Origin of the sequence: Streptomyces sp. NPDC057424 (assembly GCF_042803315.1) — a bacterium.
In the GTDB taxonomy this organism is placed as follows: domain Bacteria; phylum Actinomycetota; class Actinomycetes; order Streptomycetales; family Streptomycetaceae; genus Streptomyces.
In genome coordinates this window covers 56,832-172,174 of record NZ_JBHVCP010000008.1, presented here as the reverse complement: position 1 = coordinate 172,174, position 115,343 = coordinate 56,832, and the positions used below count along the sequence as shown (strand labels likewise).

Here is a 115,343-nt window from a genome sequence, read left to right as displayed (position 1 = left end):
ACCACGTCGAGGACCGAACGGCCCACGCCCGTACCCAGGTTGTACGCCTGCATGCCCGGCGCGTCGGCCAGGTGGTCCAGTGCCACGCGGTGTGCCTCGACGATGTCCATGACATGCAGATAGTCCCGGATCCCGGTGCCGTCGCGGGTCGGGTAGTCGTCGCCGTGGACGGTGAGCTTCTCGCGACGGCCGACCGCCACCTGCGCGACGTACGGCAGCAGGTTCTCGGGCGGCTGCCGGGGTTCCTCGCCGAGGAGTCCGCTCGGGTGAGCCCCGGCCGGGACGGGGAAGCGCAGGCACAGCACGGCGTACGCGGGGTGACGGCGGCAGACGTCGGTGAGGATCTGCTCGCAGATCCACTTCGTGGCCGCGTACGGGGTGCCGGGCCGGGCGGGGGTGGCCTCGTCGAGCGGGCCCCGGCCCGCGTCGCCGTAGATCGAGCAGGAGGACGGGAAGACCAGCCGGTGCACCCCGTGCTCGTGCATGGTCCGCAGCAGGGCGGTGGTGCCACCGACGTTGGTGTCGTAGTACGCAACGGGCATCCGTGTCGACAGGCCCCCCGCCTTGTGCGCGGCAAAGTGCACGACGGCGTCCACGGAGTGTCGGTCGAAGACGGCCGAGAGGGCGTGCCGATCACGGATGTCCAGCTCGTAGACGGCGCCGACGAAGCGGCCGGCGATCCGTTCCACCCGGGCGAACACCTGGGGTGTGCTGTTGGAGTAGTCGTCGACCACGATCACCTCGTAGCCGTGGTCCAGCAGTTCCACGCAGGTATGGCTGCCGATGAAACCGGCCCCGCCGGTGACAAGGACGGTCGAGGGGGCCCAGGACGATCCGGCTCCTCGAGCGGTCGGCGACTGGTTCCTGCGGGCCATACCGGGTCTCCCGCGTCGAGTGCGGACAAGCACCGTATGTTTACGGTGTATATGTACGACTTTGCACCTGCCTGCCGGGTCGGGTCAAGGCCGGACCAGCAACTGGAAGTCGAACGTGTAGCGCGAGGCCCGGTAGATGTGGGTTCCGTACTCGACCGGACGCCCCGAGTCGTCGTACGCCGTGCGCTGCATGGTGAGCAGCGCCGCGCCCTCCCGCTCGTCCAGGCGGGACGCCTCCTGCGCGGTGGCCGCGCGTGCGCCGACGGTCTGGCGGGCGCTGTGCAGGGTGATGCCCGCCGAGCGCATCATGCGGTACAGCCCGGTCGACTCCAGGCGGGCGCTGTCGAGGTCCAGCAGGGACACCGGCAGGTAGTTGCGCAGCAGGGCCACCGGCTGGCCGTGCGTGCAGCGCAGCCGGTCCAGGACGGTGACCTCGCCGCCCTCTGCGACGCCGAGAGCGGCGGCCACGTCGCAGGAGGCCGGGACGACCTCGTTGCGCACGACGCGCGTGGTGGGCCCCTGCCCGGCCTCCTCCAGGTCGTCGTAGAGGCTGCTCAGCTCCAGCGGGCGCTTGACCTGGCTGTGCACCACCTGCGTGCCCACCCCGCGCCGCCGGACCAGCAACCCCTTGTCGACGAGGGATTGGATGGCCTGACGGACGGTGGGGCGGGACAGGCCGAGGCGCACCGACAGGTCGACCTCGTTGCCCAGGAGGTTCCCCGGGGCGAGGACCCCGTGCTCGATCGCCGCCTCCAGCTGCTGCGCGAGCTGGTGGTAGAGCGGCACGGGACTGCCCCGGTCCAGGGCGAAGTCCAGCGAACCGAGCGCGGGGGCGGCCGTGGTGCGGGTCCGGCCACCGGTCTTCGCCATGGATGAACCCCCCTCGGGTATCAGGAGTTGCTCGGGAAGCCGAGGTTGATACCGCCGTCGGACGGGTCCGGCCAGCGCGTGGTGATGACCTTGCCCTGCGTGTAGAAGGCGATGCCGTCGTTGCCGTAGATGTGCAGGTCGCCGAAGAGGGAGTCCTTCCAGCCGCCGAAGGAGTGGTAGCCGACGGGGACCGGGATCGGCACGTTGACGCCGACCATGCCGGCCTTGACCTCCATCTGGAAGCGGCGCGCCGCGCCGCCGTCCCGGGTGAAGATCGCGGTGCCGTTGCCCCAGCGGGAGGAGTTGATCAGCTGGATGGCCTCTTCGTACGTCTGCGCGCGTACGACCGCCAGCACCGGGCCGAAGATCTCGTCCTTGTACGCGTCCGCCGTCAGCGGCACCCGGTCCAGCAGGGAGACGCCGAGGAAGAAGCCGTCCTCGTGTCCGTCGACCGAGAAGCCCGTGCCGTCGACGACGACCTCGGCGCCCTGCTCGGCGGCAGACGCCACGTACGACGCCACCTTGTCGCGGTGCTCGCGGGTGATCAGCGGGCCCATCTCGGACGCCGGGTCGTCGCCCGGGCCGATCCGCAGGTTCTTCGCACGCTCGGCGATCTTGCCGACCAGCGCGTCACCGATGTCTCCGACGGCCACGACCACCGACACGGCCATGCAGCGTTCGCCCGCCGAGCCGTACGCCGCGTTGATCGCCTGGTCGGCGGCGAGTTCCAGGTCGGCGTCGGGCAGGACCAGCATGTGGTTCTTCGCGCCGCCGAGGGCCTGCACCCGCTTGCCGTGCTCGACGGCCTTCACCTGGATGTACTTGGCGATCGGCGTCGAGCCGACGAACGACACCGCCTCGACGTCCGGGTGCTCCAGGATGCGGTCCACGGCCGTCTTGTCGCCCTGCACGATGTTCAGGACGCCCTCCGGCAGACCCGCCTCGGTGGCCAGCTCGGCAAGGCGGAAGGAGGCCGACGGGTCCTTCTCCGACGGCTTCAGGACGAACGTGTTGCCGCAGGCGATGGCCAGCGGGAACATCCACATCGGCACCATCGCCGGGAAGTTGAACGGCGTGATGCCCGCGACCACGCCCAGCGGCTGGCGGATCGAGGCGACGTCGACCCGGGTGGAGACCTGGGTGGACAGTTCGCCCTTGAGCTGGACGGAGATCCCGCACGCGAGCTCCACGATCTCCATGCCGCGCGCGACCTCGCCGAGGGCGTCGGAGTGGACCTTGCCGTGCTCGGCGGTGATCAGCCCGGCGATCTCGTCGCGGTGGGCGTCCAGCAGCTCGCGGTACTTGAACAGGATCGCCGTGCGCTTGGCCAGGGAGGACTCACCCCAGCTGTCGAAGGCTGCCTTGGCGGAGGCGACCGCGGCGTCCACCTCGTCGACGGTCGCGAAGGCGACCTGCTTCTCCTGGGCGCCGGTGGCCGGGTTGTAGACGGGGCCGAAGCGGCCGGAGGTGCCCTCGACGGGCTTGCCGTCGATCCAGTGCGTGATGGTCTTCATCGTGTGCAGGGGCCTTTCGTGGAGCCTGATGTCAGCGGGGAGTTCAGAGGTGGCGGCGGCGCTCGGCCACCTGCCGGTCGTAACGCTCACGCGCCTCGACGGCCGCCTCGCGGGAGGCGGTCTCGGCCACCGGCACGTCCCACCAGGCCTCGGCCGGGGGAGCGGTCGGGGACGGGTCGGTCTCGACGTACACACACGTCGGCCGGTCGGACGCCCGTGCCGTGGCGAGTGCCTCGCGCAGTTCGCGCACGGTCTTGGCGCGCAGCACGTCCATGCCGAGGCTGGCGGCGTTGGCGGCCAGGTCGACGGGGAGCGGGGCGCCGGTGAAGGTGCCGTCTGCGGCCCGGAAGCGGTAGGCGGTGCCGAAGCGTTCGCCGCCGGTCTCCTCCGACAGACCCCCGATGGAGGCGTAGCCGTGGTTCTGGAGGAGGACGATGTTGAGCGGCAGGCCCTCCTGGACGGCGGTGACGATCTCCGTCGGCATCATCAGGTAGGTGCCGTCGCCCACCAGTGCCCACACCGGGGTGCCCGGGGCGGCCTGCTGGACGCCGATGCCGGCCGGGATCTCGTAGCCCATGCAGGAGTAGCCGTACTCGAGGTGGTACTGGCGCGGGCTGCGGGAGCGCCACAGCTTGTGCAGGTCGCCGGGGAGCGAACCGGCCGCGTTGATGACCACGTCGTCGTCGCCCACGGCCGCGTCCAGCGCGCCCAGCACCTGCGTCTGGGTCGGGACCGCGTTCTCGTCGGCGGCCCGGTAGGCGGCCTCGACGACCTCGTCCCAGCGCTCCTTGCCGGACCGGTACTCGGCCTCGTACGCCTCGCTCACCCGGTGGCCGGAGAGCGCCTCCAGCAGCCTCTCCAGGCCGGACCTCGCGTCGCACACCAGCGTCCGCGCGGCCAGCTTGTGCGCGTCGAAGCCGGTGATGTTGAGGTTGAGGAACCGTACGTCAGGGTTCTGGAAGAGGGTGCCCGAGGCGGTGGTGAAGTCGGTGTAGCGGGTGCCGACTCCGATCACCAGGTCGGCGGTGCGGGCGAGCGCGTCGCTGACCGCCGTGCCGGTGTGGCCGATGCCGCCGAGGTCGGCGTGGTGGTCGTGGCGCAGCGAGCCCTTGCCGGCCTGGGTGGAGGCGACCGGGATGCCGGTGACCTCCACGAACGTCTTCAGCGCGTCCTCGGCCTCGCTGTGGTGGACGCCGCCGCCCGCCACGATCAGCGGCCGCTCGGCCGACCGGATCGCCTCGACGGCGGCGCTCAGCTCGACCGGGTCCGGCGCGGGACGACGTACGTACCAGACGCGCTCGGCGAAGAACTCCTCGGGCCAGTCGTGCGCCTCGGCCTGCACGTCCTGTGGCAGGGCGAGGGTGACGGCGCCGGTCTCGGCCGGGTCGGCCAGCACCCGCATGGCCTGGAGCGCCGACGGGATCAGCGCCTCGGGGCGGGTGATCCGGTCGAAGTACCGCGACACCGGGCGCAGCGTGTCGTTGACCGACACGTCGGCCTCGACCGGGTGCTCCAGCTGCTGGAGCAGCGGGTCGGGGGCGTGCGAGGCGAAGTAGTCACCCGGCAGGAGCAGCACCGGCAGCCGGTTGATCGTCGCCAGGGCCGCGCCGGTGACCAGGTTGGTGGCGCCCGGGCCGATCGAGGTCGTCACCGCCTGCGCGGACAGGCGGTTCAGCTGCCGGGCGTAGCCGACGGCCGCGTGCACCATGGACTGCTCGTTGCGGCCCTGGTGGAACGGCATGACGTGCTCGCCCGCCTCCAGGAGCGCCTGACCGACCCCGGCTACGTTGCCATGGCCGAAGATGCCCCAGGTCCCGGCGATCAGCCGGCGACGCACGCCGTCCCGCTCGGTGTACTGGGCGGACAGGAACCGCACCAGGGCCTGTGCGGTCGTCAGTCGGCGGGTGGGCGCGCTCATGCGGAGGTCTCCGGGGCGGTGTAGAGGGGGAGGCGGGGATCGACGGGCTGGTCCGGCCAGGTGTCGCGGACCCAGGCGTGGTCGGGGTGGTCGCAGATGAGCCAGGCGCGTTCGGCCTCCGGGCCCGCCATGACGTTGAGGTAGTACATGTGGTGGCCGGGCGTGGCCATCGACGGCCCGTGCCAGCCGTCCGGGATGAGCACGACGTCGCCGTCGTGGACCTCTGCCAGGACATCGGTGCCCCGGCCCTGTCCGGACGGGGAGACCCGCTGGTAGCCGAGGCCGGGGACGCCGTCGTGGCCGGCGAACTCGAAGTAGTAGATCTCCTCCAGCACGGACTCCTCGCCCGGCCGGTGCTCGTCGTGCTTGTGCGGCGGGAACGACGACCAGTTGCCGCCGGGTGTGATCACCTCGACCGCGATGAGCTTGTCGCATTCGAAGACCCCGGCCGCACCGAAGTTGTTGACCTGGCGGGAGCAGTTCCCGGTGCCCCGCAGCTCCACGGGCACCTCGGAGGCCGGGCCGTAGCGGGCGGGCAGCCGGCGGGTGCAGCGCGCGCCGGTCAGCGCGAACCGGCCGCCGCCGGCGGACGTCACGGTCGCGCGGGCGTCGCGCGGGACGTAGGCGAAGTCGCTGACGCCGCTGAACACGTCCGCGCGGCCCTGGAGTTCGAAGGTGTCCTGGCCGAAGTCGTCCTCCGCGGCGACCGTGCAGCCGCCGCTCAGCGGGACGACGATCCACTCGCTGTCACCGGTGTCGAAGGAGTGCGCGCCGCCCGGCGGCAGCTCGAGGACCCGCAGGCCGGCGTGGCCCCAGCCGGCCTTCTCGGGAGTGACGTCGACGGTGCAGGGGCCGGCGAGGGCCTTGCCGGCGGGAAGGTGGTACATCATCGCGTCCTCCGGATCACAGCAGACCGACGGCCGTGTCCACGGCCTCTTCCACGCTGCCCCCGGCCGGGTAGAGCAGCGACCGCCCGACGACCAGGCCCTGGACGGTGGGCAGCCGCAGGGCCTTGCGCCAGCGTTCGTAGGCGCCTTCCTGGTCGTCGCCGACCTCGCCGCCGAGCAGGACGGCGGGCAGCGTGGAGGTCTCCAGGACCTCGGCCATGTCGTCCGGGTCGTCGGTGACGGGGAGCTTCAGCCAGGTGTAGGCAGAGGTGCCGCCCAGGCCCGAGGCGATCGCGACGGACCGGGTGACGGCCTCGGCGGACAGGTCGTTGCGGACCCTGCCGTCGACCCGCCGGGAGATGAACGGCTCGACGAACAGGGGCAGTCGCCGGTCCGCCATGGCGTCGATCGCCCGGGCGGTGGACTCCAGCGTGGTGAGCGAGCCCGGGTCGTCGTAGTCGATGCGGACCAGGAGCTTGCCCGCGTCGAAGCGGAGCCGGGCGATGTCCTCGGCGCGATGGCCGGTGAAGCGGTCGTCCATCTCGAAGGAGGCTCCGGCGAGTCCGCCGCGGTTCATCGAGCCCATGACGACCTTGTTCTCCAGCACGCCGAGCAGGAGCAGGTCCTCCAGGATGTCGGCGGTGGCGAGCACCCCGTCGACGCCGGGGCGCGACAGCGCGGTGCACAGCCGTTCCAGCAGGTCGGCACGGTTGGCCATGGCCAGGCGCCGGTCGCCGACCCCGAGGGCGCCGCGCGCCGGGTGGTCGGCGGCCACGATCATCAGCCGGCCGCTGTCGCCGATCAGCCTTCGCCGCACCCGGCGGGCCGCCGCCTCGGCGACGGCCTCGGGATCGCGGGCTCGGACCGCGGTGAGGTCGGGGATGCCGATGTTCAAGGAAGGCTCCGTTTCAGTGGCTCGTGCTCGGCGACGGCACCCCGGCGAGGAGGTCCTCGACCTCGGACTCGGTGGGCATCGCGGAGGAGCAGGCGAGGCGCGACGCGACGAGGGCGCCGGCGGCGTTGGCGTGGCGCATGGTCTTCTCCAGGTCCCAGCCGGCGAGCAGACCGTGGCAGAGCGAGCCGCCGAAGGCGTCGCCCGCGCCCAGGCCGTTGACCACCTCGACGGGTACCGGCGGCACCTCCGCCCGGGTGCCGTCGCGGTGCACGGCGAGCACGCCCTTGGGGCCCTGTTTGACGACCGCCAGCTCCACGCCCGCCTCCAGCAGCGCCTCCGCACAGGCCTGCGGCTCGCGCACCCCGGTGGCGATCTCGCACTCGTCCAGGTTGCCGACCGCGACCGTGGCGTGGCGCAGCGCCTCGCGGTAGTACGGGCGGGCGTCCTCCGGGTCGCGCCAGAACATCGGGCGCCAGTCCAGGTCGAAGACGGTGACGCCGGCCTTGTCGCGGGCCTTGAGGGCGGCGAGCGTGGCGGAGCGGCTGGGCTCCTCGCTCAGGCCGGTGCCGGTGAACCAGAAGATGCGGGCACCCCGGATGGCGAAGAAGTCCAGCTCGTCGGTGTGGATCTCCAAATCAGGTGCCTTGGGGCGGCGGTAGAAGTACAGCGGGAAGTCGTCCGGCGGGAAGATCTCGCAGAAGGTGATCGGCGTCGGGTACGCGGCGACCGGGGTGACCCAGCGGTCGTCGACGCCGAAGCCCTTCAGCTCCTCGTGCAGATACGTGCCGAAGGGGTCGTCGCCGGTGCGCGTGATCACCGCCGTACGGCGTCCCAGGCGGGCCGCGGCGACCGCCACATTGGCCGCGGAACCTCCCAGGAATTTCCCGAACGTCTCCACTCGCTCCAGGGGGACGCCGGTCTGCAGGGGGTAGAGGTCGACCCCGATGCGGCCCATCGTGATCACATCGAAATACTGGGCTGGCTCGGCCATGCGCGACCTCCTCGGGAAGCTGGGGATGCGGGTCCAGGGGTGCCCTGACACGGTGGTGGGCGTGGATCCACGGGACCTGCCGCCTCTCAGGTGTAGGTCTCGGAGGGTGGTGCTGTCAATAGTTTGTACTTACATTCGGACCTGCTTGTGAAATGATGTCTTAACAAAGTATTGACAGCGGGCGCGGCAGGGACTTGTATCCCGTGCCATCGCAACAGTCGGTTTGCGGCATCATGATCCGGACTCCGTAAGGCTCCGGGACCACGGATCCCTTCGTGATCCCTTCCTTTCCCCCGCAGTAGCACAGTGAGGTGCCAGGAAAGATGGACCGCTCTTCTCACCCCCGCTCTCGCAGGTTCGCGCCCGTCGTCGCCGTGGCCGCGGCAGCGGCCCTGACCCTCGCCGGCTGCTCCAGCAGCTCTGGAGGCAAAAAGTCCGAGGAAGGCGCCGCGGACGCCTCGGCCGGCAAGGCGACCACCCCGCGCATGACCGTCGCCCTGGTCACCCACCAGGCGCCCGGCGACACCTTCTGGGACACCGTCCGCAAGGGCGCCGAGGCCGCGGCCGCCAAGGACAACATCAAGCTCATCTACTCCGCCGACCCGAACGCGGGCAACCAGGCCAACCTGGTCCAGAACGCGATCGACCAGAAGGTCGACGGCATCGCCGTCACCCTGGCCAAGCCGGACGCGCTCAAGGGCGTCATAGGCAAGGCCGAGAAGGCCGGCATACCCGTCGTCGGCCTCAACTCCGGCCTGAGCGACTGGAAGGAGCTCAACCTGCTGGAGTTCTTCGGCCAGGACGAGTCCGTCGCGGGCGAGGCCTTCGGCAAGAAGCTGAACGAGGTCGGCGCCAAGAAGGTCCTCTGCGTCATGCAGGAGCAGGGCAACGTGGGCCTCACCCAGCGCTGCGACGGCGTGGCGAAGACCTTCGAGGGCAAGGTCGACCCGCAGAACGTCAACGGCACCGACATGCCGTCCGTGAAGTCGACGCTCACGGCCAAGCTGAAGCAGGACCCGTCCATCGACTACGTCGTCACCCTCGGCGCCCCCTTCGCGCTGACCGCGGTGCAGTCCGTCGGCGACGCCGGCAGCAAGGCGAAGGTCGCCACCTTCGACCTCAACAAGGACCTCATCAGTGCCATCAAGAACGACTCCATCCAGTTCGCCGTCGACCAGCAGCCTTACCTGCAGGGCTACCTGGCCGTCGACGGCCTGTGGCTCTACAAGAACAACGGCAACTACAGCGGCGGCGGCGAGCAGCCCGTGCTGACCGGCCCGGCCTTCGTCGACAAGTCCAACGTCGACGAGGTCGGGGAGTTCGCCGCGAAGGGCACCCGGTGATGAGCATGACCCAGCAGGCTGAGCCGGCGGTGGACACACCGCCGGCCTCCGGCCCCGGCAAGGAAAAGGACGGGCGGACCCAGCAGCGCTCCCTGGCGCTGAGACTGCTCGCCCGGCCCGAGGTGGGTGTCATCCTCGGCGCCCTGGCCGTCCTGGTCTTCTTCCTGATCATGGCGCCGACATTGCGCCAGGGCAGTTCGATGTCGACGGTCCTCTACCAGTCGTCGACCATCGGGATCATGGTCCTGCCCGTCGCGCTGCTGATGATCGGCGGCGAGTTCGACCTGTCCTCCGGCGTCGCGCCGGTCGCCTCGGCGCTGACGGCGAGCATGACCGCCTTCCAGCTGACCCTGAACGTCTGGGTCGGCGTGATCGCGGCCCTGGCGGTGTCCTTGGCCATCGGCTTCTTCAACGGCTGGCTGCTGGTGAAGACCGGGCTGCCGAGCTTCCTGGTCACCCTGGGCACGTTCATGGGCCTGCAGGGCGTGAACCTGGCGGTGACCAAGCTGGTCACCGGCAACGTCGCCACCGACAACATCAGCGACATGGACGGCTTCGACCAGGCCAAGGCCGTGTTCGCCTCGTCCTTCAACGTCGGCGGAGTCAACGTCAAGATCACCATCGTGTGGTGGCTGGCTTTCGCGGCGCTGGCCACGTGGGTCCTGCTGCGCACCAAGTACGGCAACTGGATCTTCGCGGTCGGCGGCAACAAGGACAGCGCCCGCGCCGTCGGCGTCCCGGTGAACTTCACCAAGATCTCGCTGTTCATGCTGGTCGGCTTCGGCGCCTGGTTCGTCGGCATGCACAACCTGTTCCAGTACAACACCGTGCAGTCCGGTGAGGGCGTGGGCAACGAGCTGATCTACATCGCCGCGGCGGTGGTCGGCGGCTGTCTGCTGACCGGCGGCTACGGCACGATCGTCGGCCCGGTCTTCGGCGCCTTCATGTTCGGCCTGGTCCAGCTGGGCATCGTCTACGCCACCTGGAACCCCGACTGGTTCAAGACCTTCCTCGGTGTGATGCTCGTAGGTGCCACCCTCGTCAATCTGTGGGTCCGCAAGCAAGCGACCCGGAGGTGATCGGAATGACAAGCAACTCCACCGGCACCCACGGGGCCGCTCTGAAGGACACCCGGCCCGCGGACGAGCGTCCCGTGGTCGAGCTGAAGGCCGCGGGCAAGTCCTACGGCAACATCCGCGCCCTGCACGGCGTCGACCTCAGTGTCCACGCGGGCAAGGTGACCTGCGTCCTCGGCGACAACGGCGCCGGCAAGTCCACCCTCATCAAGATCGTCTCGGGCCTGCACCAGCACACCGAGGGCGAGTTCCTCGTCGACGGCGAACCGGTGCGGTTCTCCACCCCGCGCGAGGCCCTCGACAAGGGCATCGCCACGGTCTACCAGGACCTCGCGGTCGTCCCGCTGATGCCGGTGTGGCGCAACTTCTTCCTCGGCTCCGAGATGACCAAGGGCCCCTGGCCCGTACGCCGTCTCGACATCGAGAGGATGAAGAAGACCGCGGACGAAGAGCTGCGCAACATGGGCATCGTCCTGGACGACATGGAACAGCCCATCGGCACACTCTCCGGCGGCCAGCGCCAGTGCGTCGCCATCGCCCGCGCCGTCTACTTCGGCGCCCGCGTCCTCATCCTGGACGAGCCGACCGCCGCCCTCGGCGTCAAGCAGTCCGGCGTGGTGCTGAAGTACATCGCCGCCGCCCGCGACAAGGGCCTGGGCGTCATCTTCATCACCCACAACCCGCACCACGCCTACATGGTCGGCGACCACTTCAGCGTGCTGCGCCTGGGCACCATGGAACTGTCCGCCGACCGCAGCGAGGTGAGTCTGGAAGAGCTGACCAACCACATGGCCGGCGGCACCGAACTGGCCGCCCTCAAGCACGAGTTGGCGCAGGTTCGCGGCGTCGACGTCGAGGAGCTCCCCGAGGATGGAGACCTCACCGCCCCCGTAGCCACGTCTTCGGAAGGAAAGTCCTGACATGGCCTTCGCGCTCGACCGCATCCGGGTCGGCTCCGCCCCCGACTCCTGGGGCGTCTGGTTCCCCGACGACCCCCAGCAGGTGCCCTGGGAACGTTTCCTCGACGAGGTCGCCGAGGCCGGCTACTCCTGGATAGAACTCGGTCCGTACGGTTACCTGCCGACGGACCCGGCCCGGCTCACCGACGAGGTGGCCAAGCGGAACCTGAAGGTCTCCGCGGGCACCATCTTCTGCGGACTGCACCGCGGCCCCTCCGAGTGGGACTCCACCTGGGAGCAGGTCAGCCGGGTCGCCGCCCTCACCCAGGCCATGGACGCGAAGCACCTCGTCGTCATCCCGTCCTTCTGGCGCGACGACAAGACCGCCGAGATCCTGGAGCCCCCGGAGCTCACCACCGAGCAGTGGCGCAACCTCACCACGGGCATGGAGCGCCTCGGCCGCGAGGTGAAGGACCGGTACGGCCTGGACATCGTCGTCCACCCGCACGCCGACACCCACATCGACACCGAGGAGCACGTCGAGCAGTTCCTCGACTCGACCGACTCCGACACGGTCAACCTCTGTCTGGACACCGGGCACTACGCCTACTGCGGCGGCGACAGCGTCAAGCTGATCGAGACGTACGGCGAGCGCATCGGCTATCTGCACCTCAAGCAGGTCGACCCGGACATCCTCGCCGACGTGGTCAAGAACGAGATCCCGTTCGGACCCGCCGTGCAGCGCGGTGTGATGTGCGAACCACCCTCCGGCGTACCGGAGTTGGGCCCGGTCCTCACGGCTGCCCAGAAGCTGGGCGTGGACCTGTTCGCCATCGTCGAGCAGGACATGTACCCCTGTGAGCCGGACAAGCCGCTGCCGATCGCGGTGCGCACCCGCAAGTTCCTGAGGTCCTGCGGCGCCTGACGACCCGAAAGGACGGCCATGACGGAGCGCACCCCTCTGGGAGTCGCGGTCATCGGTACCGGAAGGATGGGCGCCGACCATGTGCGCCGCATCCACGACGTCACCAGCGGGGCACGGGTGGCAGCCGTCGTGGACGTCGACGCGGAGCGCGCGAAGGCCGTCGCCGCCCGGATCGACGGCTGCACCGCCCACACCGATCCGGCGGCCGCGATGGCGGCTGCCGACGTCGACGCCGTCCTGATCGCCTCCCCGGGCCCGGCTCACGAGGCCACCCTGCTCGCCGCCTTCGAGCACGATCTGCCCGTCCTGTGCGAGAAGCCGCTCACCCCCGACGCGGCCTCCGCCCTGCGCGTCCTCGAAGCCGAACTGCGCCTCGGCCACCGCCGGGTCCAGGTCGGCTTCATGCGCCGCTACGACCCCGAGTACGCGAAACTGAAGGCCCTGCTGGCAACAGGACAGCTGGGCCGCCCGCTGATGCTGCACAACCGGCACCGCAACGTCGCCAGCCCGCCCTTCTTCACCAGCTCCATGCTCATCAGCGACTCCGTCGCCCACGAGGCCGACGCGACCCGCTGGCTGCTGGGGCATGAGATCACGGCGGTCACGGTGCTGCGCCCCACCCCGTCCGCCAGCGCCCCGGACGCCCTGCAGGACCCCCAGTTCGTCGTCTTCGAGACCGACGGCGGCGCCCTCAGCGACGTCGAGATCTTCGTCAACTGCGGCTTCGGCTACCAGGTCCAGGCCGAGGTCGTCTGCGAACGCGGCACCGCCCGCATCGGCGACGGCCACGCCCTGGTCACCAACATGGCCGGCCGCTGGGGCGGCACCATCGCCCAGGACTGGACCGAACGTTTCGAAACGGCCTACGACCACGAGATCCAGGCCTGGATCGACGCCACCCGCCGCGGCCGGACCACCGGCCCGAGCACCTGGGACGGCTACGCCGCGGCCGTGGTGTGCGAGGCGGGGGTCCGGGCCCTGGAGGACGGGGGCCGGGTGGAGATCGAACTGGTGGAGAAGCCGGCACAGTACAGGTGACGTCCCCTCCCGAGGCGCCCGGCGAGGAGGTGGCCCGGGCCCGGGACGCCTGGCGCGCAGCGCTGGTGGAGCGGGGCATCATGCCGTTCCTCCGGGAGTCACTCGCTGAGCCGGGCTCGGCGGCCGAGCTGCACCGTACGTCGCCGTCCACGCCGAACGGCCGTACGCCCGGCTTCACCGGTCCGGAATTCTCGAGCCCCGACTTCGGCGGCCCGGAACACCGGCAGGAACGACACCAGCGAGGCTGCCCCGCCCGGCTGTGTCACCCCCCGCGGGAGCTGCGCGGTCGCGGCTCGAACCCGGCCTCTCGGTAACAGGCGTCGATGAGTTCCATCGTCGTCACCGCGTCGTCGGCGTCCAGCGGCAGCGGCGTGCCCTCCCGTACCCGGGCCGCGAAGGCCTCCAACTGGTAGGTGTACGACGAGCGTGTGCCCAGGCGTTCCGTGCGCTCGCCCTCGGGGGTGCGGATCACGATGCGGTCGTCCATCTGGGGCAGGACGAAGTTCGGGGCCGTCGCCTCGCCCCGCGAGCCGACCAGCCGGATGCCCATGTCCAGGCCGTCGTACGCCATGTGGCAGCGGGCCGAGCCCGTCGCCCCGCCGGGGTACTCCAGGTCGGCGTCGAGCCAGGCGTCGACACCGGGGAAGCCCGCGCGTTCACCGGCCCGGGACGCCGTCAGGCGCGGGGCGCCGCCCGCCCAGGGGGCGAGCATCCGCAGTGCGTGCAGGCTGTAGCAGCCGAGGTCCATCAGGGCGCCGCCGGCCAGCGGCAGCGACCAGCGCGGGTCGGTGTCCGGCGGCGCGGCGATGGCGACCATCGCCTCGACGTGCCGCAGTTCGCCGAGTTCGCCCGAGGCCAGCAGCTCGTGGAGGCGCCGGGTGACGGGGTGGAAGAGGTAGTGGAACGCCTCCATGAACACCGCCCCCGACGTCCCGGCGGCCCGCCGCACGTCCGCCGCCTCCTCGGCGTTGCTCGCCGACGGCTTCTCCGACAGCACGTGCTTGCCGGCCGCGAGTGCGGCCAGGTTCCACGGGCCGTGCAGGCCGTTGGCGAGCGGGTTGTAGACGACGTCGACCTCGGGGTCGGCGATCAGCTCGGCATACGAGTCCGCGACCCGTTCCACGCCGTGCCCGGCGGCGAACGCCTCGGCGCGGGCACGGTCGCGGGCGGCCACCGCGACGAGGCGGTGGCCGGTCGCCCGGGCCGGGCCGATCAGGGAGCGCTCGGTGATCCGCGCGGCTCCCAGCACGCCTATGCGCAGGGGTTCCCGGCCCTTCTCGCTCATGCCTGCCGTACCTCCTCGATCGTCACGGGACGGTGCTCGTGCAGCGACAGTGTGCACGCGTCGGCGATCCAGCCCGCCTCCAGGGCGTCCTCGATCGTGCAGGGGGAGGGGCGGGTGCCGGCGACGACCTCGGTGAACGCGGTCAGTTCGGCGCGGTAGGCGTCGGTGAAGCGGTCCATGAAGAAGTCGTGCGGGGTGCCCGCGGGGAAGGTCACGCCCGGCTCGACCGAGCGCAGCGGCAGCTTGTCCTCCAGGCCGACGGCGATGGAGTCCGCAAAGCCGTGGATCTCCATGCGGACGTCGTAACCCCTGGCGTTGTGGCGGGAGTTGGAGACCACGGCGATGGTGCCGTCGTCCAGGGTGAGGATCGCTCCGGTGGTGTCGGCGTCACCGGCCTCCTTGATGAAGTCGGCGCCTCGGTTGCCGCCCACGGCGTACACCTCGGTCACCTCGCGGCCCGTCACCCAGCGGATGATGTCGAAGTCGTGCACGGAGCAGTCGCGGAAGATGCCGCCGGAGGCGGCGATGTACGCGGCCGGAGGCGGCGCCGGGTCGAGCGTGGTCGAGCGGACCGTGTGCAGCGTGCCGAGTTCACCGCTCTGCACGGCGGCGCGGGCGTTGACGAACCCGGCGTCGAACCGGCGGTTGTAGCCGATCTGGATCGGCACGTCCCGGCCGCGGACGGCCTTGAGCACCTCGACGCCCTCGGCCATGGTCCTGGCGACGGGCTTCTCGCAGAAGACGGGGACACCGGCCTCGACACCGGCCAGGATCAGTGCCGGGTGGGCGTCCGTCGCGGCCGCGACGACGATGCCGTCCACACCGGCGGCCAGCAGTGCCTCCGGCGAGTCCACGACGTCGGCCCCGAACCGCTCGGCGGCGGCCTTGGCGGCGTCCGCGAACGGGTCGGTGACGACGAGGGAGTCGACGGCGTCGAGTCCGGAGAGGGTCTCGGCGTGGAAGGCGCCGATGCGGCCGAGGCCGAGGATTCCGATACGCATGGGGGTGTTGCTCCTAGGGAGGGTGAGGGTTTCTTGCGGGGGGAGTGCTCAGTCGAGTCCGCCGAGGACGTTCTGGTCCCAGTCGATCACCGACCCGGTGACCACCCCGGACCGGTCCGACAGCAGGAAGACGACGAAGTCGGCGATCTCGTCCGGCTGGCCGAGCTTGCCCATGGGCAGTTTCGCGGCGGCTTCCGCACGCCAGTCGTCCCCGGCCCCGTGGAACGTCTTCTGGGTGGCGTCCTCGCCCTCGGTCGCCGTCCAGCCGATGTTGAGGCCGTTGATCCGGACCCGGTCCCAGCGGTGGGCATGCGCGGCGTTGCGGGTCAGCCCGATCAGCCCCGCCTTGGCGGCGACGTACGGCGCCAGGAACGGCTGCCCACCGTGCGCCGACGACGTGATGATGTTGACGATCGTGCCGGGCTCCTCACGCCCCACCATGTCCGCGACCGCCGCCTGCATCGCGAAGAAGGGGCCCTTGAGGTTGATCCCGATGTGCTGGTCGAACAGCTCGGGCGTGGTGTCGAGCAGCGTCCCCCGCGAGGTCAGCCCGGCCGCGTTCACCAGGCAGTCGACCCGGCCGTACGTCTCCACGACCCGCGCCACGGAGGCCTTCGCCTGCTCGGCGTCCGACAGGTCGGCCCGGACGTACAGGGCCTTGCCGCCCGCGGCGGTCAGCTCCCGCACCAGCGCCTCGCCGGGCTCGGGGCGCCGCCCGGTGACGGCCACGACCGCCCCCTCGCGGACCGCGGCCCGGGCGACGGCCGCGCCGACCCCCTGGCTGCCGCCGTTGACCAGGACGACCTTGTCGTCGAGAAGTCCCATCGAGTTCCTCAGCTCTCTCGCCGTTCGGCACCGGCCCGCAGCTCCGCCCGGAGCGCTTCCGGCGTCCACTCCTCGCGCAGCGCCCGCCGTATCAGATCCGCCGGTGAGGGCGGGGCCAGACCGTCGACCGGCGGGTCGCTGTCGAGGTTGGTGGGGAAGGGGTAGCCCTCGGCGCTCGCCGCGACCACCTGGTCCAGCCACGCCTGGTCGGCCCCCGCGGCCTTGCGCTTGAGGAGAACGGGGTACACCGCGTTGGACACCGCCTCCCGGTCCACCGCCTCCATGGCGCGCCCGAACGCGGACGACACCTGGAGCAGGTTGGCCATGCGCCGGATGTCCGCCGAGCGGTTGGTGCCGGCCGCGTGGAAGAGGGCCGGGTTGAAGAACACGGCGTCGCCCTTGGCGAGCGGCAGCTGCACCTGGTGCGCCTCGAAGTACGCCCGGAACTCCGGGAGCCGCCAGGCGAGATAGCCCGGCTCGTACTTCTGCGAGTGCGGCAGGTACATCGTCGGCCCGGACTCCACCGGCATGTCGCAGTGCGCGACCGCGCCCTGGAGCGTCAGCACGGGGGAGAGGCGGTGCACCTGCGCCGGATAGGCGGCGGCGGCCTCGTTCGACAGGAAACCGAGGTGGTAGTCGCGGTGCGCGGTCTGGGCGGCGCCGCCCGGGTTGACCACGTTCAGCTGGGAGGTGACCTGGTAGCCGGGGCCCAGCCAGGCGGTGGCCACCAGGGCCAGGATGTCGTTCGCGTAGTAGTCGGCGAAGGCCTCCGGGTCGTAGAGGGCCGCCTTCTCCAGCGCGTTCCACACCCGGTCGTTGGCGCCCGGCCTGGCGAAGTGGTCACCGGCCGCCGCGCCCGAGGCGCGCTGCTCGGCGATCAGCGCCTCGAACACCTCGGTGGCCCGGTCCACGACCTCCGGGTCGGGAAAGGCGCCGCGGAAGACGACGATGCCGGGGCCGTCGGCGAGCGCCCGCACCAGCTCGGCCTGCACCACCCGGTCGCCTTCGAGCAGGCCGCAGTCGTAGACGGGCACGTTCCGCTCCACGGCGGAGGCGTGCGGATAGTCGACGGGGTCGGTGGCCTGCTCGACCAGCGCGCGGAACGCGTCGAGATCGCAGTCCTGCTCGGACAGCCAGGCACGGTGGTGCAGGGAAGTGAAGGACATCGTCGTCCCTTCGGGGTCACGGAGCGACGCAGCCCTGTCATTCTTGTCAGTACAAACCCCTCGAACAACCAGCAGCGAGCCATCAAAAACCCCTCAAGGAGCCGGCGTATGGGCCACCCGTTCCCGATCCGGGAGATCGCGCGCCAGGCGGGCCTGAGCGAAGCGACCGTCGACCGGGTGCTGAACGGCAGGGGAGGCGTGCGCGAGAGCACCGCACGCGAGGTCCGCCAGGCCATCGCCGATCTCGACCGGCAGCGCACCCAGGTCCGGCTGGTCGGCCGGACGTTCATGGTCGACATCGTGATGCAGGCACCCGAGCGGTTCACCACGGCGATCCGCGCCGCCCTGGAGGCCGAGCTGCCGTCCCTGCGTCCGGCGGTGCTGCGCTCCCGCTTCCACTTCCGCGAGACCGGCCCGCCCGGGGAACTGGTACGGACCCTGGACCGGATCGCCCGGCGCGGCTCGCAGGGCGTGATCCTGAAGGCCCCGGACGTTCCCGAGGTCACCGCCGCGGTCGGCCGGCTCGAAGCCGCCGGCGTCCCGGTCGTGACGCTGGTGACCGACCTGCCCGCCAGCGCCCGTCTCGCCTACGTCGGCATAGACGACCGGGCAGCGGGCGCGACGGCCGCGTACCTGATGGGCCAGTGGCTGGGGGAACGCCCGGGCAACATCCTCACCAGCCTCAGCAGCGGCTTCTTCCGCAACGAGGAGGAGCGCGAGATGGGCTTCCGCAGCGCGATGCGCGTCCGCCACCCCGAACGGACGCTGGTCGAGATCGCCGAGGGGCAGGGCCTCGACGCCACCCAGTACGACCTCGTCCGGGCCGCGCTGGAACGCGACCCGGACATCCGCGCGGTGTACTCGATCGGCGGCGGCAACATCGCCACGCTGCGGGCCTTCGACGACCTGGACCGCGACTGCGCGGTGTTCGTCGCGCACGACCTCGACCACGACAACACCCGCCTGCTGCGCGAGCACCGCCTGTCCGCCGTGCTCCACCACGACCTGCGCCAGGACGTACGCGAGGCCTGCCACACCGTGATGCGCGCCCACGACGCGCTACCGCCGGCCGGACCGACCCTGCCCTCGGCGATCCAGGTGGTGACGCCGTACAACATGCCACCGCAGGCGGCCGTGTGATCCGCGCGGCGTGACCGGGCGTGGATCCGGGGGCGGAGCCGGAGATACCCCTACCGTCGGGCCCATGTGGACATCACGCCCGGACGGCGGGCCGGACCGGTTGCTGGCGCTCGCCGACGGCGTGTTCGCCATCGCCATCACCCTGCTCGTCCTGGATCTCTACGTGCCCCGCGACCTGGAGCCCGACCAGTACCGGGAGGCCCTGCGCCGGGTGCTCCCCGACCTCGGGGCCTACGCGCTCAGCGTCGCGGTGCTCGGCAGTTACTGGCGTGACCACCGCAGGATCTTCCGCGGAGTGCGGGAGGTCGACGGACAGGTGATCAGCCTGTCCGTCCTCGGCCTCGGCGTCGCCGCTCTGGTGCCCTTCCCGACCCGGCTGCTCGCCGAGTACGGCGACCAGTCCGTGTCGGTCGCCGTCTACGCGGGGGCGGTCGCCGCGCTCGGCGCCTGCCACCTGGCGGTGGCCGCCGTCCTGGCCCGACGTCCCTGGCTGCGCCACGGCCCGCCCACCGAGGTGACCAAGCCGCTCTACCTCCTCGACAGCGCCACGATCGTGGTGGTCTTCCTCGTCACCGTCCCGCTCGTCTTCGTGACCGGCCCCGTGATCATGTGGCTGTGGCTCGTTCTCGTCCCGGCGAAGGCCTACCTGGGTCGGCGGCTCCAGACCCTGAGCTGAGGGAGCCGCGTCACACCGGCCCGGCCACCTCCGCCCACGTGCCGCAGTGCGCCGACCGTGCCATGGCGTCCAGCGCGGCCGCGCTGTGCACGGCATCCGTGAGCGTCGCTCCGTGCGGTGTGCCCTCGGCGACCGACTTCAGGAAGCGGTACGCCTCGATGACCTTCAGGTCGTCGTACCCCATCGCGTTCGCGGCGCCCGGCTGGAACGCGGCGAACTCCCCGTGGCCCGGGCCGACGTGGACCGTGGTGACGGACTGGTCCTGGTACGTCGTGCCGCGGCTGATCCCCAGCTCGTTCATGCGGCGGAAGTCCCAGAGCACGGCCCCCTTCGTGCCGTGCACCTCGAAGCCGTAGTTGTTCTGCTCGCCGACCGAGACCCGGCAGGCCTCCAGGACACCGCGCGCCCCGGAGGCGAACCGCAGCAGACAGCTGACGTAGTCCTCGTTCTCGACCGGGCCGAGTTCACCCCCGGCGGCGCGGCTGTGACCCGCCGTGGCGCCGGTCGGCCGGGCCCGCTCCGGGAGGAAGATCGCCGTGTCCGCCGTCAGGGACGTGATGTCGCCGAGCAGATGACGGGCCAGGTCCACGCCGTGCGACGCCAGGTCGCCCAGCACCCCGCTGCCGCCCCGCTCCCGCTCGTACCGCCACGTCAGTGCGCCCTCGGGGTGGGCCGCGTAGTCGCTGAACAGCCGGACGCGGACATGCGTGACCGCGCCGATCTCCCCGGAGGCGATCAGCTCGCGGGCCGCTTCGACGGCGGGCGCGTTGCGGTAGTTGAAGCCCACGGTGCCCTGCACGCCCGCCTTGGCCGCCGCGTCCGCGACCGCGCCGGCGTCCTCCGCGGTCAGACCCACCGGCTTCTCGATCCAGATGTGCTTGCCCGCCCCGGCCATGGCGACACCGATCTCGCGGTGCAGGAAGTTCGGCGCGGTGATGCTGACCGCCTTCACCCGCGGGTCGGCGGCCACCTCGCGCCAGTCCCGGGTCGTCGAGGCGAACCCGAACTGCGCGGCGGCCTCCTCGGCCCGGCCCGGCACCTCCTCCGCGACCGTCACCAGCTCCGGAACCAGGGGCAGCTGCGGATAGTGGTGCCGCACGCGCGCGTACGCCTGGGTGTGCACCCGCCCCATCCAGCCGAATCCGATGACGGCGACGCCGAGCGTGTCCACCATGAGAGCCCCTCTTTGGACCGTTCCAGAACCTGTCCAGGCCACCCTGGGCGGGTTTCGGCGACGCTGTCAACCCTTTGACAAGCCGTGGCGCTCCATGGAACGGTCCATCCCATGAGACCGCCGACGATCCGGGACGTGGCCGAGCGGGCCGGTGTCTCCAAGTCGCTGGTCTCCCTCGTGCTGCGCGGCTCCGGCCAGGTACGGCCCGAGAAGCGGGACGCCGTGCTCCGGGCCGCCCAGGAACTCGGCTACCGGCCCAACGCCGCCGCCCGCAGTCTCAGCGAACAGCGCACGCGCACCGTCGGCGTCCTCCTCAACGATCTGCGCAACCCCTGGTTCGTCGACCTCCTCGACGGCCTGAACTCCCTGCTGCACGCCAACGGCCTGCGCATGCTGCTCGCCGACGCCCGCCTCAACCGCCGCACCGGCCAGGACCCGGCCGACCCGCTGCTGGACCTGGGCGTCGATGGCCTGGTCGTGGTCGGCACGCTGCCCGGCCCCGCGGCCCTCGGTGACGTGGCCGAGCGGATCCCGGTCGTGCTGGCCGGCTCCCGCGAACCGGCGCCGCCGGGCGTCGACGTCGTGGCGGGTGACGACGAGCGGGGCGCCTGGCTGGTCGCCGAGCACCTGATCGGCCTCGGGCACCGCCGTATCGCGCACATCGCGGGATACGGCGCGGTGGGTGAGCAGCGGCGCCGGAGCTTCACGGCGGCGATGCGCCGGAACGGCCTCGCGGATGAGGCGGTGGTCGAGCCGAGCGACATGACCGAGGAGGGCGGCTACCGCACGACCGTCCGGCTGCTCAGCCGCCCCGAGCGGCCCACGGCCGTCTTCGCCGTCAACGACATCGCCGCCATCGGCGTGCTCTCGGCGGCCGAGGAAGTGGGGCTGCGCGTCCCGCACGACCTGTCCGTCGTCGGCTACGACAACACGAGCATCGCGCGGCTGCGGCACGTGTGGCTCACCACGGTCGACAACACGAGCCACGAGGTCGGCCGCCGCGCGGCCCGCTGCCTCCTGGAGCGCTTCGAGGGCGCCGGCGGAGCGGGCCGGGTTCAGCTCGTCACGCCCACCCTGGAGGTCCGGGGCACGACGGCGCCTTGGCTCACAGGTTGATCGCGTAGGCCTTGCGCAAGGTCTCGTGCACGGTCCACGTCGTACGGTCGCCCTCGCGCAGGACGGCCATGTCACCGGGCCCCACCGTGAGCGTCGGCCCGCCCTCGACCTCGATCGTCGCCGACCCGCTGATCACGACGAACAGTTCGTCGGCCTCGGTGTCGGTGACCACGCCGGGCGTGATCTGCCAGATGCCCCGCACCTGACGGCCGTCCTCCGACTCCCAGGCCACCTTGCCGGTCACCTCGGGGGTCCCGGAGACGATCTGCTCGGGCGCGAGAGGCTCGGGTTCGAGCTCGGCGTCGGGGATGTGGAGTACGAAGCTGTGCGTCATGCGGCGACCCTAGCCCCGGCGAGCGGGGGAGTGGCCTCGACAGAGTGTGGGGTGTCTGCGGCTCCGGGCGGACACTCCGTCCCGGCCGGGGCGGCCCGGGGGCCTTCGTGCGGGCCGGCGCGCCCTCGATGGTGTCCACGACACCGTCGGCGAATTTCCTGTGCCGACGGAGGTTGGTGATCACTAGTGCCGTATCGAGCAACGTCGGCCCTGGTTGTCGCCCGGCGGTGCCGGCTCGATCGAGCCGATGCAGCAGATGGGCGGCGCCCATCCGGCTCCGGCGAGGACCTCTTCGGCGTCGATGTCTCGTTACGGATCCATGCCTGCCTGGGTCATGCCCCCAGGCCCTCCGTGACGGGCAGGCACTCGGAGAGCAGGTCGAGGACGTCGCGCCAGGCTCGCTGCGCGTGCTGTGGGTGGTAGCCGACACCGGGGACCACGGGGTGGTCGACCGGCGGGTGGTGGAAGGCGTGCAAGGCGCCGCCATAGATTGCGAGGCGCCAGTCGACGCCCGCGGCCTGCATCTCAGCGGTGAACGTGTTTCGTTGCGCGGGCGGCATGATCGGGTCTTCCGATCCGACCCCGGCCCACACCGGGCAGCGGATGCGCGCTGCCTCGCCCGGTCTGCCCGTGGTCGTTGCGTTGACTGTACCGATCGCGCGCAGGTTGACGCCGCCTCGCCCGAGTTCCAGCGCGATGGCGCCCCCGGTGCCGTAGCCGATGGCGGCGATCCGGCCGGGGTCGGTCCGGGGCTCGGTGCGCAACTCGTCGAGTGCCGCGTGGCCGATGCGCCGCATCCGGTCGGGATCAGCGAGCAGTGGCATGCAACGGGCCAGCATCTCCTCGGGGTCACCCAAATAGCGCCCGCCGTGAAGGTCGAAGGCCAGCGCTACATATCCCAGCTCGGCGAGAGCATCGGCCCGGCGGCGCTCGACGTCGCTGAGCCCCATGCCCTCTGGTCCGAGCAGCACTGCGGGCCGGCGGTCGACACCGTCCGGGAGCGCGAGGTGCCCGATCATCGTCAAACCGTCGGCCGGGTACTCGACCGTACGCGTCGTGATCGTCGTCATGAGACTGGACTGTAGTGATCGTCGAGCCCGGTTCGGCCGGTGTTCTGCCGCTGGCAGAACAGCCTAGGTGTCCCTCTGAAATACGGGACGGGCCCGGCGCTCAGGGCTTCAAGACCAGCCCGTTGCCCTTTGGCGCGTATCTCGGTCACACCCCTCGATCCCCGTGGGTTGAGGGAAACCGGAGGTCCTTCAGCGCGAACCCCACGGGGCCACCGGTGTGCGTCAGGCCAATGCATCCGTGGGTTTGGGTGAAACACGAGGATGCTGAGCGATCCGAAGGGTCCCGGCGGTGACGTCGGCCCGGATGTCCTCGGTCATCACGACCGCCTGCCGAACTGCCAGTTGTGCACCCAGGGTCGGCGTACCGGTCCGGGGTCGGGACGGCGCGTGCCGTGTCCGGGTCCGGCCGGGTCGGCCAGCTCCGGCCCCAGCGAGTACTTCCAGTCCAGCCGCCCGCGCACCGCGTCCGCGGCCCGCCGGTCCGACAGGCCCTCGGCGGACTGCATGACCGAGACGAGCGCCAGCCTGGCCGGTGACCACGCCGGCTTCCCCCTGTTCGGGTACAGCGCGGTGAAGTCCGCGTCCGAGAACAGCTCGCCCAACTCGTCACGGATCCGCATGGTCAGGCTGCCCTTCGGAAACGCAGCCCGCACCACGCGGGCCGTCTCCTCGGGGACCCCGTCGATCTTCCTGGCGTGCAACGACACCCTCCCCAACACCACGTCGGCCTTCACGACCACAACGGGTCGTGAAGGCCGACGTCACGTTCAGCCCCAGGATTCGCCAACGGTGTCGTGTCCACCGGCGGGGGTGCGGGCCGGAAGGAGCTCTCCGGTGCCCCTCGCGGGCCGTCTCAACCCCTATGCCCTGGTCGGGAGTTCCCGCCGATTCGCGTATTGTTTGCGGCATATGCCCGGGAGTGAGGATCGCCGGGTGTGCGAGTGTGCGGATGAAGGGGGACCGGGGACGTGGACGAGACGCGGCAGCGACCCGTCCGGCGAGGCGGACCGGCCGGAGGTGCCGCCACATCGCTGCTGGCCGTCGCGGCTTGCGCCGGGCACGCGACCAATGCGGAACTCCCCTGGTGGGCCGTCCTCGCCGTCGCCGTCTCGACGGCGGGCCTCGCCGGCTGGACCGGTGCCCAGATCGGCCGCCGACGAGGGCCCCGGGACGAACAGCCCGAGCCCGTCGGGCCGATGCCCGGCCCGTACGCGCTGCCCGCCGCCCGCCCGCAGGGCGGCGCAAGAGAGTCCCCTCTCCGTATGCGGTAGGGTTGACCTGCGCGATCACGCGGGACACCCGCGCGAGTCGCGTCGGGACGTGGCGCAGCTTGGTAGCGCACTTGACTGGGGGTCAAGGGGTCGCAGGTTCAAATCCTGTCGTCCCGACTTTGCGAAGTCGCAGTGCAGGGCCGGTTTCGGAGAAATCCGAAACCGGCCTTTGATCATTCTTGAGGATCGGTTGGGGACCTGCGTCCTCGAGCGGTAGTCCGGTTCTGGGCCGATTCCCCGCGGTGAGGGCCCGGGAAGACGTGTGCGCCGTGAAGACCGGCACCGCGGGGAACCGGCCCACAAGCAGGATCGGTCTGCCGGAGGCCACGCTTCCGGCAGACCGCCTCCCTGAACGACGGTTCGACCGGCGTGTCAGCGGCGGGGCTGTCGCGGTCGACATGACCGGCGAACAGCGCATGCCCCCGCGTGATCAGGAACTCAAAGGGTTCTGTTCGTCCACGAAGTGCCGGTCCCCTGGGTCGAGGACACCGACACCCGGGTGGACGTGGTGAGCACCGCCATGGACCACCTGCGGGGCCTGTGGCGCATGGCGCGCCTCAAGGCCTCCGGCGGCGCCCGCGTCGACATCCGACCGCGCCCCGCACCGTCCGCCGAGCACCCCGACGCCATCCTTACTGCGTGGCCGCGCGCACTGACGCCCTCATCGGGTTCGGCGGACTCTTCCCTGTCGAGCGGATCGCGCACCCTGCGGTGGGCGGTGGAAGCCACCGAGGCCGATCGTCCCCCTCTCCTGCCCGCAGGTCCGTCGCGTCGGTTCGCCAGAGGGGGCGGATTGGGTGATTTGGTGCGATATGTTCTTGATGTTGCCTTACGCGGTCTCTAGTGTTCGCCGCGGGGGGAAACACGTTGCGAGGCTCGAGTCCCGTGCCACCGTCCGGAAGCGAGGTGTGGAGCGCGTGCACGCGAGGGGACGTCCCAGAGGGACGAGATGGCTGCGGACGTTCGCCGTACTGCCGTTGCTGGCGTCGGTGCTCGCCGCTTGCGGCAGTGAGGAAGGCTCCGGCGCGCCCACTCTCAACTGGTACAACTTCCCCGACGACTCCGGTGCGCTCCAGAAGGCGGCCGACCGGTGCAGCCAGGCGTCGGGCGGCCGCTACAGGATCAGCTACAACAAGCTCCCGCGTGCCGCGGACGGCCAGCGCCAGCAACTCGTACGCAGACTCGCCGCCGAGGACAACTCGCTCGACATCCTGGGCCTGGACGTCACCTGGGCGGCGGAGTTCGCCGAGGCGCGCTGGATCCGGGAATGGACGGGGGAGGCGAAGCGGCAGGCCACCGAGGGCACCCTGCGCGTACCGCTGCAGACCTCGACCTGGAAGGGCAAGCTGTACGCCGTCCCCTACAACACCAACACCCAACTCCTGTGGTACCGCAAGGACCTGGTGCCCACCCCACCCAAAACCTGGGCCGAGATGCTGGACATGGCCGGCGACCTCGCCCGGCAGGGCAAACCGCACTTCGTCGAGATCCAGGGCGCCCAGTACGAGGGCCTGACCGTCTGGTTCAACACGCTGATCAACAGTGCGGGCGGCTCCATCCTCAACGCGAGCGCGACCGAGCCCTCCCTGGGTCCTCCTGCCGTGCGGGCCGCCGGGATCATGCGTGATCTGGCGAACTCCCCGGCCGCGGACCCCTCCCTGTCCAACCAGATGGAGGACCAGAACCGGCTCGCCATGGAGTCGGGGGTGGCGGCGTTCGAGCTCAACTACCCGTTCGTCTATCCGTCGATGAGGGCGAACAACCCCGAGCTCTTCAAGAACTTCCGCTGGGCGCCGTACCCCAGGGTCGACGCGAACCGCCCGGCACGGCCCACCATCGGCGGCATCGACCTGGCGGTGAGCGCCTACTCACGCCACCCCGACCTGGCGTTCGAGGCGGCGCTGTGCCTGCGCAACCGGGAGAACCAGCTCACCGCCGCGCTCGAGGGCGGTCTGCCGCCCACGCTGCGCGCCCTGTACGACGAGCCGGCGTTCATGAAGGAGTACCCCTTCTCCGCGGAAGTGCTGGCCGCCCTGGAGTCGGCGAGCGTGCGCCCGATCACTCCGGTCTACCAGAACGTGTCGATCGCGGTCTCCCACACGCTGTCCCCGCCGTCCGAGATCAATCCGGAGAGCTCGGTCGACACCATCCGGGAACAGATCGACCAGGCCCTGCGATCCGAGGGTGTGATCCCGTGAACCACCACCTCCCGCACCACTTCGTCGCCCGGCGCCACAGCGCGCCGGCCGCGTCCTCGGGCGGCCCGAGATGAGCACACGGGCGCAACCCGCCGGGCCCCCACCGCCTCCCGAGGCGCAGACGGAGCAGGAGGGGCCGGACCGGGCGGCACTCTCCGCGGGCGCCAAGCAGGAGCGCCGGCTCGGCTGGCTGCTCTGCGCGCCCGCCGTCGTCGTCATGATCGCCGTGACCGCCTACCCCATCGGGTACGCCGTCTATCTGTCCCTCCAGCGGTACGACCTGCGCTTTCCGGGACAGGCGGAGTTCGTGGGCCTGAGCAACTACGGGGCGGTGCTGTCCTCCCCGTTCTGGTGGGACGCCTTCTGGGTCACGCTGTTCATCACCGCGGTGTCCGTGGCGATCGAACTGGTCCTCGGGATGGGGCTCGCCCTGGTCATGCACCGCACGATCTTCTGGCGCGGCGCCGTCCGCACGTCGGTCCTCGTCCCGTACGGCATCGTCACCGTGGTCGCCGCCTTCTCCTGGCAGTACGCCTGGACCCCGGAGCTCGGATACCTCGCCGAGTTGCTGCCCAGCGGGGAGGCTCCGCTGACCGAGCAGTGGCCCGCCCTCTGGCTGATCATCCTGGCCGAGGTGTGGAAGACGACGCCGTTCATGGCCCTGCTGCTGCTCGCGGGCCTCGCGCTGGTCCCCGAGGAGACCCTGAAGGCGGCCATGGTGGACGGTGCCACCGCCTGGCAGCGCTTCACCAAGGTCATGCTGCCGCTGATGAAGCCGGCCATCCTGGTGGCCCTGCTCTTCCGCACACTGGACGCGTTCCGGATCTTCGACAACATCTACATCCTGACCGCGGGCGCCCACGGGACCGGCTCTCTGTCGATCCTCGGGTACGACAACCTGTTCACCGCGCTGAACCTGGGCATCGGGTCGGCGATCTCGGTCCTGATCTTCATCTGCGTCGGGATCATCGCCTTCACCTTCGTCAAACTGTTCGGTGCCGCCGCACCCGGCGCGGAGGTGAAGCGCTGATGGCCGCCGTGGGAAAGACACATGCCACCCGATGGGGCGTCCTGAACGTCGTGGTGGTGCTGTACGCCCTGTTCCCGGTGTGGTGGATCACCGCGCTGTCGTTCAAGGACCCCAGCACCCTCACGGACGGCGACTACATCCCCAGGGACTGGACCCTCGAGAACTACCGGGGCATCTTCGAGACCTCCGAGTTCACCCGTGCGCTGATCAACTCGATCGGTATCGCTCTGATCTCCACGGTGATCGCGGTGGCACTGGGCACCATGGCCGCCTACGCGGTGGCCCGGCTGCGGTTCCCCGGAAAGCGCGTACTCATCGGCATGTCACTGCTGATCGCCATGTTCCCGCCGATCTCCCTGGTGTCACCGCTGTTCAACATCGAGCGGATCATCGGGATCTTCGACACCTGGATCGGGCTGATCATCCCGTACATGACCTTCTCCCTGCCGCTCGCGATCTACACCCTGTCGGCGTTCTTCCGGGAGATCCCCTGGGATCTGGAGAAGGCCGCCAAGGTCGACGGGGCGACGCCCGCGCAGGCCTTTCGGCTGGTCATCGCGCCGCTTGCCGCGCCGGGCGTGTTCACCACGGCCATTCTCGTGTTCATCTTCTGCTGGAACGACTTCCTGTTCGCGATCTCGCTGACGTCCACCGAGTCCGCGCGCACCGTGCCCGCCGCGATCGCGTTCTTCACCGGGAGCTCCCAGTTCCAGCAGCCCACAGGGTCGATCGCCGCCGCCGCTGTGGTCATCACCATCCCGATCATCGTTTTCGTCCTGCTCTTCCAGCGGCGGATCGTCGCCGGACTGACCTCCGGGGCAGTCAAGGGCTGAACGGGAAAGGCAAGGAGGCACCATCCATGGCCGAGATCATCCTTGAGGGAGTCACCAAGCGTTTTCCCGACGGGTCCCTCGCCGTGAAGGACGTGGACCTCGAGATCGCCGACGGTGAGTTCGTGATCCTGGTCGGTCCGTCGGGATGTGGCAAGTCCACCACCCTGAACATGATCGCCGGACTCGAGGACATCACGGAGGGCACCCTCCGCATCGGAGACCGGGTCGTCAACGACCTGGCTCCCAAGGAACGCGACGTCGCCATGGTGTTCCAGAGCTACGCCCTGTATCCGCACATGAGCGTCCGGGAGAACATGGGCTTCCCGCTGCGCCTGGCCAAGGTGGACAAGGACACCATCGACGCCAAGGTGACGCACGCCGCCCACGTCCTCGACCTCGCCGAGCACCTGGACCGCAAGCCCGCCAACCTCTCCGGAGGGCAGCGCCAGCGGGTGGCCATGGGGCGGGCGATCGTCCGTGATCCCAAGGCGTTCCTGATGGACGAGCCGCTGTCCAACCTGGACGCCAAACTCCGGGTCCAGATGCGCACCCAGATCTCCCGGCTGCAGCGGCGCCTCGGCACGACCACCGTGTACGTCACCCACGACCAGACCGAGGCGATGACGCTGGGCGACCGCGTCGTGGTCATGAGGCAGGGCCTGGTCCAGCAGATCGGCACCCCCGCCGAGCTGTACGACCTGCCGCGCAACCTCTTCGTCGCGGGCTTCATCGGTTCGCCGGCGATGAACTTCCTGAACGCCACTCTGGAGCGCGGTGCCCTGCGCTCGCCCCTCGGCGACCTGACCCTCGACGACCGTACGAGGCAGGCGCTGGAACGCCAGAACGCGCCCCGTGAGGTCATCGTCGGGCTGCGGCCGGAGGCATTCGAGGACGTGGCCCTGTCCCAGGACCGGGACCGGAGGGGACCGGTCTGCACCGTCACCGTGGACGTACTGGAGTCGCTGGGGTCCGATGCGTATGTCTACTTCACCGCGGAGGGCGGGCCCGCCACGACCACCGAACTGGAGGAGCTCGCCAAGGACTCGGGCCTGCGCGACACCGGCACCGACACCCAGCAGATCGTGGCCCGCCTGGACGCCGCCACGCGTGCCCGCGAGGGCGAGCCGCTCGAACTCCGGGTCGACATGGCCAAGGCTCACGTGTTCGACCCGGCGAACGGAGCGAACCTCACGCATCCGGTGAGGGCGGTCTGACGTTGCACCACGCGGCCGGGCCGGGCCACCGCCGTGACGGAGGCCACCCGTGTACATCCGCATCGTGTGTGTTTGCCGTTGCGCCGGCTGGAAAGTGGCTCTGTAGTCGCCGGACGTGACAATCCGGTGGATAGTGACCGAAATCTCGGAAAGAGGAGGCTCGATGTCCTCGAAGCGACGTCGCAAGAAGAAGGCCCGCCGCAAGAACGGCGCGAACCACGGCAGCCGTCCGCAGTCCTGAGAGGTCCTGCGGGCGGGCCGGCGTATCGGGTGGGTGGCAGGTGCCACCCACCCGTCTGCGTTCGCGGAAGACCCGCCCGAGTGCGTCGGACGGGGCGGGCCCGACTCCGCAGCGGCGAGCCGTGCCAGGCGGGCGGACGGACAGCCGTCCGGGCGGATGAGGAAAGCCGTCCCCGTGGAAGAGACCGAGCAGGGGACGCGGATCGGGGCGGGTCCATCGAGCGTGCCCCCGCCCCCGGACGGACATCGGCGTGAACGGACGGATGGCGGCGCATGCGCCGGTGGGCCGCACACGGTCCGCAGGAGCCGGTGGCCCCCGGACATGGCGTGGTCGAGGACGTCACCCACCCCCATGGGCGACGTCCCCGACCGCTCCCCCGGTGCCGGACTGTGGCTCAGGTGCCCGCGCGGCGGATCCGTGCCGTCACCAGCACATCACCGCCGTCTCGCCGGAACCCCAGACGGAGTACAGGCGTACGCGGACGACGTAACGGCGGCCCTTGACGAGCCGGGCGCCGATCGTGGCGTTGTGCGGAGTTCCCCCGTCGTCCCGGCCGGCGAGGTAGCGGGGTTCCCCGTCCCGCTCCTCGAAGAGCACCACGACGGCGTCGCAGTCGCCGAAGGTGCCCAGCGTGTATGTGCGGGTCTCCGGCGGCTCGATCATGAAGTCCGCCTGTTCACCCGGGCCGATGCCGAGCGGCGCCGAGCGGAACGGCACCAGCGCCGGCGAACCCTGCGGATGCGCCGGCGGATACCAGCGCAGCACGGACTCCTTGTCGGCGGCGGACAGGGTGCCGGGCGGGTTCAGGCCCCCGCGGTACTGCTCCGGTTCCAGGATCAGCCCCGGCGGGAACGGGAACTCCATGATCGACTGCGGGTCCCAGACGGAGCCGTCGACCTCGTCCGGGCCGAGCTTGCGCAGGATGTTGTAGTGCGTCCGCTCCCGGCTCCAGTGGTGGGGCGGGCCCGCCAGTTCGGCGTAGACGGCCTCGTCGTCCCAGTGGATGCCCGCGAACGGGCTCTGGTGTTCGTGCAGCATGCCGAGCGCGTGCCCGATCTGGTGCAGGGCCGTCCCGCGCTCCCCGGGCGCGGTCAGGTCCCAGCCGAAGTTCATGGTGCGTTCCTGCCGGCCGGCCAGCAGCGCGTCCCGGCCCACCGCCGACCAGGAGCCGTCACCGGCCTGGAACCCGATGCGCAGTTCGGCCTCCGAGCGGTCGCCGACCTCGGCGAAGGTGATACCGATGCCGAGCTCCTGCCACTGCCGGAAACACGCGCGCACCACGTCCCGCTGCTCCTCGGCGCCGGCCCACGAGACCCGTCGCGTCATCCCCCTCCCCGGCACGGGGATGACGGACGCGTCGGTGTCGCCGCCGAAGAACCAGTAGTGCAGAACGGTGCCGTTGACCCACATCCGCCGCCCGCTCGCGAGCGCGCTCAGCCGCTCGGCCCCCAGCCCCGGTGCGAAGGCGGGCGCCGGCGCCTGTGCCAGCGAGCAGTAGCGTGCGGTCATGGGCCACAGCCTGCCCTGCCAACCGCCCCGGGCGCCTGAGTCGGGGGCTACTCAAGTCGCCCTGTATCAAAGGTGAGTAGCCGCGCTCATGTCTGTGTGATGACTTACGAGAGGGACGCGACGACGCTGGAGCTGCCCTGGCCGTTCGCCGGGCGGGAGGACGAACTGGAGCTGGTCCGCCGGTCCCTGACCGGCGCGCGGCGCGGCATCGTGGTGACGGGGCCGGCGGGCTGCGGGAAGACCCGCCTCGTCACCGAGGCGATCCGCGGCACCGACTGCGCCCGGGCGGCCGGTACGCCCGAGGGCCGGACCATCCCCTTCGCCGCGTTCGCCCATCTGCTGCCCGAGTCGGTCACGCTGCACCGCGCGGTCCGGTTGCTGTCCGGAGTCCGCACCCTGCTGGTGGACGACGCGCACCTTCTCGACGACGCCTCCGCCGCCCTGGTCCATCAGCTCGCCGTGCACGGGCGCACCCGGCTGCTGGTCGTCGCCACGGACGGCACCTCCGGGCCCGGCGCGATCTCCCGGCTGTGGACCGGTGAACTCCTGCCGCGCCTCGCGCTGGAGCCGCTGCCCGAGGAGGAGACCGGCCGGCTGCTCACGGCCGGCGCCGGGCCTCTCGACGCGCTCACCGTGAACCGGTTGTGCCGCCTGAGCCGGGGCGACCTGCGGCTGCTGCGCGACTTGCTGGGGGCGGTGCGCGGGCTGCTGGCCCCCGTCCCCGGCACCGGGGAACGGGCGTGGCGGGGCCCGGTCCCGCTGACCCCGGCCGTACGCGAACGCGCCGCCCCCGTCCTCGGCCGGACCAGCCCCCTCGAACGCGAGACCCTCGACCGTCTCGCCTTCACCGAGCCCCTGCCCTCGGACCCGGACGACCTGGACCTCGGCGCCCTCGAAATGCTGGAGTCCGACGGCCTGATCGAGGTCGACGACGGCGGTGCCGTCCGCCTCGCCCACCCCCTGTACGGGCCGGTGCTCCGGGCCGCGGCGGGCCGGCTGCGGTCCCGCCGGCTGGCCCGGGCACCGGAGGTGTGCACCGCCGCCCTCGACGCCGAGTCGGCGGCCCTGGCCCGACGGATCGACCAGGCCGACGTACGGGCGACGGCCACGCCGGTTGGGGAGTGGCTGGTCGCCGAGGGCGGCCCGCTGCCGGGCGGCTACGCCGCGGTGCGTGCCCGGTTCGCGCGGCTGCGCGGGGAGGTGAGGGAGGCTGCGGCCTGGGCGCGGGAAGGCTTGCGCAGCGACCCGGGGGACACCTCCTGCCGGGCGGAACTCGACTCCGCCTCCGCGACGGTGGACAGCCTGGGCGACCTCGACCCGGAGGCACTCACCGACCCTTACGACGCCGTCCGCCTCGGCGTCCCCGAGAAGGTCATCGACCGGCTCGGCGGCGTCTTCGCCCGGCACGCCGACGCGCTCACCCGTGCCGACGGCCCGGAGCTGGACGAGGTGGCCGGGGAACTGGAGCGGCGGGGCTTCCTGTTGTTCGCCGCCGAGGCGCACGCCCAGGCCGTACGGGCCCACCGTGATCCGCGCGCCGCCCGGCACTCCCGCACCCGGGCCGTCACCCTGGCCCGGCGCTGCCAGGGCGCCCGCACCCCCGCGCTGTCCGGGCTGGTCCTCGGCGAACTCACCGCCCGGCAGCGGCAGATCGTCGCCCTCGCCGCGGCCGGCCTGACCAACCGGCAGATCGCCGAGCGCCTCACCCTGTCGATCCGCACCGTCGGCAACCACCTCTACAGCGCCTACGCCCGGCTCGGCGCGAGCGACCGCGGCACCCTGCCGTGGGCGGCCCGAGCGCCGGAGGCCCAACCGGCCTGAGCCGGTACCAGGACCGGCGGCCTGACCCGAACAGGGGACGGGTCAGGCCGCCCCGAACGCCGAGAACGCCCACCCCGTGGCCTGGTGCAGCGCGTCGCCCGGCAGGGCCGCTCGGGCATCACGCAGTGCCTCCGCCAGGGACAGGCCGGCGTCGAGGCCCTTGTGCAGCGCCAGCATCAGCGGCACCACCGCGGCATCGTTGACGGGCGCGCTGCACGCCACCACTCCGGCCGTGCCGAGCGGCAGCAGCGCCGTGACCAGGCCGAGCAGTTCGTCCGCGCCGACCGAGGCGAGGCGTGCGGTGTCGCAGCAGGACAGGATGATCCGGTAGGGGCTGCGGTCCAGCCGCTCGAAGTCGTGCACGACGATCGGCCCGTCGGCCATCCGCAGGGAGGAGAACAGCGGGCTGTCCGCGCGGAACGTGCCGTGCGCGGCGATGTGCGCCAGCGCCGCCCCGTCCAGCTCCTCCAGCACCCGGGGCACCCGCGCCCCGTCGTCCTCCAGGACCGTCGCACAGCCGTACCGGCCGGCCAGCTCGGGCACCTCGGCGCCGCCGGTCGCCAGGCCCGGACCGCGCACCAGCACATGGCAGCCGTCCGGCGGCGGCGCGGTCTCCCGGGCGCGCAGCCAGCTGCCCGCCGACGGCGACACGCTGAGCACCCGTTCCCGCAGCGACGGCAGCAGCGACCACGGCACCCGGTGCAGCCGCCCCGGCGGCACGATCACCACCGGGCCGCCACCCAGCTGTTGCGCGGCCGGTCCGAGGACCAGTTCCTCCAGCCGCCGCCCCGCCGCCTCCACCACCGGAAGACGGGCCTCGGCCCCGGGGTGGGCCAGCCGCCGCAGCCCGGCCTGCACGTGCTCGGCCTCGGTCTCCGCCTCGGCGAGCAGCCCGGCCTCGAACCGGCGCACCCGCCCCCGCCCGCACAGCAGTACCTGCACCCGCCCGTCGAGGACGGCGAGCTCCACCAGCAGGACCTCCTCGCCCAGTCGCTCCAGCAGCCCGCCGACGTCGAACCGGTCCCCGCCGCCGGGCGCCTCACCCCGCATGTGCAGGGTCCGGGAGCGGATCTCCCGCTCCAGACGCCGCTGTTCGCGCTCCAGCGCCGGGACCGGCCGGCCCTCCATCCGAGCGGCCTCCGCACGCGAGGCGATCTCGCGGAAGGCGGTCATGCCGCTGAGCAGTTCCGGGTCGGCGGGCGGCCGGGTCGGCGGTGTGGACAGCACGGTGGCCCGCCAGCGCTCGCTCCACACCAGCAACCGCCGCGGCCCGCCGGAGACGAGACTGGCCCGCTGCGCCAACGCGGCCAGCTCCGCGCCCTGTTCGGTGGCGCGGGCCCGCAGCTCCGAGGCGCCCAGCGTCATCCGGTGGTCGTCCAGCACATCCAGGCCGCGCCGGCAGGCCTCCAGCACACCCCGCGTCGACCCGGCGGCCTGCGCCCGCAGCGCCTGCGCCGCCCACCCCGTCATCCGGGCCAGCGGCGGACCGCTGCGCCGGCTGCGCGCGGCCACGGCCAAGTGCCGCTCCGCGTCCGCCGTCCAGCCCAGGCCCAGCGCGATCCGGCCCGCGAGCAGCGACGCCTCCGGCGCGGCCGGGGCACCGAAGGACGCCAGCTTCCCGGCCACCGCGGCGGCGTCGGCGACCAGCCGCCCCGAGCCGCGCCCGGCCGCGTGCCGCGCCTCGATCAGCACCAGCCGGGCGTGCGTCTCCCACCAGGTGCGCCGCTGCCCGGCGAACAGCCGGACAGCGAGGGCCGCGCGGGCGATCGCCGTGTGCGGATCGCCCGCGAGCCGGGCGGCCCGCGCTGCGGTCAGCAGCAGCTCCGCCTTGCGGGTGGACTGCCCGCCGATCCCGTCCAGCTTCCCGGTCGCCGCGTCCGCCTCGGCCAGCGCCTCCGGTGCGAGACCGGCCGCCATCAGCACCTCGCAGCGCCGGATGTTCAGCATGAACGTCGGCGTGCCGAGCCGGGCGTACCGCTCCTCCGCATCGTCCAGCAGCCGCAGCGCCGCCGGCACGTCCCCCGACCGGAACGCGGCCAGGCCCCGGCTCTCCACCGCGTCGGCCTTGTCGTGCTCCTGGCCGGTGGTGTCCCACAGCGCCTCGGCCGCGGTGAAGTCCGCCTCGGCCCGCTCCACCGACCCCAGCGCCAGGTGCACGGTGGCCCGAAGGGTCAGTGCCCGCGCCGTCCAGATCACGTCGTCGGCCTGCCGCAGCACGGGCACCGCCCGGCGCACGTCCTCCAGTGCCTCGCGGTGGTGGCCGAGCACCCACCACACATACGCTCGCCGGTACAGCACCCGCGCCCTGGTGTGCCCCGCGCCCCGCGCCACGCCCCGCTCGAAGGCCGTCAGGCCCTCCCGGGTACGGCCCGCGTGCACCAGCGCCACGCCCAGCGTGGCCAGCACGTCCGCCTCCCGGTCGGCCGAGTCCCCGCGCGCCGCGCACCGCCGGGCCCGCCGCAGATGGTGCAGCGCGAGCCGCAGATCGCCGAAGTCCCGCTGCCAGATGCCGATCACCTGGTGGGCGACGGAGGCGTCCAGCGGGGAGGGGGCGGCGTCGAGCAGCGCCCGGGCCCTCGCGAGAGCCTCGCCCGGGTCGGCGAACACCATCGGCAGCAGTTCCGTAACCGAGTCGCTTCCCGCCGTCACTCCTCGGATGGTAGTGGTCCCGGAGCGCACCACACAGGTGCCGATGTATCAAGGAACGCTCCGGCGGCTCTTGTTGACGACCGCTCAGCGGCACCGGCCGACGCCGTCGCACCAACGGGAGGATCCGCCATGGCACCACCTCAGCGATTCCACGAGCAGTTCGACCAGATCCAGCGTTCGATGCCGGACGTCCCCCTGGCGATGGGCCCGGACGACTCGGCGGAATTCATGTACGAGAAGGGTGTGGTCCTCGTCCGCGACGGCGAGGAGGCCCGGATCGTCGAGGACACGGTACGGGCGCACTTCACGGCGGCACCCGACCTCGACCAGGAGCAGATCCGCCGCGCGGGCCCGCAGACCAACCGCAGCGGCATCACCCGGATCCGCGTCGGCGACCCCGGCGAGGGCGGCCGGGACGCCGACCGCGCCGTCGCCCACGCGCTGCGCTCCGTTGGGGAGTACGAGTCCCGGGCCGGGCACCGGATGGTCGCCCGTAACCATGTCGTGCACATCGCGGTCAACGCCTGCCCCGGCGACGAACCCGTCCCCGCACCGCTCAGCGAACCCCCCAACCCGGCCGCCGCCGACACGTCCCACGACCCCGGCACCGCCGTCGGCGTCCTCGTCGTCGACACCGGCCTCGTGCACGACTACCGGTCCTGCGGCCTGCTCGCCCACACCGGCGGCGACGCCCAGGTCCAGGAGTGCGACGACCAGGGCATCCTCCAGCAGTACGTCGGCCACGGCACCTTCATCGCCGGGCTCGTCGCCGCCGTCGCGCCCAACACCGACATCACCGTGCGCGGCACCCTCAACGACGCCGGCGCCATCCTGGAGTCCGAGTTCGGCGACAGGCTCTTCGAGGCCGTCGACGCCGGCGGCTGGCCCGACGTGCTCAGCCTCTCCGCCGGCACCTCCAACGGCCGCACCGACGGCCTGCTCGGGGTCGAGAACTTCATGCGGGAACTGCGCGAGCAGCGCACCCTGCTGGTCGCCGCCGCCGGCAACAACGCCGGCGCCGCGCCGTTCTGGCCCGCCGCCTACGCCGATCTGCCCGGCTGGGAGGACTCCGTGCTGTCGGTCGGCGCCCTGCGCAGCGACGGAGAGTCCGGTGCCTGCTTCACCAACCACGGTCCCTGGGTGAAGGTCTACGCGCCCGGCGAGCGCCTCACCAGCGTCCTCACCGGCTTCGACTCGCCCGTCCCGTACGTGTACCAGCACTCCACGTACGACGCCTGCCGCTACGGCTTCTCCTACGGCTGCACCTGCCAGCACCCCCGTCACAGCGGTGTGCTGAGCGACGAGGGCAACGCCGCGAAGCCGGACCAGGTGATGTTCGAGGGGTACGCGCAGTGGAGCGGCACCTCCTTCGCCACCCCCGTGACCGCCGGCCTGGTCGCCGCCCACATGACGGCGCACAAGGAGACCGACCCACGCGCGGCCCGGCAGCAACTCCTCGCCGCCAACACGGAGTTCGCGGAAGTGCGGGGTATGCACGTCCCGGCGCTGCGTCCGCCCACCTGGCGCCCGGTCCCGGTCGTGTGCCTCGGCCCCGGGCTGTGAGGGCGGAAGCCGCCCCCTCCACGGCGTACGATGACGTGCCGTACTCGAGGGGTGGGGCTGCCGTGGACCGTACTGATGCCGGCGCGCTCGTCCAGGCAGCCGCCGCCGGTGACGCGGCGGCCTGGAAGGCGCTCGTGGAAGGGCTGAGCCCGCTGGTCTGGTCCGTCGTCCGGGCCCACCGGCTCTCCGACGCCGACGCCCACGAGGTCTACCAGACGGCCTGGTTCCGCTTCGCCCAGCACCTCGGCCGGATCCGCGAACCCGGCAAGGCGGGCGCGTGGCTGGCGAGCACCGCGCGCCACGAGTGCCTGAAGGTCATCAGGAGTTCGCGGCGGCTGACCCTGACGGACGATCCGCACGTGCTGGACCGGGTCAGCGAGGAGGGCACGCCGGAACAGTCGCTGCTCGACTCCGAGGAAGCCGCCGCGCAGAGCGAACGCGTACGGCGGCTGTGGCAGGAGTTCGAGGAACTGGGCGAGCGGTGCAGGCAGTTGCTGCGGGTGCTGATGGCCACCCCGCCGCCCAGCTACCAGGACGTGTCCGCCGCGCTGGGAATCGCGGTGGGCAGCATCGGGCCGCTGCGCCAGCGCTGTCTGCGGCGCCTGCGGGCCCGGCTCGAGGCACGGGGGGCGATGTGAGCGACATGAACGGCGACACGCACGGCGACGACCTGTTCGGCCAGGACGACTTCGGCGACGAGGAGTTCGACGCCGGGATGCTGGAGGAGGAGCTGCGGCAGGCCGCCGCAGTCCTCGACCCGGTGCCCGCGGAGCTCCAGCAGATCGCCGTCGACGCCTACGCGCTGCACGACCTCGACGCGCGCGTGGCCGAGCTGACCTTCGACTCGCTGGTCGACGCCCTCCCGGTCAGGGGCGTCACCGACGCGCCCCGGATGCTGACCTTCCGGGCGGGTGACGTGACCGTCGACGTCGAGGTGACCGCGCAGGGGCTGATGGGCCAGGTGCTGCCTCCGCAGCCGGCCCGGATCGAGGTCCTCGGCGGGCCACGGTCCGGCTCCCCGCTCACGGCGGACGACCTGGGCCGCTTCACCGGCGACGTGCCCCTGTCGGGGCCGTTCGCCCTGCGGCTGCGGACCGGTGGGGACGTGGTGGTGACGGAGTGGCTGCGGGCCTAGCCGTCAGCCGTCAGCGTGTCACCAGGCGCAGGGCAGCGTCCGCGGGCCCCGGATCATCGTCCTGCGCCGCCAGGCGACCTGGGCGGCGGGGACGGCGAGCCGCAGGTCCGGCAGCCGGTCCAGCAGGGTGGTGAGCAGCAGTTCGGTCTGCAGGCGGGCGAGGACGGCGCCGGTGCAGTAGTGCGGGCCGTTGCCGAGCGCCAGGTGCGGGTTGGGGGCGCGTCCCGGGTCGATCCGATCGGGTTCGGGGAAGACGTCCGGGTCGCGGTTGGCGGCGAGGTATGAGACGTACACCGCGTCGCCGGCCCGGATGCGGTGGCCGTGCAGCTCGACGTCCTCCAGGGCGATCCGCGCCAGGCCGACCGAGCTGCGGTGCGGGATGTACCGCAGCATCTCGTCCAGCAGCGAGTCCCGTTCCCCGGGCCGCTCCCGCCACCACTGCCGCAACTCCGGCCGGGTGAGCAGCAGATAGAGCATCTGCCCGCAGTTGTGGGTGACGGCCTCGCCGCCGATCTGCAGCGGACCGGCGAGGCCGACGGCCTCCGGCGCGCCGAGGTCGCCCCGGGCCACGGCGCTGCCCAGCAGGGAGTACACGTCCTCTCCGGTGCTGTGCGCGCGGGAGCGGATCGTCTCCGTGATCCACCCGTACAGGCTGTTCTTGGCCCGGTCGGCGGCCTCGGCCCCACCGGACGTGGAGATGATCTGCCGGGTCCAGGTGTGCACCGCCTCCCGGTCGGCGGCGGGCACGCCCATCACCTCGCTGACCAGGGCGATGGGGAACGGTTCGAGTACCCGCCCGACCAGCTCGGCCGGAGGCCCGTCCCGCACCACCCCGTCCACCAGCTCGTCGAGCATCTCCTGCGCGCGAGGCCGCAGCCGCTTCATCGCGCTGACGGTGAAGGCCCCGGCGACGGCCTTGCGCAGCCGGTTGTGGTCGGGCTGGTCGGCGAAGGCGAGCGACCCCGGCCGCGGCTTGAAGTGCGGTGCCATCCGGGTCACTTGACGTTTCGTCACCTCAGTACGGCTGAACCTCGGGTCGTTGGTGATCAGCTTCACGTCGTCGTGACGGGTGGCCAGCCATGCCCACCCCTCGCCGAACGGCAGCCGGATCCGGGTCAGCGGTCCCTCGCGCATCAGCTCCGCGAGGACGGGGTCGAACTCCGTCCCGTCCAGGTCGAGTGCGGGCCAGTCCCGTACCGGGGGCGGGGCCTGACCGGTCAGCGTGGTGGTGTCCTCCGTCATGTACCCACCCTCCCCGCGCCCCCGCCCGCTTGTCGCGCGGGAGTGCTCCAGCCGGTGACGGTGACGGCTCAGTGGGACACGGCGTCGACGAGGCCGGCCAGCGCGCCCGCGAGCCGCTCCAGCCCCGGCCCGGCGGGACCGCCCGGCTCGGTCATGTAGGTGTCCCGGCGGATCTCCACCATGAGCGCGCTCACCTCGGGCCGCTTCCCGTGGAACTCCAGGGGGACGTAGGTCCCGCTGAACGGGGTGTCGAGCTCCGTCTCCCCGACCGCCTCCCCGAACGCCTCCCGGGCCGCGTCCAGCAGCGCGGGAGGCGTGTGGAAGGAGTCGGTCCCGAGGCAGACCGCGGGGCGGGGCCCCTCCCCGTGCAGCTCGTACGGCAGCCTCCGGCTCGGGTAGGAGTGCACATCGATGACCACGGCCCGCCCGGCGGCCTCCAGCCGGTCCGCCACGGCCTGCGCCATCGCCCGCGCGTACGGCTCGAAGTACCGCTCGACGAGCGGCCCGGCATCGACGTCGGCGGGGCGCAGCACCCCGCCGTGCGTGGTCCGCGTGTACACCGCCCCCATCCCGACGGCCAGCATCTCCTCCCGCTCGTCCGGGAACCGCTCCGGGTCGACGACCAGCCGCGACAGCCGGTTCACGAACCGCCACGGCGTGACGCCGGCCAGCCCGGCCGCGGTCTCGGCGAGCTCCGCCGTGTGCGCGTCCGTGATGTGGTCCAGCTCCCGCGCCAGCTCCTCGTCGCCGGGCACGATCCCCGCCCGCACGGCGTCCGGTATCTCCCGCGCGGAGTGTGGCACATGGAGGACCACCGGGGACCGCCCGGCCCCGGGCAGCAGCTCGAAGGGCGGCGGGGCAGCGGTCACGGGGCGGCTCCAGGGGCGTTGTCAGTGGTGTCCGGCAGGATCAAGGTGCCACATCACCGGACCATCGAGGCCGAGGACGTCATGCCGATCAGCAACGAGCAGGTGAGCACCCATCCGTTCCTCCGGGCGCTGTACGAGGACGACTACTACCCGGACCATGTGGTGGACCGCGGCCGCGCGATCCTGCTAGCCCTGTGCGAGCGCATCGAGCGGGAGCGTCCCGCCGGCCTCGCCGCGCTGTACGAGCTGACGCGGGCGGCCACCGAGGAGTTCAACGACCTGGAGGCCGCGTTCGAGGCGGCGGGCAGTGAGATCGAGACGGTGGCCCGGGAGGAGATAGCCGGGAACTTCGACTTCGTCGCGCGTGCGTACGGCTTCCCGGACGCCGATGTGGAGGAGCTGATCGCCACGCGGGAGTGGTGAGGCCGGGGGAGGGCTGCACACGGCTCCGCCCCGGCCGGGCGCTGTGCCGGTCGGGGCGGAGTCAGGGGGCCGATGGGGCCGTGGGCGTCAGCTCAGGGACGCCAGGGCCTCGTTCCACGTGGTGGACGGGCGCATGGCCGCCGCGGCCTTCGCCGGGTCGGGCTGGTAGTAGCCGCCGATCTCGACCGGCTTGCCCTGGGCACCGATCAGCTCGTCGACGATCTTCTGCTCGTTCGCGGCGAGCGTCTCGGCGAGCGGGGCGAAGACCTTCGCCAGGTCCGCGTCGTCGGTCTGCCCGGCCAGCTCCTGCGCCCAGTACAGGGACAGGTAGAAGTGGCTGCCGCGGTTGTCGATGCCGCCGACACGGCGGGTCGGGGACTTGTCCTCGTTGAGGAAGGTCGCCGTGGCGCGGTCGAGGGTGTCGGCCAGGACCTGGGCGCGGGCGTTGCCCGCCACCTTGGCGAGCTGCTCGAAGGACGGCACCAGGGCGAAGAACTCACCCAGGGAGTCCCAGCGCAGGTAGTTCTCGTTGACCAGCTGCTGCACGTGCTTCGGCGCCGAGCCGCCCGCACCCGTCTCGAACAGGCCGCCGCCCGCCATCAGCGGGACGACCGACAGCATCTTGGCGCTGGTGCCCAGCTCCAGGATCGGGAACAGGTCGGTCAGGTAGTCACGCAGGACGTTGCCGGTGACCGAGATCGTGTTCTCGCCGCGGCGGATGCGCTCCACCGACAGCTTCGTCGCCTCGACCGGGTTGAGGATCCGGATGTCCAGGCCCTCGGTGTCGTGCTCGGCGAGGTACGTGTTGACCTTGGCGATCAGGTTGGCGTCGTGCGCGCGGGTCTCGTCCAGCCAGAACACCGCCGGGTCGCCGGTGGCGCGGGCACGGGTGACGGCCAGCTTCACCCAGTCCCGGATCGGCGCGTCCTTGGTCTGGCAGGCGCGGAAGATGTCACCGGCCGAGACGGCCTGCTCGATCAGCGCGGTGCCGTTCCGGTCGACCAGGCGGACGGTGCCCGTGGTGGGGATCTCGAAGGTCTTGTCGTGGCTGCCGTACTCCTCGGCCTTCTGCGCCATCAGGCCGACGTTCGGCACCGAGCCCATGGTGGACGGGTCGTAGGCGCCGTTGGCCCGGCAGTCGTCGATCACGGCCTGGTAGACGCCCGCGTAGGAGGAGTCCGGGAGCACCGCGAGGGTGTCGTGCTCATTGCCGTCCGGGCCCCACATGTGGCCTGAGGTGCGGATCATGGCCGGCATGGAGGCGTCGACGATGACGTCCGAGGGGACGTGCAGGTTCGTGATCCCCTTGTCGGAGTCGACCATCGCCAGCTCCGGGCCCTCGGCGAGCTCGGCGTCGAAGGAGGCCTTGATCTCGGCGCCCTCGGGCAGGGAGTCCAGGCCCTTCCAGATACCGCCCAGACCGTCGTTCGGCGTGAGGCCGGCCGCGGCGAGCTTGTCGCCGTACTGCGCGAACGTCTTCGGGAAGAAGGCGCGCACCACGTGGCCGAAGACGATCGGGTCGGAGACCTTCATCATCGTCGCCTTCAGGTGCACCGAGAACAGCACGCCCTCGGCCTTGGCCTTGGTGACCTGCGCGGTCAGGAACTCGCGCAGCGCGGCGACCCGCATCACGGAGGCGTCGACGACCTCACCGGCGAGGACGGGGACGGACTCGCGCAGCACCGTGGTGGTGCCGTCGTCGCCGACGAGCTCGATGCGCAGCGCGCCGTCCTCGGCGATCACGACGGACTTCTCGGTGGAGCGGAAGTCGTTCTGCCCCATGGTCGCCACGTTGGTCTTGGACTCGGAGGTCCAGGCGCCCATGCGGTGCGGGTGGGACTTGGCGTAGTTCTTGACCGAGGCGGGGGCGCGCCGGTCGGAGTTGCCCTCACGCAGGACCGGGTTCACGGCCGAGCCCTTGACCTTGTCGTAGCGGGCGCGGATCTCGCGCTCCTCGTCGGTCTTCGGGTCGTCCGGGTAGTCGGGCAGCGCGTAGCCCTGGCCCTGCAGCTCGGCGACGGCGGCCTTGAGCTGCGGGATGGACGCCGAGATGTTCGGCAGCTTGATGATGTTGGCGGCGGGCGTCTTGGCCAGCTCGCCGAGCTCCGCGAGGGCGTCCGGGATGCGCTGGTCCTCGGTCAGGTACTCCGGGAACAGGGCGATGATGCGTCCGGCCAGCGAGATGTCGCGGGTCTCCACGGCGACACCCGCCTGCGACGCGTACGCCCGGACCACCGGCAGGAAGGAATACGTCGCCAGGGCGGGGGCCTCGTCAGTGTGCGTATAGATGATGGTCGAGTCAGTCACCGGGTGCTCCGCTCCACGTCTGCAACATTGCTCGACATCAAGATATCTCGTGACCGACCTCGTCTCGACAGGGGTCCGCGACCAGTTTCGTGCAACCGATCGCCCCGTTCCCGTGTCCAGGAGAGAGATCACTCACTCCCAGCCACGGCCGGACCTGACCACCCGGCCGTCCGAGCGGAAGCGGACCATGGGATATCGCACCGGAGTGACGGCCCCGCGGCCGCCCTGATCGGCACGGCGGCGACACCGGCGGCAACAGCGTCAGCCCCGCCACCTGGCCGACCTGTGGCTGAACGAAGGCCACGCCGACTTCTACGGGCTGCTGTACCGCTACGAGCGCGGCCGGCCCGACTCCCTGGGCATGACCACGCTGGCAGCCCGTATGAAGCACACGTACGCCCAGGGCGACCAGTGGCGTCGCGACTCCGGGCCGGTCGCGGCGCCCAACGCGGCCGACCTGTTCGACGGTCAGCGCTACCCGGGCGGCGTGCTCGTGCTGTACGCGCCGCGGCTGCAGGTCGGCGAGGCGGCCTTCACGGTCCTCGAGCGCGCGTTCCTGGAGCGGTACCGCGACTCGTCCGCCTCCACCCAGGACTACATCGCCGTCGCCTCGGAGGTCTCCGGTCAGGACCTCGACGGCTTCCTGCGGGACTGGCTGTACGGCACGAAGACCCCGCGGATGCCCGGCACCCGGACTGGACCGTGACGCCGGTGAAGGCGTCCCTCTCGGCGCCGCGCGACCGGAGGGACAGCCGTCACCACGAGGACTCCGCGACGCTGTAAGGAGCCGGCGCGCCTCAGTCGAGCCGGGCGGAACTCAGTCCCCCGGGCTCGATCTCGCCCGTCCGCTGCTGCGGGATGACGACCCCGCTCTGCTGGAGCGCCACCGTCCGGGCCGGGGCGGGGATGCGGATGCCCTCGGCGCGGTAGCGCCTGTGCAGGCGCTTGATGAACTCGTGCTTGATCCGGTACTGGTCGCTGAACTCGCCGACGCCCAGGATGACGGTGAAACCGATGCGGGAGTCGCCGAAGGTGTGGAACCGGATGATGGGCTCGTGGTCCGGCACGGCGCCCTCGACCTCGGTCATGGTCTCGGCGATGACCTCGTTGGTCACGCGCTCCACGTGCTCCAGGTCGCTGTCGTAGGCCACCCCGACCTGGACCAGGATGGTCAGCTGCTCCTCGGGGCGCATGAAGTTGGTCATGTTCGCCTGCGCGAGCTGACCGTTGGGAAGCACGACGAGGTTGTTGGACAGGTTGCGGATCGTCGTCTGCCGCCAGTTGATGTCCTCGACGTAGCCTTCCTCTCCGCTGCTGAGCCGGATGTAGTCACCGGGCTGGACGGTCTTGGACGCGAGGATGTGGATGCCCGCGAAGAGGTTGGCGAGGGTGTCCTGCAACGCCAGCGCGACCGCCAGACCGCCGACACCCAGGGCGGTGAGCAGCGGCGCTATGGAGATGCCCAGAGTCTGGAGCACCACCAGGAAGCCGATCGCCAGGACCAGGATCCGGGTGATGTTGACGAAGATCGTGGCCGAACCGGCGACTCCGGAACGGGACTGGGTGACCGTGCGCACCAGCCCGGTCACCACCCGGGCCGCCGACACCGTCGCGACGACGATGAGCAGCACGGTGAGCACCTGGTTGGTGGTGTGCTGTACCGCGCCGGTCAGCGGCAGCACCGCCGCCGCGCCCGCCACGCCGCCCACGACCGCGGCCCAGGGCACCACGGCTCGCAGCGCGTGCACGATGACGTCGTCGCCGCTCCAGCGGGTGCGGTCGGCGTGCCCGCCCAGCCAGCGCAGCAGGATGCGCAGTGCGAACGCCGCCAGCAGGCCCGAGGCGAGGGCGATGCCGGCGAACAGCAGATCGTCCACGGTGAGCGCCCGGTTCACCGGCCACCTCCGGGGCGGGGAACCGCGGGCAATGCCGTCACCGGCGGTCGGATGTGAAGTCTCGTCACGTCGTCACCTGCTTGTCTTCCGGGATGCTCGAAGGTGCCCGACCACCCTGACCTGCGGTCTGGCACGATCGCTCATCCTGCCGTATCCCGTACGGGGTTCCGTACCGCAGACGGGGGTGAGCGGAGGGTGAGCTACTGCACATGACGCACTGTCACGCCCGGTTCGGCGCAGGTTCGTTCTGGCGGACCGCCGTGGCGTCGCCACGCCCGGCACGCACGCGTTCCCTCTTTCACGCGGATCCGCCGGAAGCCCGGTGGTCCGCCCCGAGCTCCCGGACCGCGGCGGCCGGACCGTCGACCACGTCGCACGCCGCCCGGGTCAGATCACCTTCAGCCGCACCAGCGCCGCCAGCGTCAGCGCGCCCGGCACCAGCGGCAGCCAGACGGTGATGACCCGGAAGGCCAGGACCACGGCGGTGGCCACCGCGGCCGGGCCGCCCGCCGCCACCAGCGCCACGACCAGCGCCGCCTCCACCGAGCCGATCCCGCCCGGCGTGGGCACCAGCGCGACGGCGACCGTCGCCGCCAGATAGGCCACCGCCATGTGCGCGGGCGGGACGTCCAGCCCCAGCGCCCGCCCCACCAGCACCAGTACGGACGCCTGCAGCGCGGGGAAGGCGAAGGACCCGCCCCACAGCGCCAGGGCCCGCGCCGGACGGGTGTGCACCGTGCGCGCCTCGCCGAGCGCCGTCCGCAGGAAGGACACCAGGGCCGAGCGCAGACGTCGTACCAGGGCGAGCACGGTCGCGGCGATCATGAGCACCACCGCGGCGCCGGCCAGCAGCGGGCCGAACGCCGTCTCCGGGACCAGTGTGCCGAGGCTCAGCGCGTCGGGGAACGCGAAAAGCAGGGCGCCCAGCAGCGCTACCCGGCCGACGCTCTCGGCGAGCAGGTACAGGCCGAGGGCGGCCGAGGAGCGGGCGAGCGGCAGCCCGCACACCGTCATGAACCGCAGGTTGACCGCGCTCGCGCCCAGCCCGGTGGGCAGCAGGTGGTTGGCCGCGCCCGCCGCGAACTGCGTGGCCAGCAGCCGCCGTCGGGGCAGTCGCTCGACGACCGCGCCCTGCCGGGTGCAGGCGGCGGCGACCCAGGTCAGGCAGGTCGTCCCGGCCGCGGCCAGCAGCCAGGGCCACTCGGCGGTGCCCAGATGCGCGAAACCGGCGGCCAGCACCGACCGGTGCCGCACCGCGACCACGGTGACGAGCAGGAGCGGGAGCAGACACAGGATCCGCCGCAGGAGGCGGACCGGGACGCGACGGGGGAGCCGTCCCGGGCGGAGTTCGGGGAGTTGTACCGCTGTCACGTCTCCCGAGGCTGTCCACGTCGTGCCAACTGCGGGTTGCGGGAGCGGGGACTGGGGATTGCGCGCGGGAAGCGGCTGTGTGGGGAGCGTCATCGGGGCCTTTGCGCGGAGGGACGGGGAAGAGCGGGATCGGGCTGATTGTGCGGGATGTCGGGGCGATGTGCGAGCTCCTTGACCTCAAGATTGCTTGAGGTTCTACGGTCGCCTCCATGAGTATGGAGACCACAGCGTGGACACAGCTGCACAGCGTCATGAACGCCGAACAGGAGCGCCGCCCCTTCGCCCTGGCGACCCTGCGCCGCATCGGCGCGTTCGCCCGCCCGCACCGGCGCCGCATCGCCCTCTTCGTCCTGCTCGGCATGGGCACCGCCCTGCTGGCAGTGGCGACGCCCGTCCTGGCCGGGTCGGTCGTGGACACCATCGTGTCGGACGGGGACGAGGGCAGGGTCGTACGTCTGGCCCTGCTCATCGCGCTGATCGCGGTGGCGGAGGCGGCGCTGGGCATCCTCGGCCGGAGACTGTCGGCGACGCTCGGCGAGCATCTCATCCTCGATCTGCGGACCGCCGTCTTCGACCATGTGCAGCGCATGCCGGTCGCGTTCTTCACACGCACTCGTACGGGCGCCCTCGTCTCCCGGCTCAACAACGACGTCATCGGCGCCCAGCGAGCGTTCAGCAACACCCTCTCCGGAGTGGTCAGCAACCTCGTCATGCTGTTGCTCACCCTCGCGGTGATGCTCACGCTGTCCTGGCAGATCACCCTGCTGTCGCTGGTGCTGCTGCCGGTGTTCGTGATCCCGGCCCGGCGCATGGGCAGCCGGATGGCCCGGATGCAGCGGGAGGCGGCGACGCTGAACGCGGCGATGGGCACCCGCATGACCGAGCGGTTCTCCGCGCCCGGTGCCACGCTGGTCAAGCTTTTCGGGCGTCCCGAGGAGGAGTCGCGGGAGTTCGCCGAACGGGCCCGCCGGGTCGCTGACATCGGCATCCGGACGGCGACCGCCCAGGCGGCCTTCATCACCGCTCTCACCCTGGTCTCGGCCCTCGCCCTGGCCCTGGTGTACGGCCTCGGCGGCTGGTTCGCCCTGCGCGGCGCCCTGGAACCGGGCGCGGTGGTGTCGCTCGCGCTGCTCCTGACCCGGCTCTACGCGCCGCTGACGGCGCTCGCGGGGGCGCGCGTCGAGGTGATGAGCGCCCTGGTCAGCTTCGAGCGGGTCTTCGAGGTGCTCGACCTCCGGCCGCTCATCGATGAGAAGCCGGACGCGCGCCCGGTGCCCGACGGGCCCGTGGCGGTCGAGTTCGACCAGGTCCGCTTCGGATACCCCGCCGCCGACAAGGTCTCCCTGGCCTCCCTGGAGGAGGTCGCGTCCCTGGACAAGCGCGGTGGCGACGAGGTCCTGCACGGACTGTCCTTCCGTGCCGAACCCGGCCGGACCGTGGCCCTCGTCGGCTCCTCCGGCGCGGGCAAGTCGACCATCGCGCAGCTGATGCCGCGCCTGTACGACACCGACGAGGGGGCCGTGCGCATCGGCGGCGTCGACGTCCGCGACCTGACGGCGCGGTCGTTGCGGCAGACCCTGGGCATGGTCACCCAGGACGGCCACCTCTTCCACGACACCGTCCGCGCCAACCTCCTGCTCGCCCGCCCCGAGGCCGGCGAGGACGACCTGTGGGACGCCCTGCGCCGGGCCCGCCTCGACGACCTCGTACGGTCCCTGCCCGACGGCCTCGACACCGTGGTCGGCGAGCGCGGCTACCGCCTCTCCGGTGGCGAACGCCAGCGCATGACCATCGCCCGGCTGCTGCTGGCCCGCCAGCGCGTCGTCATCCTCGACGAGGCCACCGCCCACCTCGACAACACCTCCGAGGCCGCCGTCCAGGAAGCCCTCGCCGAAGCCCTCGAAGGCCGCACGGCCGTCGTGATCGCCCACCGGCTCTCCACCGTCCGTGCGGCGGACCAGATCCTGGTCGTGGAGGCCGGACGGATCGTGGAACGGGGCACGCACGAGGAACTCCTCGCGGCGGGGCAGCGGTACGCGGAGCTGTACCGCACCCAGTTCGGCGGGGCGGCCGACGGGGCCCGGGGCGCCGCGGTGGAGGAGGCCGCGTAGCGGCGTGAACGCCCGCCCGGACCTGTGCGTACTCCTGTCGAGTACTCCTGCCGACAGGCCGACGGCCCGCACCCGGAGAGGCGACGTGTCCCAGCAGCAACCGCCCGTTCGATCCACCCGCCGCGGCCCGTCCCGCGCCCACCGGCCGCGCGCCGTCGCGGCGGCCGGTGCCCTGGTCCTGCTTCCCCTCGTCACCGCATGCGGCGGCGATGACGGCGACCGGGGCACCGGCGGCGGCAAGGCGGCGCCGAGCGTGACCGCCGCTCCCGCCGCCGGAGTCGTCGCACCGGCCAAGGTGGAGGTGATCGCCGGGCTGACCGGCTGCAAGGCGAAGATCCGCATCGACGCCGACGAGCTGCGCCAGGGCCTGTGCCGCACCAAGAAGGCCGACTACGTCATCACCACCTTCCCCGAGGAGAGGTTCAAGGAGACCTGGCTGGAGGAGGCGCGCGTCTACGGAGGCAAGTACCTCGTCGGCCCGCGCTGGGTGGTCAGCGTGAAGCCGGCGCTGATGGAGTCCTTCCGCGCGAAGCTCGGCGGCACGATCCGGGAGCTGCGGGGCATCGGCCCCGAGCCGGGCAAGCAGTGACAGGAGAGGGGCAGTCCCGGACGACTTCTTGTCGCTGATACCGGCGGGCGTCATGATGGTGCGACTCGGCACATGAGCCGCCCCCCCTCGCGGCGGCACCGGAGATTGAGTTCGTCGTGGTCGCCACCTTTCGTCGCCATTCACTCGCGGGCGAGATGCTGGTACTCCAGCTCGCCATCGTCGTGGTGGTGCTGCTGGCTGTCGCCGCGGTCTCCCTCGCCCAGTCCCAGGCCACCTTCAACCGCGTCGAGGGACGCCGGGTGAGCGCGCTCGCCGAGCAACTGGCCGCCAACCCGCTGGTGCGCAGCCAGCTGGTGCGTCCCGCGCCGGGGGAGGCGCTCGCCCCGCTGGTGCTCGCCACGCAGGCGCAGTCGGGGGTGACGTCGGTGACGGTGGCCGACGGAGCGGGGCGGATCGTCAGCTCCACGAACCCCACGGCGATCGGCGAGCGGATGCGGCTCGGGCCTGGCACAGCCCGGGGGCGTGGCTGGTCCGGGCAGCTCACACTGGACGGTCACCGCGAGCTGGCCGCCCAGGTGCCCGTCCTCGGAGCCACCGAGGAGAACCTGGGCCGGATCCTCGGCACGGTGATGATCGGCGAGGCCGATCCGACGGTGTGGCAGCGGCTCAGCGGCGCCTCCTCCTACCTGCTCGCCTATCTCGGCATCGCCAGCGGACTCGGCGTGGCGGGCTCCTGGCTGCTGGCGCGGCGGGTCAAACGGCAGACCCTCGGGCTGGAGCCGGGCGAGATCGCCGGGCTCGCCGAACACCGGGAGGCGATGCTGTACGGGATCGCCGAGGGCGTGATCGCCCTGGACCCGCAGCACCGGCTCACCCTCGTCAACGACATGGGCCGCCGCCTGCTCGACCTGCCGAAGGACTGCGTCGGCCAGAGCCTGGAGGGCCTCGGTGTCGACGGGCAACTGCGCGACGTGCTGTCCGGCACCGCCGCCGGCGAGCGTGACGAGGTCGTCGTCCGCCACGGCCGGGTCCTGGTGATGAACCGGATGACCGTCACCAAGGACGGCCGGCCCCTCGGCTCGGTCACCACTCTGCGCGACCGCACCGAACTCGCCCGGCTGGAACGGGAGATCGGCTCCTTCCGCAGCTCCTCCGAACTGCTGCGCGCACAGGCGCACGAGTTCGCCAACCAGCTGCACACCATCTCCGGGCTGATCCAGATCGGCGAGCAGGACGAAGTCGTCAGCTACATCCGCGCGCTGAGCCGGCGCCGCCAGTCCCTGGACGTCACCCTCAGCCGCCGCGTCCGGGACACCGCGGTCGCCGCGCTGCTGATGGCGAAGGCGTCCCTCGCGGCGGAACGGAAGGTCAGCCTGCGGATCTCGGACGACACCGCGCTGGAGCGGCTGGCCCCGGAGGACGCCGCCGACGTGGCGACCGTGGTGGGCAACCTGGTGGACAACGCCGTCGACGCCGCCGCCGCCCGGGACGACGCCTGGGTGGAGGTCGCGCTGCGGCAGGACGCCTCCAGCGTGGAGATCGCGGTCCGCGACTCCGGGCCGGGCGTGGCTCCGGAACTGGCCCGCGAGGTCTTCTCCCACGGCTTCACCACCAAGGCCGCGCGGGAGGGCGAGAGCGGTATCGGACTGGCTCTGACCAAGCTGGTCTGCGAACGGCACGGGGGAGAGATCTCGGTGGCCAACACCCCCGAAGGGGCCGTGTTCACCGCACGCATGACCGTCAGCCACCTCGCCGGTACGGTGAGGGAAGGAGCGGCCCCATGACCGCGGCAAGCGACAAGGCGGGCACGATCGACGTCCTCGTGGTCGACGACGACTTCATGGTGGCCAGAGTCCACCGCGCGTTCGTCGAACGCGTCGAGCCGTTCCGCGTCGTCGGTGCGGCCCACTCGGGCGGACAGGCCATCGAGGCGGTCGACGCACTGCGTCCCGACCTCATCCTGCTCGACCTGTACCTCCCCGACCTCTTCGGACTCGACGTCATCCCCCGGCTGCGCACCGCCGGGCACGACTGCGACGTGATGGTCATCAGTGCGGCGACGGAGGCCGACACCGTTCGCGGCGCGGTCCGCCGCGGTGTGGTCGACTACCTCCTCAAGCCCTTCGGTTTCGAGGACCTGCGCCTGCGCCTGGAGCGCTACGCCGCCCAGCGGGGCCGGCTGCTCACGACGGTGGTCCGGGGCCAGGCGGACGTGGACCGCGTCCTGGCCGGCGCGTTCGCCCCCGCACCGGCGTCCGGCCTGCCCAAGGGCATGAGCGTGGAGACCGCCGAACTCGTGGAGCGGGCCCTGCGCGAGGCCGACGGCACCCTGTCCGCCACCGAGTGCGCCGCCGTCACCGGTGTGTCCCGGGTGAGTGCCCGCCGCTACCTGGAGTACTTCCACGGCACCGGCAGCGCGGAGGTGTCCCTGCGCTACGGCGCCGCCGGCCGGCCCGAACGCCGCTACGGGTGGCGGGCCTGAGCCGCCAACCGGGCCCCGGCCGCGGGGCCCATGTCCTCGTGGTGGGCGTGTACGCGCCGCAGCAGAGAGGCGAGTTGCTCCCGTTCGGCCTCGCTCAGCGGCGTCAGGAGATCCTCGTCCGCGGACGCGATGTCGGCGTTGAGATGGTCGAGCGCGGTCCTGCCCTCCGGGGTGACGCGGACGTCGACGCGGCGGCGGTCGGCGAGGCTGCGCACGCACTCGACCTGTCCCGCCGCGGCCAGGTCCTTCACGATCTTCGCGAGGTCACTGGCGTTCATGTCCAGCCGCGCGGCCAGCACACCCTTGGGCTGCGGACCGAGGTCGGCGACCAGGGTCAGGACGGTCAGATGCCACAACCGCAAGCCTCTGGCGGTGAGCTTCTCCGACAGGGTACGGCGGGCGGCCTTCCCCGTCGCGTACATCAGGTACGCGCTGAGGTTCAGCACGCTGGGGGGCGTCATGCGTGAACCGTAGCCCGGCTGTGCCCTTCCTGTGAACGCCGGCCGGGCGGCGGCTGGTTGGAGTCCGGCGGATGACGCGTCAGGGGCGGTTGGTGAGGTAGCCGCCCATCGAGGTGAAGTACTCGGCCGCGGGCAACTCCCGTCCGTCCTCGGTCCGTACGCGTGTGATGGCCAGGCCGTGGTTGCGTCCGGTGCGGGCATCGGCGCCGGCGACGATCACCACGCCCTCGCCCTCGCGGTAGAAGATGCGGCCGGGCGTGCCGCCGTAGCGGCCCTCGGAGACGAACGAGGCCAGGACGTCGAGCCGCTTGCCCTGGTGGAAGGTGTAGGCGCTCGGGTACGGCTCGGACTGGGCGCGCACCAGTCGCTCCAGGTCCTCTGCCGGCCAGGTCCAGTCGATGCGGCTGTCCTCGTCGGACCGCTTGTGGAAGAACGACGCCCGGGAGCGGTCCTGCCGCGTGAACTCCGTCTGTCCGGAGGCGATCAGGCCGAGCGCGCCGATGGTGACCGGGGCGATGAGGTCGACGGTCTTGTGGAAGAGGTCGGTCGCGGTGTCCGTCGGCCCGACCGGCACGGCCTCCTGCCGGACGATGTCGCCGGCGTCGAGTTCGTCGTTCATCATGTGCGCCGTGACGCCCACCTCGGGCTCGCCGTTGATGAGAGCCCAGATCAGCGGGGAGAACCCGGCGTACTTCGGCAGCAGCGAGTCGTGCACGTTCAGTGTGCCGTGGCGGGGCAGGCCGAAGATGCGCGGGGGGATCCACGTACGCCAGTTGTTGGCCACGATGATGTCCGGATCGGCCTCCTTGAGGCGCTCGAACAGCTCGTCGTCGTCCGGGCGGTTGCGGATCAGCACCGGGACGCCGTGCTCCTCGGCGAGGTCCGCGACGGAGTCGCTCCAGATCTTCTCGTAGGCGTGCTCGCTCTTGGGGTGGGTCACGACCAGCACCACGTCGTGCTCGGACTCCAGGAGGGCTTGCAGGGTGCGGTGCCCCCAGGTCTGGTAACCGAACATGACGACCCGCATGGGGTTCCTCCTCAGAGCAAGGTACTGGCCGAGGCAAGTAAAGCAAGGCTTACCTTAGTGCGCAACGGGTGTGCGAGAAGGTGCAGTTGGCGGATCCTCGGTCCGAGGGGTGTCTGCTTTGTCCTGTCGACACCTCCACGGGTTTAGCTTAGGCTCACCTAAGTTCCTTGGGGTGCCGCCTCGTTGGCATGCCCGCCTTTCCTTCCCTCCACACCTGACACGCGGCTGCCCCGCACGATGGGAGTGACATGTCGCAGGTTCTTCCTGGTGACGCACCACCGGTCCACGACCTGATCGGTATCGGCTTCGGGCCGTCCAATGTGGCCATGGCGATCGCGCTGCGCGAGCACAACACCCGCGTCGGCAGGCAGGAGGCGGTCACCGCCCACTTCTTCGAGCAGCAGCCCCGCTTCGGCTGGCACCGCGGCATGCTCATCGACGACGCCACCATGCAGGTCTCCTTCCTCAAGGACCTGGTGACGCTGCGGAACCCGGCCAGCGAGTACAGCTTCCTCTGCTACCTGCAGAGCAAGGGCCGGCTGATCGACTTCATCAACCACAAGAACCTGTTCCCGCTGCGTGTGGAGTTCCACGACTACTTCGAGTGGGCCGCGGCCCAGGTCGACGACATGGTCTCCTACGGCCACGAGGTCGTCGGCGTCGCGCCCGTGACCCGGGACGGCGTCGTGGAGTACCTGGAGGTGACCGTACGGTCGGGCGGCGGCCTCGAAGTCCACCGGGCCCGCAACCTCGTCATCGGTACCGGCCTGCGCCCGCTCCTGCCCGAGGGCGTGGAGCGCGGCGAACGCGTCTGGCACAACTCCGAACTGCTCGCGAAAGTCGACGCGTTGGAGGAGGCCTCGCCCTCCCGGTTCGTCGTCGTGGGTGCCGGTCAGAGCGCCGCCGAGAACGTCGCCTACCTGCATCGGCGCTTCCCCCGGGCCGAGGTCTGCGCCGTCTTCTCCCGCTACGGCTACAGCCCCGCCGACGACAGCAGCTTCGCCAACCGGATCTTCGACCCCCAGGCGGTCGACGCGTACTTCGCGGCGCCCGAGGACATCAAGCGCCGGCTGATGGAATACCACGGCAACACCAACTACTCGGTGGTGGACATCGACCTGATCGACGACCTCTACCGGCAGTCGTACCAGGAGAAGGTTCTCGGCACCGAGCGGCTGCGGTTCCTCAACGTCTCCCGGGTCACCGGCGTCAAGGAGGCCCCGTCCGGCGTCCGGGCCACCGTCACATCCCTCGTCACCGGCGAGGAGACCGATCTGGACGCGGACGTCGTGGTCTTCGCCACCGGCTACAGCCCCGTCGACCCCACGGGCCTGCTCGGTGAGGTCGCCGACCGCTGCCTCCGCGACGACGAGGGCCGCGTCCGCGTCGAGCGCGACTGGCGCATCGCGACCGACGCCGCTCTGCGGTGCGGCATCTACCTGCAGGGCGGCACGGAACACACGCACGGCATCACCTCGTCCCTGCTCTCCAACACCGCCATCAGGGTGGGCGAGATCCTGGACTCGCTCCTCGGCCGCGGTGCCGCGCCCGTCGCGGACCGGACGCGGACGCTCGCCGACGGTACGGGCAGCACGACCCGCTAGTGCCGTGACGGGGCGAACGTCGCCTGCTGCGGCAGCAGGGAGGCACCGTCCGGTCAAGTCGCCGACCGCGCAAGGGATAACGTACGTCGACATGGGCACGACTGCTGCAGTGGAGCGCCCCGCGCCCAGGGGCTCGGCACTGACCCGCCGGCGACGGGTCGTGGGTTTGGGCACCCTCCTGGCGGTCCTCGTGATCGCCGTAATCCTGTCGCTGGCCGTCGGCGCACGCGCGCTCAGCCCCACCGAGGTGTGGCAGGGGCTGTTCGGCGCCCCGGAGGCCGGCCGGCGGCTCACGGAGATCAGACTCATCGTCGAGACGGTGCGGGTGCCCCGCACGGTCCTCGGGATCGTCGCGGGCGTCGCCCTCGGCGTCGGCGGGGCGCTGATCCAGGGCTTCACGCGCAACCCGATCGCCGACACGGGCCTGCTGGGGGTGAACTCCGGTGCCTCGTTCGCGGTCGTGGTGGCGATCTCCGTGTTCGGGCTCGGTGACCCGTTCCAGTACGTCTGGTTCGCCTTCGCCGGGGCGGCCGTCGCCGGTGTCGTGGTGTTCGGGCTGGCGAGCATCGGGCGCGGGGCGGGCAATCCGCTCACCCTCGCCCTGGCCGGCCAGGGCGTCACGGTGTTCCTCGCGGCGATGACCACCGCCGTCGCGCTGTCCGACCAGGCGGCGCTGAACGCCCTGCGGTTCTGGAACGCGGGCTCCCTCGCCGGTACCGGATTCGACGTCATCTGGCCGGTGACCGCCTTCATCGGCGCCGGGCTGGTGCTGGCCCTGACCACACTGCCCTCCCTCAACCTGCTCAACCTGGGCGACGACGTGGCCCGGGGGCTGGGCGTGAACACCGCGCTGAGCCGGACCGTCGGCATCACCGCCATCACCCTGCTGGCGGGCGCGGCGACGGCCGCGTGCGGGCCCATCGCCTTCCTCGGACTCATGGTGGCCCACGTCGCCAGGTACCTGACCGGGCCGGACTACCGCTGGCTCGTGCCGTACGCCGGTCTGCTCGGGGCCGTCGTGCTGCTGCTCTGCGACATCGTCGGCCGACTGGTGGTACGGCCGGGCGAGTTGGACGCCGGCGTCCTCGTGGCGCTCCTCGGCGCCCCCTTCTTCGCGGTTCTCGTGTGGCGCGGAAAGTTCAGGAAAGCATGAACGTGACCGATGTGAAGCCGTCCCTGCCGCCGGGCGTGCGGCTCGGCCGGGTGTCGTTCGTCTGGCGGCCCTGGATCGTGTGCGTCACGCTGCTGCTCGCGGCGGCGACCTTCCTGGTGTTCTGCGTGTCCATCGGCGTCGGGGACTTCCCGATCGGCCTTCCGCAGGTGATCGCCACGATCCTCGGACGGGGCGAGCGGGTCGACCAGTTCGTCATCATGGACCTGCGGATGCCGCGCGCCCTGGCCGGGCTCGTCGTGGGCGTCACGCTCGGGGTGTCCGGGGCGATCACGCAGTCCATCGCGCGCAACCCCCTGGCCAGCCCGGACGTACTGGGGATCACCCAGGGGGCCAGTGCGGTCGCGGTGTTCCTGGTGACCGTCTCGGGCGGGACCGCCGCGGCGATCGTCAACTCCGTCGGCCTCTCGGCAGCGGCGCTCGCGGGCGGGCTCGGCACGGGCCTGCTGGTGTACTTCCTGGCGTGGCGGCGCGGGGTAGACGGTTTCCGGCTCATCCTCATCGGCATCTCGGTGAGCGCCGTGATGGAGGCCATCACGACCTGGCTGCTGGTCACGGCCGACATCAGGGATGTCGCCCGGGCCCAGGTGTGGCTGGTCGGCTCGCTGGAGGACAGCTCGTGGGGCGAGGTCCGGACCGCCCTGTGGTGCGGGCTCGTCCTCCTGGCCGTCGTCTCCTGCGTCGCCTTCCAGTTCAGGCCGATGCACTTCGGCGACGAGGTCGCCGCGGGCCTGGGCGTCCGGTACGCGAGGGTGCGGGCGGTCCTGCTGCTGTGCGCGGTGCTGCTGGCCGGTGTGGCGGTGAGCGCGGCGGGCCCGGTGCCGTTCGTCGCGCTGGTGGCACCGCAGGTGGCGATGCGTCTGGCGCGCTGTCCCACCCCGCCGATGGCGGCCTCGGGCCTGGTGGGTGCGTTGCTGCTGATCGGCTCGGACCTCATCGCGCGCACGGCGCTGCCGGTCTCGCTCCCGGTCGGCGTGGTCACCGCCGCGATCGGCGGGCCCTTCCTCGTCTATCTGCTGGTGCGTGCGAACCTCCGGTAGATGTACAAGAGTCAGGTGAACCTAAGCAAGGGGGGACCCGTGGTCGCACAGTCCGTCACCGAGGCCGCGGTCGGCGGCGCCTCGCGGCTGGCAGCCCGAGGCGTCACGGTCGGCTACGGCGGCCGGGTCGTCATCGACGAACTCGACGTGGCGATACCGCCCGGCGTGATCACCACGATCATCGGTCCCAACGGCTGCGGGAAGTCGACCCTGTTGCGGACGCTGTCGCGGCTGCTCAAGCCGGCCAGGGGGTCGGTCGTCCTGGACGGCGAGGACATCGGCCGGCTCAGGACCCGGGACGTGGCGAAGAAGCTCGGCCTGCTCCCGCAGGCTCCGGTCGCACCGGAGGGGCTGACCGTGGCCGACCTGGTCGCCAGGGGCCGTCACCCGCACCAGAGCTGGCTGCGCCAGTGGTCGTCCGACGACGCCGACGTGGTGGAACGCGCACTCGCCATGACCGGGGTGTCCGACCTCGCCGACCGCCCGGTCGACGCGCTGTCCGGCGGGCAGCGGCAGCGCGTGTGGATCTCGATGACGCTGGCTCAGGGCACCGATCTGCTGCTGCTCGACGAGCCGACGACGTATCTGGACCTGGCGCACGCCGTCGACGTCCTCGATCTGGTGGACGACCTGCACGAGTCCGGCTGCACCGTCGTCATGGTGCTGCACGACCTCAACCTGGCCACGCGCTACAGCGACAACCTCGTGGTGATGCGGGAGGGTTCGATCCTGGCGCAGGGGCATCCGCGTGAGGTCATCACCGCCGAACTGCTGCACGAGGCCTTCGGGTTGCGAGCCCGGGTGATCGACGACCCGGTCGGCGACCGGCCGCTGATCGTGCCGATCGGGCGGACACACGTGGTGCCGGGACACCTCCCGGCGCCCGAGCAAAAGTAAGGCTAGGCTCACCTCATTAACTCGCGATAAGGTTTGCCTGCCCTTAGGCGAGGGTGCAGCGAACTAGCGCGAAAGCAAGGGGTTTTGGATGCTCCTCCATCGAACGACGCCCGGGAAGCCATGGCGGCGGCTGGCGGCGGTCCTCTCCGCCGCCGCCCTCGGTGTCGGTCTCCTCGCGGGATGCGGTTCCGACTCGGCGGACACGGCGGACAACAAGAACGAGGGCACTCAGGCCGCGGCCGCAGGGGCGTTCCCGGTCACCGTGGAGCACGCGTTCGGATCCACGACGGTCGAGAAGGCACCCCAGCGGGTCGTCTCCGTCGGCTACACCGACGACCAGACCGTCCTGGCTTTCGGCATCAAGCCCGTCGGCATGGTCGACCAGTATCCGAACCCGCCGGGCAAGAGCCCCGACATCAACACCCAGTGGCCCTGGGTGAAGGACAAGTGGGGTGACGCCAAGCCCGAGGTCGTCATGAAGAACGGCGACTCCGGACCCAACTACGAGAAGATCGCGGCCCTTCGCCCCGACCTGATCGTCGCGGTCTACTCCGAGATCGACCAGGCCGCCTACGGCAAGCTCTCCAAGATCGCCCCGACGGTGGCCCGCACCAAGGGCGAGAAGGAGCCCTTCAGCGCGCCCTGGCAGGACAACGCCCTGCACATCGCCAAGGCCCTCGGCAAGGCCGATGAGGGCCAGAAGATGGTCGACGGCATCCAGGGGCAGCTCGACGCGGCCAGGAAGGCGCACCCCGAGCTCGGCAAGGAGACCGCCGTCGCGTTGTCCTGGTACAAGGACTCGGTGGCACCCTTCACCTCGACCGACGTGCGCGGCCGGCTCGTCACGGGCATCGGCTACAAGTACCAGACCGAGATCGACAAGGTCGCGGGCGGCAACTTCTACACCACGCTCTCGCCGGAGCGCATCGACCTCGTCGACGTCGACCACATCTTCGTCATCAACGACAAGGCCGACACCGAGGCGCTCAAGAAGTTCAAGCTGTTCGCCAACCTCGACGCGGTGAAGAAGGGCAACGTGTCCTACCTGCTCGACAGTGAGGGTCCGGCGGTCGGCGCGGCCATCTCCCAGGGCACCCTGCTGTCCATGCCGTACGCGATCGACGAGCTCGTCAAGTCGGTCGAGTAGGGAGTGAGCACCACCGACACGCGCGTCGCCCCGGCGGCCCTGCGCACGACGACCGGACGCGAGGCCGCCCGCTGGGTCGCGGCACACTGCCGCACGATGCCCGGGCTGACGACCGCGACCGTGCTCACCACGGTCGCGGGGGCGGCGCTCCAGGTGCTGCCGGTGCTCCTGCTCGGCCGGGTGGTCGACGGGGTCGTCGGGGGCGAGGACCGTTCGGTCCTGGTCACGATCGGGGTGCTGATCGGTGCCGCCGCGCTGCTCGGCGCGGCGGCCACCGCGGTGTCGACGTACCTGATCGGACGGCTGGGCGCGGATCTGCTCGCGCGGCTGCGTGAAGGCGCCGTCCGGGCGGTGCTCGGCATGCCGAGCGCACGGATCGAGCAGGTGGGCCGGGGTGACGTGCTCTCCCGGGTCGGTGACGACGTGGCCGTGATCTCCAAGGGCATCCGCACGGCCGTCCCCACGGTGTTCTCGGCGGGCGTCCTGGTCGTCATCGCCACCCTCGGCATGTTCGGACTGGACTGGCGGCTGGGCCTGGCCGGCGCCGGCGCGCTGCCCGCGTACGCGCTGGCGTTGCGCTGGTACCTGCCCCGGTCCGCACCGCTGTACCGGAAGCAGCGCGTGGCCCAGGCCGACCGGGCCCAGGCCTTCATCAGCGGCCTGAACGGCATCGACACGGTCCGTGCCTACCGCCTGGAGGGCGCCTTCCGCGAGAAGGTCACCACCGAGTCGTGGCGGGTGCGCGAGCTCGGCATCGAGGTGTTCCGGTTCTTCGGCCGGTTCGTCGGCCGGGAGAACCGCGCCGAGTTCATCGGCCTGGTCCTGATCCTCGTGGTGGGGTACGCCCTGCTGGAGGCCGACGCGGCCACCCTGGGCGAGGTGTCGGCGGCCCCGCTGCTGTTCCACCGGCTGTTCACCCCGCTGGGCGCCATCATGTTCACCTTCGACGAGGCGCAGAAGTCGGGAGCGAGCCTGACCCGCCTGGTCGGGGTGCTGGGGGAGTCCGCCGAGGAGCGGCTGGTCGGCGACGAGTCCGTCACGGCGGCCCGGGCCGGAACGCACCCGGTGACGGTCGAGGGGCTGACGTTCCGTTACCCGGGCTCCGAGGAGCCGGTGCTGCGGGATGTCGACCTGGCGATCCCGGGTGGTGGTTCGCTCGCCCTGGTGGGTGCCACGGGGGCGGGCAAGACGACGCTGGCCGCGCTGATCGCCGGTATCGGTACTCCGGAGTCCGGGTCGGTGCGCATCGGGGCGACGGACCTCGCCGATCTGGACGAGGCCGGAGCGCGGGCCCTGGTGAGCATCCTGACGCAGGAGACGCACGTGTTCTCCGGCCCGCTCGCCGACGACCTGCGGCTGTCCGCGCCGGGGGCGAGCGACGCCGAGTTGATGGACGCGTTGCGCACCGTCGGTGCCGAGGGCTGGGTCGCCGCGTTGCCCGACGGGCTGAACACCCCGGTCGGCGAGGGCGGTGAGCGCCTGGACGTCACCAAGGTCGCCCAGATCGCCCTGGCGCGGCTGGTGCTGGGCCGGGCGCCGGTGGTGGTGCTCGACGAGTCAACCGCGGAGGCCGGCAGCGAGGGTGCCGCCGAGCTGGAGCGGGCCGTACTGGCCGCGTGCGCGGGCCGGACCACGCTGTTCGTGGCGCACCGGCTGACCCAGGCGATGGCCGCGGACCGGATCGCCGTGCTCGACTCGGGACGCGTCGTGGAGCAGGGGACGCACGAGGAACTGGTGGCTCTGGGCGGCCGGTACGCACGACTGTGGCGGGCCTGGCGAGAGGGTAGTTAGGCAACCCTTATTTAGGTTAGCCTAACTCCACATTCTGGAAGGGACGCTGAGTCTTCGATGATGGAACCGCACGCTCGTCTCGCACTGCTGTCTCCCACGCGCCTGGCCGATGTGCGCCGGCGGATCGGCGACTACCCGGACAGGACCATCACCGAGGCCTGCGCCATCGGCCTGTCGTACTGGGCGACGGGCCGAAGCCCCGAGGGCATCGACCTCACCCCCGGCACCCTCTTCGCCGACGTCCTCGGCTGGGTCGACAACGGCCGTGCCGCGCCTGGCGGTTGGGACGTCACCCCGGACGGCCACGGCATCACCGTCCCCGACGGCGTCACACCCGAGGACGCCCAGCTCGCCCTGGACGACCTGGCCGACTTCCCGGACCGGCCCCTCGGCACCATCGGCCCGTCCTGCGTCGCGGACAGACTCCGGACCCTGGCCGGGTGGAACGACAACCGGGCCGACCGGGTCCGCCCCACCATCGTGGAGCTGTTCCACGAGCAGGCGCGTGCCCGGCCGGACGCCGTGGCCGTCATCGACGAGCACCGGTCGCTGACGTACCGTGAGGCAGCCGAACGCGCCGGCCAGCTGGCCCACCACCTGCTCGCGCGCGGACTCGGTTCCGAACAGGTGGTGGGGATCTCCCTGACCCGCTCCGCCGACATGGTCATCGGGCTGCTGGCCGTGCTCCAGGCCGGGTGCGCCTTCGTACCGCTGGATCCGCAGTGGCCCGCCGGGCGCCGGGCCGTCGTCATCGAGGACGCCCGGGTCGTCGTCCAGCTCAACACCTCGGGCGAGCACGACCCGGCCGAACCGGACGCCGTGGCCGTCGACCTGGGTGACTGGCGGTACGGCTCGTACCCGGCGCAGGGGCCCGACGTCACCGTCCTCGGCGACGCGCTGGCCTACGTGATCTTCACGTCCGGTTCCACCGGACGCCCCAAGGGCGCGATGATCCGGCACGAGGCGATCAGCGAGCGCCTGCTGTGGCAGGTGAACGAGATCCTCGGCTTCGGCCACGACGACGCCTCGCTGTTCAAGGCGCCGCTGTCCTTCGACATCTCCATCAACGAGATCTTCCTGCCGCTGGTCTCCGGCGGCCGGCTCGTCGTCCTGCGGCCCAGCGGCGAACGCGACCCGCACCACCTGCTGAGCGTCATCGCCGAACACCGCGTCACCTTCACGTATCTGGTGTCGTCCATGCTGGACGTGCTGCTGGAGATGGCCGGCGACTCCGGCCGCCTGGACAGCCTGCGGCACGTGTGGTGCGGCGGGGAGGTGCTCACCCCGGAGCTGTACGAGCGGTTCCGCACCAAGCTCGACAACATCCCCATGTACCACGGCTACGGCCCCGCCGAGACGACCATCGGCGTCTCGCACGTCATCTACCGGGGCGCCGCGGAACGGCTGTCGACATCCATCGGCAAGGCCAACCCCAACACCCAGCTCTACGTTCTGGACGAGGAACTGCGCCCGGTCCCGGTCGGCGTCGGCGGTGAACTCTACGTCGGCGGCTTCCTCCTGGGCCGCGGCTATGTCAACGCGCCCGGCCTGACCGCCTCCCGCTTCGTCGCCAACCCCTTCGCGAACGACGGCTCCCGCCTCTACCGCACCGGCGACCTCGCCCGCTTCGCCCCCGACGGATCGCTGGACTTCCTCGGCCGCGCCGACAACCAGATCAAGATCCGCGGCATGCGGCTGGAGATCGAGGACGTCGAGGCCTCTCTCGCCGAACACCCCCGCGTCCGGCACACCTGCGTCGTCGCGCAGAAGAACGCGGCCGGCGGCACCTACCTCGTCGGCTACGTCATACCCGCCGCCGGCAGCGAGGAGCTGCGGGCCGACGAGGTCAAGACATGGGCCGGCGCGCACATGGTCGAGTACATGGTGCCCGCCCACATCGTCGTGCTGGAGGAGTTCCCGCTCACCGCCAACGGCAAGCTCGACCGGAACGCCCTGCCCGAGCCCGGCATCGAGACCGGTTCCCTCGTCCACCCCACCACCGACGACGAACGCGCGGTGTGCGCCGCCGTCGCGGAGGTGCTGCGCATCCCGGAGGCCGGCGTCGACCAGGACTTCTTCCAGCTCGGCGGCGACAGCATCCTGGCGATCTCCCTGCTGAGCGCGCTGCGCGAGCAGGGCCTGCACGTCACGGCACGGCAGATCTTCACCCACAGCACCGTGGGCGCGCTGGCAGCGGTCGCGAGCCGCGAGGACGTGTCCGCCGTGGACCACGCCGATGTCGCCACCGGCACCGTCGTGGGCTCGCCCGTCGTGCAGTGGCTCGGCGAGACCACGGACGCCATCGACGGCTTCGTCCAGTCGGTCGTCCTCACCACCCCCGCAGACCTGACAGCCGACGCCCTCGACACGATCCTCACCGCCCTGGTCGCCCGGCACGACATGCTCCGCGCCAGGCTGGTACGCGGCAGCCGCTGGAGCTTCGACATCCCCGAGGCGGACCGGGCCGTACCCGGCGCGCAGCAGAGCGACCGGCCGCTCGACGAGTGCGTCGCCCTCGCCGCCGCCGGACTGGACCCCTCGAACGGCGCGATGCTCCGGGCTGTCTGGCGCCCCGAGGCCCGCCAACTCGTCCTGGTCGCCCACCACGTGGTCATCGACGGCGTCTCCTGGCGCGTCCTGATGGAGGACCTGGCCACCGCCTGGCGGCAGTTCTCCTCGGGCGCCCCCATCGAACTCCCCCCGGTGGGCACGTCGTTCCGGCGCTGGACCCAGCTGCTGGAACGCGCGGCCTTCGACGCCGACAGCTCCTACTACTGGCGTCCCCTGCCCGGCGAGGACCATCCGCTGGCCCGCCGGGCCCTGTCCGGGACCGACATCGTGGCGAACGAACGCCTGCGGACCGTGGCGGTCGGCCCCGAGGTCACGGCCGCGCTGCTGAACGAGATCCCCGCGAAGTTCCACGCCGGCGTCAACGACGTCCTGCTCACCGCGCTCGCCGTCGCCCTCGCCCGCCGGCGCCGCGACCTCGGCCAGGACCAGACCTTCGCCCACATCGAGCTCGAAGGCCACGGCCGCGAAGGGCGGTTCGTGGCGGGCTCCGCCGGCTTCGAGCCGGAACTGTCGCGCACCGTGGGCTGGTTCACCACTCTCTTCCCGGTCACCGTGGACCCCGGCACGGCACCCGACCTCACCGCCCCCGAGTACCTGACCGCCGCGCTCAAGGCGGTCAAGGAAGACCTCGCCCGGGTACCGGACAACGGCGTCTCCTACGGCGCCCTGCGCTACCTCACCCACACCGGGTTCGACACTCCCGCCCCTCAGGTGCTCTTCAACTACCTCGGCCGTTTCGCCGCCGGCGCCCCCGGCGACTGGCAACTCGCGGGCACCACCGGCCAGCTGGGCGAGAAGCGCGATCCACGGATGCGGCTGCCGCGCGCCCTGGAGTTCAACGCGATCGCCGAATCCGCCGCCTCCGGCGCCTACGAGCTGGTCACCACCATCTCCTGGCCCGACGGCATGTTCACCGACGCCGACATCACGACACTCGGCGACTACTTCCGCACGGCCCTGGCCGGGCTCGCCGCGCTCGACCAGGGCGGCCACTCGCCCAGCGACTTCCCCCTGGTGCCGCTCACCCAGACCGACGTCGACGCCCTGGACGGCCCGGCGCTGCGGGACATCCTGCCCCTGACCCCATTGCAGGAAGGCCTCTACTTCCACTCGGTCTTCGACGACGACTCGGCGGGCGCCTACGTCGAGCAGCAACTGCTCACGCTGGACGGCGAGGTGGACGCCGACCGGCTCGCGACGGCGGCCACCCGCCTGCTCACCCTGTTCCCGAACCTCGCCGCCCGCTTCACGGCCCTCGCCGACGGCCGCGTGGTCTCGGTCCTGGAGAACGGCGCCGAGGCCCCCTTCACCACGCTGGACCGCCCCGGCATCACCGACGAGGAGATACGCGACCTCGCCGAACGGGACCGCCGCACCGGCTTCGACCTGGCCACCGGCCCCCTCATGCGGTACACCCTCATCCGTACCGGCTCCGGACGGAACGTCCTGGTGCAGACCGTGCACCACATCATCGCCGACGGCTGGTCCGTTCCGCCCATGCTCCGCGCGCTGCTCGCCGAGTACCACGCACCGGGCACCGTCTACCCGCTGGGCGGCTTCGCCGACTACGTCCACTGGCTCGCCGGCCGCGACGCCGCCGAGAGCGACCGCGTCTGGCGCGAGGAACTCGCCGACCTGCCCGGCCCCTCGCTGATCGCCGAGGGGCACACCCCCTCCGACCGTTTCGCCGACACCGCCGTGGAGCCCGAGGGCGACATCGACACCGCCGCCCGCGAGGCCGGGGTGCCGCTGAGCGTCGCCGTGCACAGCGCCTGGGCCCTCACCCTGGGCGGCCTCCTCCAGGGCCGGGACGTGGTGTTCGGCTCCACGGTCTCCGGTCGCGACGCCGACGTGCCCGGCATCGGGGACATGGTGGGCCTGTTCATCAACACCATCCCCGTACGCGCCCGTTGGACCCCCGGCACCACCGCGGCCGGCCTGCTCGCCTCGGTGCGCGACCACCAGAGCGCGGTCCTGCCGCACCAGCACGTCTCCCTGGCGCGCATCGGCCGCCAGAGCGGCGCCGGTGCCCTCTTCGACACGCTCGTGGTGTTCGACGTAGCCACCGACGTGACCTCCCTGCGGCGGCCCGGCGACACGCTGGCCATCACGGACCTCGTCAACGAGGGCGCCCCGCACTACCCGCTGACCCTGGTGGCCGAGCGCACACTCGACGGCCGCCCGCGCTTCAACCTCATCTACGACGCCGAACTCCTGCGCGAGACGACCGCCCGGGCGATCCTGCGCGCGTTCACCCGGGCCCTGACCGGCCTGCTCACCCACCCGGAGACCCCGGTCGACGGCCTGACGCCCGAGAGCGAGCGGCGTCCCGCACCGATCACCCCGGCCACCCCGGCCACCCTGGGCGGCCTGTTCGACGCCGCCGCCCGACGCGACCCGGCGGCCACAGCCGTCACCCAGTGCGGCCTCGACGGCGCCGCCCGCTCCCTCACCTACGGCGAACTGTCCGCTGCCAAGGACGCCCTGGCCTCCGCCCTGCGCGCGGCCGGGGCCGGCCCGGGCAAGCGGGTCGCCGTGGCCGTCCCGCGCTCCCTGGAACAGGTCGTCGCCCTGGTCGCGATCGTCAGCGCGGGCGGCGCGTACGTCCCGCTGGACCTGGCCTACCCGGACGAACGGCTGGAGTACATCCTCGCCGACGCGACCCCCCAGGTCGTCCTCGTGGACCGTGACCAGCGCGACCGCTGCACGGCACTCCTGGCCCGGGCGGGTGTGCCCGCCCGGGTGCTGGTGCAGGGCGAAGAGCCCCCGGCCGCCCCCACGGACCCCGTGCCCGAGCCCGACCGGCACACCCCGGCCTACGTGATCTACACGTCCGGATCGACCGGCCGCCCCAAGGGCGTCGTCGTCCCGCACTCCAGCGTGGTGTCGCTGCTCGCCCACACCCGGCCCGACATGGACTTCGGCCCGGACGACGTCTGGGTCCAGTTCCACTCCTTCTCCTTCGACTTCGCCGTCTGGGAGCTGTGGGGCGCGCTGGCGCACGGCGGTGAACTGCTGGTACCCGAGTACGGGCTGACGCGCTCCCCGGTCGACTTCCACCGGCTGGTCCGCGAGCGGGGCGTTACCGTGCTCAACCAGACCCCGTCCGCCTTCTACCAGTTCATCGAGGCCGACCGGCTCGCCGGCGAACCGCTGCCCGCCCTGCGCCGGATCATCTTCGGTGGCGAGGCACTGGACCCCGGACGGCTGCGCGGCTGGGTCGAGCGGCACGGCACGGCTGCCCCCGAGCTGGTCAACATGTACGGCATCACCGAGACCACCGTCCACGTCACCCACCGGGTGCTGACCGACGCCGACTTCGGCCCCGGCGACGACGTCAGCCCCATCGGCGGACCGATCCCGGGCCTGGTCACCTACCTGCTCGACGACCGGCTCCGCCCGGTGCCGCCCGGCCGGGAGGGCGCCATCTACGTCGCCGGCGACCAGGTGTCGCTCGGCTACCTGGGCAGGCCCGGGCTCACCGCGGGCCGCTTCGTGGCGGACCCGTTCACGGCCGACGGCTCCCGCATGTACCACACGGGCGACCTCGCGATCCGCGCTCTCGACGGCGAGTTGGTCTTCACCGGCCGTGCGGACGACCAGGTGCAACTCAAGGGATTCCGCATCGAGTTGGGTGAGGTGGAGGCCGCGATCAGGGCCCTGGACGGCGTGACCGACGTGGCCGTGACGGTGGCGGGGAGCGGCGACCACTTGGTGGCGCACGTCGTGGGCGGCGTGCCGGGTGATCTCGAACGTCGGCTGTCGGAGAAGCTGCCTGTCCACATGGTCCCGGGCCGAGTGCTCCCGATCGACGCCCTGCCCCTGACGATCAACGGCAAGCTCGATCGCAAGGCTCTGGTGGAGCGTTCCTCCGGGGGCGCGGGGCTGTATCCATGTGCCGCTCCGCCGCGGGGTGCGACAAGCCACAACGCACCCGCAGGCGAACACTCGGCGCTGGCCACGCTCGTCGAGATCTTCACGCGGACGCTACCCGGTTCGGACGTGACCGCCGACACCGACTTCTTCCGCGCCGGAGGCGACAGCATCATCGCCATCACGGTCGTGAACAGGGCCCGGGCACTGGGCCTGCCCATAGCCCCCCGGGACGTCTTCCTGCTCAAGACACCCCGGGCACTGGCCGAACACCTGGGAACACCCGCACACCCGCCCACGCCGGAGCCGGTCCACCGCGAAGACGGCCCCCTGCCCCCCACCCCGATCATCCTCCGCCAGCGCGAACTCGGCGGTTCCCTCACCCGCTTCGCCCAGGCCAGAACCCTCCAGGCCCCCGAAGGCACCGGCTACACCGACGCCGTACGCGCCGCGAACGCCGTGGTCGCCGCACACCCGGTCCTGCGGCTGCGCCTCGACACCGCACACGGGGTATGGGCCCTGCGCACCGACCCCGCCCGCGACATCACCGTCGCCCGCCCGGACACCACCGACGCGACGGCCGTCGCCGACGAGGCCGCCGGGCGGCTCGACCCCGGGTCCAGCGACGTCATCGCGTTCGTGTGGCTGGAGGCGAGCCGCACCCTCGTGGTCACGGTGCACCACCTGGCCGTCGACGCGGTCTCCTGGCTGATCCTGCTGGACGACCTGGCGGCGGCCCTGCGCGGGCAGGCCCTGGCCCCGCCCACCACGTCCTACGCCGAGTACGCCGAAGCCCTGACGCTGCGGTCGGCCCACGCCGCCGACGACCTCGGCCGCTGGGTCACCACACTCCAGGCACCCGAACTGCTGCCCGCCCCCGGCGGACTGCGCGAGACCACCGTCGTGCTCGCCCCCGATGTGAGCGACCGTCTCACGCGCACCGCGCCCGCCGCACTCGGCGCCGGTCTCACCGAGCTGCTGTGCGGCGCCCTGCGCACCGCGCTGACCCGGATCCAGCCCTCGCCCACCGACCTCGCGATCGACCTGGAGCGGCACGGCCGGGTCCCGGTCCTCGCACAGCACGACTACACCCGTACGGTCGGCTGGTTCACCTCCATCGCACCCGTGCGGCTCACCCCGCACACCGACCCGGTCGCCGCCGCGCGCGAGATCGTCGCGCGCCAGCCGGACGAGGCCGGGCACGTGGCCTACGGCCGGCTCAGGTACCTCAACCCGCAGACGGCCCCGCTGCTGACCGCCCGCCCGCAGGTGCTGTTCAACTACCTCGGCCGGGGCAGCGAGTCCCAGGCGCTGCACCTGACCGGCGGCGACCAGGGCAGCCCGTACGCCGTCGAGGTCAACGCGTGGACCGACGAGGCGACCGGAAGTCTGCTCGCCGAGTTCGTCCTCGCCGACGGTATCCCCGACGAGATCACCGAGCACTGGCGCGGCGCGCTCCAGCACCTCGCGGACGCCGCGGCGACGGCCGAGCGCACCGCACCGGTCACCCCGCTCCAGCGCGGCCTGTTCTTCCAGGCACAGATGGCGGGCTCCGCCGGACACTACGTCGCGCAGAACTGGTTCACCTTCGATCGGCGCCTGGACACCGGCGCGCTGGCCGAGGCGATGGCGTACGTGATCGCGCGGCACCCGGTCGCCGGCGCCGGCTTCGGCACCGACGACGACGGGAACCCGGTGCAGGTCCTCAAGGCCGGCCGGCGGGTCGACGTCCGTACGGTCACCCTGCCGACGGAAGCGGAGGCCGACGCCCTGCGTGCCCGGGACCGGGACAGGGGGTTCGACCCGGGTGAGCCGCCGCTGATCCGGCTGACCGTCGTACACCTGCCCGGTGACCGGGACGGCCTGCTGCTCAGCTACCACCTGCTGCTGTGGGACGGCTGGTCCCGGGAGATCGTCCTGCGCGACCTGTTCGACGCCTACCGTGCCGTCCTCGCCGGCGAGCCCCTCGATCCGACGCCGTCCTCGCCGGGCTTCGAGGAGTACGCCCAGGCACTGGCCGCCAGGGACGCGGCGGGGTCGGAGCGCTTCTGGGCGGACCATCTGGCGGCTCTGCCCGGCCCGACGCTGCTCGCCGGGCCGGCGCCGTCCTTCTCGGACGACCTGCCGAAGGCTCTCGTGCACACGTTGTCCGCCGAACAGTCCGCCCTGGTGCGGGAGGCGGCCCGGGCGCACGGCGTCACCCTGAACTCGGTGCTGACCGGCGCGTTCGGCCTGCTGCTCGGCGCACACACCGGCCGTGGCGACGCCGTGTTCGGCGTGACCGTCTCCGGCCGCGACGGCGAGGGACTGTCCGGCATCGTCGGCGTGCTGCTCAACACCGTGCCGATGTGGACCCGGGCCCGCCCGGACGACACGGTCCGCGCCTACCTGTCGGCCGTCCAGGCGGCCCGCGTCGAGGCGATGGAGCACGAGCACCTCGGGCTCGGCGAGATCCAGCGGGCCAGCGGACACGACACCCTGTTCGACAACCTGTTCGTGCTGCAGAACTTCCTGGACATGGACGCGTTCGCCGAGATGAACGCCCGGCACGGCATCACCTCGGTCAAGGCCGACGACTCCACCCACTATCCGTTCACCTGGGTCGTGACGCCCGGCGACCGGCTCACGGTCAAACTGGAGTACCGCGACGGCGACACCGGGAACGCCCGCCGTCTCCTCGACGACTACCTGAGCGTGCTCGAGGACCTGGCCCGGGCGACCGGGCCGGTGGGCGCGCTGCGGGGTCTGGGCACGGTTCCCGAGCGGGCCGCACGCACCGGCGTCGGCACGGACACCGTCGTCGACCGGTTCGACCGGGCGGCGGACCGCGACCCGCAGCGGGTGGCGCTCGTCGCCCACGGCTCGACGCTGACGTTCGCCGAACTCCGCGACCGCAGCCGGGCCGTGGCGGGTGTGCTCGCCGCGCGCGGGATCGGGCCGGAGACGACCGTGGGCCTCGCCATCCCGCGCTCCCTCGACTGGATCGCGGCGCTCTTCGCCGTCCTGCGGGTCGGCGCCGCGTACGTGCCGCTGGAGCTGGACCACCCGGACGAGCGGATCGCCGCCATCGTCGAGGACGCCCGGCCGGACGTGATCCTCACCGTGAGTACCGTGTCGCCCCGGCTGACGGGCGAACTGATCGAACTGGACCGGCCGCTTCCCGAGGCCGAGCCGTTCGTGACGTTCGCGCCGGACGACCCGGACCGGCTGCGTCACCCCGCGTACACGATCTACACCTCCGGCTCGACCGGGAAGCCCAAGGGCGTGGTGACCGAGTACGCCGGGCTCACCAACATGCTGATCAATCACCAGCGCCGGATCTTCGAGCCGGTGCTGGCGGAACACGGCCACCGGGTCTTCCGGATCGCGCACACCGTGTCGTTCGCGTTCGACATGTCGTGGGAGGAACTGCTGTGGCTCGCCGACGGCCACGAAGTGCACATCTGCGACGAGGAGTTGCGCCGGGACGCGCCCCGGCTGGTGGCGTACTGCCTGGAGCACGGGATCGACGTCGTCAACGTGACCCCGACCTACGCGCAGCAGCTGGTGGCCGAGGGCCTGCTCGACGACCCGGCCCGGCGCCCGGCGCTGGTGCTGCTCGGCGGTGAGGCCGTCACCCCGACGCTGTGGCAGCGGCTCGCCGACACCGAGGGCACGGTCGGCTACAACCTGTACGGGCCCACCGAGTACACCATCAACACCCTGGGCGTCGGCACCTTCGAGTGCGTGGACCCGGTGGTGGGCGTGGCCATCGACAACACGGACGTGTACGTCCTGGACCCGTGGCTGCGGCCGCTGCCGGACGGCGTACCCGGCGAGCTGTACGTGTCGGGCGTCGGCATCGCACGCGGCTACCTCGGGCAGCCCGCCCAGACCGCGCACCGCTTCGTCGCCTGCCCGTTCGGCGAGCCCGGCGAGCGCATGTACCGCACCGGTGACCTGGTGGTCCGCCGGCCGGACGGCAACCTGATGTACCTGGGCCGCACCGACCAGCAGGTCAAGATCCGCGGTCACCGGGTCGAACCCGGCGAGGTCGAGGCGGTGTTCGCGGCGCACCCGGCGGTGCGGTTCGCCGCCGCGGTCGCCCAGCCCGACCCGCAGGTCGACGGCGCCTACCGGCTGGCCGCCTACCTGGTCCTGGAGGGCGCGGAGCTCGGAGCCGTCGCCGCCGAAGTGGGCGCCGGGCTCCCGGACTTCCTGCGGCCCACGCACTACGCCCAGGTCGACAGCATCCCGCTGACGGTGAACGGGAAGGCTGACACCAAGGCACTGCCCGAGGCCAAGCCGCTGGGCGCGCTGACCACGGCGGGGGAGCGGGGCCCGCAGACCGAGACCGAGACCGTGGTCTGCGAGTACTTCGCCGAGGCACTGGACCTGGACGACGACGAGGTGAGCGCGGTGAGCGACTTCGTGTCCCTGGGAGGACACTCCATGCTGGCGGTACGGCTCGTCGGGCTGCTCCGCCGCGAGTACGGTCCCGTGATCACGATCCGCGATCTGTTCACCCTGCGAACCCCGGAAGCGATTGCCCGCCACCTCGATGACAACTGACACGCAGCGGCCCCGCCACGGGGCCGCCATCCTCCGGACCGCCCTGCGCCGCAACATCGGCGCCATGGCCTGGGGCACCCTCCTCATGGGCCTCTACCAGGCCGGTGAGACGGCGTTCCCCATCGCGCTCGGCCTGATCGTCGAGCACACGATGCGGGACGGCCGCAGCCTCCAGGCGCTCGCCGTGTCGATCGGCGCGCTCGCCGTGATCATCACGACGGTGTCGCTGTCGTGGCGGTTCGGCATGCGGATCCTGCAGAAGGCCAACACGACCGAGGCGCACCGCTGGCGGGTGAAGGTCGCCGCCTGCGGCCTGCAGCCCGTGGCCAGGGACGTCGACCTCAAGTCCGGCGAGGTGCTGACCATCGCCACCGAGGACGCCGACCAGACCGCCGACATCATCGAGGTGGTGCCGCTGCTGATCAGCTCACTCGTCGCTGTGCTGGTCGCGGCGGTCGCCCTGGGGCTGGCCGACATGCGGCTCGGTCTGCTGGTGATCGCGGGCACCGTCGCGATCCTGTCGATCCTCAGCGTGATGTCCAAGCGGATCGGCAGCAGCACCCAGGAGCAGCAGGCCCGGGTCGCGCGGGCGGGGGCGAAGGTCGCCGACCTGATCACCGGCCTGCGCCCGCTGCACGGCTTCGGAGGCAACCACGCGGCGTTCCGGTCCTACCGGAAGGTCAGCACCGAGGCGAAACACCAGTCGATCACCGTGGCCAAGGTGAACGGCGTCTACGCGGGTACCGCGCTGGCCCTCAACGCGGTCCTCGCCGGCGCCGTGACCCTGACGGCGGGCTGGCTGGCGTTCGAGGGCCGGATCACCGTCGGGGAGCTCGTCATGGCCGTGGGCCTGGCGCAGTTCATCATGGAGCCGCTCAAGCTGTTCTCGGAGATGCCCAAGTACGTGATGATCGCCCGCGCCTCGGCCGAGCGGATGGCGCTGGTGCTGTCGGCCCCGCCGGTGATGACCCCGGGCTCCGAACGCCCGCCCGCGGGCGGCGACCTGGAGATGGACTGTGTCCGCCACGGCACCCTGACCGACCTGAAGTTCCAGGTGAAGGCGGGCGAGTTCGTCGCCATCGCCCCCTACCAGCCGCGCGCGGCGGCCGACCTCGCCGCCGTCCTGGCCGTCAGCGTCCCGCCCGACGCGTACGAGGGAACGGTGCGGATCGGCGGCCGGGAGCTGGCGGACCTCTCCGTCGAGGCGGTCCGCGAGCACATGCTGGTCAACCCGTACGACGGGGAGATCTTCGCGGGCACCCTCCGCACCAACATCGACCCGTCGGGCACCAGTCGCACGGTCCCCGGCGCCGTCGAGGCCTCCATGCTGACCGACGTCGTGGCCCTGCACCGCGAGGGCCTCGACTACGGCGTCCGCGACCGGGGCGCCAACCTCTCCGGCGGCCAGCGCCAGCGCCTCTCCCTGGCCCGCGCCCTGGCCGCCGACACCGACGTCCTCGTCCTGCACGACCCGACGACAGCGGTGGACGCGGTCACCGAACAACTCATCGCCCGCAACGTGGCGAAGCTGCGCCGGGGCCGCACGACGATCGTGATCACCAGCAGCCCGGCGTTCCTGGACGCCGCGGACCGGGTCCTGGTCCTGGACGACGGAGTCATCGCGGCGGAGGGCACCCACCGCAACCTGCTGTCCCGGGACGAGGCGTACTGCCTGGCGGTCGCGCGGTGAATGTCCGAGGGGTCCGGGGAAGATGCCTCAAGGGGCGCGGGGATCGGCGCGACCGGCCCCCCACCCGCATCCGACAACGGCGCTATTCCCGCAGCGCCCAGGCCACGTCCCTGAGCAGCGCCTGCCGCCACCCGGCCCGGTCATGCCCCGACGCGGACCGGGAGACCCGCACGGTCGCCCCGGCCCGCTCGGCCAAGGTCTCCACCAGGTCGCAGTGCGGTAGCATCCGGGCCTCGTGCTCCCCGGCATCGAACGCCACCCGCAGTCCCGACAGATCGGCACCCTCCCGCAGCCGCTCGGCAACGGCGCCACCGACCGGCCCGCCCAGCGGATCGGCCCGCTCCGACGCATCCGGCGTCCACCAGAACGACCCCGACTGACAGGCGACCCGCGAGACCACCTCGGGAAACTCCAGCGCCGCGTACACCGCGCTCAGCCCTCCGAGACTCTGCCCGGCGACCACGAGCCGCTCCAGGTCGGCGGGCACGCCCGACTCCGCCACCAGCGGCAGCAGTTCGTCCCGCACCGCCTCCCACAACGCGGGCCGGCACGCGAACTCGGCTGCCCGGTCCTTGGCAGGCAGGAAGACGAGAGTGACCGGCGGCGACTCGCCGGCCGCCACGGCCGAATCGAACGCGGTCACAGCCGGATGCAGATACAGCCAGTCGTCCCCGTCGAGCAGCAACACCACCGGCCCGCCACCCCCCGCCGGATGAACCCGCACCGTCCGCCGCCCGCCCAGCCGCTGACTCGTCCAGCGAATCCGCGCACGCGGCACGGGCAGAACCGCGTCGGCCCCGACCACGGGCCAGTGCGGCTGCTCCGGCGCGTCCGGCGTCGCGACGATGGACCGGTCACCGCCCGCCCCGGCCGGGTTGAACGGGTCGGCGTACGAGGCGTCTCCCACCAGGAACCGATACGTCGCCCGCAACCGCGCGGGCATGCGCACCTCGGCGTACCAGCAGTCCGAGCCGTCCCACCGGCGCAGGGGGACGGGATCCGACCAGCTCTCGAACTCGACGGTGACCGGCTCGGACCCGCGCCACAGGAACAAGGTCACCCAGCCGCCGTCGCCGTCGGGCACCGCCACGGGTGCGCCCGCGGCGGCCCAGAACGCGTCACCGCCGGGCGCGCCCGGCAGTCCGAACGCGGCGAAGGCGTCGTCCCTGTCGACCGCGGCCACGCACATGAACGTCTCCTTGTGAGAGGGAAGGGGCAGAGGCTAAGCTCCGTCAATTAGGCGAGCCTAACCTAATCTTGGCCCTCCGAGGAGGCACCGCACATGAGCACCAACCCCTTCGACGACAACGACGGCCGATTCCTGGTCCTGGTGAACGACGAGGGCCAGCACTCCCTCTGGCCGTCCTTCGCCGAGGTGCCCGGGGGATGGACGATCGCCTTCGCCGAGAACACCCGCGAGGCATGCCTGGAGTACGTCGAGACCCACTGGACGGACCTGCGCCCCCGGTCCCTCGCAGCGTCCCAGGACGCCTGAGCCCGCCGATGCTGTGCACCCGGCTGACCAACGCCCGTTTCCTCACCATGGATCCGGACCACCCGGTCGCCCGTGACCTGGGCATCTGGCAGGGCCGGATCGCGGGTCTCGACGAGGCCGTGACCTCCCTGCCCGCCCGGGAGACCGTCGACCTGCAGGGCGCAACGGTGCTGCCGGGGTTCATCGACGCCCATGTCCACCTCGCCTGGACCGGGTTCAAGCAGAACACCCCGAGCATCGCGGGCCGCACCCGCGTCGACGACGTGCTCGCGATCGTGGCCGAGGCCGTCGCCCGCACCCGCGCACCGGGCGACTGGGTGAGCATCGCCGGCTACGACCAGCGGGCCCTGGGCCGCCATCTGACCGCAGCCGAACTGGACCGGGTCAGCGACGGACGCAAGCTCTACCTGCTGCACGACTCCGGGCACGGCTGCGTGGTCAACACCGCGGTCCTGGACCTGCTTCCCGCCGGCATCCCGCACGAGAGCGGCTTCCTCGCCGAGCAGGCCATGGGCGCCGCCCGCGCCCTGCGCCTGCCGCACTCCCAGGAGGACCTGGCCGCGGCGATCGGCCGCGCGGCCCGCACCTGCCTGTCCGAGGGCGTCACCGCCTGCGCCGAAGCGGGTATCGGCGGCGCCCTCTTCGGCCACAGCCCCGTCGAACTCGGCGCCTACCAACTCGCCGTGGACAAGGACCTGTTGCCGCTGCGCGTGCAGCTCATGGTGTCCGCGGACCGGCTGCGCCCGGTCGCCGCGCACGAGACCGACGGCATCCCGCGCGCCCTCGACCTCGGCCTGCGCACCGGGTTCGGCGACGACCGGCTCTCCGTGGGCGCGCTGAAGGTCTACACCGACGGCGGCATGATGGCCCGTACGGCCGCACTGACCAGCCCGTACGAAGGACTCGACCACGCCGGGCAGTTGCAGGACGACCCGGACGTGCTCACCGGCCTCATCGTGGACGGCCATCTCGCCGGCTGGCAGCTCGCCGTGCACGCGATCGGCGACCGCGCGGCCGACATCGCCCTGGACGCCATCGAACGCGCCCAGCGCCTGCGCCCCCGCCCCGAGGCGCGCCACCGCATCGAACACGCCGGGCTGATCCGGCCCGACCAGCTCCCACGCTTCGCGCGACTCGGCGTCAGCGCGGTCGTCCAGCCCAGTTTCCTGCGGTACTTCGGCGACGACTACGCCTCGGTCATGGGCGCGGAACGGGCCCCCTGGATGTACCGGGGCAGGGCGTTCCTGGACCACGGGATCCCGCTGGTGGGCAGCTCCGACCGGCCCGTCGCGGACGGATCGCCCCTGCGCGCCGTCCAGTTCATGGTCGAACGCGCCTCCGCCACCGGGCAGCTCATCGGCCCGGACGAGGCCATCACCGTCGACCAGGCCCTGCACGCGTACACCGCCGCCGGTGCCCGTGCCTGCCACTGGGAAGACCGCCTGGGCAGCCTCACCCCGGGCAAACACGCCGACCTGGTCGTCCTCGGCGACGACCCTCGGCGCGCCGACCCCTCGCGCATCGGCGACATCGAGGTGGTCGAGACGTACGTCGACGGCCGCCCGAGCCGTCCGCGCGACTGATCCCCGGCCCGGAGCCGAGGAAGGAACCCCTTGACCACGGCCACGCCGCGCCCTGCCGCGCTGCCGCGCGCCCTTGTCGCACCGGCGCCCACGGTGCGTACCGCCCGCCCGGACGAGGCCGCCGCCCTCGCCGCCCTGTCCCGGCCCTTCGTGCGCTCGGGCGCGCTGCGCGAACGCCCCGTCACCCTCTACGCCGCCCAAGCGGCCGACTTCCTGGTCCTCCAGTCGCCCGACGGCACTCTCGACGGCTGCGTGGGCCTGCGCGCGTACCCCACGGACGCGCGGGAGGGCCGTGAACGCGCGGGCGTCGTCTACAACTTCTGCGTGGCCGCGCACCGGCAGGGGAGCGGCGTGGGAGCCGGGCTGTTACGCGCGGCGCTGGCCGCGGCGCACGCCCAGTCGCTCGACACCCTGTTCACAGCGACCACCGGGGGTGCCGGACTGTTTCTCCGCCACGGCTTCACGCCGACGGCCGCGCACCGCGCGCCGCTGCCCTGGGCGCAGTCCCTGGACCCGCGGCGCAACGCGCGCGTCCTGGTCAGGGCGTCGTGACCGCGTCGGGCACCACGGTGGTGCCCGGCCCGCTCTCGGCGAGCACACTGCGCAGCACCGCCCGTGGCACGCGCCCGTCCACCACGTGCGCCGTGCGCACACCGCCGCGGACGGCCCGCAGACAGCCCTCCATCTTCGGCAGCATCCCGCTCGCCAGCCCGGGCAGCAGCCCGTCCAGCTCACCGGCCGTCAGACGCCCGATCACCTCGGTGCTGTGCGGCCAGTCGGCGTACAGTCCCTCGACGTCGGTGAGCACCACCAGCCGCTCGGCGTCGAGGGCCACGGCGAGGGCCGACGCCGCGAGATCGGCGTTGACGTTGTAGACCTGCCCGTCCGCGCCGCGTGCCACGGGGGAGACGACGGGGATGTGGTTCTGCTCCAACAGGGCGCGCAGCATGGCCGGGTTGACGTCCACGACGTCGCCGACGAGGCCGATGTCCACGGTCTCGCCGTCCACGCGGGCCTGCCGCCGCACGGCGGTCATGGTGTGGGCGTCCTCACCGGTCAGGCCCACCGCGAAGGGGCCGTGGGCGTTGATGTGACCGACCAGCTCCCGCTGGACGCGCCCCGTCAGCACCATACGCACCACGTCCATGGTCTCCGGGGTGGTCACCCGCAGGCCCGCCTCGAACCGGGTCTCCAGCCCGAGCCGGTCGAGCATCGCGCTGATCTGGGGTCCACCGCCGTGCACGACGACCGGGCGCAGACCCGCGTGCCAGAGCTCCACGACGTCCCGGGCGAAGGTCAGTTGAAGCCTCGCGTCCACCATGGCGTTGCCGCCGAACTTGACGACGACCACACTGCCCCGCAGCTCCGCGGGCCGGCGAAGTGCCTGGAGGGACGGATCCCCTGCTCGGGCGGCTGTCACGGTCACGCGGTCACTCCGTTTCATGGCGGGCCGGGGAGGTCCGGGCCAGGGGGAGTCCAAATTTAGCTTAGCCTAACCTAATCGCCGGGTATTCGGTGAGGACGAGCTGGGTGCGCGCTCACGGAGGGATGCCGCCGTCGTCGAACCCGTCGTCGGCGCCGGCCCCGAACGCCCGGGCAGGGTGGACGCCGAGGACTTCGCCCGGGACGCCCGCACGCAACTCGCCCGGGCGCACGGTCGGTCCCGCGCCGGGCGGCGACCTGTCACCAAAGCCGCCGCCGGGGTCCAGGAGTGGCTCGCACAGTGCGACGAGACCGCGGCGCTCGCGCGTGCCGGATCCGGCAACCAGGCCGGCAGCGACACCTCGCCGATGCTCCTGGGCGGCTGCGAGACCGGACCCGGGGCCGAGTTGGGGCGGCCACCCGTGCACACCGCGTACCGCCCGCGGCGATCCCGGGCTTGTGGCGTCCGGACGCCGGCCGGTCCCGCCGGCGGGCCGTGGCGTGGTGCCGGACATCCTCCCCCGTAGGTGGCGGCTGTTCCTGCGCCTGGACCCTGCCGGGCCGAACGCGTCGTCACCGGCCCACGGGATCGCCCTCGGCGCCGTCGTTCCGGGTGCGCAGTATCACGTGACCGCCGTGGTGCAGCGGCGTGCTCAGCCGCAGACGGGTCGCCTCGTGGCCTGTCTCCGCGTCGACGAGGTGCACTTCGCCGTGGCCACCGCGGGTGACGGCGACCCAGTCGGAGCTCGGTGAGGCGCCCACCGCACGGCGTTGGACACCCTCCCATGGGGTGCCGCCGCGGAGCGGAGCGCCGTCCATGGCGGGCAGGGGGAGGCGCCGTATGCCGTCATGGGCGCCCAGAAGGATGAGCTCGTCGCCGTCGGGGTGGATGCGGGTGAACGCGGTGTGGCGCCGGGCGAGGGCCAGCCGGAAGACCAGGCCGGGCCCCAGCTCCGTGAGGTGTGTGCGGCCTGTCTCCAGCTCGTGGCGCCATGCCTGGTTGGTCCACTCCGGCCATCGCAGCGGATCCGGGTCACCGCCGCGCAGCGTGGTCCACAGGGCCCGCCGGCGGGTGTCGAGCCGGAGGTACCAGCCCCGGGCGGGTGACCCCCACGGGATCACGGGCTCGGCCGTGAGGGCGTCGTCCTTCCTCCGGGCCCGGTGCACTCCCTCGCCCGTGGCCGCGAACACGTGTCCGGTGCCGGGTGCCTGTGCGTCCCCGTGTCCGTCGTCCGGCAGTGGCAGGACCGCGTGAGGGGTGGCCGGAGGGCAACCGGGCGGAGCCGCGAGGAGGTCCGCGAACCGGTGGACGGCCAGCGCGCCGGGCTCCCGGTGCCGCAGCACGACCAGCGGGTCGCCGCCGCCGAGCACCGTGACGCCCGGTTCGCCCACGCGCGTGCGGACCCGCGCGGTCTCTCCGGTGGCCAGGTCGAGGACCGTCAGCAGGTCCGACCAGGGTTCGGTGTTTCTGCCCAGGCCGGTGGTGGTGGCCAGCCGGCGGCCGGACGGGTCGCAGGCGAGGTGCTCGGCCGGCACGGCGACCGGGACGGTGCGCTCCACCAGCTTCTCGGTGAAGGGATCGAGCACCAGCAGCTCCCCGCGGCGGTCGTCGACGCAGGCGACCCGTCCTCCCGGAAGCGCCAGGAACCCGGCGTGCTCGGAGAGATGACGGCCGGTGAGGCGTCCCGTGACGGTGCCGTCCGGCACGGTCAGCACGTGGACGGATCCGTCCACGTGGTCGGAGACGAGCAGGACGGATGCGGCAGTGGGCATGGGTCCTCCGAAAGCCAGTTTTATGAAAACGATTATCATGTATCTTCGGTGCGTTCCCGGTACCTGAGAAGAAGCGAGGGCATCGATGCTGGGCTCACCGTCGAGATTCGTCCGCAGTTGGATCACCGCAGCGCTGGTGGGCTCCGTCCTGGTCGGCTGCGGCTCGTCGTCCGAAGAACCCGCGAGCGACAAGGCCGGGCCCGCTGCGAGGACCGAGGTGACCGTCGAACCCATCAAGGCGTCGACGCAGTTGACCGACACCAACGGCGTCAAGATCTCCTTGGAGAAGGAGCCCGAGCGGATCGTCTGCCTGTTCGCGCTCTGCGACGACATCCTGACGGAACTGGGCATCCTGCCGACGGCCACCAACAGCGCGTTGCTCGCCCACCCGGACTTCCTGGGGGAGGAGAAGGCCAAGGAGGTGGACGTCATCCCCGGCGGATTCATCGCCCCGGAGGTCGAGGCGATCCTCTCCCACAAGCCCGATCTCGTGATCGGGCTGGGGGACACCCACGGCAAGCTCGCCCCGGCGCTCAAGGGAGCCACCACGTTCTGGGCCATGCAGCCCGAGACGTGGCAGGACAGCGTGGGCTACCTGCGCGACGTCGCCGCGCTCACCGGTCGGACCGCCGAGGGGGAGAAGGCCGAGAGGACCTTCCGGACCAAGCTCGCCGCGGCCGAGAAGGCCCCGAGTGAGAGGACCGCTCTCATCATCTACGGCAGCGACGAGGACTTCGGCGTCGCGACCCCGGAGGGCGACGTGGCCGCCAGCCTGTTCCCCAAGATCGCCGACTATCCGTGGAAGTCCCGCGGTGTGGAAGGAAGTTACAGCCTCGAAGAGATTCTCGCCCAAGGCGTCGACGTGCTGTTCGTCGAGACGCTGAGCTTCGGCGGCGCAGACGGCAAGCTGTCGGAGAAGCTGGCCGGGAACCCGCTCTGGGGCAAGATCCCGGCAGTGAAGAACGGCGACGTCCACGAGGTGAACTCGGAGGTGTGGGCCAAGGGGCGCGGCACCCGCTCACTGGGCATCGTCCTCGACGAGGCCACGGCCGCGCTGCGGTGAGGAAGTCCCTCCCGGTGCCCGCCGCGGCCGATCGCGCCGCGGCGGGCGGACAGCGGCCGTCGCGCGGTGCGCGGAGGTGGCAACCGCTTCTGGTGATCGTGTTGCTGGCCGTCTCCTCGGTCTGTGCGCTCAGCCTCGGCACCCCCTACGTCCCCCCGCACCGGCTGGTCGCCGCGGTGCTGGACGGCGACACCACCCTTGCCGGGATCGTCGTCACCGAACTCCGCGTGCCCCGCCTGCTGCTGGCGCTCGTCGCCGGAGCCTGTCTGGGGGCGGCCGGGCTGGTGCTCCAGGAGGCGCTGCGCAATCCCCTGGCGGTGCCGGAGATGCTGGGCGTGTCGTCCGGGGCCGCGCTGGGGGTGGCCGCGCCGCTGGTGCTGTCCCTGTCCCTGCCCGCCGCCGTCCAGCCTCTGCCGGCCATCGGCGGGGCCGCGCTGGGCGGTGGGCTGACCCTGCTCGTCGCCGGGCTGGGCCGCAGCCCGTCCGCCGTGCTGCTGACCGGCGCCGCGGTCGCCGCAGCGTTGCAGGCCGCGCTGCTCGTCCTGATGGTCATGGCCGACCAGCTCGACCTCCAGCTGATCTACCGCTACCTGCTCGGCTCCCTCTCCGCCCGCACCTGGGAGGACGTGACGGGCCTGTGGCCGTGGCTGCTCGTCGCGGTGCCCGCCCTCGTGCTGTGCGCGCCGGTGCTGTCGGTGATGCGGCTGGGTGATGCGGACGCCGAGGCGCTGGGCGTGCGCGCTCAACGAGCCCGGCTGGGCGCGCTGGCCATCGCCGTGGTGCTGATCGCCCCGGTGACGGCGGTGTGCGGGCCCGTCGCGTGGGTGGGCTTCCTCGCCCCGCACCTTGCGCGCTGGTTCGACCCCGGGGCCGGGGCGGTGCGCTGGCTTCCGTGGTCCGCCGCCTGGGGTGCCGTCGTCGTGATGGTCGCCGATGTCCCGGCCCGGCTGGCGCTGGCGCCCGTGGAGACACCGGCCGGCGCCTGGACCGCCCTGCTGGGGGTGCCGGCCGGCGTCGCGCTGATGCGGTCGGGTGGCCGCTGCCGGGCGGTCCGGCGGGGGCCGGCCGCTTCGGCCGCGGCGGGCGAACCGCTGCCCGGACCGCCGAAGACCGCTTTCGATGCGGCGGACGAGGTTCCTCGCGCGGGGGCGTCGGGCCACGCGCGCGGGGGCGGCCCCGGGCGCGGCGCGGCAGGCGGCACCCCCTCGCGCGCGCTCAGGACGACCGGAACGGAGGACGCACGGTGACCCGTCGATTCGCGGTTCTCGCGGCCCTGGCCGTCGTGTGCGCCGGGGTGGAAGTGGTGGCCGGGCGCGGCTTGTCCCCGGGTGTGGTGTGGGACGTCCTCAACGGGGGCGGTGACGCGACGGAGCGCCACATCCTGTTCCAGCTGCGCCTGCCGCGGCTGCTGGTGGCCCTCGGCGCGGGCGCGTGCCTGGCCGTGGCGGGGCTCGTCCTGCAGTCCGCGCTGCGCAACCCCCTTGCCGGGCCGGAGGTGACGGGCGTGACCCCGGGGGCGGTGCTCGGGGCCGTCGTCGCCACGGCCCTGGGACTCGCCGGGTGGGACTCGCCGCTGGCCGTCGTCCTCGCAGCCTGTGCGGGCGGGTGCGCCGGAGCGGTCCTGCTGTGGCTGCTGGCCGGGCGCGGGCGCGGTGATCCCGCGCAGACCGCCGTGCACGGGGTTCTGGTGTCGGCGGTCCTCGGCGGGCTCACCGCCATGGTGCTGCTCGTGGAGCCGGGCGAACTCGGCAGTGTCGTCCAGTGGCTGGTGGGCACCACGGAGGGCCGGGTCTGGCAGCACTGGCACCTGCTGTGGCCGTGGGCGCTCGTCTGGGGGGTCGCGGCGTGGCTGCTGGCCGGGCCGTTGACCCTGCTGCGCTGCGGGGACGACATCGCCCTCGCCGCCGGTCTCTCCGCCCGCCGGGCCCGGACCCTGGCCCTGCTGTGCGCGGTGGCGCTGACGGCGGGCGCGGTGGCCGCCGTCGGGGCGCTGGGCTTCGTGGGTCTGCTCGTACCGCACCTGGCGGTGGCCGTCTTCGGCGCGGACCTGCGGATGAGCCTTCCCGGCGCCGCCCTGACGGGCGCGGTCGTGGTGTGCGGGGCGGACGCGGCGGCGCAGCTGTCCTCGCGGCTGCTGGCGGGGGCGCTGGACTCCGGACGGCTCACGCTGCCGGTCGGGGCGCTCACCGCGTGCCTCGGCGCCGCGTTGCTGCTGGTCGTCGTGCGCCGCACGCCGAGCCGTACGTTCTGAAGCCGAATCGAGGACAGAGCATGACCGAGTCCGTGGGGATCCACGTCGAGGGGGTCCACTTCGGCTACCCCGGACGACCCGTGCTGCGGGGCGTCGACCTGACCGTCCGGCCGGGCGAACTGACCGCGCTGATCGGCCTGAACGGCTGCGGCAAGTCGACCCTGTTGCGGCTGGCCGCCGGGCTGCTGCAACCGGATGAGGGGAGCGTCCGGCTCGGCGGGGACGACCTCGCCCGGCTCTCCAGGCGCGCCACGGCGCGGAGGGTGGCGCTGCTGCACCAGTCCGCTCCGGCCGTCCCGGGCATGACGGTGAGTCACCTCGTCCGTCAGGGGCGGTACGCGGCACGCGGCCCGCTGGGGATGCTGCGCGAGGGCGACGACCCTGTCGTGCGCCGGGCGCTGCGCGACGTGGGGGTGGAGGAGTGGGCCGACCGTGACGTCGACGCGCTGTCGGGCGGTGAGCGGCAACGGGTCCGGCTCGCGATGGCGCTCGCCCAGGACACCCGCGTGCTCCTGCTCGACGAGCCGACCACCTACCTGGACCTGCACCACCAGCTCGACGTGCTGCAGACCGTGGTTCGCCTGCGCGAGGAACGCGGGCTCACCGTGGTGATGGTGCTGCACGACCTGGCCCACGCGGCCCGGTTCGCCGAACGCGTCGTCGCCCTGCGCGACGGCCGTGTGGTGGCCGACGGAACGCCGGAGGAGGTCGTGACACCGGGGTTGCTGGCGGACGTGCTGAAGGTGGCCGGCCGGGTCGGCCGGGACCCCGAGGGAGGCTGGCCGGTGTGTTATCCAGATCACCCTCTCCCCACTCTTGAATATGAAAATCAGATTCATTAGTGTTCATCGCGGCGCTCATCCGAACGCCGACCTCCCTGAGATGAAGGAGAGTTCATGGACAACGAGCAGGTCTTCGCGCCGATCGCCGACCCGGGTCAGCTGGCGCACGACTCCGCCTCCCACTCCAACGCGCTCGTCGAGAACCCCTTCGAGGACACCGAGGAGTAAGCGAGGGCCCAGCCACCCTCGACCGTGGGCCCGCCCGATGCCTTCCGGGGGGGCCCACCCCCGTCCCAGTGCCCCGTCGTCAGGAGGATCACCGTGTCCCGCAGCCGACTCGTCCCCGGTGCCGAGGTCGTCGCCGTACCCGGGCGAGGGCTCGCTGTCCGTACCCCGGAAGGGGAGTTCCTCAGCGTCAGGACAGGGGGTGCCGAGGAGAACGCTCTGCGCCCACTGCTCACAGGCGCGTCCGCAGCCCCCGTGGACGAGGAACTCGAGCGTGTGGTACTGGCGTTCGAGGAGGCCGGCTACCTGGCGGAAGAGCCGCCGGGCTCCGCGTGGCCCGCCGCTCGCCGGAACATCCGGATCCTCGGCGACCCGGCACTGGCCGGACAACTCGCCGTGCAGCTGGCCGCCCTCGGCGCGCGGCCGCGCCCGACTCCGGACGCGACCGTCCCCGGGACATCACCGGTGGATATCGAGGACCTGCTCGACGGGGACCCCGCAGCGGTCGTGTGGTGCCTCGACGGACCCGTGCCGGACGGGCTGTGGGACGCCGCCGACAGCCTGCCCGACCACGGTGTCGCATGGCTGCGCTGCCACCGCGAGGGCTGGCAGGCGTACGTCGAGCCCGTGGCCGCCGCTCCTGGAGACGTCACGTCGGCGCACGTCCGGTCCCGTCGGCTCGCCGCCACACCCGCTCACCGCGAACTGGCCGCGTACTGGAGCGGGCCCCGCACCTCCGGCACGCCGGTCCGGCCCGCCGTCCCCGCCCTCACGCTGCTCGCGGCGCTGCTCGCGGACGATCTCAGCCGCTGGGCCACCGGCGCCCCCGGCACGGCCGGCCTCCCGGCGCGCCGCCGGCTCCGATGCGTGGACCTGCGCACCCTGACCGTCACCGAGCACCCCGTCCTCCCGGTGCCCGACGTCGCACCGATGCCGAAGAAGGACAGATGACGGCGTTCGGCGCGGCCGTGGAGGAACTCGCCACCGACGTGCGTCTCCCGGCCGGCGAGGGCCCCTTCCCGGCCGTCCTGGTGCGCACCCCCTACGACCGGACACGGCACCGGGCCGAGGCGCGCGGCTGGGCCCGCGCCGGGTTCGCCGCCGTCGTCCAGGACGTGCGGGGCCGGTTCGCGTCGCCGGGGGAGTGGCACCCGTACGCGGACGAGGCCGCCGACGGAGCGGCGACCGTCCGCTGGATCCGGCGGCAGCCGTGGAGCGACGGACGGCTGGTGGCGGCCGGCGCCTCCTACGCGGCCCACTGCGCCCTCGTCCTCGCCCTCGAGGCGCCCGAGGACGCCCGGCCCGACGCCGTCATCGCGGCCGTGCCCGCCCTCGGGCCCGCGGAGACGGCCCGCGAGGCGTCCGGCGTGGAGCGGCTGCTGTCCCGCGCCGGATGGTGGGCCGCCCACGGTGACCGGCGGGACTCCGACGAGAACGCGCTGGACAAGGCCCTCTCCGCTGACCCCGGGCTCCTCACCCATCTGCCCCTGACCACCCTCCCCGAGCGGCTGGGCCGCAGCCTGCCGTCCTGGGCGGGCCTGTGGGGGCACCACGACCGCGGCCGTCTGGTATCGCGGGCGGCACACGCCGCCGTGCCCCTGCTCGCGGTGGGCGGCCACCACGACCACTTCACCGAGGACACCGTCGCGCTGTGGCATTCCTGGGGCGGACCCTCGGCCCGGATGCTGCTGGGCCCCTGGAGGCACCGTCTCGTCACCGCGCCCGGCCCCGACGCCGGCCCGGCCCACCGGCTGAACCTCGGCGAGCTGTACGTGCGCTGGGCCCGCCGCGCCCTGACCGGCGCACTCGCCCCGGGCCACCACGGCGCACAGGGGCTGGGCGGCGCCGACCTGTGGCTGCCCGCCGGCACAAGCGGCGAACCCCGCACACAGCGGCCGCGGCTGCTGCACGGCTCCGCCTTCACCGCAGACCCCGGCCGGCCCGTCCGTTCCGACGACCTCACCGTCCCCACCGACGGCCCGCCCGACCGCTGCCTGCTGGTCACCCCGCCGCTGCCGCGTCCGCTCGACGTGGTCGGCCCCATGAGCGCGCACCTGCGGGCCACCGCCCACACGCCGTCCGCCGACTGGGCCGTCAGGCTCGTCGCGCTCACGCCGGAAGGGACCGCCGAACAGCTCGCCGTCGGCGTCGTCCGGCGTACCGAACCGGTCGGCCGTGCGGCCGCGTTCACCGTCGGCCTCGGCCCGCTCGCACGTCGGCTGCGGGCCGGTACCCGGCTGCGCCTGGAGATCGCCGGACACCACTTCCCCGCCCACGCCCGCAATCCCCACACCGGCGACGACCCCGTGACCGCCGACCGGCAGCTCGCCTCCCGGCGCGAGGTCGATGCGGGCAGCGTGGTCCTGAGACTGCCCGTCCTCCCGTCCCGCCCCACCCCCATCGACCCCGCCGAGGAGATCCTGCGATGACGGCGCTGCCGCTGGAAGCACTCGTCGACCCCGTCTGCGGCATCGTCCGCAAGGTCAAGCCCGTCGAGCACCCCGCGGGCGCCCCACCCCGCTACACCGCGCTCACGGCCGAGATATCCGACGCCCGCAGACACGGCCTGTGGCCCGCCGACCGGGTCTCCCTCGGCACCACCTTCGGCGACCCCGAGCAAGCCCGCGTCGCCGCGATAGCCGAGGGGATAGAGCGGTACTGCGGCAACCGTGTGCCGCCCCCCGGCCACCCGGACGCCCCGGTGCGCGCCACCGCCGCCGAACTGGCGGAGAAGGGCCTGCGGCTGTACGGCCCCGGGGACCTGCCCACGTACGCCGACTGGCAGTACACCCGCGAGAAGTTCCCCTACCGACCCCTCACCCCCGAGACCCCGGCCCTGTGGACGCGCGGAACCGAGCAGCTGCCCGGCGGACGGACGGCAGAGGTCTGGGCACCCGTCGCGCTCACCCACCTCAACTGGCGCCAGGGCCAGTTGCGCGAGCTGCCCCGCACCCATCACCTCAACTACGCCGGGATCGCCACCGGACAGGGCCTCGACGACGCCGTCGAACGCGGCCTGCTGGAGATCGTCGAACGCGACGCCCTGGAACTGTGGTGGCATCTGGACGGCCCCGCCCGCGGCATCGACCCGGCGAGCGTGCCCGGCCTCGCCGACGACCTGGCCGGCTCCGCGCTCGACGTCCACATCGTGGAGATGCGCTCGGAGTTCGCCCCCTGCATGGCCGCGCTCGTGCACGACCCGCGCCTCGGCCTGTACGCCGCCGGGTTCGCCTGCAAACACGACCCGGCCGAAGCCGCCCGCAAGGCCGTCCTGGAAGCCGTCCACACCTGGGTCTTCACCCAGGGCCTGACCGGCTCCGACGGCTGGGTGTTCCAGGCCGTCGAGGCCGGGCTGCTGGCGCGCGGGCTGTACCTGGAGCACCGGGCCGACGGCCGCTATCTCGAGGCGTGCGGCGAACAGTTCGAGCACGTGCGGGACCTGGGGGCACACGTGCAGGTGTGGCTGGACGAACGGATGGCGGCCGAGGCCCGGCGGTTCACCGCGCCCGCCCTCGGGACCGTGTCCGTCGACGCGGTCGAGCCCGGCAGCCGGGAGCGGCTGGGGGACGCGCTGCACGCGGGCGGCCACCGTGTCATGACGTTCGACCTCACCACAGAGGACGTAGCCGAGACGTCCCTGCGCGTCGCCCGGGTCCTCGTCTCCGGCCTCCTGCCCAACGCCCCCGCCGCCTTCGGCTACTTCGGCTGCCCGCGCCTCACCGAGGCCGCCGTCGCCCGTGGATGGCGCACCACCCCGCCGAGCGCGCCGGAGGACTTCACGCTGGCGCCTCCGCCGCACATGTGAGGACCGTCCCGTGGAACACCTCCGCGAGGGCCACCCGCCGGACCTCGCCGCCGCCCTCGCCCGTGCCCGCTCCCCGGAGCGCCCCGGCCCGGCCACGTCCGCCGGAACGGCCGTCCCGACGTGGCCGGGGCCCCCGCTCCCGATCCCGGAGGCGGGCCCGGCGGAAGTGGACCTGTCGGCCCTGCTGCGTCTCTCCCTGGCGGCCTCGGACGCATCCGGACGCCTCAGGCCCGCACCCTCCGCCGGGGCGCTGCACCCGGTGGACACCGCACTGGTCGTGGGCGCCGGCTGCTCCCTGCCGCCAGGCCGCTACGCCTACGACCCGCTGCGCCACCGCGTCCACCACCTCGGCAGGCAACCCGGCGGCACGCCACCCGGTGTGACCGCCGAACTCTCCGTCACCGCACGGCGCACGGTCTCCCACTACGGCCACCGCGCCTGGCCCCTGCTGCTGCTGGACACCGGGCACGCCACCGCGGCGCTGTTCCTGGCGGCCCGCGCCCTGGGCGCGGACGAGCCCCGCGCACGGCTGGACGGACGCACCGGCAACCCCCTGGCCACCGTGCACATCCCACCGCCCGACGGGCGGAGCCCGGCGCCCCCGGCTGATACCCCCCGCGCCCCGGAGCCGTCGGGGGGCCCGCCCACCCCCGCGGAGCTGCTGGCGCGCCGCAGTACCCCACCGCCGATGCCGGGCGCCCCGTCCCGGGACGCACTGCGGGCGGTCCTCACCACCGCCGCACGGGCCGGCACCGGCGACCTGCGCTGGTGCGCCGCGGTCGGCCCGCCACGGCCCGGGCTCATGGAACTGGCCCCCGACGGCACGACCCTGCGGCGGTACGCGGCGGGAGAAACCCGTCCGACACTCGCGGCCTGGGCCGCGGGCCAGGCGTGGATCGCGGACGCGGGCGCCGTCCTGCTCGCCCACGGCTGCCCCGCCGACGCCGACGCCCCGCACATCCGCCGCGCCCACCTGCGGGCCGGCTTCGCCGTCCACCTGGCCCACATCACCGCCCGGCGCCACGGGCTGGCCGCCCGGCCCGTCGGCTCCTGGCAGCAGGCGGACCTCGGCGCCGCCCTCGGTGCCGCCCCGGAACGGGACTGGGTCGTGCACGCACTGGCCCTCGGCACCCGCCACGCCGACGAGGAGAACACCACGTGATCGTCCACCCCGAGCTGCGCCGCGCCGCCCGGCGCGCGCGGCGCCCCCTGGCCGCGGCCACCCTCCTGCAGGGCGCCGTCACCCTCACCCACCTGGCGCAGGCCGCACTGCTGGCCCTCGCCCTCGCCGGCCTGGCCCGCGGAGACACCGGCCGGCTCCCGGGACTGCTCGCCGCGGTGCTCGCCGTCGTCGCCGCCCGTGCCGGGCTGACCATGTGGCAGCGGCGCACCGCCACCCGTGCCGGAGCCCGGGTCAGGGTGGCCCTGCGGGACGAACTCCTGGCGCACCTGGGCCGGTTGGGGCCCGCTCACCTGACCACAGCCCGGGCCGGAGCCGTCCGCACCACCCTCGTCGACGGCGTGGAGGGCGTCGACGCCTACGTCTCCCGCTACCTGCCCCAGCTCCTGGTCACCCTCACGGTGCCGCCCCTGGTGCTCGCCGCCCTGGCCGCGGCCGAACCGCGGGCTCTCCTCGGCCTCGTCCCCGCCCTGCTCCTCGCCCTGGCCGGTCCGCGCGCCTGGGACCGGCTCCTCGCCGCCCGCGGCAAGGAACACTGGGACACCTACGAAGGACTGGGCGCCGACTACCTGGAAGCCCTCCAGGGCATGCCCGCCCTGCGCGCCGCCGGCGCGGTCGGCCGCACCCGCGCACGCCTGGAGAAGAGGTCCGCGGCGCTGCACCGGGCGACCGTCGCCAAGCTTCGGGTGTCCCTGGTCGACACCGGCATCACCGACCTCGCCATCCAGGGCGGCACCGCCGCCGCCGCGCTCCTGGCGTGCTGGTCGGCCGTCACCGGATCCACCACGGCGACCGGCACCTACCTGGTGCTGCTGCTGTCCACCGAGTGCTTCCGGCCGGTCCGCGACCTGGCCCGCGAGTGGCACGCCGGATACCTGGGGGTGTCGGCCGCCGACGGGCTCGCGGCCCTGCGCACGGCCGAGCCGACGGTCCCCGCCACCGGATCGGCCTCCGCACCCGGGCAGGCGCCGCCCGAACTGCGCTTCCATGACGTCACTTTCACCTACGACGGCGCGCCGGCGCCCGCCCTGGACGGCGTCTCCTTCACCGCGCAGGCGGGACGGACCACCGCGATCGTCGGCCCCTCCGGCGCGGGCAAATCCACACTCCTGGCCCTGCTCCTGCGCCACCACGACCCGCAGGAGGGCCGGATCACCCTCGACGGGCGCCCCACGGCCGAGTACGCGCTCGACTCGCTGCGGCAGGGCATCGCCGTGGTCTCGCAGGAGACGTACCTCTTCCACGCCACCATCGCCGGCAACCTGCGCCTGGCCCGGCCCGACGCCACGGACGACGACCTGACCAGGGTGGCGCGCGTCGCCGGCGTCCACGACGAGATCGCCGCCCTCCCGGACGGCTACGCCACCGTCCTCGGCGAACGCGGTGCCACCCTCTCGGGCGGGCAGCGCCAGCGGCTCGCCCTCGCGCGGGCCCTGCTGGCGGACGCCCCGGTGCTCGTCCTCGACGAGGCCACGAGCGCGGTCGACGAGCGCCGCGAGGCCGACATCGTCCGGGAGCTGCTGAACGCCGCGAGCGGCCGGACGGTCCTGGTGGTCGCCCACCGGCTGGCGGCCGTCCGGCACGCCGACCGCATCGTCGTCCTCGACCAAGGACGGGTGGACGCCGTAGGCGAGCACGCCGACCTGGTCGAGGCCGGCGGCGTCTACACACGGCTCGTCGAGGCCGGCCGCGCCCACCGAGGAGAACTCGCCGCATGAGCACCACGACCAGCGACACCGCCACGCCCGACACGGACGTACCCGCGCGAGGCGCACTGCGCGCCCTCCTCCCCGCCCTCGCCGCACATCGCGCCATGACGGCCCGCACCTGCGCCGCCGCGCTCCTCGAACAGGGCTCCCTCGTCGCGCTGCTGACCCTGGCCGCGCACACCGTGGGCACCGCCGTCATCGAAGGGCGCGCTCCCTCGGCCGCCACCGTCGCCGCGCTGGTCGCCCTCGTCCTCGTACGCGCCCTCACGACCTGGCGGGAGATGGACCTCTCGCACGACCTGGCCTACCGGGTGCTGGCCGCACTGCGGGTCCGCGTCTTCGACGGACTCGCCCGCAGCGCGCCCGCCCGGGTCGCCGGCCGGCGCAGCGGCGACCTCGCCGCCACCGCCATGGCCGACGTGGAGGCACTGGAGTTCTTCTACGCCCACACCACGGCCCAGCTGCTGGCGGCGGGAACGGTCCTCACCGGCGGCTCCATGGTCCTCGCCACGGTGGAGCCGTGGCTGCTGACGGCCGTGCTGCCGGCCGCGGCCCTGCTCGCCGCGGCGCCCTTCGCCGACGCGCGCGCACGCGCGGCGCGCGGCAGCCGCACGCGAACGGCCGTGGCGGGACTGTCGGCGGACACGGTGGAGACCGTCGACGGGCTGCGCGAACTGCTCGCCTTCGGCGCTCTGCCCGACCGCCGCCGGAAGCTGGCAGAGCGGGGGCGGCAGGTGGGTGACGCCCAGCGCGCCGAGGCCACCTGGGAGGCGGTCGCCGCCGCGGTCCGCGACCTCCTCATCGTGGCCGCGGTCCTCGGCGTGGTCGCCACGGCGGCACAGTCCGTGACCGCCGGACGGCTGCACGGCGCGTGGGCCCCGGCGGCGATGGCCCTGGCCCTGTCCGTCCTCGGCCCGGTCGCGGAATCGGCCCGCGCCCTGAGCCAAGCCGTGGCACTGCGCGCCGCCGCAGCCCGCGTCGGCGCGGCCGCCGGAGCTCCCGCCCTCGCCCCGCCGCCCGCCGCGCCCCGGGCCCTGCCGCCCGGACCGCTGGGCGTCCGGCTGCACCGGGTGAGGTTCGACTACGGAGGCCGGCCCGTGCTGGACGGCGTCGAACTGACCGTCCCCCCGGGGCAGACACTCGCCCTGGTCGGCGCTTCGGGCGCCGGCAAGTCGACCTGTGCCCACCTGCTGGCCCGGTTCTGGGACCCGTCCGAGGGAGCGGTCCAGCTGGTGCCCGCCCAGGGCGGCCCCGTGGACGTGCGGGAGGTGAGCGACGCGGAACTGCGCAGCGCGGTCGTACTCGTCGGACAGGAGACACCCCTCTTCCACGGCACCCTCGCCGAGAACCTGCGGCTCGCCGCGCCCGAAGCGGATGACGGCCTGCTCGCCGCCACAGCGCGTCTGTGCGGCGTCGACCGGATCGCCCCGATGGACACCCTCGTCGGTGAGCGCGGCGCGACGCTCTCGGGAGGCCAGCGGGCCCGCATCGCCCTCGCCCGCGCCTTGCTGGTCCGCCCCAGAGTCCTCATCCTCGACGAGTCCACCGCCCACCTGGACAACGCCGGTGACGCCCAACTCGCCACCGCACTGCGGGAGGAGGGCCGCACCACGCTCGTCATCGCCCACCGCCGCGCGACCGTCCGCCGCGCCGACCGCGTCGCCGTCCTCGAGGACGGCCGCATCACGGAGGAGGGAACCTGGGAGGAACTCACCAGCCGCCCCGACAGCGCGCTCAACCGCACACTCGCCACCACCCCCTCCTGAACCCGGGACGCCGTCCCGGGCCACGACCACTCCCGAACGATCGTCGCGAAGACGGCCGGTCGGCGTCCCCAGAGGCCCCGGCGGCCCGGTTGGACGGCCGCCGCCGGACGCTGTGGTCATGCTCGAGATCGACCAGAGGGGCCCGTCCCCTGTGGTCGCGAAGGGGTGCCGGCGCCATGCCGGAGCACCGCCCGCCCTGTTGCCCGGGCGGTACCCCGACAGGCCGCCGGGTCAGACGCGGCGGCGGGTGAAGCGCTGGTTGGGGTTGCCGGTGTAGGTCCACTGGGAGATGCGGGCGCCGTCGGCGGTCGAGTGCTCCCAGACATCCATGGCCAGGCCGGACTCCCGGTTGACGAGGCTGATCACGTCACCGCCGTGGTCGACCACGCGCCACTGCTGGCCGGTGGCGCCGGTGCCGGCCTGCTGGACGACGTCCGCGCCGGTCGCGGTGCCGGTGGGCTGGAGGAACAGGCCACTGTGCCGGGCCTTGACGCGGACGTGGCCGTCGTCGGCGTCCACAAATTCGAACTGCTGGTTGGAGCGGCTGTTGGTGGTCCACTGGACGAGCCGGGCGCCGGCGGCGGTGGATGCCTCGTTGATGTCGGCGGCCTTGCCGCTGTGCTGGGCCACCAGGGTGTAGGCGGCCGGGCCGCCCGGTGAGTCACCCAGCCGGGCTTCCCACCTGGTGTTGGACCCGGCCGCGTCGGCCGGGAGGCGGTCCCGCGCGGCGGTGTCGCCGTACATCGTCCAGCGGGCCCAGTCGACGACGGTGTTCGGGAAGCGCCGGTCGCTCCAGAAGCTGGTGTGGCTGCCGCCGACGAAGGTGAGGAACGCCTTGGGCCAGGCCATCTCGGTGTACGCCTGCCGGGCAGAGGAGTACGACGTGGTCGAGTCCCGGTCGCCGTGGACGAACAGGACCTTGGCGGAGACCGAGGCGGCGGGGTTGCCCATGTCCACGCAGGACTGCGGGTTGGCGGAGATGATCCGGCTGTCGGGCCAGGAGGTCAGCAGGCCATGGGTGACCATGCCGCCCAGGGAGTGGCCCGAGACGCCGACGCCGATGCCGGTGTTGATGTGCCCGGCCAGCGGTCCGCTGGTGTTGAGGGCGAGGGTGTTGGTGAGGATCTGCGAGACGTCCTTGGAGGTGTTGCCGTTGTTGACGTCGTCGAAGTTGTGGTTGAAGTGCGGGGCGGGGACGATGAAGCCTGCCGAGGCCAGGGCCCGGATGATGAACAGCGAGTTCTGCGGGCTGCTTTGGAAGCCGTGGGTGAAGTTGTAGACGGGGAAGACACCGCCTGCGACAGGGGCGTTCGTCACCGGGTTGCCGCCGGGGGTGCCGGTGGCGGGGTAGTAGACGTAGGTGGTGCACCGGCGGCTGCCACGGGTCCAGTCATACCGACGCACGCCGACCGCGAACGGTGTGGTCGGCGCCGTGTCCAACGGCCCGACGGCGGCTGGTGCCTGCCCCGAGCCGAGCAGGGACAGAGCCACGCCCGTCGCTCCGGCCGCGCTCATCCTGAGGAATGTCCGTCGTTGCACGGTCATGGATGTCTCCTTGGGTGCAGGGATGGGTGTAGCGATGAGTGTTCGGCTGGGCCCGGTGGCCGGGGTCATGAGGCGGTGGAGGCGTGATCACCTCGGCTGGGAACGACGTCGATGACCGCCGTGACCGGTCCTTTGCCGGTCGTCCCGGTGACCGTCACCTCACCCGGCTTGTCGGTCGCGCCAGGTGGCAACGGCTGCCAGCGGACGGGGACACGGGTGATCGTGTTGTCGGCGGTGGTGAGCACGTGGAGGGAGGAGGGCAGCTTCGGGATGGCGCCCACCACGGCGGCGGTGTGGACGGTGTCCTGGAGGATGTGCTTGGCGCGGCTGGCCTCGAAGACGTTGATGGATGCGTGCGGCTCCCAGGTGCTCGCCGTTCCGGGTACGGCCCGGAACATCGGCTGGTAGCCGGCCGGCTCCCACACCAGCACACCTGAACCTCGGTTGCCGACCACGTCGTTGGCGGCCTGGAAAACCCTCCGGACAGCGTCCGCCTGCCCCTGAATCGTGCGCGGGTAGGGTGAGTTGGGCAGCGGCGAGCCGTCGCCGCCCGAGGCGGGATAGGCGGTTTCGGCGATGTCGATCTCGTAGTCGGGATAGGTGGTCGCCATGGTGTTCAGGTTGTGATCCAGCGCCTCGGGCGTACCGTGCCACTCCGGGTAGTACGAGACGGCCAGCACATCGGGGTTCTGGCCTTTCGCCTTCACCCGGGTCAGGAACTGGTGCCAGAACTCCATGGTTTTGGCGAGCTTGTCCTTGTCGACGATCACGTGTATCTCGACCTTGGATGTCGGCGAGGCGTCGCGGACGGCCTTGATCCCGGCCGCGGCCAGCGTGGTGAACCGGTCCCACGCCTGGTCGTAGAGCCGCTGCTCCACCGGGTCGGTTGACCGCCAGTACCGCCACAGCAGGCCACCGCCGGGCTTCGACTGGTAGATATCGGCCTGGTCGACGAAGTACGGCGGATTCGTCGTGCCGATGTGGGCCGCCTCGCTGCCGTACATGAACCCATTGATGATCTCGTTGCCGACGGCGACCTTCTCCGGCGTGGTGCCCTGCTCGATCAACCGGTCCAGATAGCCGGCGGTGAAGTCGTACACGGCGCGGGACAGGTCCGCGAACTCCAGCTCGGCCCAGGCGCGTGGTTTCGGCTGCTTGCTCGGGTCCGCCCATGAGTCCGCGTAGTGGAAGTCGATACCCAGGCCCATGCCTCGCTGTTTGATCCACCTCGCTGAGACCAGTGAGCGCTCCGGGCCCTGGCGCGGTATCGGCGTCGGTCGGCCGGTGCTCTCGCTGCGCGGTGCGTTCCATATCCGCAGCCGGGTGTGCTGCGTGCCACGATCCTTGGCCACGTCGAGCAGGTGTGGCCCGGCCCCGCGGTCTTCGGCCAGGGGGTCGACCCAGTACTGCTGGTCCTGGACGTCGTCCATCCAGGACAGATCGGCGCCGAGGGTGAGGTCGTCGCGTAGGTAGTTGAAGACCTGGAGCTCACTGACACCAGCCCGGGCACGGCCCGGCCCGCCCGTGAACATCAGCCGGACGAAGCGCGTTGCCGGCCGGGTGAACAGGTGTACTTCCCCTCGCGACACGACTCGGTTGTGGAACCTGTCGGTGATGGTCTTCCACCGGCGGCCGTCGGATGAAGCCTCGATGCCGTACCGGTAGGCCACGCCACGGTCCGGGAACATCACCTTGACCTTGCGCAGGTTGTCGTAGGTTCCACCGAGGTCGACGGTGAGCCACTGCCGGGCGCCGGCACGACCGGGGCGCCAGGACGTCGTCGGGTCGCCGTCGATGGCCAGCCCGGCGTTCGACGAGCCGTTGCTTGCCGTCGCCGAGGCCCAGGGCTTGGCGGCGATATTGCTTTCGATCGGCTTGATGTCCGCGGTTCCGAAGGTCGCATGGGCCGGCGCGGGCACCATGAGTAGCGTCGCGGACACCATGGTGGCCGACGTCGTCATGCCCGCGATGACGCGGGCCCGACGCCTGCTGCTCATGTCTCCTCCTGACGATGTGGCGTACGTGCGGCGAGTGCTGTTCTGCACGCGGTCGGCCGGGGACGGGGGCACTGCTCGTTGCACAGCGCACCGTGGTCACGCGGCGTCCTGGTCTCAAGGACGCGGCTCCGTGCTCTCTGCCGGTCGAAAGGACCGGCAGAGAAGGGGATGTCAGGCAGCCGCGGCACCGACATCGAGGTAGTCGACGTTGGGTAGTCCGGCAGCCGTGGTCGGATCCAATCGGATGGTGTTGCTGCCGGCGTTCAGCGGGACGGTCACGGTCTTGGTCGCCCACGTCGTCCACGCACCGGTGGACTCGAACGAAACGGTCCCCACCGTGGAGCCGTTGACGATCAGGTTCGCCGGCCTCGTACCGCTGGTGGAGCCATTGGCGAACCGGACCGCCACCGTCGCCGTGCCGGCGGTCGCCGGGGTGACCGTGAACTGCGCGAAGGCCCCCGCGGCGGCAGTGCCGTTGCAGAACCCGCTACCGGAAAAGCCCGCCTGGTTCGAGTCGATCGTGCCCTGGCACACCGCCGGTGCGGTCTCCGCCTCGTATCGCTGTCCCGATGGCGCGTCGGCGGAGGTCTTGACCAGTGAGAGTTGGTCGACGATGACGCCGCCCGAACCCGACGCCCGCACGGTGACGGTGGCGGCCCCGCTGGGCAGCGCGATGCCGGTGAGCTCGCGCTTGGCCCAGCCGCTCGACGACGGGACGCTGAGGGTGCGTTGGCTGCCGTTGGCACCGGTGATCACGACCTGGCCGGCGCTACCCCGAGCGTGCAGGGACAGGGTGTAGGTGCCTGCGGGCACCGACGCGATCCGCTGCTCGACGCCGCCGCTGTTGCTCACCTGGAGGGCGAAGCGAGACCCGTTCACACCACCGTTGACGTTGGTCACCGAACCGCCGAGGTTCCGCCATCCCCGCACACTGGAGACGATGATGCGGTCAGCCTGGATGTCCGGGTTGAGGATGTAGTTGTTCGCCTGCCCGACACGCCACTCTCCGGTCGTGACGTTGAACTGCCACTGGCTCACCGAGTGGAACTGCGGCCTCGCGCCGGTCTTGGTGATCGGCACCCACTGGTTGTACCCGATGCCGTTCCAGGCGAAGTCGGCCCAGCGGTCGCCGGCGTAGATCACCGTGTTCTGCTTGGTGCCCTTGACCGTCACGAAGAACCCGGTCTGGGTCACGTGGCTGTAGTCCATCTCGGTGCCGGGAAGGACGTACTCGCTGCTGTACGAGCCCTGAACGTTGCTGCTGGTCGACTCATTGACGTAGTTGACCGAGGTGTTCCAGCCGTGCAGGTCCGACGCCGCGTGGTAGTACTTGCCGTCGAGCTTGAACATGGCGTTGCCCTCGCGACCGGCGCCGCGGCGGATCTCCACGCCTGGCTCGATCCGCAGCGAGTCGGACTCCCGGAACTTGGCCACGAAGCCGCGCGACCGTCCTTCGCGGTTGGAGAAGATCAGGTAGTCCTTGCCGTTGTCGTCGGTGAAGACGGTCTGATCCCCGGTTCCGGTGGTGGGCGAGTTGGTGATCTGGGTCTGGAAGTAGCCGTAGTCGAAGGTGTCGGTGGGTGAGTCGCCCTGCAGCAGCAGAACGCCGTGCCCGCCCCTGCCCGTGTGCCACATCTGCACGGCGAGCACGTACTTGCCGGTGTTCTCGTTGTACGAGACGCCGAGCCGCCCGACCCAGCCCGCACCACCCAGGTTGGCGCCGCTGCCCACGCCGGTGGAGCGCGTCGCGACCCGGTTCTCGAACTTCCAGTTCACCAGGTCCTTGGACGAGTACACGGGGATCGAGACGAAGCTGACGTTGCCGTCGTACTTCCTCGTCGGATTGGCCCGGTAGAGCTCGGCGCCGGTGTAGTGCACGCCGTACCAGTAGTAGGTGTCGCCGAACTTGAAGACCCCACCGCCCTGCGAATAGATGGGGTTTCCGCTGGTGTCGTTCCAGAAGGTGTTGTTCGTGATGGTCTGGAACGTGCCTTCGTCGGCGGCCTCCAGGTCGGCGGCGGCGGTCATCAGTGCCGTCTTCGCGGAGGCGACCTCCGACGTGCCGGCCGACGTGTCGTCGGCGACATCGGCCGCGGCGGTCAACGCCTTGGCGAAGGGCTTCCAGGAGTCAGCCGTGTACTTCGACGGAGCGCGCGTCCGGTAGTCGGACACCAGGTACTTGAGGCCGCGATCCGCCACCGGTGCGGCGGCGGCACCCTGGTCCTGGAGCGCCGTTGCCGATGTCTTCGCCGCCGGTGTCTTCGTTTCAGGCGTCTCCGCCGCAGCGGTGCCCGCCGAGAGCGGTGCCGCCAACGCCACGGACAACAGTGCGGCGGCGGCCACCTTCCAGTACTTCGAAACGACACGCGATCTTTGCTTCACGATGTCACCTTCCATCGTTCTCAAAGGCGCCGAGATCCGGCGCGCTTCCGCTGAAGGGCAGCCCCACGTCGGTGCCTTTGTCGATCAGGGCACTGCTCGCCGCGAGACGGAGGTGGGGCAGCACGGGCAGGCTCCCGTCGGTCTGGCGGCGAGCGTCCCAGCCGGACGCCGACACACTCCGGAACTGGGAGTCCGACAGGGGGACGCCGAGGCTCCAGGAGTTGTACGCCGCGTTCGTGCCGGTCATGTACGACGTCGGCGTTCCGGTGTAGGCGATGTTGTTGCGCAGGTTGCCCCGGCCGACGGCGGTGCCGCGCGGGTCGACGCCACGCATGTTGAAGTTGGGGTGGTTTCCGTAGCCGGTGTTGTTGAAGAAGTCGTTGGCCACCGGATGGTGGTTGGCGTAGAAGCCGGCCGCCTTGTTGAGGAACGCCACCGAGGAGCGGACGGTGTGCTTCGGCGCGTTGGCTTCGTAGTCGCCCCCGTAGCCGCCCGACTTGAAGCCGACTCCGTTGCCGGAGGGCGTCGTCGTCCCCGGCACGTACCCGTTGCGCCAGGCCCACGAGTTCTCGATGATCACAGGCGAGTACGTGGAGATGAGGTCGAACCCGTCGTCGGCGTTCCACCACGCGCGGCAACCCCGGAACACGTTCGCGGCGCGGCCGGCCGGCGTGTAATGCGAACCGAACCCGTCGGCGTTCTCGCCGGGCCCGTCGTTGCTGCGCAGGTCGTAGTTGTCGTGCGAGTCCGAGTTGAGGACGAGGTTGCCGCCCCCGCCGTTGATGAACAGGCCGGTTCCCATGTGGTGGTGGGTGTCGATCTGCTCGAAGACGCCGTTGCTGCCGGAAACCCAGATTCCCCAGGACTCGGCGTTCCGGTTGTTGTTCTGGGGAACGCCGGTGACTTCCAGTCCTTTGAGGTGGATCCAGCTGCCGGTGACGTTGAAGCCCTTGATCCGGCAGTCGTCCGTCATGCGCGAGAAGTCGAAGACCGGCTTCTCGCCCGGATGGGCCCAGTACCGGATCGGGTTGCCCGAGCTGCCGCTCTTGTTCAGGGTGATCGCGTCGACTCTGGCGGTCTGGCTCGAGCAGGCGCTGTTCGCACGGGTGTAGGCGTAGGTGCCGCCCCGGAGGAGGACCGTGTCACCCGCCTTGGCGACGGCCTGCGCACGGGCGATCGACGCCCACGGAGCGGCCTGCGTACCCGCTGCGCCGTCATTCCCGTTCGGGGCGACGTAGTAGGTGTTTCCGGCAGCCGCACCGCTCGCGGACGCCGAGCCGGGGGCCATCGCGATGGAACTCGCCGTGACCACCGAGAGCAGAAGGGCAGGGGTGACGAACTTCGCGGTTCTCACAGCGTCTTCTCCCGGCGTAGGTGATGTTGGGCCGCGGTGGCCGGGTCATGCCGGCACCGAGGAAGTGGTCGACGTGGTGGGACTGCACGTTCCCTTGAGCGTCATGGCGTTGCGGTAGGCGGGGTTGTGCGCGAGCGTGTACAACCTGGTGCTCGTCGGGTGATCGAGGGTGGACGATCCGCCTTCGATGTTGTTCTGGTTGGTGCTGTTCGGCCCCATGTTGACCAACCAGGGGGGCTGCCCGTCGCGCCGGTAGGCCTCGAGTGCCTGCGGCGATGGCGGTCCAGGACGACGTCGTACTCACCGCCGCTGTCGGGTTCGCCGACCGGACGAACTTCACCGGGCCACCGTCGCGCAGCGGTATACGGACGGCCGCTCGACGGCGCGGTGGGCGGTCAGGGTGAAGGCGCCGCTCGGTGGCTGCTCCGCGCCGTCGATCACGGGCCGTAGTCGTTCCAGACATGGAAGAAGCCGAAGATCCTCAGGAACGCCGGCTCTGGGCGAAGCACCGGCAGCCGCACCGTCCACCACTGGCGGAGGAACCCGGTCTTCCACCGTTTCGTGATTCACGCGAACACAGCCACCTGGTCGTTGGTGATGCCCTCGGGCGAGCACCTGTCGTGCCGGAGGCGGTCCAGGCCCCAAGCGGCGAACGGGCCGTGCAGCCGGCCGCCGGGGGCTCCAACTCGCACCCTGGTCCGGGAACCACCGCAACCGTCGAGCCGACCAGCCCTGACTCACCCATGGAGATGCCTCCTGTCACCACTGATGCGGAGGTGCAAAGGCCCGAGGCGGCGTGGGGCGGGGCAGGCAATCCACCCGTTGTGCGGCACACGATTGTGAACGTTCCCACATCGCTTCGAATGACAGAAGAGTCGCGATCGGACCCTCATCTGTCAATCGCTGCGACCCAATCCCTTTGAACTCAGCCGTGACTGTGACCGATACCAGCACTCATGCCGGCGATCGTGTGGGCACTGATGTCGAGGTGCGGACCGTCCACGGATCGGGCCGCCACCGAACGGACGTGTTCCTGGGCCGGGTGGGCCAGGCCGTCGTACACCGCGACGCACACCCCCCGCGCCCGGGACCGGGGCCAGGCCGCCGGCAGCAGATCGATGGGCAGCAGGGGGTCCAGCACCGGGAAATGGCGGTAGGTGTTCATCACCTCGGTGCGGGCGCGCACCGCCGCCGCGCCGGTGACTCCACCGGCACTGATACGGGGCAGCAGGCTGCTCCACCGCCGGATGAAGATCTCGTACTGATCGGCGATGCCGGGCAGGTCCCATGCTTGGACCGGGTTGCGGTTGGCCTCCGTCTCGAGATCCACCTGACGCGCGCGGAACACGCTCACCGCCCCCAGCGCCAGGTCGGCCAGTTCGGCACGCCCCTTGGGGGTGAGCGGGTGCGGCGACACCCAGACCGCGTCGTACAGCGGCGCGAATCCCCGCCATCTCAGCGCGGTGCGCAGCGCACGCCGTCGCGTGCTCTCCTGTTCCGGCACGGAGAAGGCGACCAGGGTCCACCACCCGTCCCATGAGTCGGGTTGCGTGGTGAACGTGGCGATGGATCCACCGCCGCTCCACAGATCGACAGCGGCCTCCCGCGTCAGCCGGTACGAGCTGTACCGACCCTGCCGGCTGCCCTCCAGCACCCCTCGACGCGCCAGCCTGCTGATCGTCGTACGAGCGGCGCCGTCGGCCACGTCGAACTCGCCCAGCAACGCCACAATCGCCGCCGCCGGCAACCAAGCCCGGGCCGGAAACGTGTAGTCAGCGATCAAGGTGACCGCCAAACCCGCAGGTGAAGCGTCGGCCTGCCAGCGCGGCAACCGCATCGGCCCAGTGCCGTCGCCGGAGAAGATCTCCTCGTGGTGGGACAGGTTCGCCAAGATCCACTCCGACGCGTCGAATAGGGCAGTCCCACTGTAACGACGCTGCCTGACGGCCAGATGTGCCCCTGGGCATGGGTCCAGTCGTCGCCTGACTGACAGAGTTGCATGCCAGTTGCTTGCCCGATCGGGAGGCTGAGTGAAGCATATGCGTGAGCATCAGAGGGATCTGGCCTGCCGGCGATGCCCGGGTCACCCTCGAAGCGCGGCACATGGACAGGACGTCATCGGCCTGCCTGCCCGCGAGAAACGGCGCTGTGCACGTTCACACCAGTTCGCGCGCACCACTTGAAACGATCTCCAGCATGCGCTTACATCGGCAGGTGTTTGACCGTGTACGTTCACGAGCCTGATGCAGGGCCGCACTTCGAAAAGAGGCCGGCGACTCCGGCCGCTCGATTCGAGTGACGCCGAGTCCGCCGAGCTGCTCCGCGCATGCTCCGGCGCTTCCCGCTCATGATCACCAAAGGCGTACGGCTATGCCATGACCACCGGCAGCACGCACGAACGGCTGAATCTACCTGGCTTTGACACTTGAAAACTGGAAGAGAGGCAGTACCCATGGGTTCACAAGTGGGGAAGATCAGAGCCGTTTTCCTCGCCGTTGCGTTGGCGGTCGTCGCATCTTTCGCCGGACTGACGAACCAGGCATCGGCCGACAGCACGACACGGCTGAACGCCTCGCAGATCGTCGCCGACATGGGCGCCGGCTGGAACCTGGGGAACCAGATGGAGGCCAACTCCAACGGATATCCAAGCGAAACGGCATGGGGTCAGCCGATCATCACGCAGGCCCTCATCGACAAGGTGAAATCTGCAGGATTCAAAACAATTCGAATCCCGGTCTCCTATCTGGGGCACATAGGCCCCGGCCCGGACTACACCATCAACGCCGCCTGGCTGAACAGGATCCAGGAGGTCGTCAACTACGCCTACAACCGTGGCCTGTACGTGCTGATCAACATGCACGGCGACGGCTACAAGACCATCCATGGCTCCTGGCTGATCTGTGACTCGTCCAACCAGACGGCGATCAAGGCCAAGTACCAGAAGGTCTGGCAACAGATCGCGACCAGGTTCCAGAACTACGACCAGCGCCTGATCCTGGAGTCCATGAACGAAAACTTCGACGGTCAGTTCGGCCGCCCCACCCAGCCGTGCTACTCGAACATCAACAGCTACAACCAGATCTTCGTGGACACCGTCCGGAGGACCGGTGGGAACAACGGTTCAAGGTGGCTGCTCGTTCCGGGCTGGAACACGAACATCGAGTACACCGCAGGGAACTACGGCTTCGTGCTGCCGACCGACCAGTACCGCTCCCCCTCCATCCCCAGTAGTGAACAGCGCATCATGATCTCCGTTCACTACTACGACCCGTGGGACTTCGCCGGAGAAGAAAGCGGCACCATCACGCAATGGGGCCGAGCGGCGACCAATCCGTCAAAGAAGTCGACCTGGGGGCAGGAGGACTATCTGGACGCGCAGTTGAAGAAGATGTACGACAAGTTCGTCGTACGGGGATACCCGGTGGTCGTCGGTGAGTACGGTGCGATCGACAAGTCATCGTTCGATTCATCGAACCCCAGGTATCGCGCGGACTATGTGCGCGCTGTCGTGTCCACCGCCAAGAAGTACGGAGCGGCCACGGTCTACTGGGACAACGGCACAACCGGACGGTACGGGTTCGGGCTGTTCAACCGGCATTCCGGTGCGGTGACCCAGCAGGGCATGATTGACGCCATCATGAGCGGCGTTGGTGGCGGTGGTGGCAGCCCGGGCCTACCGTCTGCCACCTACAAGATCAGAAACGCGGCGACGGGCACGTACCTGGACTCGGACGCGAACGGCGCGGTCATCCTCGCCGCCGCCGGCTCGTACGACGACCAGGACTGGGTCGTCACGCAGCACTCCTCCGGCGCTTGGACGATCAGGAACGCCAGAGCCGGGCGGTTCTACACCGACTCCGAACCGAACAACGCCGTCATCTGGAACTCCGGCGAAGTCACCCCGGATTCGCTGTGGAGGCTCGAATCGGTCTCCGGAGGTTTCCGGGTCAACAACGAACAATCCGGCAGGCACTACATGTACGGAACCTCGGCCGGCGAAGTGAAATGGAACACCGGATCGACCGACAGCAGCACCATCTGGTCCTTCGAACGCAAGTAGTCAAGATCCAGGAAGATCAGCCTGGATCTTCATGAATCCTCGCCGGGTCGGCGGCCTGGTCTTCCCCGCACTGGACGATCAGCGGTCACCGGGACGACCAGGTCACCGCTGTGGCGGACGACGAGTCCCTTCGGCGGCACCGCCGAAGGGGTCGAGGTGCTCGGGAACCGGGGAGGAGACGGCGACGGCACCCCCGCTCTGCCCTTTACCACGATCAGCAACTGCTTCATCTCGGCCTTCGACGACGCCGTCAAGCTCTGCGGCCCCCGTGCGACCGTCCGTGACAACACGCCGTGGTGGATGGACAACGGCGCCGTGTTCCAGAAGCCGGTTTCCGTCGGCTTCGACTCGAGGATCGGCATGCTGATCGACACCTCCCGCAACGGCTGGGGCGGCACCGCCGGGCCCGCCGGTCCCGGCCCGAGGACGGACGTCGACGCCTACGCCGCCGGCGGCCGTTACGACCGCCGTCTCCATGTCGGCAACTGGTGCAACCAGTCGGGCGCGGGCCTCGGCGAGCGGCCGCAGGCGGCACCGGAGCCCGGGAAGTGACGAGGCCCTCGCGTCCTCGTCACACCCCGAACGGGTGCGTCATGCCGGGCGCACGGTCCGCCGGACCTCGATCAGCGCGAGGCTCTCCGGGTGGAGGGTCGGCGCCTGGACGCCGAGCACGGACAGGACCCGGCCCGGCAGCTCCACCCCCTCCGGCGTCCACCAGGGCAGCGGGCTGGTGACGGGGCCCCGGACCGTGTTCCCCGGCGGCAGCGGGGTGACGGCGTAGCGCGCGTCCTCCGCCAGACCGGGCAGACGCACGTGACCGGCCGGCACCTGCACGCTCGTGGCCTTCTGCACCACCGCGTACACGGCATGGGACCGGTCGTGGGCCACGACGCCGTGCACGAGTACGGCGGGGTCGTGATGGTCGCCGTGGACCACCGTCCCGCCGTGCAGCAGCGGCCGGAGCCGCTTGTGCGCAGCGATCCATTCCGCGAGCCGGCGGCGTTCCTCGGGCGTCGCCCGGGTGAGGTCCCACTCGATGCCCAGGTGGCCGAAGAGCGCGGTGCCGGCGCGGAAGTCGAGACCGTGCGTGCGGCCCGTGGTGTGCGAGCCGGGGGCGCCGACGTGGGCACCCATCAGTTCGGGCGGCAGCAGCATCCCCGTCCAGAGCTGAATCCGCTGCCGCTCCAGGGCGTCGATGCAGTCGCTCGTCCACACCCGGTCGCTGCGTTCGAGGATGCCCAGGTCCACCCGGGCCCCGCCCGACGAGCAGGACTCGATCTCCAGCCCGGGGTGGCGCCGGCGCAGCTCGTCCATCAGCGCGTACACCGCGGTCGTCTGGGCATGCACTCCGCCGGCGCCGTTCGGGCCGCTGCCCGCGTCGACGAGGTCGCGGTTGTGGTCCCACTTGAGGTAGTCGACGGCGTACTCGCCGACCAGGGCGTCCAGACGTTCGAGCACGTACGCGTACGCCTCCGGCCGGCCCAGGTCCAGCACCTGCTGGTGCCGGGCCTCGGGCGGCATCCGCCCGGCCGCCGACAGGATCCACTCCGGGTGGGCCCTGGCCAGGTCCGAGTCGGGGTTGATCATCTCGGGCTCGACCCAGAGGCCGAACTGGAGCCCGAGGGAGCGGACGTGCTCGACGAGCGGATGCAGCCCCCGCGGCCAGACCCCGGGGTCCACGTACCAGTCGCCGAGCCCGGCCCGGTCGTCGCGGCGCCCGCGGAACCAGCCGTCGTCCAGGACGAACCGTTCGGCTCCGACCTCCGCCGCCGCGTCCGCCAGGGCGGTGAGGGTGTCCAGGTCCTGCCGGAAGTAGACGGCCTCCCAGGTGTTGAGCGTCACGGGCCGCGGCGTGGCCGGGTGGTGGGGGCGCTGGCGGAGGTAGGTGTGGAAGCGCGCCGCCATGTCGTCCAGACCCCGGCCGTACGAGCCCAGCAGCCACGGCGTCGCGTACGAGGCACCGGGCCGGAGGCGCATCTCACCCGGCAGTAGCAGCTCACCGCCGCCGAGGAGCGAGACCCCGGAGTTCGTCCGCTCGGCGAAGGTGCGGTGGTTTCCGCTCCACGCGACGTGCAGAGCCCACACCTCACCACCGCGGAAGCCGAAGCCCCTCTCACCCACCGTGTGCAGGAGCGTGGCGTCGACCCCGGTGCGCCCGCGGCGGTTCTCCCGCAGGTGCGTGCCGAGCGTGAAGTCGTGCCGCTGCGGGGAGCGTTCCCGCAGGTGACGGCCGGTCAGGTCGAGGATCTCGGTGGCGTGCGCCGGTACGGGGAGCGTGAGGTGCAGCGCGTCCACCGTGTAGGGACCGGCGCCCTCGTTGGTGAGCGCCGCGCGCTGGCGCACGAGACCGGAGGTGGTCAGCTCCAGCTCCCACCGCAGGGCGAGCCGGGCCTGGTCGTCCACGGCTTCGACGGTCAGGGAACGAGGGGCCGGCGAGCGGACCTCCCGGACGGTGAAGGCGCTGGAGAAGTCGCCGCCCTCGCGGTGGCCGGACAGCCCCGGGGTGCCCAGCCAGCCGGCCGACTGCTCGGGCAGCACGCTCACGGGGACCGGGACGTCGGGAACGCTGGTACCCAGCTCGGCACGGCCCGCCAAGGCGAGCGAGGCGAGGACGCCCGAACCGCCGGGCGCGTCACCTTCAAGGTCGCCCAGGTCGCCCAGGTCGGCCCCCCAGTGCAGGATCCGGGGCAGCCGGGGGCCCGAACAGTCGAGGACGAGGCTGGTGCCCCCGGCTCGGAAGTGGAGGAGGTGCTCGGTGGTCACGTACGTACGCTTTCGATCGGTCGGGTGTGCGCGGTCGGCTCGACGACGGTCAGCTCACCGACGCCGGCTTCCAGTGCGTCTCGGGCGTGCGCGTCGATGCCCGAGTCGGTGATGAGCAGGTCGGCCGTCTCCAGCGCGGCGATCGTCGCCAGGCCGGGTGTGTCCCACTTGGTGTGGTCGGCGAGCACCACGACCCGCCGTGCGGAACGGCACATCGCCCGGTTCGTCTCCGCCTCCTCCAGGTTGGGCGTGCTGAAGCCGGTCCGGGCGTCCATGCCGTGGACCCCCATGAACAGCACGTCGACCCGGAGCGATGCCAGTGCGGCGACCGCGACCGGCCCCACCAGGGCGTCCGAGGGGGTGCGGACGCCACCGGTGAGGACGACCGTCTGCGTCTGCCGCCGGTTGGTCTCCAGGACGTGCGCCGCCCGGACGCTGTTGGTGACCACCGTGATGCCGGGGAGGTCGAGGAGGTGCCGGGCCAGGGTCCAGGTGGTGGTCCCCGCGGTCAGCGCGACCGCGGAGCCCGGAGCGACGAGCCGGGCCGCCGCGGCCGCGATGGCCTCCTTGGCGCAGACCTCCCGGGACCGCTTCTCCCCGAACACCGGTTCCGCGGTACTGCCGGGCTCCGGTGTGACCGCACCTCCGTGCACCTTGTCCAGATGGCCCCGGCGCGCGAGGGACTCCAGATCGCGCCGGATCGTCATGTGGGACACGCCGAACCGCTCGGTCAGTGCGCCCACCCGGATCGAGCCGCGCTCCCGGACGAGTTCGGCGATCCTCTCCTGCCGTTGCCTCGCCAGCACCAGGTCACCCCTCCGACGACGGCGTGCCGTCTTCCCGGATCACCATGACATCGCCCGCGCGGACGACGGTCCTGCCGTCGGCGACGGTGCCGCTCAGCAGGTCGGTGCCCACCGCGGGGACGGGCACGTCACGGGAGGTGTGGTTGATCAGGAAGAGGTAGGCCGCGTCCGGTCCCCGCCTGCGGACCGCCTCCACCCCGGCAGGAACATCGGCCGCGGCCGTGACACCGGCCTCGCGGCAGACCCGGGCCAGCAGCCCCCGCAGGGCGTCCGCGTCGGGCCGCGTCGCCACGTACCAGGACACGCCGGCGCCGCAGGAGTTGCGGGTGACGGCGGGGTGTCCCGCGACCGGCCCGCCGCGCGAGGGATCCGTGTCGAACGACACGATCGTCTCGGCACCGCGCGGCTCCACGAGTTCACTCCACACCGTGGCCGCCGAGCCGTCGGAGAGCCGTGCGGTCTCCGCCTCGCGGAGTGGGAAGAACTCGTCGACGCGGACGCCGAGCATGTCCCGGTACGCCCCGGGGTGGCCGCCGAGCCGCACGTGGTCGTTCTCGTCCACCACACCGCTGAAGAAGCCGACGGCCGCGTGCCCGCCCTCCCGTACGAAGGCGTCGAGCGACGACGCGTCCGGGTCGGACGTCAGGCAGAGGCTGGGCACCAGCACCAGCCGGTGGCCGCTCAGGTCGCTCGCGGGATGCACGAGGTCGCAGGTGACGCCCAGCGACCACAGCGCCTCGTACCAGGAACGCACCAGGTCGAGGTAGCGCACGTCACGCGAGGGCGTGGCGTCCATCTCCAGCGCCCACCAGGCGTTCCAGTCGAAGAGCAGGGCCACGTCCGACTCGACTCGGCTGCCGCGCACCTCGGCGAGGGCCCGCAGGTCCTGCCCGAGAGAGGTGACCTCACGCCAGGTCTTGGTGCCGGTGCCGCCGTGCGGCAGCATCGCCGAATGCCACTTCTCGGCACCGGCCCACGACTGGCGCCACTGGAAGTACAGGACGCCGTCCGCGCCCCGTGCCACGTGCGCGAGACTGTTGCGCCGCATCTGCCCCGGGGTCTTCGCCACGTTGCGCGGCTGCCAGTTCACCGCCGAGGTGGAGTGCTCCATCAGCAGCCACGGAGCGCCGCCGCCCATGCCGCGCGCGAGGTCGGCGTCGAGCGACAGCCCGATGTGGGCTTCGGGGTCCGCGGCCGTGAGGTACTGGTCCACGGAGACGAAGTCGCACTCCCCGGCGAAGGAGAACCCGTCGACCTTCTTCTCCAGCGTGACCAGCAGGTTGGTGGTGAGCGGCACACCGGGGGAGAGGCGGCGCACGATCTCCGCCTCGCGCCGGTGCAGCCTCAGCAGCGCGTCCGAGGAGAACCGCCGGAAGTCGAGCTGCTGGGTCGGGTTGGGTACGGCGGCGGTGGCGCGTGGCGGCATGACCTCCGCCCAGTCGCCGTAGCGCTGGCTCCAGAAGGCCGTCCCCCAGGCCTGGTTGAGGCCGGCGAGGTCTCCGTACCGTTCCCGCAGCCAGTCCCGGAACGCCTCGGCGCTGGTGTCGCAGTAGCAGTGCGCGTTGTGGTTTCCCCACTCGTTGTGCAGGTGCCACAGCGCGAGCGCGGGATGGTCGCGGTACCGCTGCACGAGTCGTTCGACGAGCCGGCCGGCCGCCTCGGCGTAGGCGGGGCTGCTCGGGCAGAACGTCTGCCGTGAGCCGTGAGTGAGCCGGACGCCGTCGGCGGTCACCGGCAGTGCCCCGGGGTGCCGTAGCGAGAACCACGGCGGCGGGGACGCCGTGGCCGTCGCCAGGTCGGCGGCGATACCGTTGGCGTGCAGCAGGTCCAGGACCTCGTCGAGCAGGCCGAAGTCGTACTGCCCGGGGCGTGGTTCCAGGAACGCCCAGGAGAAGACACCGACGGTGACGAGGCTGACGCCGGCCTCCCGCATGAGGCGGACGTCCTCGTCCCACACCTCGCGCGGCCACTGCTCCGGGTTGTAGTCACCGCCGTAGGCGATCCCGCCGAGCCGGTCGGACAGGTGCCTGAGCCCGTCGGTCACGACTTCACCGCTCCCGCCGCGAGGCCCGCCTTCCAGTACCGCTGGAGCACCAGGAAGGTGATGACGATCGGCACCACCGACACCAGGGAGCCGGTGAGGCTCAGGATCTGCAGCGACGGGTCCCGGCTGACCTGGGACTGCCAGGTGAACAGCCCGAGGGTGACCGGGTAGAGGCGGTCGTCCTGGAGCATCACCAGCGGCAGCAGGAAGTTGTTCCAGATGACCACGAACTGGAAGAGGAAGATCGTGACCATGGCGGGCGACATCAGCCTCAGCGACATGGTGAAGAAGGTCCGCAGTTCGCCGGCCCCGTCGATCCGGGCGGCCTCCAGGAGCTCGTCGGGCACCGACGCCGCCGCGAAGATGCGCGAGAGGTAGACGCCGAACGGGCTGACGATGCTGGGCAGGAAGACCGACCAGAACGTGTTGGTGGCGTCCACCTCGGCGAACAGCAGGAACAGCGGCAGCGCCAGCGCCGTGGCGGGGACCAGGACGCCGCCGAGTACCACGGAGAATAGGAACTCCCGGCCCCGGAAACGGTACTTGGCCAGCGCGTAGCCGGCCATCGCGGACAGCAGCGTGCCGACGGCCGCACCGGCCCCCGCGTAGAGGAGGCTGTTGAGGAGCCAGGGCAGGTACACCCCGTCCTGCTTGGAGAACAGCGCTCGCAGGTTGTCGAACAGGTGGAAGTCGGAGAACCACAGCCCGAACGAGTCGACGAGGTCGCCCTGGCTCTTGGTCGCGGAAACGATCAGCCAGAACACCGGAAGCAGCATGTAGACGGCCATGACGACCAGGAACCCGGTGGCCGCGATCACCGAGAGACGACTGTCCCGGGGACCTCGCGGTGCGGCCTTGGAGGTCTGACGGGGCGCGTGGGCGCCCGCGGTGTCGGTGAGGAGGCTCATGACTCGGCCTTTCGCCCCGTGAGCTTGAGGAATCCGAACGACAGGACGAACGTGGCCAGCGCCAGCGTCACGGACATGGCCGCGGCCTCGCTGTAGTTGTTCGCCGAGGCGAGCGAGTAGGCCGCCAGGTTGGGTGTGTAGGTGCTGGTGACGCTGGTGGAGATGGAGCGCAGCACCTGCGGTTCGGTGAACAGCTGCAGCGTCCCGATGATGGAGAAGACGCCCGTCAGGATGAGGGCCGGACGCAGGATCGGCACCTTGATCCGCCAGGCGATCGTCGCCTCGCTCGCGCCGTCCATGCGGGCCGCCTCGTAGATGTCGGACGGGACGGCCTGCAGCGCGGCGTAGATGATCAGCATGTTGTACCCGGTGTACGTCCAGGTCACGATGTTGCCGATGGACCAGAGCATCATCGACGAGCCGAGGAAGTCCGGCGGGGAGCCGGCCTTGTCGAGCAGGTCCACGATGGGCGACAGCCGCGGGTCGTACAGGAAGGCCCACATGAGCGCGGCGATCACGCCCGGGATGCCGTACGGCACGAAGTAGGCGATCCGGAAGAACCGCTTGAGGCGGGCCACCGTCGAGTCCAGCAGCAGCGCGAGCACCAGCGCCAGCAGCAGCATCACCGGGATCTGCACCAGCCCGAAGAGCAGCACCCGGCCGACGCTGCCGAGGAACTCGGCATCGCCGAGCACCTCCTTGTACTGGTCGAGGCCGGCGAACACGGTGGTCTTGCGGCCGAAGGTGCCGCCGGTCCGCTCGGTCCTGAGCAGGCTCTGGTAGAAGGCGTAGCCGACCGGCACCAGGGTGAACAGGACGAACGGCACGAAGAACGGCACGAGAAAGAAGACGGGCGCCCAGTTCCGTCTGCGGGCAGGGACACGCGCGGGGGTGGTCTGCGCCGGCGGTGCGGCTGCGGCCGCTATGGGGTCGGCGGTCATGTCGTGGTCTCTTCCTGGGCTGGCTGGCTGGCGAGGGGGAAAGGGCCGGCGAGCGGGACCGGCGGGCGGGGCACCCGCGCCGCCGGCCCCCGGTGACCTACTTGGCGACCTCGAGGGACTGCTTCTCCAGGGAGTCCACCGTCTTGGCGTCGGTGGACTTCAGCGCGTCCTCGAGCGTGCCCTTGCCTCCCAGCGCTCCCGCGATGCCGTCGCCCATGAAGCGGTAGGTGTCGGTCATCGTCGGACCGAACGTCCAGTCCGTGGTGACGTTCTTGGAGGCGTCCGCGAAGACGTCGAAGACCTTCTGGCCGCCGTAGAAGTCCACCGGCTGCTTCAGCGCCTCGAGCTCGAGCCCCGACGTGGCCGCGGGGTAGAGGCCGCCCTCACGGTTGAGGATCTCCAGCGCCTTCGGATCGGTGTTCAGCCACAGCGCGAACTTCGCCGCCTCGTAGGGGTGCTTGCTCTTGCCGAGGACCGCAGTGGTCGAGCCGCCCCAGTTGCCCGCCTTGTTCTCTCCCGCGGACCACTGCGGCATGGGAGCCACGGCCCACTTGCCCGCGGTCGACTTGGCGTTGTCACGGATGGTGCTGTAGCCCCATGCGGCGCTGACCCAGGTCGCCACCTCGCCGTTGTTCCACGCCTTGTAGAGCGCCGGGGAGAAGCCCTGCAGATCGGTCGCGACCAGCTTCTCGTCGATCATCTTCTGCCAGTAGTCTGCCACCTCGACGGCGGCCGGGTTGTCGACGTCGACCTTCCACGCGTCACCGTCCTGGGCGAACATGTTCGCGCCCTTCTGCCACAGCAGACCGCTGAACCAGTTCGGGTCCGTCTGCGAGAAGTGCGTCATGTACGCCTTCGGGTCGGCCTTCTTCAGTTTCTTGGCCGCCTCGTAGTACTCCTCCCAGGTCTTCGGGACGGATATGCCGTGCTTCTCGAACAGGTCCTTGCGGTAGAAGAGGGCCATCGGGCCGGTGTCCTGCGGCACTGCCCAGACGCCGTCCTCGCCGCCGGCTCCGAAGGTCACCTGGGACCAGGTCCAGTCGACGAAGTCACCTTCGGCGTCCTTGACGCCCGCGCACGAGGCGATGTCGGTGAGGCCTTCCTGGAGACGGAAGCTCGCCAGAGAGTCGTACTCGATCTGGCCGAGGTCCGGGGCGTTGCCCGCCTTCAGTGCGTTCGACATGTTCTGGTAGGTGCCGGCGTTGCCGGCGGGGGTCGACTTGACGGACACCTGGATGTCGGGGTTCTGGCGGTTCCACTCGGCCACCGCCTTCTCGACACCCGGGATCCAGGACCAGTACGTGAGCTTGACCTTGCCTTCGCTCTTCTCGCACTTGGTCCGCTCGCCCGAGGCGCTGTCCTCGGTGCCGGAGCCGCCGCACGCTGCGGTGGCGAGCAGCGGGAAGGCGGCAAAGACCACCAGGGCCCGGCGAAGCGCGGGGCGATGGGTCCGTAGTGACATGGCGTCTCCTCGGGTGCGTGCCGCTCCGCTACGGGTCCCGGAGTGGCGGGTGCGCACAACCTTGACTGTTAACGGTTCGTAAAGTCAACACACTCCATCGATAAATAACGGAATCAAACAAGAACCGTTATCGAGCGTGGAGGGGGTCCAGTGGTTGGTCTCTACCTGCAGGGGTTGGCCTTGTCGGCCACCGGACGGGATTGCCGAACGTTGCCAGAAAACGATTCAGTGAATGTGCGAAAGTGAATCCACCTGGATGTGGGAACCCGTTCCGTCTCCTCGGAGATACGGGTGTCGGGCACGCGGGTGCCTTGGCCCGCTCCGCAAGTAGCGTTGTTCGACCGGCTGAACGAGAGAGATGCCGCTTTCCTCGTACGGCGGGGTGGACTGCCGCCGGCTGTTGTCCTGAGCCGGATGCGGCGTACGCGGGCGCATACGTGCGACCGGAGCCGCCACCGCGGTCCCGGTGTGCCCGCAAGCACCTCTCAGGGCGCAGCGGTGCGATCGGACGCGACCGTCCCACTGCTCGCTGCCGCGTCCCAGCGACCGCCTGTCATGGACGTGCGCCGGCCTGGGGGCCGCCCCGCCCCGCGGCGTCTTTCAAGATTCCGAGGGCCGTCCGGTCGTACGGGGCGAAGACGGCGGCACCTTGGGTGGACTTCCGTGTCATGGCCCGGAAGCCGACCGGCCGTCAGTCGTCCTTGTGTTCAGGCATCGAGGCGGGCACTACCCCGTCCCGGGCCGCCTGGCACCGCACGTCGGTCGACCCCTGCGGCAGCGCCCGGCACGCCACGACACCCCCGGTACCGACCGCGTGCAGCCCCGGTGCGACGCGGTCGTCGCCGTCTCGGACTCCTTCGAAGGTCCCTGCCCCGAGCGGTGGACGCGGCTGTCGCGCAGTGCGCGCCAGGAACCGATGTTGGCTTGAAGTGTTGACCGTCCTCGGTCACGAGCCTACGTTGACCGCGTCTTGAGAGCGCTCTCAAAGGGGTTGCGCATGAGATTCCGCAGACATCTGGCGCTGCTGTCGGCGGCCGCCCTGGCTGCCACGGGGCTGGCGGTCACCGTCGGCAGCGGTGTCGCCTCCGCCGCCACCATCGAGGTCGGCAAGGGAAGCTACAGCGACGTCCGGCCGGCCGGGAGGCAGGGCCCCTCCGGCAGTGGCGGCCAACCGGTCAAACCCAAGGTCACGCCTGCCGTGGCGGACCAGCCCGTGCCGACCAACGACTGGTGGTCCTCGCTGATCTTCCAGCGGTTCGCCGGCAATCCCTGGTCGGAGAACATGTACGGACACCCCCTCACCTACAAGGCGGTGGCCGGCGGACTGGAGGTCGGTTACCCGACCACCCATCAGATCGTCGGCGGTGGACGCCAGTACGAGTTCCCGCACAGGGCCGACCTGACCCTCGGCCTCGCCGGTCTCAACTCGCCCGACGCCAAGGCGGACGGGTGGAGCGACTGGACCGTCACCCCGTACTGGAACGACGGTGCGCGCACCCTGCGGGCGACCATCGGCCACGGCCTGCCGTACGTCTACGCGGAAGGCACCGGCGGCGCGGCACGGATCAGCGCCACGGCCCCGCCGACCGTCTTCGCCGACCAGGGCAACGTTCTCGGCGTCACCATCTCCGGCCACCACTACGCGCTGTTCGCCCCGAGCGGCAGCGACTGGACCGTCTCCGGCAACGACATCAGCGCCGACCTCGGCGCCGAGGACTACTTCTCCCTGGCGGTCCTCCCCTCCAAGGAGGCGCTTCCCGACTACGAGAAGTACGCCTTCAGCTTCGTGACCGGCTCCGAGGTCGACTGGGACTACCGAGAAGGCGACGGCGAGGTCGAGGCGACCTACACGCTGACCACCGAGGCCAAGGAGGGCGACGAGACCGGTACCCTCCAGGCGCTCTACCGCCACCAGTGGCTGCACACCTCCGACCCGCTGACCGACCACAGCTACGTCTCCTCCCGCGGCGAGATGAAGGTCCGTGAGGGCACGTCCTTCACGACCACACAGAAGGTGAACGGCGTCCTGCCGGGGCTGCCGAGCGCCCCCGGCGTCGACAAGGCGAAGCTCAAGTCGTACATCAACGACGTGCTGACGCAGGGCGATCCGTTCAGCGGTGCCGTCGACACCTACTGGACCGGCAAGGCCCTGGGCAAGCTCGCCCAGCTCGTGCCGATCGCCGACCAGCTCGGCGAGACGGCCGACCGCGACACGCTCCTCCAGCTCATCAAGGGCCGCATGGAGGAGTGGTTCACCGTCGGCGGACCGTCGGAGTTCTCCTACGACAAGGACTGGCGCACCCTCATCGGCTACCCGGCCTCGTACGGCAGCGACCAGGAGCTGAACGACCACCACTTCCACTACTCGTACTACGTGCTGGCCGCGGCGATCGTGGCGCAGTACGACCCGCAGTGGGCCGCCGGCTCCGAGTGGGGCGGCATGGTGAAGGAGCTCGTCAAGGACGCCGCCAA

At 71.6% G+C, this 115,343-nt stretch carries 86 protein-coding genes, 1 tRNA gene and 3 pseudogenes (2 of these 90 cut by a window edge); 51 read left to right on the top strand and 39 right to left on the bottom strand.

What is annotated here, in order from left to right; translation table 11 throughout:
* From galE to iolC, 7 genes are all read right to left on the bottom strand, one after another.
* A protein-coding gene (gene galE / locus ACFU3E_RS10285) for a UDP-glucose 4-epimerase GalE (protein ID WP_384154609.1) crosses the window boundary here: on the bottom strand, positions 1 to 875 show its 5' portion. It extends 226 nt beyond the left edge of the window; only the first 875 of its 1,101 coding nucleotides appear in the window; its start codon is at positions 873 to 875; its stop codon lies off the left edge, out of view.
* Between the two features lie 84 nt (positions 876 to 959).
* Entirely contained in the window at positions 960 to 1,745 is a 786-nt protein-coding gene (locus ACFU3E_RS10280) for a GntR family transcriptional regulator (RefSeq protein WP_384154607.1), read from the bottom strand.
* 20 nt (positions 1,746 to 1,765) lie between these two features.
* A complete protein-coding gene (locus ACFU3E_RS10275) occupies positions 1,766 to 3,259 on the bottom strand; it encodes a CoA-acylating methylmalonate-semialdehyde dehydrogenase (RefSeq protein ID WP_384154605.1) in 1,494 nt (497 codons plus the stop codon).
* 43 nt (positions 3,260 to 3,302) lie between these two features.
* Positions 3,303 to 5,177 (bottom strand): 3D-(3,5/4)-trihydroxycyclohexane-1,2-dione acylhydrolase (decyclizing), encoded by a 1,875-nt coding sequence (gene iolD / locus ACFU3E_RS10270; RefSeq protein ID WP_384154603.1) that lies wholly within the window; start codon positions 5,175 to 5,177, stop codon positions 3,303 to 3,305.
* Positions 5,174 to 6,067, bottom strand: coding sequence for a 5-deoxy-glucuronate isomerase (gene iolB / locus ACFU3E_RS10265; RefSeq protein ID WP_384154601.1), 894 nt, complete (start codon positions 6,065 to 6,067; stop codon positions 5,174 to 5,176). Before iolB ends, iolD begins: the two co-directional genes overlap by 4 nt.
* Before the next feature lie 13 nt (positions 6,068 to 6,080).
* Positions 6,081 to 6,959 carry a deoxyribose-phosphate aldolase gene (locus ACFU3E_RS10260; RefSeq protein ID WP_384154599.1) on the bottom strand — a complete coding sequence of 293 codons (879 nt, stop codon included), beginning with the start codon at positions 6,957 to 6,959 and terminating at the stop codon, positions 6,081 to 6,083.
* A gap of 13 nt (positions 6,960 to 6,972) precedes the next feature.
* Entirely contained in the window at positions 6,973 to 7,950 is a 978-nt protein-coding gene (gene iolC / locus ACFU3E_RS10255) for a 5-dehydro-2-deoxygluconokinase (protein WP_384154597.1), read from the bottom strand.
* 323 nt (positions 7,951 to 8,273) lie between these two features.
* On the opposite strand from iolC, the gene ACFU3E_RS10250 reads away from it, so the two are divergent.
* The 6 genes and pseudogenes from ACFU3E_RS10250 to ACFU3E_RS10225 all read left to right on the top strand — a co-directional run.
* The gene (locus tag ACFU3E_RS10250; protein ID WP_384154595.1) at positions 8,274 to 9,293 is read left to right on the top strand and encodes a sugar ABC transporter substrate-binding protein; all 1,020 of its coding nucleotides are present in this window, start codon (positions 8,274 to 8,276) and stop codon (positions 9,291 to 9,293) included.
* On the top strand, positions 9,293 to 10,372 hold the full coding sequence (locus ACFU3E_RS10245; RefSeq protein WP_384154593.1) for an ABC transporter permease: 1,080 nt from the start codon (positions 9,293 to 9,295) through the stop codon (positions 10,370 to 10,372). The genes ACFU3E_RS10250 and ACFU3E_RS10245 overlap by 1 nt, the downstream gene beginning before the upstream one ends.
* Positions 10,373 to 10,377: 5 nt before the next feature.
* A complete protein-coding gene (locus ACFU3E_RS10240; RefSeq protein ID WP_384154591.1) occupies positions 10,378 to 11,289 on the top strand; it encodes an ATP-binding cassette domain-containing protein in 912 nt (303 codons plus the stop codon).
* A 1-nt stretch (position 11,290) separates the two neighbouring features.
* Positions 11,291 to 12,193 carry a sugar phosphate isomerase/epimerase family protein gene (locus ACFU3E_RS10235; RefSeq protein WP_384154589.1) on the top strand — a complete coding sequence of 301 codons (903 nt, stop codon included), beginning with the start codon at positions 11,291 to 11,293 and terminating at the stop codon, positions 12,191 to 12,193.
* Between the two features lie 18 nt (positions 12,194 to 12,211).
* Positions 12,212 to 13,231: a Gfo/Idh/MocA family protein gene (locus ACFU3E_RS10230; protein ID WP_384154587.1), complete on the top strand. Its 1,020-nt coding sequence runs from the start codon at positions 12,212 to 12,214 to the stop codon at positions 13,229 to 13,231.
* Between the two features lie 14 nt (positions 13,232 to 13,245).
* Positions 13,246 to 13,461, top strand: a pseudogene (locus ACFU3E_RS10225) (hypothetical protein); the annotation flags it as partial.
* 32 nt (positions 13,462 to 13,493) lie between these two features.
* Here the strand turns inward: ACFU3E_RS10225 and ACFU3E_RS10220 are convergent.
* From ACFU3E_RS10220 to ACFU3E_RS10205, 4 genes are read right to left on the bottom strand one after another with little or no spacing between them, the layout of a single operon-like run.
* Positions 13,494 to 14,516, bottom strand: a complete 1,023-nt coding sequence (locus tag ACFU3E_RS10220) for a Gfo/Idh/MocA family protein (RefSeq protein WP_384154585.1) — start codon at positions 14,514 to 14,516, stop codon at positions 13,494 to 13,496.
* A complete protein-coding gene (locus tag ACFU3E_RS10215) occupies positions 14,513 to 15,517 on the bottom strand; it encodes a Gfo/Idh/MocA family oxidoreductase (protein WP_384154583.1) in 1,005 nt (334 codons plus the stop codon). Before ACFU3E_RS10215 ends, ACFU3E_RS10220 begins: the two co-directional genes overlap by 4 nt.
* Positions 15,518 to 15,565: 48 nt before the next feature.
* Positions 15,566 to 16,342, bottom strand: coding sequence for an SDR family oxidoreductase (locus tag ACFU3E_RS10210; protein WP_384154581.1), 777 nt, complete (start codon positions 16,340 to 16,342; stop codon positions 15,566 to 15,568).
* Positions 16,343 to 16,350: 8 nt separating this feature from the next.
* Positions 16,351 to 17,508, bottom strand: a complete 1,158-nt coding sequence (locus ACFU3E_RS10205; RefSeq protein ID WP_384154579.1) for a phytanoyl-CoA dioxygenase family protein — start codon at positions 17,506 to 17,508, stop codon at positions 16,351 to 16,353.
* 108 nt (positions 17,509 to 17,616) lie between these two features.
* Between ACFU3E_RS10205 and ACFU3E_RS10200 the strand changes: the two genes are divergently transcribed.
* Both ACFU3E_RS10200 and ACFU3E_RS10195 read left to right on the top strand, forming a co-directional pair.
* Positions 17,617 to 18,648 carry a LacI family DNA-binding transcriptional regulator gene (locus ACFU3E_RS10200; RefSeq protein WP_384154577.1) on the top strand — a complete coding sequence of 344 codons (1,032 nt, stop codon included), beginning with the start codon at positions 17,617 to 17,619 and terminating at the stop codon, positions 18,646 to 18,648.
* A 64-nt stretch (positions 18,649 to 18,712) separates the two neighbouring features.
* Positions 18,713 to 19,324: a TMEM175 family protein gene (locus ACFU3E_RS10195; RefSeq protein WP_384154575.1), complete on the top strand. Its 612-nt coding sequence runs from the start codon at positions 18,713 to 18,715 to the stop codon at positions 19,322 to 19,324.
* A 10-nt stretch (positions 19,325 to 19,334) separates the two neighbouring features.
* Here ACFU3E_RS10195 and ACFU3E_RS10190 read toward each other — a convergent pair whose 3' ends face one another.
* Positions 19,335 to 20,498 (bottom strand): Gfo/Idh/MocA family protein, encoded by a 1,164-nt coding sequence (locus tag ACFU3E_RS10190; RefSeq protein ID WP_384154573.1) that lies wholly within the window; start codon positions 20,496 to 20,498, stop codon positions 19,335 to 19,337.
* A gap of 111 nt (positions 20,499 to 20,609) precedes the next feature.
* On the opposite strand from ACFU3E_RS10190, the gene ACFU3E_RS10185 reads away from it, so the two are divergent.
* Positions 20,610 to 21,614, top strand: a complete 1,005-nt coding sequence (locus ACFU3E_RS10185; protein ID WP_384154571.1) for a LacI family DNA-binding transcriptional regulator — start codon at positions 20,610 to 20,612, stop codon at positions 21,612 to 21,614.
* On the opposite strand, the gene ACFU3E_RS10180 is transcribed toward ACFU3E_RS10185, so the two are convergent.
* From ACFU3E_RS10180 to ACFU3E_RS10170, 3 genes are all read right to left on the bottom strand, one after another.
* Positions 21,604 to 21,948, bottom strand: coding sequence for a cupin domain-containing protein (locus tag ACFU3E_RS10180; protein ID WP_384154569.1), 345 nt, complete (start codon positions 21,946 to 21,948; stop codon positions 21,604 to 21,606). The genes ACFU3E_RS10185 and ACFU3E_RS10180 overlap by 11 nt on opposite strands.
* A 332-nt stretch (positions 21,949 to 22,280) precedes the next feature.
* Complete coding sequence (locus ACFU3E_RS10175; protein WP_384154567.1) at positions 22,281 to 23,018, bottom strand: dienelactone hydrolase family protein; 738 nt, start codon at positions 23,016 to 23,018, stop codon at positions 22,281 to 22,283.
* Between the two features lie 317 nt (positions 23,019 to 23,335).
* Entirely contained in the window at positions 23,336 to 23,725 is a 390-nt protein-coding gene (locus tag ACFU3E_RS10170) for a transposase (RefSeq protein ID WP_384154565.1), read from the bottom strand.
* 261 nt (positions 23,726 to 23,986) lie between these two features.
* On the opposite strand from ACFU3E_RS10170, the gene ACFU3E_RS10165 reads away from it, so the two are divergent.
* From ACFU3E_RS10165 to ACFU3E_RS10135, 7 genes are all read left to right on the top strand, one after another.
* A complete protein-coding gene (locus tag ACFU3E_RS10165; RefSeq protein WP_384154563.1) occupies positions 23,987 to 24,289 on the top strand; it encodes a hypothetical protein in 303 nt (100 codons plus the stop codon).
* Between the two features lie 43 nt (positions 24,290 to 24,332).
* Positions 24,333 to 24,406 (top strand) — tRNA-Pro (locus tag ACFU3E_RS10160).
* A gap of 800 nt (positions 24,407 to 25,206) precedes the next feature.
* Entirely contained in the window at positions 25,207 to 26,487 is a 1,281-nt protein-coding gene (locus ACFU3E_RS10155) for an ABC transporter substrate-binding protein (RefSeq protein WP_384154562.1), read from the top strand.
* 70 nt (positions 26,488 to 26,557) lie between these two features.
* The gene (locus tag ACFU3E_RS10150) at positions 26,558 to 27,517 is read left to right on the top strand and encodes a carbohydrate ABC transporter permease (protein WP_384154560.1); all 960 of its coding nucleotides are present in this window, start codon (positions 26,558 to 26,560) and stop codon (positions 27,515 to 27,517) included.
* On the top strand, positions 27,517 to 28,350 hold the full coding sequence (locus ACFU3E_RS10145; RefSeq protein ID WP_384154558.1) for a carbohydrate ABC transporter permease: 834 nt from the start codon (positions 27,517 to 27,519) through the stop codon (positions 28,348 to 28,350). Before ACFU3E_RS10150 ends, ACFU3E_RS10145 begins: the two co-directional genes overlap by 1 nt.
* A gap of 26 nt (positions 28,351 to 28,376) precedes the next feature.
* Entirely contained in the window at positions 28,377 to 29,564 is a 1,188-nt protein-coding gene (locus tag ACFU3E_RS10140; RefSeq protein ID WP_384154556.1) for an ABC transporter ATP-binding protein, read from the top strand.
* Between the two features lie 163 nt (positions 29,565 to 29,727).
* The gene (locus ACFU3E_RS10135; RefSeq protein ID WP_370443954.1) at positions 29,728 to 29,805 is read left to right on the top strand and encodes a 50S ribosomal protein bL37; all 78 of its coding nucleotides are present in this window, start codon (positions 29,728 to 29,730) and stop codon (positions 29,803 to 29,805) included.
* Positions 29,806 to 30,228: 423 nt separating this feature from the next.
* Here ACFU3E_RS10135 and ACFU3E_RS10130 read toward each other — a convergent pair whose 3' ends face one another.
* Positions 30,229 to 31,314, bottom strand: a complete 1,086-nt coding sequence (locus ACFU3E_RS10130; protein WP_384154554.1) for a M12 family metallopeptidase — start codon at positions 31,312 to 31,314, stop codon at positions 30,229 to 30,231.
* Positions 31,315 to 31,413: 99 nt separating this feature from the next.
* Here ACFU3E_RS10130 and ACFU3E_RS10125 point away from each other — a divergent pair, with 99 nt between their 5' ends.
* Complete coding sequence (locus ACFU3E_RS10125) at positions 31,414 to 33,135, top strand: LuxR C-terminal-related transcriptional regulator (RefSeq protein WP_384154552.1); 1,722 nt, start codon at positions 31,414 to 31,416, stop codon at positions 33,133 to 33,135.
* 42 nt (positions 33,136 to 33,177) lie between these two features.
* Here ACFU3E_RS10125 and ACFU3E_RS10120 read toward each other — a convergent pair whose 3' ends face one another.
* Positions 33,178 to 35,784 (bottom strand): CHAT domain-containing protein, encoded by a 2,607-nt coding sequence (locus ACFU3E_RS10120; RefSeq protein ID WP_384154550.1) that lies wholly within the window; start codon positions 35,782 to 35,784, stop codon positions 33,178 to 33,180.
* A 129-nt stretch (positions 35,785 to 35,913) separates the two neighbouring features.
* On the opposite strand from ACFU3E_RS10120, the gene ACFU3E_RS10115 reads away from it, so the two are divergent.
* From ACFU3E_RS10115 to ACFU3E_RS10105, 3 genes are all read left to right on the top strand, one after another.
* On the top strand, positions 35,914 to 37,347 hold the full coding sequence (locus ACFU3E_RS10115) for a S8/S53 family peptidase (protein WP_384154548.1): 1,434 nt from the start codon (positions 35,914 to 35,916) through the stop codon (positions 37,345 to 37,347).
* 62 nt (positions 37,348 to 37,409) lie between these two features.
* Positions 37,410 to 37,985, top strand: coding sequence for an RNA polymerase sigma factor (locus ACFU3E_RS10110; protein ID WP_384154546.1), 576 nt, complete (start codon positions 37,410 to 37,412; stop codon positions 37,983 to 37,985).
* A gap of 5 nt (positions 37,986 to 37,990) precedes the next feature.
* On the top strand, positions 37,991 to 38,482 hold the full coding sequence (locus tag ACFU3E_RS10105) for a hypothetical protein (protein WP_384154664.1): 492 nt from the start codon (positions 37,991 to 37,993) through the stop codon (positions 38,480 to 38,482).
* Positions 38,483 to 38,500: 18 nt separating this feature from the next.
* Here ACFU3E_RS10105 and ACFU3E_RS10100 read toward each other — a convergent pair whose 3' ends face one another.
* Both ACFU3E_RS10100 and ACFU3E_RS10095 read right to left on the bottom strand, forming a co-directional pair.
* A complete protein-coding gene (locus ACFU3E_RS10100; RefSeq protein WP_384154544.1) occupies positions 38,501 to 39,724 on the bottom strand; it encodes a cytochrome P450 in 1,224 nt (407 codons plus the stop codon).
* 68 nt (positions 39,725 to 39,792) lie between these two features.
* Positions 39,793 to 40,593, bottom strand: coding sequence for an N-formylglutamate amidohydrolase (locus tag ACFU3E_RS10095; RefSeq protein WP_384154542.1), 801 nt, complete (start codon positions 40,591 to 40,593; stop codon positions 39,793 to 39,795).
* Positions 40,594 to 40,674: 81 nt separating this feature from the next.
* On the opposite strand from ACFU3E_RS10095, the gene ACFU3E_RS10090 reads away from it, so the two are divergent.
* A complete protein-coding gene (locus ACFU3E_RS10090) occupies positions 40,675 to 41,016 on the top strand; it encodes a DUF5713 family protein (RefSeq protein WP_384154662.1) in 342 nt (113 codons plus the stop codon).
* An 87-nt stretch (positions 41,017 to 41,103) separates the two neighbouring features.
* Here the strand turns inward: ACFU3E_RS10090 and ACFU3E_RS10085 are convergent, their stop codons facing one another.
* The gene (locus ACFU3E_RS10085) at positions 41,104 to 43,323 is read right to left on the bottom strand and encodes an NADP-dependent isocitrate dehydrogenase (RefSeq protein WP_384154541.1); all 2,220 of its coding nucleotides are present in this window, start codon (positions 43,321 to 43,323) and stop codon (positions 41,104 to 41,106) included.
* Positions 43,324 to 43,574: 251 nt separating this feature from the next.
* Between ACFU3E_RS10085 and ACFU3E_RS10080 the strand changes: the two are divergent.
* Positions 43,575 to 44,106 (top strand): annotated as a pseudogene (locus ACFU3E_RS10080) (M1 family aminopeptidase); the annotation flags it as partial.
* A 14-nt stretch (positions 44,107 to 44,120) separates the two neighbouring features.
* Here ACFU3E_RS10080 and ACFU3E_RS10075 read toward each other — a convergent pair.
* The gene (locus ACFU3E_RS10075; RefSeq protein WP_384154539.1) at positions 44,121 to 45,218 is read right to left on the bottom strand and encodes a mechanosensitive ion channel family protein; all 1,098 of its coding nucleotides are present in this window, start codon (positions 45,216 to 45,218) and stop codon (positions 44,121 to 44,123) included.
* 387 nt (positions 45,219 to 45,605) lie between these two features.
* Positions 45,606 to 46,589: a YbhN family protein gene (locus ACFU3E_RS10070; RefSeq protein WP_384154537.1), complete on the bottom strand. Its 984-nt coding sequence runs from the start codon at positions 46,587 to 46,589 to the stop codon at positions 45,606 to 45,608.
* 215 nt (positions 46,590 to 46,804) lie between these two features.
* Between ACFU3E_RS10070 and ACFU3E_RS10065 the strand changes: the two genes are divergently transcribed.
* The 4 genes from ACFU3E_RS10065 (at position 46,805) to ACFU3E_RS10050 (ending at position 51,732) form a co-directional block, all read left to right on the top strand.
* Complete coding sequence (locus tag ACFU3E_RS10065; protein WP_384154660.1) at positions 46,805 to 48,700, top strand: ABC transporter ATP-binding protein; 1,896 nt, start codon at positions 46,805 to 46,807, stop codon at positions 48,698 to 48,700.
* An 85-nt stretch (positions 48,701 to 48,785) separates the two neighbouring features.
* Positions 48,786 to 49,289, top strand: coding sequence for a hypothetical protein (locus tag ACFU3E_RS10060; protein ID WP_384154535.1), 504 nt, complete (start codon positions 48,786 to 48,788; stop codon positions 49,287 to 49,289).
* A 116-nt stretch (positions 49,290 to 49,405) separates the two neighbouring features.
* Positions 49,406 to 51,034, top strand: a complete 1,629-nt coding sequence (locus ACFU3E_RS10055; RefSeq protein ID WP_384154533.1) for an ATP-binding protein — start codon at positions 49,406 to 49,408, stop codon at positions 51,032 to 51,034.
* Positions 51,031 to 51,732 (top strand): response regulator, encoded by a 702-nt coding sequence (locus ACFU3E_RS10050; protein ID WP_384154531.1) that lies wholly within the window; start codon positions 51,031 to 51,033, stop codon positions 51,730 to 51,732. The genes ACFU3E_RS10055 and ACFU3E_RS10050 overlap by 4 nt, the downstream gene beginning before the upstream one ends.
* Here the strand turns inward: ACFU3E_RS10050 and ACFU3E_RS10045 are convergent.
* Both ACFU3E_RS10045 and ACFU3E_RS10040 read right to left on the bottom strand, forming a co-directional pair.
* On the bottom strand, positions 51,714 to 52,193 hold the full coding sequence (locus ACFU3E_RS10045) for a MarR family winged helix-turn-helix transcriptional regulator (RefSeq protein ID WP_384154529.1): 480 nt from the start codon (positions 52,191 to 52,193) through the stop codon (positions 51,714 to 51,716). The two genes, ACFU3E_RS10050 and ACFU3E_RS10045, sit on opposite strands and share 19 nt — an antisense overlap.
* Positions 52,194 to 52,272: 79 nt before the next feature.
* Positions 52,273 to 53,220 carry a methionyl-tRNA formyltransferase gene (locus tag ACFU3E_RS10040; protein ID WP_384154527.1) on the bottom strand — a complete coding sequence of 316 codons (948 nt, stop codon included), beginning with the start codon at positions 53,218 to 53,220 and terminating at the stop codon, positions 52,273 to 52,275.
* 248 nt (positions 53,221 to 53,468) lie between these two features.
* Here ACFU3E_RS10040 and ACFU3E_RS10035 point away from each other — a divergent pair, with 248 nt between their 5' ends.
* The 8 genes from ACFU3E_RS10035 (at position 53,469) to ACFU3E_RS10000 (ending at position 73,555) form a co-directional block, all read left to right on the top strand.
* On the top strand, positions 53,469 to 54,824 hold the full coding sequence (locus ACFU3E_RS10035; protein ID WP_384154525.1) for a lysine N(6)-hydroxylase/L-ornithine N(5)-oxygenase family protein: 1,356 nt from the start codon (positions 53,469 to 53,471) through the stop codon (positions 54,822 to 54,824).
* A 91-nt stretch (positions 54,825 to 54,915) separates the two neighbouring features.
* Complete coding sequence (locus ACFU3E_RS10030; protein WP_384154523.1) at positions 54,916 to 55,977, top strand: FecCD family ABC transporter permease; 1,062 nt, start codon at positions 54,916 to 54,918, stop codon at positions 55,975 to 55,977.
* Entirely contained in the window at positions 55,974 to 57,035 is a 1,062-nt protein-coding gene (locus tag ACFU3E_RS10025; RefSeq protein ID WP_384154521.1) for a FecCD family ABC transporter permease, read from the top strand. Before ACFU3E_RS10030 ends, ACFU3E_RS10025 begins: the two co-directional genes overlap by 4 nt.
* Before the next feature lie 39 nt (positions 57,036 to 57,074).
* The gene (locus ACFU3E_RS10020; RefSeq protein WP_384154519.1) at positions 57,075 to 57,932 is read left to right on the top strand and encodes an ABC transporter ATP-binding protein; all 858 of its coding nucleotides are present in this window, start codon (positions 57,075 to 57,077) and stop codon (positions 57,930 to 57,932) included.
* A gap of 88 nt (positions 57,933 to 58,020) precedes the next feature.
* Positions 58,021 to 59,079, top strand: coding sequence for an iron-siderophore ABC transporter substrate-binding protein (locus tag ACFU3E_RS10015; protein WP_384154517.1), 1,059 nt, complete (start codon positions 58,021 to 58,023; stop codon positions 59,077 to 59,079).
* Positions 59,080 to 59,082: 3 nt separating this feature from the next.
* On the top strand, positions 59,083 to 60,870 hold the full coding sequence (locus tag ACFU3E_RS10010; RefSeq protein WP_384154515.1) for an ABC transporter ATP-binding protein: 1,788 nt from the start codon (positions 59,083 to 59,085) through the stop codon (positions 60,868 to 60,870).
* Between the two features lie 57 nt (positions 60,871 to 60,927).
* Positions 60,928 to 71,865 carry an amino acid adenylation domain-containing protein gene (locus tag ACFU3E_RS10005; RefSeq protein ID WP_384154513.1) on the top strand — a complete coding sequence of 3,646 codons (10,938 nt, stop codon included), beginning with the start codon at positions 60,928 to 60,930 and terminating at the stop codon, positions 71,863 to 71,865.
* Complete coding sequence (locus tag ACFU3E_RS10000; protein WP_384154511.1) at positions 71,855 to 73,555, top strand: ABC transporter ATP-binding protein; 1,701 nt, start codon at positions 71,855 to 71,857, stop codon at positions 73,553 to 73,555. The genes ACFU3E_RS10005 and ACFU3E_RS10000 overlap by 11 nt, the downstream gene beginning before the upstream one ends.
* Positions 73,556 to 73,637: 82 nt before the next feature.
* Here the strand turns inward: ACFU3E_RS10000 and ACFU3E_RS09995 are convergent, their stop codons facing one another.
* Positions 73,638 to 74,744: an alpha/beta hydrolase-fold protein gene (locus ACFU3E_RS09995; protein WP_384154509.1), complete on the bottom strand. Its 1,107-nt coding sequence runs from the start codon at positions 74,742 to 74,744 to the stop codon at positions 73,638 to 73,640.
* Positions 74,745 to 74,837: 93 nt separating this feature from the next.
* On the opposite strand from ACFU3E_RS09995, the gene ACFU3E_RS09990 reads away from it, so the two are divergent.
* The 3 genes from ACFU3E_RS09990 to ACFU3E_RS09980 are packed head-to-tail and all read left to right on the top strand — an operon-like array spanning position 74,838 to position 77,185.
* Positions 74,838 to 75,050: an MbtH family protein gene (locus ACFU3E_RS09990; RefSeq protein WP_062930460.1), complete on the top strand. Its 213-nt coding sequence runs from the start codon at positions 74,838 to 74,840 to the stop codon at positions 75,048 to 75,050.
* An 8-nt stretch (positions 75,051 to 75,058) separates the two neighbouring features.
* The gene (locus tag ACFU3E_RS09985; protein ID WP_384154507.1) at positions 75,059 to 76,633 is read left to right on the top strand and encodes an amidohydrolase; all 1,575 of its coding nucleotides are present in this window, start codon (positions 75,059 to 75,061) and stop codon (positions 76,631 to 76,633) included.
* A 30-nt stretch (positions 76,634 to 76,663) separates the two neighbouring features.
* The gene (locus ACFU3E_RS09980; protein ID WP_384154505.1) at positions 76,664 to 77,185 is read left to right on the top strand and encodes a GNAT family N-acetyltransferase; all 522 of its coding nucleotides are present in this window, start codon (positions 76,664 to 76,666) and stop codon (positions 77,183 to 77,185) included.
* On the opposite strand, the gene argB is transcribed toward ACFU3E_RS09980, so the two are convergent.
* Together argB and ACFU3E_RS09970 are read right to left on the bottom strand one after the other, a co-directional pair.
* The gene (gene argB / locus ACFU3E_RS09975; RefSeq protein ID WP_384154503.1) at positions 77,172 to 78,077 is read right to left on the bottom strand and encodes an acetylglutamate kinase; all 906 of its coding nucleotides are present in this window, start codon (positions 78,075 to 78,077) and stop codon (positions 77,172 to 77,174) included. The two genes, ACFU3E_RS09980 and argB, sit on opposite strands and share 14 nt — an antisense overlap.
* Positions 78,078 to 78,628: 551 nt before the next feature.
* Positions 78,629 to 79,828: a YncE family protein gene (locus ACFU3E_RS09970; protein ID WP_384154501.1), complete on the bottom strand. Its 1,200-nt coding sequence runs from the start codon at positions 79,826 to 79,828 to the stop codon at positions 78,629 to 78,631.
* A gap of 85 nt (positions 79,829 to 79,913) precedes the next feature.
* Here ACFU3E_RS09970 and ACFU3E_RS09965 point away from each other — a divergent pair, with 85 nt between their 5' ends.
* The 11 genes from ACFU3E_RS09965 (at position 79,914) to ACFU3E_RS09915 (ending at position 92,609) form a co-directional block, all read left to right on the top strand.
* The gene (locus ACFU3E_RS09965) at positions 79,914 to 80,891 is read left to right on the top strand and encodes an ABC transporter substrate-binding protein (protein ID WP_384154499.1); all 978 of its coding nucleotides are present in this window, start codon (positions 79,914 to 79,916) and stop codon (positions 80,889 to 80,891) included.
* A 98-nt stretch (positions 80,892 to 80,989) separates the two neighbouring features.
* On the top strand, positions 80,990 to 82,138 hold the full coding sequence (locus tag ACFU3E_RS09960; protein WP_384154658.1) for a FecCD family ABC transporter permease: 1,149 nt from the start codon (positions 80,990 to 80,992) through the stop codon (positions 82,136 to 82,138).
* The gene (locus ACFU3E_RS09955) at positions 82,135 to 83,142 is read left to right on the top strand and encodes a FecCD family ABC transporter permease (protein WP_384154498.1); all 1,008 of its coding nucleotides are present in this window, start codon (positions 82,135 to 82,137) and stop codon (positions 83,140 to 83,142) included. Before ACFU3E_RS09960 ends, ACFU3E_RS09955 begins: the two co-directional genes overlap by 4 nt.
* 20 nt (positions 83,143 to 83,162) lie before the next feature.
* Positions 83,163 to 83,984: an ABC transporter ATP-binding protein gene (locus ACFU3E_RS09950; protein WP_384154496.1), complete on the top strand. Its 822-nt coding sequence runs from the start codon at positions 83,163 to 83,165 to the stop codon at positions 83,982 to 83,984.
* A gap of 54 nt (positions 83,985 to 84,038) precedes the next feature.
* Positions 84,039 to 84,152: a streptamidine family RiPP gene (amiA, locus tag ACFU3E_RS09945; RefSeq protein WP_241270818.1), complete on the top strand. Its 114-nt coding sequence runs from the start codon at positions 84,039 to 84,041 to the stop codon at positions 84,150 to 84,152.
* 93 nt (positions 84,153 to 84,245) lie between these two features.
* Positions 84,246 to 85,100, top strand: coding sequence for a hypothetical protein (locus tag ACFU3E_RS09940; protein ID WP_384154494.1), 855 nt, complete (start codon positions 84,246 to 84,248; stop codon positions 85,098 to 85,100).
* Positions 85,097 to 86,578, top strand: coding sequence for a CocE/NonD family hydrolase (locus tag ACFU3E_RS09935; RefSeq protein ID WP_384154492.1), 1,482 nt, complete (start codon positions 85,097 to 85,099; stop codon positions 86,576 to 86,578). Before ACFU3E_RS09940 ends, ACFU3E_RS09935 begins: the two co-directional genes overlap by 4 nt.
* Positions 86,575 to 87,954 (top strand): YcaO-like family protein, encoded by a 1,380-nt coding sequence (locus ACFU3E_RS09930; RefSeq protein ID WP_384154490.1) that lies wholly within the window; start codon positions 86,575 to 86,577, stop codon positions 87,952 to 87,954. The genes ACFU3E_RS09935 and ACFU3E_RS09930 overlap by 4 nt, the downstream gene beginning before the upstream one ends.
* A 10-nt stretch (positions 87,955 to 87,964) precedes the next feature.
* Entirely contained in the window at positions 87,965 to 89,116 is a 1,152-nt protein-coding gene (locus ACFU3E_RS09925) for a SagB/ThcOx family dehydrogenase (protein ID WP_384154488.1), read from the top strand.
* Positions 89,113 to 90,852 (top strand): ABC transporter ATP-binding protein/permease, encoded by a 1,740-nt coding sequence (locus ACFU3E_RS09920; protein WP_384154486.1) that lies wholly within the window; start codon positions 89,113 to 89,115, stop codon positions 90,850 to 90,852. The genes ACFU3E_RS09925 and ACFU3E_RS09920 overlap by 4 nt, the downstream gene beginning before the upstream one ends.
* Positions 90,849 to 92,609, top strand: coding sequence for an ABC transporter ATP-binding protein (locus tag ACFU3E_RS09915; protein ID WP_384154484.1), 1,761 nt, complete (start codon positions 90,849 to 90,851; stop codon positions 92,607 to 92,609). The genes ACFU3E_RS09920 and ACFU3E_RS09915 overlap by 4 nt, the downstream gene beginning before the upstream one ends.
* A gap of 231 nt (positions 92,610 to 92,840) precedes the next feature.
* On the opposite strand, the gene ACFU3E_RS09910 is transcribed toward ACFU3E_RS09915, so the two are convergent.
* The 6 genes from ACFU3E_RS09910 to ACFU3E_RS09885 form a co-directional block, all read right to left on the bottom strand.
* The gene (locus tag ACFU3E_RS09910) at positions 92,841 to 94,154 is read right to left on the bottom strand and encodes an RICIN domain-containing protein (protein WP_384154482.1); all 1,314 of its coding nucleotides are present in this window, start codon (positions 94,152 to 94,154) and stop codon (positions 92,841 to 92,843) included.
* A 65-nt stretch (positions 94,155 to 94,219) separates the two neighbouring features.
* A complete protein-coding gene (locus ACFU3E_RS09905; protein WP_384154480.1) occupies positions 94,220 to 96,151 on the bottom strand; it encodes a glycosyl hydrolase 53 family protein in 1,932 nt (643 codons plus the stop codon).
* Positions 96,152 to 96,322: 171 nt separating this feature from the next.
* Positions 96,323 to 98,533: a family 43 glycosylhydrolase gene (locus ACFU3E_RS09900; RefSeq protein WP_384154478.1), complete on the bottom strand. Its 2,211-nt coding sequence runs from the start codon at positions 98,531 to 98,533 to the stop codon at positions 96,323 to 96,325.
* Positions 98,534 to 98,537: 4 nt separating this feature from the next.
* Complete coding sequence (locus tag ACFU3E_RS09895; protein WP_384154476.1) at positions 98,538 to 99,887, bottom strand: right-handed parallel beta-helix repeat-containing protein; 1,350 nt, start codon at positions 99,885 to 99,887, stop codon at positions 98,538 to 98,540.
* Positions 99,888 to 99,932: 45 nt separating this feature from the next.
* Positions 99,933 to 100,106, bottom strand: coding sequence for a hypothetical protein (locus ACFU3E_RS09890; RefSeq protein WP_384154474.1), 174 nt, complete (start codon positions 100,104 to 100,106; stop codon positions 99,933 to 99,935).
* 706 nt (positions 100,107 to 100,812) lie between these two features.
* Positions 100,813 to 101,778, bottom strand: a complete 966-nt coding sequence (locus ACFU3E_RS09885; RefSeq protein ID WP_384154472.1) for a PaaX family transcriptional regulator C-terminal domain-containing protein — start codon at positions 101,776 to 101,778, stop codon at positions 100,813 to 100,815.
* A 561-nt stretch (positions 101,779 to 102,339) separates the two neighbouring features.
* Here ACFU3E_RS09885 and ACFU3E_RS09880 point away from each other — a divergent pair.
* Both ACFU3E_RS09880 and ACFU3E_RS09875 read left to right on the top strand, forming a co-directional pair.
* On the top strand, positions 102,340 to 103,947 hold the full coding sequence (locus ACFU3E_RS09880; RefSeq protein WP_384154470.1) for a cellulase family glycosylhydrolase: 1,608 nt from the start codon (positions 102,340 to 102,342) through the stop codon (positions 103,945 to 103,947).
* A 330-nt stretch (positions 103,948 to 104,277) separates the two neighbouring features.
* A pseudogene (locus ACFU3E_RS09875) lies at positions 104,278 to 104,493 on the top strand (glycoside hydrolase family 6 protein); the annotation flags it as partial.
* 45 nt (positions 104,494 to 104,538) lie between these two features.
* Here ACFU3E_RS09875 and ACFU3E_RS09870 read toward each other — a convergent pair.
* The 6 genes from ACFU3E_RS09870 to ACFU3E_RS09845 all read right to left on the bottom strand — a co-directional run bounded on the left by ACFU3E_RS09870 (position 104,539) and on the right by ACFU3E_RS09845 (position 112,871).
* Complete coding sequence (locus tag ACFU3E_RS09870; protein WP_384154468.1) at positions 104,539 to 106,710, bottom strand: alpha-galactosidase; 2,172 nt, start codon at positions 106,708 to 106,710, stop codon at positions 104,539 to 104,541.
* Positions 106,707 to 107,516, bottom strand: a complete 810-nt coding sequence (locus tag ACFU3E_RS09865; protein WP_384154466.1) for a DeoR/GlpR family DNA-binding transcription regulator — start codon at positions 107,514 to 107,516, stop codon at positions 106,707 to 106,709. Before ACFU3E_RS09865 ends, ACFU3E_RS09870 begins: the two co-directional genes overlap by 4 nt.
* 4 nt (positions 107,517 to 107,520) lie before the next feature.
* Positions 107,521 to 109,560 carry a beta-galactosidase gene (locus ACFU3E_RS09860; protein WP_384154464.1) on the bottom strand — a complete coding sequence of 680 codons (2,040 nt, stop codon included), beginning with the start codon at positions 109,558 to 109,560 and terminating at the stop codon, positions 107,521 to 107,523.
* Positions 109,557 to 110,468: a carbohydrate ABC transporter permease gene (locus ACFU3E_RS09855; protein ID WP_384154462.1), complete on the bottom strand. Its 912-nt coding sequence runs from the start codon at positions 110,466 to 110,468 to the stop codon at positions 109,557 to 109,559. The genes ACFU3E_RS09860 and ACFU3E_RS09855 overlap by 4 nt, the downstream gene beginning before the upstream one ends.
* The gene (locus ACFU3E_RS09850) at positions 110,465 to 111,409 is read right to left on the bottom strand and encodes a carbohydrate ABC transporter permease (protein ID WP_384154460.1); all 945 of its coding nucleotides are present in this window, start codon (positions 111,407 to 111,409) and stop codon (positions 110,465 to 110,467) included. The genes ACFU3E_RS09855 and ACFU3E_RS09850 overlap by 4 nt, the downstream gene beginning before the upstream one ends.
* Before the next feature lie 97 nt (positions 111,410 to 111,506).
* Positions 111,507 to 112,871 (bottom strand): ABC transporter substrate-binding protein, encoded by a 1,365-nt coding sequence (locus tag ACFU3E_RS09845; protein WP_384154458.1) that lies wholly within the window; start codon positions 112,869 to 112,871, stop codon positions 111,507 to 111,509.
* Positions 112,872 to 113,868: 997 nt separating this feature from the next.
* Between ACFU3E_RS09845 and ACFU3E_RS09840 the strand changes: the two genes are divergently transcribed.
* Positions 113,869 to 115,343 carry the 5' portion of a glycosyl hydrolase gene (locus tag ACFU3E_RS09840; RefSeq protein ID WP_384154456.1) on the top strand. The gene runs 1,621 nt beyond the window's last position, so the window shows 1,475 of its 3,096 coding nt (coding positions 1-1,475); it begins with the start codon at positions 113,869 to 113,871; its stop codon lies beyond the right edge, outside the window.

Excerpts from the sequence above, each read along its gene's own strand:
- ACFU3E_RS10280 (WP_384154607.1), bottom strand. The coding sequence starts at position 1,745 with ATGGCGAAGACCGGTGGCCGGACCCGCACCACGGCCGCCCCCGCGCTC.
- ACFU3E_RS10275 (WP_384154605.1), bottom strand. The coding sequence starts at position 3,259 with ATGAAGACCATCACGCACTGGATCGACGGCAAGCCCGTCGAGGGCACC.
- iolD (WP_384154603.1), bottom strand. The coding sequence starts at position 5,177 with ATGAGCGCGCCCACCCGCCGACTGACGACCGCACAGGCCCTGGTGCGG.
- iolB (WP_384154601.1), bottom strand. The coding sequence starts at position 6,067 with ATGATGTACCACCTTCCCGCCGGCAAGGCCCTCGCCGGCCCCTGCACC.
- iolC (WP_384154597.1), bottom strand. The coding sequence starts at position 7,950 with ATGGCCGAGCCAGCCCAGTATTTCGATGTGATCACGATGGGCCGCATC.
- ACFU3E_RS10250 (WP_384154595.1), top strand. The coding sequence starts at position 8,274 with ATGGACCGCTCTTCTCACCCCCGCTCTCGCAGGTTCGCGCCCGTCGTC.
- ACFU3E_RS10245 (WP_384154593.1), top strand. The coding sequence starts at position 9,293 with ATGAGCATGACCCAGCAGGCTGAGCCGGCGGTGGACACACCGCCGGCC.
- ACFU3E_RS10240 (WP_384154591.1), top strand. The coding sequence starts at position 10,378 with ATGACAAGCAACTCCACCGGCACCCACGGGGCCGCTCTGAAGGACACC.
- ACFU3E_RS10235 (WP_384154589.1), top strand. The coding sequence starts at position 11,291 with ATGGCCTTCGCGCTCGACCGCATCCGGGTCGGCTCCGCCCCCGACTCC.
- ACFU3E_RS10230 (WP_384154587.1), top strand. The coding sequence starts at position 12,212 with ATGACGGAGCGCACCCCTCTGGGAGTCGCGGTCATCGGTACCGGAAGG.
- ACFU3E_RS10220 (WP_384154585.1), bottom strand. The coding sequence starts at position 14,516 with ATGAGCGAGAAGGGCCGGGAACCCCTGCGCATAGGCGTGCTGGGAGCC.
- ACFU3E_RS10215 (WP_384154583.1), bottom strand. The coding sequence starts at position 15,517 with ATGCGTATCGGAATCCTCGGCCTCGGCCGCATCGGCGCCTTCCACGCC.
- ACFU3E_RS10210 (WP_384154581.1), bottom strand. The coding sequence starts at position 16,342 with ATGGGACTTCTCGACGACAAGGTCGTCCTGGTCAACGGCGGCAGCCAG.
- ACFU3E_RS10205 (WP_384154579.1), bottom strand. The coding sequence starts at position 17,508 with ATGTCCTTCACTTCCCTGCACCACCGTGCCTGGCTGTCCGAGCAGGAC.
- ACFU3E_RS10200 (WP_384154577.1), top strand. The coding sequence starts at position 17,617 with ATGGGCCACCCGTTCCCGATCCGGGAGATCGCGCGCCAGGCGGGCCTG.
- ACFU3E_RS10195 (WP_384154575.1), top strand. The coding sequence starts at position 18,713 with ATGTGGACATCACGCCCGGACGGCGGGCCGGACCGGTTGCTGGCGCTC.
- ACFU3E_RS10190 (WP_384154573.1), bottom strand. The coding sequence starts at position 20,498 with ATGGTGGACACGCTCGGCGTCGCCGTCATCGGATTCGGCTGGATGGGG.
- ACFU3E_RS10185 (WP_384154571.1), top strand. The coding sequence starts at position 20,610 with ATGAGACCGCCGACGATCCGGGACGTGGCCGAGCGGGCCGGTGTCTCC.
- ACFU3E_RS10180 (WP_384154569.1), bottom strand. The coding sequence starts at position 21,948 with ATGACGCACAGCTTCGTACTCCACATCCCCGACGCCGAGCTCGAACCC.
- ACFU3E_RS10175 (WP_384154567.1), bottom strand. The coding sequence starts at position 23,018 with ATGACGACGATCACGACGCGTACGGTCGAGTACCCGGCCGACGGTTTG.
- ACFU3E_RS10150 (WP_384154560.1), top strand. The coding sequence starts at position 26,558 with ATGAGCACACGGGCGCAACCCGCCGGGCCCCCACCGCCTCCCGAGGCG.
- ACFU3E_RS10145 (WP_384154558.1), top strand. The coding sequence starts at position 27,517 with ATGGCCGCCGTGGGAAAGACACATGCCACCCGATGGGGCGTCCTGAAC.
- ACFU3E_RS10140 (WP_384154556.1), top strand. The coding sequence starts at position 28,377 with ATGGCCGAGATCATCCTTGAGGGAGTCACCAAGCGTTTTCCCGACGGG.
- ACFU3E_RS10135 (WP_370443954.1), top strand. The coding sequence starts at position 29,728 with ATGTCCTCGAAGCGACGTCGCAAGAAGAAGGCCCGCCGCAAGAACGGC.
- ACFU3E_RS10130 (WP_384154554.1), bottom strand. The coding sequence starts at position 31,314 with ATGACCGCACGCTACTGCTCGCTGGCACAGGCGCCGGCGCCCGCCTTC.
- ACFU3E_RS10125 (WP_384154552.1), top strand. The coding sequence starts at position 31,414 with ATGACTTACGAGAGGGACGCGACGACGCTGGAGCTGCCCTGGCCGTTC.
- ACFU3E_RS10115 (WP_384154548.1), top strand. The coding sequence starts at position 35,914 with ATGGCACCACCTCAGCGATTCCACGAGCAGTTCGACCAGATCCAGCGT.
- ACFU3E_RS10105 (WP_384154664.1), top strand. The coding sequence starts at position 37,991 with ATGAACGGCGACACGCACGGCGACGACCTGTTCGGCCAGGACGACTTC.
- ACFU3E_RS10100 (WP_384154544.1), bottom strand. The coding sequence starts at position 39,724 with ATGACGGAGGACACCACCACGCTGACCGGTCAGGCCCCGCCCCCGGTA.
- ACFU3E_RS10090 (WP_384154662.1), top strand. The coding sequence starts at position 40,675 with ATGCCGATCAGCAACGAGCAGGTGAGCACCCATCCGTTCCTCCGGGCG.
- ACFU3E_RS10065 (WP_384154660.1), top strand. The coding sequence starts at position 46,805 with ATGGAGACCACAGCGTGGACACAGCTGCACAGCGTCATGAACGCCGAA.
- ACFU3E_RS10050 (WP_384154531.1), top strand. The coding sequence starts at position 51,031 with ATGACCGCGGCAAGCGACAAGGCGGGCACGATCGACGTCCTCGTGGTC.
- ACFU3E_RS10045 (WP_384154529.1), bottom strand. The coding sequence starts at position 52,193 with ATGACGCCCCCCAGCGTGCTGAACCTCAGCGCGTACCTGATGTACGCG.
- ACFU3E_RS10040 (WP_384154527.1), bottom strand. The coding sequence starts at position 53,220 with ATGCGGGTCGTCATGTTCGGTTACCAGACCTGGGGGCACCGCACCCTG.
- ACFU3E_RS10035 (WP_384154525.1), top strand. The coding sequence starts at position 53,469 with ATGTCGCAGGTTCTTCCTGGTGACGCACCACCGGTCCACGACCTGATC.
- ACFU3E_RS10030 (WP_384154523.1), top strand. The coding sequence starts at position 54,916 with ATGGGCACGACTGCTGCAGTGGAGCGCCCCGCGCCCAGGGGCTCGGCA.
- ACFU3E_RS10025 (WP_384154521.1), top strand. The coding sequence starts at position 55,974 with ATGAACGTGACCGATGTGAAGCCGTCCCTGCCGCCGGGCGTGCGGCTC.
- ACFU3E_RS10015 (WP_384154517.1), top strand. The coding sequence starts at position 58,021 with ATGCTCCTCCATCGAACGACGCCCGGGAAGCCATGGCGGCGGCTGGCG.
- ACFU3E_RS10005 (WP_384154513.1), top strand. The coding sequence starts at position 60,928 with ATGATGGAACCGCACGCTCGTCTCGCACTGCTGTCTCCCACGCGCCTG.
- ACFU3E_RS10000 (WP_384154511.1), top strand. The coding sequence starts at position 71,855 with ATGACAACTGACACGCAGCGGCCCCGCCACGGGGCCGCCATCCTCCGG.
- ACFU3E_RS09995 (WP_384154509.1), bottom strand. The coding sequence starts at position 74,744 with ATGTGCGTGGCCGCGGTCGACAGGGACGACGCCTTCGCCGCGTTCGGA.
- ACFU3E_RS09990 (WP_062930460.1), top strand. The coding sequence starts at position 74,838 with ATGAGCACCAACCCCTTCGACGACAACGACGGCCGATTCCTGGTCCTG.
- ACFU3E_RS09985 (WP_384154507.1), top strand. The coding sequence starts at position 75,059 with ATGCTGTGCACCCGGCTGACCAACGCCCGTTTCCTCACCATGGATCCG.
- argB (WP_384154503.1), bottom strand. The coding sequence starts at position 78,077 with ATGAAACGGAGTGACCGCGTGACCGTGACAGCCGCCCGAGCAGGGGAT.
- ACFU3E_RS09970 (WP_384154501.1), bottom strand. The coding sequence starts at position 79,828 with ATGCCCACTGCCGCATCCGTCCTGCTCGTCTCCGACCACGTGGACGGA.
- ACFU3E_RS09965 (WP_384154499.1), top strand. The coding sequence starts at position 79,914 with ATGCTGGGCTCACCGTCGAGATTCGTCCGCAGTTGGATCACCGCAGCG.
- ACFU3E_RS09950 (WP_384154496.1), top strand. The coding sequence starts at position 83,163 with ATGACCGAGTCCGTGGGGATCCACGTCGAGGGGGTCCACTTCGGCTAC.
- amiA (WP_241270818.1), top strand. The coding sequence starts at position 84,039 with ATGGACAACGAGCAGGTCTTCGCGCCGATCGCCGACCCGGGTCAGCTG.
- ACFU3E_RS09935 (WP_384154492.1), top strand. The coding sequence starts at position 85,097 with ATGACGGCGTTCGGCGCGGCCGTGGAGGAACTCGCCACCGACGTGCGT.
- ACFU3E_RS09930 (WP_384154490.1), top strand. The coding sequence starts at position 86,575 with ATGACGGCGCTGCCGCTGGAAGCACTCGTCGACCCCGTCTGCGGCATC.
- ACFU3E_RS09915 (WP_384154484.1), top strand. The coding sequence starts at position 90,849 with ATGAGCACCACGACCAGCGACACCGCCACGCCCGACACGGACGTACCC.
- ACFU3E_RS09910 (WP_384154482.1), bottom strand. The coding sequence starts at position 94,154 with ATGACCGTGCAACGACGGACATTCCTCAGGATGAGCGCGGCCGGAGCG.
- ACFU3E_RS09905 (WP_384154480.1), bottom strand. The coding sequence starts at position 96,151 with ATGAGCAGCAGGCGTCGGGCCCGCGTCATCGCGGGCATGACGACGTCG.
- ACFU3E_RS09890 (WP_384154474.1), bottom strand. The coding sequence starts at position 100,106 with ATGGGGCCGAACAGCACCAACCAGAACAACATCGAAGGCGGATCGTCC.
- ACFU3E_RS09880 (WP_384154470.1), top strand. The coding sequence starts at position 102,340 with ATGGGTTCACAAGTGGGGAAGATCAGAGCCGTTTTCCTCGCCGTTGCG.
- ACFU3E_RS09855 (WP_384154462.1), bottom strand. The coding sequence starts at position 110,468 with ATGAGCCTCCTCACCGACACCGCGGGCGCCCACGCGCCCCGTCAGACC.
- ACFU3E_RS09850 (WP_384154460.1), bottom strand. The coding sequence starts at position 111,409 with ATGACCGCCGACCCCATAGCGGCCGCAGCCGCACCGCCGGCGCAGACC.
- ACFU3E_RS09845 (WP_384154458.1), bottom strand. The coding sequence starts at position 112,871 with ATGTCACTACGGACCCATCGCCCCGCGCTTCGCCGGGCCCTGGTGGTC.